Origin of the sequence: Saccharopolyspora rhizosphaerae (assembly GCF_003931915.1) — a bacterium.
Classification (GTDB): domain Bacteria; phylum Actinomycetota; class Actinomycetes; order Mycobacteriales; family Pseudonocardiaceae; genus Saccharopolyspora; species Saccharopolyspora rhizosphaerae.
On record NZ_RSAA01000001.1, the window covers coordinates 1 to 113371 of the forward strand.

Here is a 113371-nt window from a genome sequence, read left to right on the forward strand (position 1 = left end):
GGGTGTGAAGCTGACCAAGCTGACCAAGGCCCAGGCCGAGTACATCGGCGTCGACGTCGACGGCCCCTACAAGCCCGAGCACTACCGCTACTGAGCAACCAGCCGTGGGTCTCCCGGTCCTCCCACCACTCCCGGGAGGCTCACGGCTGGCCGTGTCCCGCGCAGGCGTAGCGGTGGAACGTCATGCCGTTGTCACAACGCCTGTGCTCGACGAGGTTCAGCGGCACCCGGACCTCCGGCGGGAAGATCCGGGTGCCGCCGCCCACCCGCACCGGGGCGGTGTAGACCTGCACCTCGTCGACCAGTCCCGCCTCCAGCGCCTGACCGGCCAGCACCACGACCCACCAGCAGGTCGGCCGCGCAGGAGTCCTTGAGGCCGCGCACCACGTCGGGGTCGAAGTCGCGCACCAGCCGCGTCCGGGCGGTGGAAACCCCGGCCGAGGTCCGGGAGAACACGACCTTCTCGGCTCGCCGCCACAGGTGCGCGAACTCCTCCACCAACGGTCCTTCGGCCGTGAAATCGCCTGTCTCCCAAGCGACATCTCCTCGTGCGTCCGCCTGCCGCACAGGTAGGTGCCTGCGTCGCGTTCGCGGTCGGTGATGAACGCGAACACCTCGTCGCTGGGAACCGCCCAGTCGTAGCGACCGTCGGCGTCGTTGAGAGAGCCGTCGAGCGAACCGATCGCGGAGTGGATCAACTTCGCCACGCGCACCTCCTCGTGCTTCAGATGTGTGGCGGAGTTGCTCTGCTGGGCGGTTCGGGTGGCAGGACCTGAGCGGCTCCGTGCGCCGCTCCTGGAGCATGTCTGTGCAGGCGGCTCGCGGTGTACTCGCCACGACGCCGCTCAGAAGCGTCGGCGGTGCGAGCTGAGTCCCGCACCTGACGAAGCGGCTGCCGCCGCGAGCCGCCTCGAGCACGACGGTGCCATGCCCTACTGCAACAGCAGGTCTGCTGGTTCTCTGCGCGGTGTTCGCGGGGTGGGGGAGCCGTAGCCGAAGCGCAGCACTGCTTGCGGTTGCAGCGATCCGCCGAGCATGCGGCGCAGGTCCTCGCGGGTCTGGGGGACTTCCGGGACTTGGGAGAGCAAGGAGGACTGCAGGCCGCGGGAGCAGGCGGTCAGCAGCACCCGTTGCAGGGCTTGGCCCGCGCGCACGTCGTCCGCGCGGCTGTCGTGGTACGAGCACAGCACCGCCAGCAGCGGTTCGCGCTCGAAGTCCTTGCCCGCCACCCGTTGCGGTGCTGTGCCGCCCGAGAAGTCCCGCACCACCCACAGGTCCTGCGGCTCCGGCTGCGGTCCGGCCGCGGCGGCCGGCACTCCTTCGTGGACCTCGCGAGGACGACCGGTCCAGCGCTCCAGCTCGACCCGGAAGCGCTCGTCGGCGAGCTGGAGGCGGTGCGCCCGGTGCACCAGCTCGGAGAACTGGTCCAGTTCGCCGCGGGTCAGCAGGTGCAACCACCCCTGCTCCCACTGCGCGGCGCTGCCCAGCGCGTGCCGGTCCGCGCTCGGCACCTGCCGCTCCTCGTACGGGCGGCGGTTGTTGCGGCGGCGCGGAATCGCCTCGTAGAGCGCACGTTCGCCCGGGGGCTGGGTGGTCTTGCCGCCGCTGCGCACCTCGGCGAGCACGGTCGGTGCGCCCATCTGCGACGGCGGGTCCACGATCGGGCGCACCCCGACGTGCTCCAGCGCGAGCCGCAGGTTCAGCAGGGCCGCGCCGCAGGCCAAGCGGAGCTCGCGGTCGTCGGGGTCGGTGGCGGGCAGCCGGCGCTGCGGGTCGGCGTGCACCTCGATGACGTGATCGGCGAGCCGGAACCGCCACGGCTGCCGGTTGTGCAGCGAGGGCGCGAGCCCGGCGCAGCGGATCACGTGTTCGGTCTGCTCGGCGGACAAGCCCAACGCCGTCGGAAAGGAAGTCATCGCCAGCCCCTCGACGTTCTGGCCGCACAACGCCGTCCGAGTCTGGCAGAGGCCCGGCTAGACCGCCGGACGTGCGGTGCGCGCGGTCGACCCACGCACCACGAGTTCACTGGAGAAGCACTCCTTGCGCGGGGGCAGGCCCCGGTCGCCGATGCGCTCCAGCAGCAGCCGCACCGAGGCGCGCGCCATCTCCGCGATGGGCTGGCGGACGGTGGTGACGTCGTAGGAGTCCCAGGCGGTGAGCGCGATGTCGTCGTAGCCCACCACCCACACGTCCTCCGGCACGCGCCGTCCCAGCGAGACCGCGCCGTCCACCGCGCCCAGGGCGGTGAGGTCGTTGGCGCAGAACACCGCCGTCGGCGGGCTCTCGAGCTCGAGCAGGCGGCGCATCGCCGAGCGCGCGACGTCGTGGGCGAAGCCCCCGGGCGAGGTCAGCTCGTCGGCCAGCGGGTGCCCGAGCTCGGCGAGGCGCTCGCGGAAGCCCTGCTCCCGGTGACGTGCGGTGCTGGGCAGTTCCGGGCCGCTCACGAACCCGATGCGGGTGTGGCCCGCGGTGACCAGGTACTCGGCCACCGCGCGACCGCCCGCGGCGTTGTCGGTGGTGACCTGGTCGCAGTCGAGCTCGTCGAGACCGCGGTGCAGCAGCACGATCGGGTCCGCGCGTTCGACGGCGTCGGTGAGCTGCGGGGTCGCCTCGGTGACGGTCGTGAAGATCAAGCCGTCGACGGTGCCCTCGTCGAGCGATTCGAGCGCACCGGAGCCGTCCGGCCCGTTCCACAGCACCATGCGCTGGTCCGCGGCGTCGAGAGCCTCGGTGACGGCTTCGAGCAGCTGCGGGTAGAAGGGGTTGGTGATGTCGGCGACGACGACACCGACCGTGGAGGTGCGGCGGGTGCGCATCGTGCGCGCGGCGGCGTGCGGCCGGTAGCCGGCCTCGCGCATCGCGGCCAGCACGCGTGCCCGGGTCTGCGGGGCGACCTTGCCGCTGTCCTGGAGGACGCGGGACACCGTCATCTGGGACACGCCGGCCAGCCGTGCCACGTCCCGGCTGGTGACCACCGGGCACCTCCTTCGTCACTGCATCGAGGAAGGCCATCTTACGGGGTTTACGTAAACATCCGCGCGCCCTAGGGTGCATGTGTACGTAAACATCCGGGAGGGTTCCATGACGTACGCGCTGAAGCGGGCCGCGCAGAGCTCGGCAGCCACCACGACCTCGCTGCCCGACGTGCAGGAGAAGGTCGCCGCGATCATCGCCGACATCCGGGAGCGCGGTGACGCAGCCGTCCGGGAGCACTCGGCCAGGTTCGACCGGTGGGAGCCGGAGTCGTTCCGCCTCACCGAGTCCCAGATCGACGAGGTCATGGCGCGGGTGCCCGAGCAGGTCATCGCCGACATCGAGTTCGTCCAGCAGCAGGTCCGCGGTTTCGCCGAGAAGCAGCTGGAATCCATGCGCGAGATCGAGGTCGAGACGCTGCCGGGCGTCCACCTCGGCCAGAAGCACATCCCGGTCTCGGCTGCCGGTGCCTACGTGCCGGGCGGGCGCTACCCGCTGCTGGCCTCGGCGCACATGACGATCCTGACCGCCAAGGCCGCCGGTGTGCCGCGCGTGATCGCCTGCACCCCGCCGATCCGCGGCGAAGTCCCGGACGCCACGGTCGCGGCCATGCACCTCGCGGGCGCCGACGAGATCTACCTGCTGGGCGGGGTCCAGGCGGTGGTGAGCATGGCGCTGGGGACCGAGACGATCGAGCCGGTCGACATGCTCGCCGGGCCCGGCAACGCCTTCGTCGCCGAGGCCAAGCGGCAGCTCTACGGCGAGATCGGCATCGACCTGTTCGCCGGACCCACCGAAGTCCTGGTCGTCGCCGACGAGTCCGCCGACCCGTTCGTGGTCGCCGTCGACCTGCTCAGCCAGGCCGAGCACGGTCCCGACTCGCCGGCCGTGCTGATCACCACCTCCGAAGCCCTCGGGCGTGCGGTCATCGAGCACGTCGAGGCGTTGCTGCCGGGCATGCCCACCCGCGACAACGCCGAACCCGCCTGGCGCGACCACGGCGAGGTGCACGTCGTGGCCGACCTCGACGAGGCCTACCGGCTCGCCGACACCTACGCCAGCGAGCACGTGCAGATCCTCACCGAGCAGCCGCGCGAGGCCCTGGACAAGATGCGCAACTACGGCGCGCTGTTCCTGGGGGAGGGGACCTGCGTCTCCTACGGCGACAAGGTGATCGGCACCAACCACGTGCTGCCCACCCGCGGCGCCGCCCGCTACACCGGCGGTCTGTGGGTCGGCAAGTACCTCAAGACCGTGACCTACCAGGAGGTCACCGACCCGGCTTCCAGCGCTCAGCTCGGTGAGATCTGCGGCCGGGCCGCCCGCGTCGAGCTCTTCGAAGGCCACGCCCGCTCCGGGGACGTCCGCGCGGCCAAGCACGGCGACGCCGAGCTCCCCTGGGTCCCCGACGCTCTCGCCCGCCCCTGATCGCGACACCGAAAGGCACACCCGCACATGTCGGTCAACGCAATGACGCGTGCCCCGAGCGCGTCCGCGTCGCGGACGCTGACCTCCAGCACCATCGGCAGCGTCATCGAGTGGTACGACTTCACCATCTACGGCACCGCTGCGGCGCTGATCTTCAACCGGCTGTTCTTCACCGACCTCTCCCCGGCGGCGGGGACGCTGGCTGCTTTCGGCACCTTCGCCGCGGGCTTCATCGCCCGCCCGCTGGGCGGGTTCGTCGCCGGGCACTACGGTGACCGGCTCGGCCGCAAGGCCACGCTGGTGATGACGCTGACGCTGATGGGTGCCGCCACGACGCTGATCGGACTGCTGCCCACCTACCAGCAGATCGGCATCGCGGCGCCCGCGCTGCTGGTGCTGCTGCGGCTGGTGCAGGGCTTCGCCGTCGGCGGCGAGTGGGGCGGCGCGGTCCTGATGGCGGTCGAACACGCGCCGGACGACAGGAGAGGCCGCTACGGCGCCTGGCCGCAAACAGGCGTCTCCGCCGGTCTGCTGCTGGGAACCGGTGCGTTCAGCATCGTCTCGATGCTGCCGGAGCAGCAGCTCGACGCGTGGGGGTGGCGGATCCCGTTCCTGCTCAGCGTCGTGCTGGCGCTGGTCGGGCTCTACATCCGCTTCCGCATCAGCGAGCCCGATTCCTTCGTCGCGGCGAAGGAGGACCGGCCCGCCAAGCGGCCGCTGGTGGAGGTGTTGCGCACCCACCCGCGGGAACTCCTCGTCGCCGTGGGCGTCCGCTTCGCCGAAGGCGGGAACTACTACGTGTTCACCGTCTTCATCCTGACCTACATCACGCAGTACCTGGAGCTGCCGAAGCAGGCCGGGCTGACCGGCGTGATGCTGGCCGCGGCCGTCAACATCGTCGCCCTGCCGGTGTGGGGCGCGCTGTCGGACCGCATCGGGCGCAAACCCGTGTTCATCGGCGGCGCTGTGTTCATGGCCCTCTACGCGTGGCCGTTCTTCTGGTTGGTCGACACCCGGTCACCGGCGCTCATCGCGCTGGCCCTGGTGATCGCCCTGGCGATCCCGCACGCGGCGGTGTTCGCCCCGATCGCGGCCTTCTACGTGGAGCTGTTCGAACCGCAGCTGCGCTACAGCGGGCTGTCGATCGGCTACCAGATGGGCAGCGTCCTGCTGGGCGGCTTCACCCCGCTGCTGGCGACGAGCCTCCTCCTCTGGTCGGGCGGTGCGTCGTGGAGCGTGGCGCTGCTCGTCGCGGCGGGAGCTCTCATCGCGGCGGCGACGATGACCGCGGCTCCGGAAACCGTGCGGAGGTCGCTCCACCTCCGCTCCTGAAGGTCCGGCACGCACCCCGGTGGGTCCTGCGACTCACCGGGGTGCGTCCTCTTTTGTCCACTGTGGACGAGTGTGCGAGTTCGCGCCTTTTCCGGGGGTGATGAGGCGGACGGGGTGACGGGCACGCGGCGTGAGGGCTGCACGGCCCAGCGTGAATGGGCCGGCTCGGGCCTTGATCTCACGTCCTCCTCCGTGCAAGCTGGGTCGCGCGAACGGGCGGTCGGGGGCTCGGCGGAAGGCCGGGTATGCGTCCGAGAGGAATGGTGCGGACGCCCTGTGGAGGCCGGAAGAACATGCTGACCCCTGATGATGTGCGCAATGTCGTCTTCGGCAGGGCCTGGCGCAAGGAGCGCGGGTACGACGAGGCCGAGGTGGACCACTTCCTCGGGCGGGTCGAAGCGACGCTGCGCGGCAAGCCGCTGGTGACCGCCCGCGACGTGCTGACGACGAAGTTCAGCCCGCGCAGGCGTGGCGGCCGGGCCTACAAGAAGGTCCAGGTGGACGAGTTCCTGGACAAGGTCGCGCTGACGCTGATGAAGCGCGAGGTGCTCGCCGAGCAGGAGCGCAAGTCGCGCCAGGCCGAGGAGGTCCCGCGCGTGCCGGACGAGGTCCACGCGAAGCCGGAGGAGACCGCGAGCACGCCGCTGCCGAAGCGCCCTCCGCGCCAGCCTGCGCAGACCGCCCACCCGCAGCCTGCGCCCGAGGTGGTGCAGGCGGAGCAGTTCCGCGGGTTGCAGCCGGCCACCTCGCAGAGCACGGCGCTGGACAAGGCCGAGGTCGACGCGTTCATGGACCGGGTCCAGGCGACCCTCCGGGGCATGGACGACCTCACGCCCAACGACGTGCTCAACGCCGAGTTCAACCCTCCTGCACCGGGCATGCCCGGTTACGACGAGGCGGGCGTGCTGGCCTTCCTGGTGATGGTGTCCTCCAGCATCCGCAACATCACCCGCAGCACCGGCACCCAGATGCGCCCGGTGACCGACACCGGCACGCAGATGCGCCCCCTCACTGACACCGGCACGCAGATGCGCCCCCTCGCCGACACGGGGACCCAGCTGCCGCCGGTGACGAGCACGGGGACCGGGATGCGCCCGGTGAGCACCGGGGCGAACATGCCGCCGGTAGCCGCGCAGACCGGGGCGTTCCCCGCCCGCGCCGGTGATGACCGCCGGCAGCGGCAGCACCTGGTGCCCGGTCGCGGCCGCCTCCCGCGGCGCTGAACCAGGCCGTGCGCTGCCCGCTCGTGCGGTAGCGTCGCGCTGTGGAGCGCTCGGAGAAGCTGCGGCGGTACTGGGACAAGTCGGCGTCCTCCTACGACGGCGTCATGGCACGCTTCGACCGCTACCTGGCCGGGGACAGCCGGCAGTGGGTGTGCACCCGCGCCACCGGCGAGGTGCTCGAGGTCGCCGTGGGGACCGGGCTCAACCTGCCGCTCTACCCGGAGGGCACGCACTTGAGCGCCGTCGAGTGGAGCCCCGGCATGCTCGCGCTCGCGCAGCGGCGTCGCGCCGAGCTCGGCATCGAAGCCGACCTCCGGGAGGCCGACGCGCGGGAGCTGCCGTTCGCCGACGGCACGTTCGACACCGTGGTGTGCACCTTCTCGCTGTGCGCGATCCCCGACCACGAGCGGGCGATCGCCGAGATGCACCGCGTGCTGCGGCCCGGTGGTCTGCTGCTGCTCGCCGACCACGTCGTCAGCACCGCGTGGCCGGTCCGCCTGCTGCAGCGGGTGGCGGAGCTGGTGACGGTGCCGATGGGCGGCGAGCACTTCCGCCGCCGCCCATCCAGGCACCTCGCCGGGGCCGGCTTCGAGGTGATCGAGTCCGAGCGCTTCAGGCTCGGGCTCGTCGAACGTCTTGCGGCCCGCAAGCGCTCCTGACTCAGCTCGACGCGACCGCCTTGATCACCGCGTCCTGGAACGCGGGCAGGTCCTTCGGGTTCCGGCTGGTCACCAGATTGTCGTCGACGACGACCTCCTGATCGGTGACTTCGCCGCCCGCGTTGCGGATGTCGGTGCGGATGCTCGGGTAGGACGTCAACTGCCGTCCCTTCACCACGTCGGCCTCGACCAGTGTCCACGGGCCGTGGCAGATCGCGCCCACCGGTTTGCCGGCGGTGACGAAATCACGCACGAACGCCACGGCGGTGCCGTTGCTGCGCAGCTGGTCGGGGTTGATGGTGCCGCCGGGCAGCACCAGGCCGTCGTAGTCGCGCACCGAGACCTGCGTGACCTCCCGGTCAACGGGGAAGCGGTCGCCCTTGTCGATGTCGCCGTTCATCGCCTGGATCTCGCCGGAGTGCAGCGACACCACCTCGACCTGGCCGCCCGCCTGTTCGATCGCGTCGCGGGGGCCGGTCAGCTCGACCTGCTCCACGCCGTCGGTCGCCAGGATCGCGACCTTGCGGCCGCTCAGTTCGTCAGCCATCGTTGAACCTCCTTCAAGGGTACCCGGTCGGGAGGTACCCGTGGAGGGAGGTGCTCCAAACCCGTCCACTGGGGACGGTGTCAGCCGGGGACTTCGGCCTTCCACGCCGCCTTCTCCTCGTCAGGCGCGAAGCACGCGTCGAAGGAGTTGCGCGCCAGGAGCGCGAGCTGCTCGTCGGTCATCCCGAGATCGCCCCGCAAGGCCGCGAAGTTGTCGTCGACGTAGCCGCCGAAGTAGGCCGGGTCATCGCTGTTGACGCACACCAGCAGACCCTCGCGGAGCATCGCGGGCAGGACGTGGTCGGCCAGCCGGTCCACCACGCGCAACGCCACGTTGGACAGCGGGCACACCGTGAGCGGGACCTGCTCGTCGCGCAACCGCGCCACGAGCTCGGGGTCCTCCACGGCCCGGATGCCGTGGTCGATGCGCTCGGCGCCGAGCACGTCCAGAGCGTCGCGCACGTACTCCGGTCCGCCCTCTTCACCGGCGTGCGCCACCCGGTGCAGGCCCTCGGCCGCCGCCTGCTGGTAGACCTCGGCGAACGGGGCCGGTGGATGTCCGACCTCGGCGGAGTCCAGTCCCACCCCGATGAAGCGCTCCCGGAAGGGCAGCGCCTTCCGCAGCGTCTCGGCCGCCGCACCAGGTCCCAGGTCGCGCAGGAAGCACAGGATGAGGTCGGTGGACACCGGTGAGTTCTGGAACGCCCCGGTGATGCCCTCGAACACCGCGCCCAGCGGCACACCGTTGCCGAGGTGCACCTGCGGGTCGAAGAAGATCTCCGCCCGCCGCACCCCGGCGCGTTCGGCGCGGGCGAGGTAAGCGCTGGTCAGGTCGTAGAAGTCCTGGTCGGTGCGCAGCACCGGCAGGTTCGCGTAGTACAGGTCCAGGAACGACTGCAGGTCGCTGAAGTCGTACTTCGCCCGGAGCTCGTCGAGGTCGCTGGTCGCCAGCGCCACGCCGTTGCGGGCTGCCAGCTCGACCAGCATCTCCGGTTCGAGCGTTCCCTCGATGTGCAGGTGCAGTTCGGCGGTCGGCAGCATGCGTGAACCCTCCCCGGGGCCAACGTACCGAGCGTTCACGCCGGCGGCGGCCCGGGCTCACCGGTGATCTCGGTGCACTCCAGCCCGTCGGAGTCGGCGGGGACGCCGGTGAGCTCGCGGGCACCGTGCTGACCGAGAGCGCTGCAGGGCACGAAACGTCCGTCCACCAGCAGCGGGCGGCGGATTTCGCCCAGGGCCGCGTAGGCCAGCACCGGCGCGGCGCGACCGTTCTCCAGCTCCACGCGTTCGTCGCCGTGCAACCGCACCAACCGGTAGCGCTCCCCGCGGCCCTCGCACTCGTCGAGCACGCGGCGCTGCTCGGCCGTGGCCAACCACACCGCGTGCCGTTCGACCACACCGGGTGAGGAGACGAGGACAGCGGGGCGCTGACCGTCGCGGGCGCGCACGCCGGAGGCCCACACCGCCGACAACCCCGTGCAGGTGGCGGTGAGCGTCACGACCGGTCCGGTGAGCCCGAGCTGCTCGCGCAACCAGGTGATCTTGCTCGGGCAGGCGTTCGAACCGTAGGCCAGCACCGGCCACCGCGCCGACACCGGTTCCGCGCCGACGCCGGTCAGGTGCTCGTCCAGGCACGCCGATCCGACCCGCCAGCCCGACGGGGACGTGGTGTCGGGCGTCAAGCGCCAGCCCTGTTCGTCCTGGTGCAGGAAGGAGTGGTCGGGACGGGCTCCGGGATACGGGTCGGCGGGGAACTCCGCATCGCGGAACGTCGCGGGCCCCCGCGAGTTGACCACGGTCATCGCACCAACATGCCTGCGCCGCGCGGGTTCGCGCAAGGCGACCGGGCGCTTATGGTGCCGTGCACGCTAGATCGTCGAGGAGGACGAACATGGTCGACACCGTTCGCGGGCAGGTACCGGCTGACCAGCTGGGCACGGTGCTGATGCACGAGCACGTCTTCGTGCTCAACGAGGAGATCCGCCGCAACTACCCGGAGTTCTGGGACGAGGAGGAACGGGTCGCCGACGCGGTCCGCCGCCTGCGCGAACTGGCCGAACGCGGTGTCGACACCATCGTGGACCCCACCGTGATCGGACTCGGCCGCGACGTCGAGCGCGTCGCGCGCGTCAACGCCGAGGTCGACCTCAACATCATCGCCGCCACCGGCCTCTACACCTACGACTCGGTGCCGTTCTTCTTCCGCCTGCACGGTCCCGGCACGCTGCTCGGTGGCGATGAGCTGATGGTGGACATGTTCGTCAAGGACATCACCGAGGGCATCGCCGGAACCGGCATCAAGGCCGCGTTCCTCAAGTGCGCGATCGAGGAAGAGCTCACCCCGGGAGTGGAACGGGTGCTCAACGCGGTCGCGGAGGCCCACAACCGGACCGGCGTGCCGATCACCGTGCACACCAGCCCAGGGCACCGCACCGGGCTGGTCGCCCAGGAGGTGTTGCGGCGCAACGGGGTCGACCTCGGTGCGGTCGTCATCGGACACAGCGGCGACACGACCGACACCGACTACCTGCGCGAGCTCGTCGACAACGGCTCCTACATCGGCATGGACCGCTTCGGGCTGGACGCCCTGCTGGCCACCGACGAGCGGGTGGTCACCATCGCCGCACTGGCCGGACAGGGCCTGGCCGACCGGATGGTGTTGGCCCACGACGCCTCCTGCCACAACGACTGGTTCCCGCAGGGGACCGTCGAGCAGGTGCTGCCCGACTGGCACTTCACGCACATCCACGACGCGGTGCTGCCCGCGCTGCGTGAAGCCGGCGTCACCGAGCAGCAGATCACGACCATGCTGGTGGACAACCCCCGCCGGTACTTCTCCTGATCCATTTACAAACCGGATGCGCTGACCTACTTTCGGACCGTGATCGTCCGGAAGGATGGCAGATGAGCAGTCGCAGTGACCTGCCGGCGCACCGGCGGGCCGCGATCGCCGGTCTCGGCATGACCGAGATGGGCAAGGTCTACGGCCGCACCGCGCAGCAGTTCGCCGCCGAGGCCGTCCGCCGAGCCGTGGCCGACGCCGGACTGCGGCTCGGCGAGGTCGACGGCCTGCTGGTGTCGGCGGGGCTGTCCGGTGGTGTGGACCTGAGCCTGCAGGACGACCTGGGCCTGGAGGACCTGCGGCTGCTCACCCAGATGCAGTCCTTCGGCTCCACCGCTGGGGCGATGGTGCAGCACGCGGCGATGGCGGTCGAAGCGGGCATGGCCGACACCGTGGTCTGCGTGTTCGCCGACGCCCCGCTGCGCGAGGGGAAGTCCAGCGGCGCCGTCTACGGTGCCGAACGCTACGCGCCGAAGGGCTGGAGCGGCCTCATCGCCACCAGCGGCTTCACCGGTCCCAACGCCTTCTACGCGCTGGCGGCACGCCGCCACATGCAGGCCTACGGCACCACCAGCGAGCAGCTCGGCCAGATCGCCGTCGCGCAGCGCGAGTGGGCGTCGATGAACCCGCTGGCGCGGTTCCGCGAGCCCATCGACGTCGCCGACCACCAGGCGTCGCGGATGGTGGCCGAACCCTTCCACCTGCTGGACTGCTGCATGGTGTCCAACGGCGGTGTCGCGGTCGTCGTCACCCGCGGCGACCGCGCCGCCTCGCTGGCCCAGCCGCCGGTGTCGGTGCTGGGCTGGGCGCAGGCGCATCCCGGCGGGTCGCTGCGCCGGGACGACGACTTGGGCCTGGTCAGCGGTGCGGCGCAGGCCGGTCCGGCGGCGCTGCGGATGGCCGGGGTGTCGCTGGCCGACATCGACATCGCCGAGCTCTACGACTGCTACACCTTCACCGTGCTGCTGACGCTGGAGGACTACGGGTTCTGCGCCAAGGGGGAGGGCGGCGAGTTCGCCGCCACCCCGGGCGTGCTCGGCCCCGGCGGATCGCTGCCGCTCAACACCGGCGGCGGGCAGCTGTCCTCCTACTACATGTGGGGCATGACCCCGCTGTCCGAGGCGATCATCCAGGCCCGGGGCCACGCCGGTGAACGGCAGGTGCCCGACCACGAGCTCGTGCTGGTCTCGGGCAACGGCGGCATCTTCTCCCACCACAGCACCCTGGTGCTGTCCGCCTGAAGGAGACCTCCATGGCCCTCGTCCCGGTCGTGCGCGACCACGCCAGCGCCGCTTTCTTCGACGGAACTCGCGCTGGCCGGTTCCTGCTGCCCCGCCGCCGCGACACCGGCGAGCACCTGAGCCCGCACACGCCCATCGCCGCCGACGACGACGTCGAGCACGTCCCGGCCTCCGGTGCCGGCAAGGTCGTGTCCTGGAGCGCCGTGCACCACACGCGGCCCGACGGCGGCTCGTTCCGCCTCGTGGTCGGGATCGTCGAGCTCGACGAGGGGCCGTGGTGGTGGACCCGCCTCGAGGACGTCGACCCGGACACCGACCTGACGGACCTGCGCGTCGAGGTCGTCTTCGAGCCTTCCGGGGAAGAGCCGGAGCACGAAGTCGTCCCCTGCTTCCGCCCGGCGTAGAGGGCGTTGAGGAGCCGCTCGGCCAGGGGGCCGTGGGGGTGGCGGGAGTTCCTCGTCGAGAACGGGCGGCTCCGCCAGGTCCTCGAACAGCTACTACTGTGCGGAGGAAGAGTTCCTGGGGAGGCGTGTGGTGATCGGGATCAGCGACGTCGAGGCGGCTGCGAGCGCCCTCTCCGGGCACGTGGTGCGGACGCCGACGGTGCCCAGTCCGGGGCTCTCCGAGCTGCTGGGCGTGCCGGTGACGGCGAAGCTGGAACTGCTGCAGCGCACCGGGTCGTTCAAGGCCCGCGGCGCCGTCGCCAAGCTGCTGTCGTTGGACGAGGCCGAACGGGCCGCCGGGGTCGTCGCGGTCAGCGGCGGCAACCACGGGATCGCCCTGGCCGTCATGGCCGGTGCCCTGCACGTCAAGGCGACCGTGGTGATGCCCCGGTCCGCGCCGGAGCGGGCGGTGCGGATCGCCGAGTCGGCCGGGGCGAGGGTGTGCCTCACCGACGACATGGCCGGCGCGTTCGCGCTCACCGAGGAGCTGCGCGCCGAGGGCAGCACCCTGGTCCACCCCTTCGACGACCCGGTCGTGGTCGCCGCCCAGGGCACGGTCGGGCTGGAGTTCGCCGAGGACGCCGGTGAGCTCACCGACGTGCTGGTGAGCATCGGTGGCGGCGGCCTGATCTCGGGTGTGGCCACGGCGTTGCGCGCCGCACGGCCGGACGTGCGCATCTGGGGCGCGGAGACCGAAGGCGCCGAAGCCATGTCGGCGGCGCTGGCGGCCGGGGGACCGGTGCCGGTCGAGCTGTCGTCGGTCGTGTCGACGCTGAGCGCCCCCGCCGTCTCCGAGCTGACCTACCGGCACGTGCGCGAGCTCGTCGATGACGTGCTGGTGGTGCCCGATCCCGAAGCGGTGCGCGGAGTTCTGCAGCTGGCGCAGCACGCGAAGCTGTGGGCCGAACCCGCCGCGGGCTGCCTGCTGCCCGCGGCGCGGCGGATCATCGCCGAACGCTCCGGCGTCAAGCTCGGTCTCGTCGTCTGCGGCGGCAACGCCAGCCCGGCCGACGTCATGGCGTGGTCGCAGCGCTTCGGGGGCTGAGCTGCACCCAGCAACCCGAGCGTGCTCACTGCCCCCGGTTGATCACGCGCGCCGAGGTCTGGTCGCGCGCCAGCATCAGGACCTGGTCGACGTTGACGTGCGGCGGACGGGTGGCCACCCAGGACACCGTCTCGGCCACGTCCTCGGCGGTCAGCGGAGTCGTGCCCTCGTAGACGGCATCGGCCTTCTCCTGGTCACCGCGGAAGCGGACCAGGCTGAAGTCGGTCTGCACCAGTCCGGGGTCGATCTCGCACACCCGGATCGGCTGCCCGAACATCTCCAGCCGCAGCACCCGGGAGAACGCCGCGACCGCGTGCTTGGCGGCGTTGTACCCGCCACCGGTGGCGTAGGGCTCGCGTCCCGCGACCGAGCCGATGTTGATGACCTGACCATCACCGGACTCCAGCAGCTTCGGCAGCAACGCGCGGGTCACCCGCAGGGTGCCCATCACGTTGGTCTCGTACATCCACTGCCAGTCCTCGTCCCTGGCCTCCAGGATGGTCTCCGCGCCGACCGCGCCGCCGGCGTTGTTCACCAGCAGGTCGCAGCGCTCGACGGCAGCGGTGAACGCGTCGACCGAGGCCTGGTCGGTGACGTCGAGCTGGAGCGGCCGGCCACCGCACGCGTCGGCGACCTCCTGCAACCGGTCCAGCCGGCGTGCGCCGACGACCACGTCGAAACCGGCTGCGGCCAAGGCCTTCGCGCTCGCCGCGCCGATGCCGCTGCTGGCTCCGGTGACCACGGCCACCCGCGTTGCGTCACCCATGAACAACCTCCTCGATCTACCCGCGTCACGCCCGGAGCCCTCAGTCCTGTGTGGAGATCGCTCCGCTCAGCGGTGCCGGTGGCAGGACCTGGCCGGCTCCGTGGACTCCGTGCGTCGCCCCTGATGCGTCCCGGTGCAGGGCGTCGCGTCCTAACCTAACTCGCCGAGGAAGACCGGGTTGGTCATCGCGACCACGGTGTCGCCGCGCCGCACCTCCACCCGCGCCCAGCGGGTGTAGCGGCGGTAGGTCCGCCACCGGGTCGAACCGGCTGCGGTGTGCTCGACGACGAGCTGGTCGAGGATCCGCACCTCCGTGCCCGGGACGCCGTCGACCGAGACCTCGAAGTCCACCGGTTCACCGGTGGCCACCGCCAGCGTCTCGCCGATCCCGGCGCGGCGGCCACCGGCGGAGGCGGAGAACGCGAGCTGGACCTCGGCCGACTCGGCGAGCCAGGAACGTCCCCGCTGCAAGCCGTCCAGCAGCGCGTCCCGGCGGAGCGCGTCGGCGAGGACCACCGTCTGCGGCCTGCCGACGGGGTCGCTGGGGTTGTGCGCGTCGGAGCCACCGATCAGCGGGATCCAGTGCCCGGTGCGCAGCAGGCCGTCCCACTGGTGCAGGGCTGCTTCCTCCTCGGCGGTCCACGGCCCGTTCCAGACCTCGACGAGGTCGGCGAGCCGGAGGTCGAACTCGAAGGTGCAGCCGAAGCAGCCGGCGAACGGGTGCGCGGCGACGACGAGACCGCCCGCCTCGTGGACCTGGTCGACGAACCGCCGGACGCTGCCGGGCTCGGTGCTGCGGTAGCGCCAGTCGATCCACGTCCCCGCCGGCAGGCCGATCGCCGGCCAGTGCCCGGAGCGGGTGGTGACCTCCTCGCCGTTGAGGATCAGCAGGTCGTCGGTCGCGTGCTCGCCCCACTGCAGCGAGGCCGACGGGGTGTTGTGCTCGGTGGAGGTGATGAAGTCCAGCCGGGCCGCGCGGGCGGCGTCGACGAGCTCAGCCGGTGTTCGGCGGCCGTCGGAGTGCACGGTGTGCAGGTGGTTGTCGCCGCGGTACCAGGCGCGTCCCCGATCGCGCGCGGGTGCGGTCTCCGGCGCCGGGCGGGGTTCGTGCGGCGCGCCCGGTGGGCCGAACCGCAGCGTGACGTCCACGCGGTACCGCATGCCCTGCGGCGCCACGGTGTAGGGGCCTAGGACGACGTGCCAGGTCCCCGGCGTGATCGGCCCCGGCAGGTAGCCGGGTGTGGCGGCCGAGGCGCTGAGGGCGAACCGGTCGCGGGCGCCGCCGGACCAGCCGCGGAACCCCCGCGCGTCGCCCAGCTCGTGGCCATGCGGGCCGAAGATGCCGATGTCGCACGCGTTCCCGCGAGTGCCAGGCGGTACTGCAGGTTTGTCGTAGGAGTAGATCACCTCCAGTTCCGCGAAGCCCTCCGGCACCTCGACCGGCGGGGAGGACCAGTCGTCGACACCCGGCGGCAGCGTGCCTGTCGCCGTGCTCGTCCGCTCACCACCGGCCTGCGCCGAGAAACGCCACCCCGGGCAGCAGGTTCGCCGCCGCGATGATTCCCGAAGCGGCCAGCAGGCCGCGTCTGCTCACCACGTCCACGTCATGTCCTCCCGGTGGTCCGGTCGCTTCCAGCCGGCCCGGGACGGCCTAGCGCCGGGCCGGGAGATCACGGGGTTCAGCGGTCGGGCCGGTCCTTGGGGCGGGCGCGCAGGTGGGCGCGTTCGCCCTGCTTGCCGAACAGGCTGAGGAATTCGACGGTCTCGTCGTCGGCGGGGCCGAACCAGTGCGGGACGCGGGTGTCGAACTCCGCGGCCTCGCCGGGGGAGAGCACTACGTCGTGCTCGCCGAGGATCATCCGCAAGCGCCCGTTGAGGACGTAGAGCCACTCGTAGCCCTCGTGCGTCTGCGGATCGGGCTCGGCACGACGCGCCGACGCGGGGATGATCAGCTTGTAGGCCTGGATGCCGCCCGCGCGCCGGGTCAGCGGCAGCATCGTCATGCCGCCGCGCTTGATCGGCTTCAGGTACACCCGGGGATCGCCGGTGGGCGGGGCGTCGACGAGTTCGTCGAGGGTGACGCCGTGCGCCTTGGCCAGCGGCAACAGCAGCTCGAGAGTCGGTTTGCGCGAACCGGATTCCAGCCGCGACAGGGTGCTCACCGAGATGCCGGTGGAGTTCGACAGGTCCGCCAACGTCGTCTCGCGTTGCCGCCGCAGGGCGCGCAACCGGGGCCCCACGGCCTCCAGCGCCTGCTCGAAGTCGTCGTCCACCACCCCAGCTTGCCACCACGGCAAGCCGGGTTGCCAGACTCCGGACGGGTCAGCCGTGGTTGCGGTAGATCTCCTCGTAGCGCGAGGCCTTCTTGGCCCGCTCCTCGGCGTGCGCGGCTTCGCGGGTCGCGCGGCCGGCGCCGATGGGGTAGCCGTGCTTGTGCAGCCGGTACTCGCAGGTGTGCTCCATGTACGACAGCGAGTACCACAGCGCGAGGATGACGCCACCGAGCACCGCCATCGCGCGGATCCACAGCGGCCCCGGGAGCAGCAGGAACAGCAGGCCCGGGGAGATCTGGACGAGGCTGCGGGCGGCGTGCCGCAGCACCCACGTCCGGCAGGTGACGTCGTGCAGCACCCACTCGCCGTAGCGGTCGGGGAGGCGGCCGCCGAAGGCGTACCAGGTCCACCGCAGCGGGTCTGGTCGCTTCGGGCGGGAGTCAGGGCGTTGGTTCACACCCAACGATTAGCACACGAACTGTTAGCGTGTCGTGGAGTGTGGGTAAGCTGACCCCGTGCAGACCCCTGACCTGGGCGAGGACCCGCTCGCCCTCGACCGCCAGGTGTGCTTCGCGCTCTCGGTGGCCTCCCGGAACGTCATCTCGCTGTACCGGCCGTTGCTCGCACCGATGAACCTCACGCACCCGCAGTACCTGGTGATGCTCGCGCTGTGGGAGCGCGCGCCCCGTTCGGTGACCGACCTCTGCGAGGCCCTGCACGCCGACGCCGCCACGCTGTCCCCGCTGCTGAAACGGCTGGAGTCGGTGGGCTACGTGCTGCGCACCCGCAGCCGCACCGACGAGCGCCGCCTGGAGGTAGCGCTGACCGCCGAAGGCGAGTCGCTGCGCGCGCAAGCCGAGAAGGTCCCCTACCAGATCGTCGAGACGCTCGGCGTTGGCCTGGTCGACCTCGAAGAGCTCCACACAGCCCTCACCAAGATCATCAGAAGCAGCCGCCAAGCCCTGGACGCCCGCTGACCAACAGCCCTCAGAGCGTCCACGCTGGACACCACGGATGAGCACCGTCTGCAGGCGTGGGACTCAGCTCGCACCGCCGCAGGTTCTGAGCGGTTTCGTGGGGAGGACGCCGTGACGCCGTGTGGTGGCACACATCAGGAGCGGCGCACGGAGTCCACGGAGCCGCTCAGGTTATGCCACCGGCGCCGTGAGCAAAGCACGTGAAGGCTAGGAGTAGGGAAACTCAGCAGGGCGGCGGTCGAGGAAGGCGCTGACGCCTTCTCCGGTCTCCCCGGTCTCCTCCGCCACCTGGTGCCAGTGCGCGGCGCGGTCGGTCAGCGGCTCGCCGAGCGCGGCCAGGTCCACGAGCTCCTTGGCCGCTCGCACGCTCAACTGCGAACGCCCGGCGATGGTCCCGGCGAGCTCGGCCACCCGGACGGCCGGGTCGGAGACGACCTCGTCGACAAGCCGCATCCCGAGCGCGCGTCCGGCGTTGAAGAAGTCGGCGGAGAACAGCAGCAGCTTCGCCGCCGACGGGCCGACCAGTTCGGTCAACCGCTCGATGCTCGACGACGGGTAGACCACGCCGAGCTTGGCGGGGGTAATGCCGAAGACCGCCGACTCGGCGGCGATCCGCAGGTCGCAGGCCGCGGCGAGCTGGCAACCGCCACCGATGCACAGACCGTTGATCAGCGCGATCGTCGGCAGCGGGCAGTTCAGGAGGGCTCGCTCGGCGGGCTCGGTCGCGCTGCCGCGCGGGCCTTCGATCTCGTGCAGCTCGGTGATGTCGGCCCCCGCGCAGAACGCGTCGCCCGCCCCGGTGAGCACCACGACCCGCACCAGCGGGTCGGCGCTGATCTCGGCGAGCAGCTCCGGCAGCCGGCGCCACATCGCCGCGTTCATCGCGTTGCGCTTGCCCGGGTTGTCGATCGTGATCCGGGCCACGTTCTGCTCGACTTCCAGCCCCAGTCGGCCGTCGCTCATGCCGCCTCCACGCACCTGTCCGCCTGCCGTCCGGCGGATCGTAACCGCAGATCGACGGCGGTGACCCCGCGTGGTGTCCGGGCTAACGATCATCGTTGTGTTCACCTGATCGGGTTTGGCGAGTACGCAGGTCTAGCCTTGCCCGATCGTGCGAAGAACGCGAACAACCGTGAGGATTTGAGCGCAGTGTTCATGCGGAAGGGTGGCAACAGGATGGATGAGGAGACCCGCGACCGGCTTGCGGAGATCCGCTCGCTGGCGGAGGAGCTGCACCCGGAGACCATCGAGGCCGAGATCGGCCGCGCCCGGGTGGAGGCCTACCAGGCGGGGATCAAGTTCGCCGCGGACTTCATCGAGCACGGCCCCATGGAGCGCAGCCAGCCCAACGCCGACATCCCGATGCCACGGCGCTGACCACCGGTTCTCCGCCGGAGTCGTTGGCCCGGTCGCCGGGGCCCGAGGTACAGTGCTTGGCTTGCGGCCGCGGGTACGGGGTGAAGGCGGGGTGCGGTGGATGGTCACCGGCAAGGTCATCAGGTTCGACGAGGTGCGCGGGTACGGCTTCGTGGCGCCGGACGTCGGTGGTGAGGACGTCTTCATCCACGTCAACGACCTGACCTTCGACAAGCGGCTGGTCGCCCCGGGTGTGGTGGTCGAGTTCGACCTGGAGGACAGCGACCGCGGCCCCAAGGCCTCCCGCGTCCAGATGCTCCGGCAGTCCGCGACCGCGGACGAGCAGCCCCCGGGTGAGGAGCTCTTCGGCGTCCTCTCGGCCAAGGAGTTCCACGAGACCGTCACCGAAGCGCTGCTGACCTCCGCGCCCAGCATGACCGCCGAGCAGATCCTGCAGGTCCGCCAGAAGCTCACCCAGATCGCCGTGCGCCACGGCTGGGTCGACGCCTGAACCTCGTGCGCCGCACTCCCGTCGGTCGGGTGCGAGGTGCCTCCCGGTGAGCGACGACGCCCTCGGCACGGGACCGGACCAGTCTCCCAACGGGCGGTCATGGCCGCTTCGGCGCAACCTGGGGGACGGACCCGTCCTGGTCGAGCCGGAGGTGGTCGGCGGTGCGAGCGGTGCGAGTGCACGAGTACGAGCAGAAGCCGGTCCTCGAAGAGGTCCCGGACCCGGTGGTCACCGGCCCCCTGGACGTGCTGGTCGAGATCGACGCGGCCGGGGTGTGCCGCACCGACCTGCACATCGTCGAAGGCCAGTGGCAGGACAAGAGCGGCGTGCAGCTGCCCTACGTCATCGGCCACGAGAACGCCGGAACGGTGCGTGAGGTCGGTCCCGCGGTCTCCGGCACCGCACCCGGTGACCGCGTCATCCTGCACCCGCTGGTGACCTGCGGGCTCTGCCTGGCCTGCCGCTCGGGCGACGACGTGCACTGCGAGAACTCCACCTTCCCCGGCATCAACACCGACGGCGGCATGGCCGAGCTGATGCTCACCAACGCCCGTTCCGTGGTGCGCTTGGACGAGGGCCTGGAGCCGGCCGACGTCGCCGCACTCGCCGACGCCGGGCTGACCGCCTACCACGCGGTGCGCAAGGCCGTCCCGCTGCTGCCCGCCGGGACGCACGTGGTGCTCATCGGCGCCGGCGGGCTCGGCCACATCGGGCTGCAGTCGTTGCTGGCCATGACGCCCGCCGAGATCACCGTCATCGACCGCTCGCAGCGGGCGCTGGACCTCGCCGCGGAACTCGGCGCGCACCACACCGTGCTCGCCGACAGGTCCCAAGTGGACAGCGCACTGGACATCACCGGTGGCCGGGGCGCGCACGTCGTGCTCGACTTCGTCGGTGAAGGCGGCACCGAGTCAGAGGGCGTGGCGATGACCAGGGACGCGGGCTCGTACTTCGTCATCGGTTACGGCGGGCACGTCGACATCCCGACCATCGACGTGATTTCCCGCGAGATCAACGTGATCGGCAACCTCGTCGGCTCCTACACCGACCTGGTCGAGCTGATGGCGCTCACCGCGCAGGGCAAGGTCTCGCTGCGCACCCGCAGGTACTCGCTGGACGAGGCGCTCGACGCGCTCGCCGACCTCGACGCGGGCCGCATCCCAGGCGGCCGGGCGATCCTCGTGCCCTAGGAAAGGAAGCCCGTCATGTACGTCAACGGCGACGAGCAGTACTTCATCGTGGACGGTCACATCCACTTCTGGGACGGCACGCCCGCCAACCAGGCCAACCGGTACGGCACCGGTTTCCTCAACTGCTTCTACGACTACCACTCGAACCTCAGCCCGGACGAGGCCAAGTGGACGCTGGAGCACTTCCAGTCGCAGGGCGAGGAGGACGTCCTGCACGACCTGTTCGAGGTCGGCTACGTCGACAAGGCCATCTTCCAGCCCACGTACCTGACGGACTTCTTCGTCAACGGCTTCAACACGACCGAGCGGGACGGGGCGCTCGCCGAGAAGTACCCGGACCGCTTCATCGTCAACGGCAGCTGGGACCCGCGGGACGAGGAGGAGGGCCTGGTCGCGCTGGAGCGTGCGGCGGAGCGCTGGAACCTGCGCGGCGTCAAGCTCTACACCGCCGAGTGGAAGGGCGACTCCAAGGGCTGGAAGCTGTCCGACCCGTGGTCCTACCGGTACCTGGAGAAGTGCCAGGAGCTGGGGATCCGCAACATCCACGTGCACAAAGGCCCCACGATCTACCCGCTCAACCGGGACGCCTTCGACGTCGCCGACGTCGACGACGCGGCCACCGCGTTCCCGGACCTGAACTTCATCGTCGAGCACTGCGGCCTGCCGCGACTGGAGGACTTCTGCTGGATCGCCACCCAGGAACCCAACGTCTACGGCGGTCTGGCGGTGGCGATGCCGTTCATCCACTCCCGCCCGCGCTACTTCGCCCGGATCATCGGCGAGCTGCTGTACTGGCTGGACGAGAACCGGCTGACCTTCGCCAGCGACTACGCGATCTGGACTCCGAAGTGGCTGATCGAGAAGTTCGTGGACTTCCAGATCCCGGAGGACATGCAGGACGAGTACGGCGTGCTGACCCCCGAGATCAAGCGCAAGGTGCTGGGCCTGAACCTCGCGCACCTCTACGACATCGAGGTGCCGGTGCAGATCCCGGCCGCGCGGGAGGCGGTGGCCCGATGACCGCGCCCTCCACTGTGGACGTCAACGCGGTGGAGCGGGCCCTGGGCCAGGTGGTCGATCCGGAGCTGGACCGGCCGATCACCGAGCTGGGGTTCGTGGCCCGCTGCGAGGTCGACGCCGACCGGGTGGAGGTCGACCTGAGGTTGCCGACCTACTTCTGCGCGCCGAACTTCGCCTACCTGATGGTCTCCGACGCCCACGACGCGCTCACCGCGCTGCGCGGGGTCGGCAGCGTCGTCGTCCGGCTCCTCGACCACTTCGCGTCCGAGGAGATCAACGCCGGCGTCGCGGCGGGGGAGGGTTTCGACGCGGCGTTCCCCGGGTTGTCCGCCGGTGAGCTCGACGACCTCCGCGCGGTGTTCCTGCGCAAGGCCCACGCGGCCGAGCAGGAACGCCTGGCGGCCGCACTGCTGAAGACCGGCCGGACCCACGGGGAACTGACGGCCCTCACGCTCGACGACGTGCCGGACACGGCGGCCCTGCGCCGGCACCGCCGCCGCCTGGGGTTCCGCCACGACGGTGCAGCACCCCTCCTGCTGGACGACACCGGCGAACCGCTCACCCCGGAGGACCTCCCGGCCCGCCTGCGGATCGCCCGCACCACCCGCTACAGCATCGAAGCGAACGCAAGCTGGTGCCAAGGCCTGCTCACCACCCGCTACCCAGAGCCCTAGGTGTTCGTGGTTGCTCTGCTGGGCGGTGCGGGTGGCAGGACCTGAGCGGCTCCGTGGATCCGTGCGCCGCTCCGTGAGCATTGCTGCGGCGTCCCGGCGTACTCGCCACGAAGCCCCTCAGAACCTGCGGTGGTGCGGGTTGGGTCCCGCGTCTGAAGCGGCTGCCGCCGGGGCCGTCTGGATCTTGCGGTGGTGCGGGTTGGGTCCCGCATCTGGTGAAGCGGCTGCTGTCGAGGCCGTCTGGCTCTTGCGGTGGTGCGGGTTGGGTCCCGCATCTGGTGAAGCGGCTGCTGTCGAGGCCGTCTGGCTCTTGCGGTGGTGCGGGTTGGGTCCCGCATCTGGAGAAGCGGCTGCCGCCGGGGCCGTCTGGCTCCTGTGGTGGTGCGAGTTTGAGTCCGCATGTGGAGCAGCAGAGGCTCCCGCGAGCCGCTTGCTCTTCGTGGTGGTGCGGGTTGAGTCCCACGCTTGGAGAAGCGGCGGCTGCCGCGGGCCGCCTGGGTCTTGCGGCGGTGCGAGTTGAGTGCTGGGCCTGGGGAGGCGGCTGTCGCCGCGATCCTCGTTGGTTGGTCGCTTGTTTCGCGGTAGTTGCCCGGCAGCAGAGTCTGGGTCGAGTTGTTGATGCTGATGATTGCTTCAGTGTCGAGTGAAATTGATGCTCTTCGGGTGTCGATCAGCTCGGGCCGGGGGGAGGGGGTCGGCTCCGGAGGGCTGCTGGGTGCGCGTTCTCGCTCGTCGTGCTTCGGCTGGTTCTGCTGGGGTCGAGCGTCGGTGTCCACTTCGGTGTGTGCCGCGCGTGCGGAACTGTCCACTGAGGTCGTTGGTCGGGCACGTCGCCTCTACCGGGAAGGGCGTTCGTCGAACGACTCTGAGTTACTCTGCCCACGCCGACCTGCTGCGGTGACGTGCCACCTGTGCACGGGTTCTGGGGTCGCAGCCGTGCGGTGGGCTCCGTCCTGGACGGAGTACGCGATGCAACTCCCGCCCTTCCGCGTCTTCACGTGGGTCATCCTCGCCATCAACGCGCTGTTGCTCGTCTGGGTCATCGGAGGAACCGCCACTCGGCCCGATCCACCGATCCGGCGTCGAACGTCGGTACGGCCCCCGGGGTCGGCGTCCTATCGCCCTGTGGGTGGCCGTCGATGTCATCCTCGGGATCCTGTGGCTGGTCACCAAGCCGAAGACCCGTGATTGCCCGGTCTGCGGTGGGACGGGCAAGGGTGCTCAGGTGGAGTGCCGGAGCTGCGGGCACGACTTCGCGCAGGCTGCGCGGTTCGCGCAAAGGGGCGGGGACACACTCCGAACCTCGCGTGAAACACAGGGCGGAGCCGGCGACGCTGTCCGGCCGGGGCCGACAGCGGCTTCAGCGCTCATCCGCTCCGGACCGCGGTCAGATGCTGGGGAGGGGCTGGCGGTGGTGGAGGAGCTCGGCGAAGGGGTCGCCGGTGGTGGCGACGCGGTCCAGGACCGTGCGGATCGTCCAGCGGTCCGGGGTGAGGTCCGGGTCGTCGAGCTCGTCCCATTCGAGCGGGACCGACACCGGGGCGCCAGGGCGGGGGCGGGCGCTGTAGGGGGCGACGAGGGTCTTGTTGAGGACGTTCTGCGTGTAGTCGAGCCGTGCCAAGCCCTTCCGCTCGGACTTCGACCACGCCCAGCTGATCAGTTCCGGGACCGTGTTGCCGACGGCGCGGGAGACCTTCTCCACCCACGACCGGGTCTCGGCGTAGGTGTAGCGCGGTTCGACCGGCACCCAGATCTGGACGCCGCGCTGCCCGGTGACCTTCGGTTTCGCCACCACGCCCATGTGCTCCATCGCGGCCCGGTGCAGCCGCGCCAGCGTCAGCACGTCGTCGAAGGTGGTCTTCTCGCCCGGGTCGATGTCGAACAAGGCCCAGCTGGGGTGCTCCACGTCGTCGATCGGGGAGGTCCACGGGTGCAGCTCGAGCGCCGCGTAGTTGGCCAGCCAGGCCAGGGCGGCGGGGGTGTCCGGGACGATGTAGCGCTGCACGTCGTCGGGGTCGGCGCCGGGGTACTCCCAGGTGCTCAGCCAGTCGGGCGCGTGGCTCGGCGCCTCCTTGTGCCAGAAGCCGGAGGACTCCACGCCGTTGGGGAAGCGGTGGCTGTTCAACGCCCGCCCGGCCAGGTACGGCAGCATCACCGGCGCGATCCGCGCGTGGTAGGCGACGAGCTCCCGCTTGGTGATCGGTTCTTCGCCGCCGCGGCCGGGGAAGAGGACCTTGTCCAGGTTGGTGAGCGAGATCTTCCGGCCCTGCAGGTGCCAGGTGCCCTTGTTCCCGAGCCGTTCGAGCTCGGCGAGTTCCTCGTCGGTCGGAGGTTCCCAGCTCGGGCGCAGCCGGACCTCCGCGCGGTCGGCGGGCAGGTCGCTGCGCCACTCCGCCTCGGGATCGGCGGCGACCTCCTCGTTGGTGCGGCCGCTCTTGACCGACTTCGGGTGCTGCTCGGGATCCCAGCCGTCCTCGGCGTGCTCGTCGCGCTTGTGCAGCAGCAGCCACTGCTCCTCCCCGCGCCGCACCAGCACGAAGTGCCCGCGGAGCTTCTCGCCGTGCAGCTCGAAGTGCAGGGTGCCGGCCTCCAGCGCGGCGGCCGGGTCGTCCTCGCCGGGCGTCCAGGTGCCGCGGTCCCACACGATCACGTCCCCGCCGCCGTACTCGCCGGCCGGGATGGTGCCTTCGAAGTCGGCGTACTCCAGCGGGTGGTCCTCGACCTGGACGGCCATCCGGCGCACCGACGGGTCGAGCGTCGGGCCCTTGGGCACCGCCCAGCTCAGCAGCGCGCCGTCGAACTCCAGGCGGAGGTCGTAGTGCCTGCGGCGGGCGCGGTGGCGTTGCACGACGAACCGGTCGCCGGTGCCGGTGGCGCTGCCGCCGCGCGGCTCGGCGGTGCGCTCGAAGTCGCGCTTCTTCCGGTAGGTCGCGAGCCGACCGTCGTTCATCGTGTCAGCGTGCCACGCCAGGGCGCGGGGCACATCGCTGTCGCGGGCCGGTCGCCGACTTTCGACTGATCGTCGAACGGCGGGATGGCCTAGGATCCGTGGTGGAGGGAAGGAGTCGGCCATGCCGCAGCCGCGAGGAGCAGAGCTCGAAGCCGTGCGGGCTCGCCGCGCCGAGCTCCGCGAGCGGTACCTCGAGCCGAGCGCGCAGCGTCCGGACCCCACGGTCAAGGGCTTCCACCACGTCGCGCTGATCTGCCGGGACGTCGAGGAGACCATCCGCTTCTACCAGGAGCTGCTGGGGTTCCCGCTGGTCGAGCTGGTGGAGAACCGCGACTACGCGGGCTCCAGCCACTTCTTCTTCGACGTCGGCAACCGGAACCTGCTGGGGTTCTTCGACTTCCCCGGCCACGACCACCCGCCGTTCCAGGAGACCATCGGAGCCGTTCAGCACATCGCGCTGTCCACGGACGCCGAGAACTTCGCGGCCGCCCGCAAGCGCCTCGACGAGGCGGGGGTGGAGTACCTCGGCCCGGACCGGGGAGTCGAGGACAGCCTCTACATCCGCGACCCCAACGGGGTCGGCCTGGAGTTCTACCGCGAGGAACTGGCCGTGTTCGAGGGCGCTCCGCTGCTGGACGACTGACCGCCGGGCGGGACGTTCGCGCTGCGTAGACTGCCGTCGTGGAGTTGTTGCGCGGGGCGTTGGGCGTGGGCGGAGATCAAGCGTGGGAGGTCGCCACCGCGCACGCGATGTTGCGGCGGATCAGTGCGGGCGAGAGCGGGCCGGTGCTGCGGGTCTACCGCCCGGAGGCCCGGGTGGTGGCGTTCGGCCGGAGGGACAGCCTGCTGCCCGGCTTCCCGGAGGCCGTCGCGGTGGCGCGGGACGCCGGCTTCACCCCGGTCCTGCGGGCGCCGGGCGGGCGGGCCGTGGCCTACACCGAGAACTCGCTGGTCGTCGACCACGCCGGGCCCGATCCGGGCCGGTTGGCGGGGTTGGAGGAGCGGTTCGTCGGCTACGCGGAGCTGTGGTCCGACGTGCTCGCCGCCCACGGGGTCGCCGCCCTGGTCGGGGCCGTGCCAGGGGAGTACTGCCCCGGAGCGCACAGCGTCAACGCGCGGGGCCGGGTGAAGCTCGTCGGCACCGCGCAGCGGATGGTGCGGGGCGCGTGGCTGTTCAGCGCGGTCGCGATCCTCGACGACGCCGCGGTGCTGCGCCCGGTGCTCACCGAGGTCTACCGCGCGTTGGAGCTGCCCTTCGACGAGGACTCGGTCGGGTCGATCGCCGAGGAGGCGCCGGGCCGGTCGCTGGAGGGCTTCGAGGAGGCGCTGGTCGCCGCCTACGACGCCCGTTCCGGCCTCACGCCGAGCGCCCTGCCGGAGGAGCTGCTCACGCGTGCCAAGGGGCTGGTCGAGGACCACCGCGTCACCGCGTGACCGGCAGCGTCAGCAGTGCTGGGCCGTTGGGCGTGCGCAGCTCCAGCGAGCGGATGTCGTCGCGGTGCACCGGAGTGGTCACCTTGAGCACCGCGGTGTCGTCGGGCATCGCGAACCACCGCGCCAGCACGTCCCTGGTGCCGTCCCGGCGCACCACCACCAGCACGTAGTCGCCGCCCTTGCGGCCGGCGTACTCGCAGTCCACGTCAACCCGGGTGCCGGTGGGCACGTCGCTGAGGTGGACGCTGGCGGCGACCGGGTAGGCGCCCAGCGCGGTCATCTCGGTACCTGGTCCGGAGTCGGTGAGCCGGGTGGACAGCACCAGCGCGGCGCAGGCGGCCAGGGCCACCACGCAGGCGGCGACCGCCCCGGCGAGATGGCGCCTCCTGCGTCGACGCACCTCGGCGACCAGCTGCGGAATCTGGTCGTGCGGGTCCGGGTCGGCGTCCAGCTGCGCGGGGTCGGCGTGGGCGAGCAGTCCGGGCAGCCCGGCGAGCTGGGCGACCGCGGCGGCGCAGGAATCGCAGTCGGTGAGGTGCTGCTCGTAGGCGGTGCGGTCCTCCCGGGACAGCGCCCCGAGGACGTAGGCGGCGTCGAAGTGCGCGTACGGGTCCGGTTGCCGGTTCACCGCGTGACCCCCCTCTCCTCCAGTGCCAGGCGGAGGGCGCGCAGCGCGTAGTGCGTCCGCGACTTGACCGTCCCCTCCGGCACGCCGAGGCGTGCGGCGGCGTCGGCGACCGACAGCCCCTGGTAGTAGCACAGCGCCAGGACTTCGCGGTGCCGGGCGCTGAGCTCGGCCAGCGCGTCGGCGACCAGCCAGCTCTGCACGGCGCGGTCGGTGCCGTCCTCGTCGACCCGCTCCGGCGGGGCGTCGGTCATGACCTCCGCGCGGGAGGTGCCGGAACGCCACTCGTCGATGGCGATGCGCCGCGCGACCGTGAGCAGCCAGGACCGGGCGGAGCGCGCGGACTGGTCGAGGACCTTGGGGTGGCGCCAGGCGCGCAGCATCGTCTCCTGCACGACGTCCTCGGCGCGGGCCCGGTCGCCGCCGGTCAGCTCCAGGGCGTAGGACCGCAGCGCCGGGGCGTGCTGGTCGTGCAGGACGCGCATCAGCCGCGCCTCGATCTCGTCGGTCACGGCACCGCCCGGCTGCGGTGCCTGGTGAGCAGCAGCGCGGTGCCGAACACGACGCAGCCGATCTCGGTGATCACGCCCCAGACCTCCTCGCTGGTGGCGAACTGCTCCTGGACGCCGAAGAACCCGACGGTCAGCGACATCGCGTAGGCGGCGAGGGTCGCCAGGCCGAAGGCGATGGCGGCGAGCGCGGGCAGCGGCGAGCGCCACAGGGCCACCGCGATCGCGATGGCGACGCCGGCGACGACGTTGACCAGGAACGCCGGACCGACGACGGGTGTGTCCCGGGCCCAGTCCAGCCACACCACCCAGTGCACCCATGCCGAGCCGAGCAGGCTCAGCGCCACCAGTGCTCGCAGTGTCCCTTCGACCATCGCCGCGCTCCTACCGCCGCCGGTGTGCGTCGTACGCCGGAGAACACGCGGATCGGGTCGATCTGGTTCAACGGTGGAGCGGGTTGAACCGAACCGGCCGCTGCTGCGTGTTCGACCGCATGACTGATGAGATGCGCTCCCGTCGTTCCGTGCTCGCCGCCGGCGGCGCCGTCGCCGGTGCCGCGGCCCTGTCCGCCTGCGGTGCCGAGGCGCCGGAACCGCCTGTGCAGCAGCCCACGCCCCCGTCCCCGGGTCAGCCGATGACCTCGTTGGCCGCGGTGCCGGTGGGCGGGGCGATCCCGGTGCGGACCCCGGACGGCAGGCAGGCCATAGTGGCCAGGCCTGCTGAATCCACCGCCGTGGCGTTCGACGGCGCGTGCACGCACCAGGGGTGCCCGGTCAAGCCCGAGGGGGCGGAGCTGAAGTGCCCGTGCCACGGCTCGGTCTTCGACGCGCTGTCGGGTTCGGTGAAGAAGGGGCCGGCCGACCGCCCGCTGACCCCGATCCCGGTGCGGGTCGAAGGCGGCGAGGTCGTCACCGGCTGAGCCCCAGTGGCGCTGGGGGCGAGGCTCCCGGCGCCAGTGCTGGTCGCCCTACCCCGCAGGGGTAGGGCGCTGATGGGTGTGTCGTGCTTGCACGGGTACCCCCTAGGGGTATAGTTTCGTGGTGCCGGAGGGTGGAGCTCCGGCTTCGGGACTGAACCGCGAGAGGGATGGCCACATGGGCGAGACGACCTACCAGGTGAACGGGATGACCTGCCAGCACTGCGTGGCGTCGGTGACCGAGGAGGTCGGTGCGCTCGACGGCGTGACCGACGTGAAGGTCGACCTGCCCAGCGGCGCGGTCACCGTCGTCGGCAGCGCGGAGGAGTCCGCGGTGCGCGCGGCCGTCGAAGAGGCCGGCTACGAGCTGGCCTCCTGAGGCCGCGGGAGGAACCGGCATGACCACCGTCGAGCGCTCCGCTGGCCGGACCGTCGAGCTGGCGATCACCGGCATGACCTGCGCCTCGTGCGCCCACCGCGTCGAGCGCAAGCTCAACAAGGTCGAGGGCGTCTCGGCCAGCGTCAACTACGCCACGGAGAAAGCCCAGGTCACCGCGCCGGACACGCTCGACCCGCAGCGCCTGGTCGAGGTGGTCGAGGCCGCCGGTTACGGCGCGACGCTGCCCAGCGCCGAGCCCGAGGAGGCCGAGCCCGCCGATGCGCTGCGGCAGCGGCTGCTGGGCTCGCTGGCCCTGTCGGTGCCGGTCGTGGTGCTGGCGATGGTGCCGGTCACGCAGTTCACCTACTGGCAGTGGATCTCGCTGGTGCTCGCCGCTCCCGTGGTGGCCTGGGGCGGCTGGCCGCTGCACCGCGCGGCGTGGCTGAACCTGCGCCACGGCGCAGCGACCATGGACACGCTGGTGTCGATGGGCACCCTGGCTGCCTTCCTCTGGTCGCTGTACGCGCTGCTGTTCGGCACCGCCGGCATGCCCGGCATGACCCACCCGTTCACGCTCACCATCGAACGCGGCGACGCGACCGGCTCGATCTACCTGGAGGTCGCTGCCGCGGTGACCACCTTCGTGCTGGCAGGGCGCTACTTCGAGGCCCGTGCCAAGCGCCGTGCCGGGGCCGCGCTGCGCGCTCTGCTCGAGCTCGGGGCCAAGGACGTCGCGGTGCTGCGCGGCGGTGCGGAAGTCCGGGTGCCGACCTCGCAGCTGGCGGTCGGGGACCGGTTCGTCGTGCGCCCCGGCGAGAAGATCGCCACCGACGGCGTCGTCGAGGACGGTGGCTCGGCCGTGGACGCCTCGATGCTCACCGGCGAGTCCGTGCCGGTTGAGGTCGGTCCCGGCGATCCCGTCGTGGGCGCCACGGTCAACGTCGGCGGGCGGCTGGTCGTGCGCGCCACGCAGGTCGGCTCCGACACCCAGCTGGCGCAGATGGCGCGGATGGTGGAGGAGGCCCAGACCGGCAAGGCGCAGGTGCAGCGGCTGGCCGACCGGATCTCGGCGGTGTTCGTGCCGATCGTCATCGGTCTGGCGCTGCTGACCCTGCTGGGCTGGCTGCTGGCCGGAGAGCCGGTGACCGCGGCGTTCACCGCGGCCGTGGCAGTGCTGATCATCGCCTGCCCGTGCGCGATGGGGCTGGCCACGCCGACCGCGCTGCTGGTGGGCACCGGACGTGGCGCGCAGCTGGGCGTGCTCATCAAGGGACCGCAGGCCCTGGAGTCGACCCGCAGCGTCGACACCGTCGTGCTGGACAAGACCGGCACGGTCACCACGGGCCGGATGCAGCTGCTCGACGTGCGCACCGCCGAGGGCACCGAGCGCGCCGGGGCGCTCCGCGTGGCCGGAGCCGTGGAGAACGCCTCCGAGCACCCCATCGCCCGTGCCATCACCGCGGGCGCGCGGCAGGAGGTCGGCGAACTCCCGGAGGTCGTCGACTTCGCGAACCTGGAAGGGCTCGGCGTGCAGGGCGTCGTCGAGGGGCGCGCGGTGCTGGCCGGCCGCGCGGCTCTGCTCCAGCAGTGGGACCTGCACCTCGACGGTCCGCTCTCCGAGGCCAAGGCGGCGGCCGAGGCCGAAGGCGGGACCGCCGTCGTGCTGGCTTGGGACGGTGCCGTGCGGGCGGTGCTGGTCGTGGCGGATGCGGTGAAACCCGGCTCACAGCAGGCGATCTCGCAGCTGCGCGCGCTCGGTCTGACGCCGGTGCTGCTCACCGGCGACAACGCGGCGGTGGCCGACGCCGTCGCCGCGCAGGTCGGCATCGACGAGGTCATCGCCGAGGTGCTGCCCGCCGAGAAGGTCGAGGCGGTGAAGCGCCTGCAGCGCGACGGCAAGGTGGTGGCGATGGTCGGTGACGGCGTCAACGACGCCGCAGCGCTGGCGCAGGCCGACCTCGGTCTGTCGATGGGCACCGGCACTGACATCGCCATCGAGGCGGGCGATCTGACCTTGGTGCGCGGTGACCTGCGCGCCGCGGTCGACGCGATCCGCTTGTCCCGGCGGACGCTGACCACCATCCGCGGCAACATGTTTTGGGCGCTGGCCTACAACGTGGCGGCACTGCCGCTGGCGGCGGCCGGGTTGCTCAACCCGATGATCGCCGGCGCCGCGATGGCGTTCAGCTCGCTGTTCGTCGTCGGCAACAGCCTCCGGCTGCGCCGGTTCCGCACCAGCGTCGCTTAGTCGCGGCCCCTCGGGGACAACGCAGGTGACGCCCCATCCGCTCTGGCGAGCGGGTGGGGCGTTCGCACGTGCCGGAGTTGACCCGCTGGGGTGCAATGGAAGCATGGCGGAATTCAGCGCAGCGACCCTGCAGCCGGGGCAGACCGAGTCCAACGACCAGGGCGAGCGGATCGGCAAGTCGGCCGGTGGACGGCTGGTGCAGATGCGACGCCGGAGGGCCGAGCGCGGCTTCGTGGTGACGGTGGACGCCGAACCGCGCCCGGACGTGCCCGCCGAGGTGGTCACGCACGAGTGGGCGGCCGCCAACAAGGCGTTCGACCGGCTGATGCGGGAGTACTGAGCCAGGCCTGGGAGCTCCGCATCGCTGCAGGGCAACGGGAGGACAGCCGCAGCTCGCGAGGGTTTCGGCCTCGACAGCCCCGGGTAGTGCCGGGGCGTCCCGGAAGTTCGCGAGGAAGGTCCGATCATGACCACAGCGCGCGACATCATGCATCCCGGTGCTCAATGCGTCGGGGAGGACGAATCACTCCAGAAGGCAGCGCAGATGATGCGCGATCTCGACGTCGGGTCGCTGCCGATCTGCGGCAAGGACGACCGGCTGCACGGGATCCTCACCGATCGCGACATCGTCGTGCGGTGTTGCGCGGACGGACGCGACCTGTCACAGGTCAAAGCAGGCGAAATGGCGCAAGGCACGCCACACTGGATCGACGCGCAGTCGGACGTCGACCAGGTGTTGAACATGATGGAGCAGCACAAGATCCGGCGGGTGCCGGTCATCGCCGACCACCGACTGGTGGGCATGATCAGCGAAGCCGACTTGGCCCAGCACCTCAACGACGACCAACTGGCGCACTTCGTGGAGACCATCTGCGCCGGGAAGTGAGATGACAACACGGGTGTTCGTGGTCGACGACCACGACGTGATCAGGCGCGGCATCGCCGCGCTGGTCGATGCCGAGAGCGACCTGGAACTGGTCGGGGAAGCGGGCAGCGTGGCCGAAGCGCTGGCCTGGGTCCCGAGGAAGAACCCGCAGGTGGCCGTGCTGGACGTGCGGTTGCCTGACGGCAACGGCGTGGAGCTGTGCCGGGAGTTGCGCTCGCAGCTGCCGGAGCTCCGCTGCCTGATGCTGACCTCGTTCGACGACCACGAGGCGTTGATGGACGCGATCATGGCCGGCGCCAGCGGGTTCGTCCTCAAGGGTGTCGTCAGCGAAGAGCTGGTGAGCGCGCTGCGCACGGTCGGTGCGGGCAAGTCGCTCTTGAGCCCGCAGCGCACCGAGGCGATGCTGAACTGGCTGCGCAAGGAGCAGGAGAAGGCCGATCCGCTCCGCGAGCTCACCGCCCGCGAGCGGCAGGTGCTGGAGCTGATCGGCGAAGGCATGACCAACCGCGAGATCGCCGACCGGATGGTGCTCGCGGAGAAGACCATCAAGAACTACGTGTCGCAGATGCTGGCGAAGCTCGCGATGCGGCATCGCAGCGAGGCGGCGGTGCTGGCCACCGAGCTGCGGCTGGACCGCGATTCCCGCAACAAGCGCTGAGCGGGGAGGCCGTTCATGTCACTACCGCCGGACCGGGATGACGCCGAGCAAGTCCTGGCCAGGCTGCTGCCGGCTCTCCGGGAGTTGCGCGACGGCAACTTCCGGCGCCGTCTCGTGGTGACCGGGGACGGGCCGGCGGGGGAGGCCGCCGCGATCTACAACGAGGTGGCCGAGCGCAACCAGCGCCTGGCCGGCGAACTGCAGCGGGTGGGGGAGTCGGTGGCGCGCGGCCAGCTGCCCGTCGCCCCGGTCTCGCTCGACGGCCCGGTCGAGGGCGGGTGGGCGTTGGCGGCGGACTCGGTGAACTTCATGGCCGCCAACCTCACCAGCCAGGTCCGCGACATCGCCGAGGTCGCCAAGGCCGTGGCCGCGGGCGACCTGACGCAGAAGATCGACGTCGACGCCCAGGGCGAGATCCTGCAGCTGAAGAACACCATCAACACGATGGTCGACCAGCTCTCGGCGTTCGCCGCGGAGGTCACGCGGGTGGCCCGGGAAGTCGGCACCGAGGGCAAGCTCGGCGGCCAGGCGCGGGTGTACGGCGTGGCGGGGATCTGGAAGGACCTCACCGACAACGTCAACATCATGGCCGACAACCTGACCAACCAGGTGCGCAGCATCGCCCAGGTGACCACGGCCGTCGCCCAGGGCGACCTGTCGAAGAAGATCGACGTCAACGCCCGCGGCGAGATCCTCGAGCTCAAGACCACGATCAACACGATGGTCGACCAGCTCTCGGCGTTCGCCGCGGAGGTCACGCGGGTGGCCCGCGAGGTCGGCACCGAGGGCAAGCTGGGCGGGCAGGCCGAGGTCGCCGACGTCTCGGGCACCTGGCGGCGGCTCACCGAGAGCGTCAACAACCTCGCCGGCAACCTCACCACCCAGGTCCGGGCCATCGCCCAGGTCGCCACCGCCGTCACCGAGGGCGACCTGACCAGGCAGATCACCGTGGACGCCTCGGGGGAGGTCGCCGAGCTCAAGGACAACATCAACGCGATGATCAGCAACTTGAAGGAGACCACCCGGGCCAACCGGGAGCAGGACTGGCTCAAGACCAACCTGGCCCGGATCTCCGCGTTGATGCAGGGGCAGCACGACCTCGACGCCCTCGCGCAGCTGATCATGTCCGAGCTCGCACCGCTGGTCTCGGCCCACCACGGGGCGTTCTTCCTGACCCGCGCCGACGAGGACGGCCACCGGTACCTGGAGCACGTCGCCGGCTACGGCCGCCCGCCCGCGCGGGAGGGGCGTCCGCTGCGGTTCGACTTCGGTGAGTCGCTGGTGGGGCAGGTGGCCGTGGACCGCAAGACGATCCTGGTCGAGGACGCGCCCCCGGACTACATCCGGATCAGCTCCGGTCTGGGCGAGACCGCCCCGATCAACGTCGCGATCGTGCCGGTGCTGTTCGAAGGCGAGGTGCTGGGCGTCATCGAACTCGCCGGGATCCACCGGTTCACCTCGGTGCACCTGGACCTGCTGGACCGGCTCAAGGAGTCCATCGGCGTCGAGGTCAACACCATCGTGGTCAACACCCGCACCGAGGCGCTGCTGGGCGAGTCCCAGCACCTGGCCAGCGAGCTGCAAGCGCGCTCCGAGCAGCTGCAGCAGCAGCAGGACGAGCTCCAGCGCTCCAACACCGAGCTGGAGGAGAAGGCGGCGCTGCTGGCCAGCCGGAACAAGGACATCGAGCTCAAGAACATCGAGATCGAGCAGGCGCGGCAGGAGCTCGAGGAGCGCGCCCGCCAGCTCGCCGAGGCCTCGGCCTACAAGTCCGAGTTCCTGGCCAACATGTCCCACGAGCTGCGCACACCGCTCAACAGCGTGCTGATCCTGGCCAAGCTGCTGGCCGACAACATGGACGGCAACCTCACCCCGCAGCAGGTGGACCTGGCCCGCACCGTGCACCAAGCGGGCTCGGACCTGCTGCAGCTGATCAACGACGTGCTCGACCTGTCCAAAGTGGAGGCAGGACAGATGCACCTGTTGCCCGAGGACGTCGAGATCGGCGAGCTGGCCCGCAGCCTCGAGGCGATGTACCGGCCGGTGGCGGCCGAGAAGGGCCTCGAGTTCAAGGTCGTCGTGGCGCCGTCGTTGCCGCCGAGCGTGCACACCGACCGCAGCAGGCTCGAGCAGATCGTGCGCAACCTGCTGTCCAACGCGGTCAAGTTCACCGACCGCGGCAACGTCGAACTGCGGATCCGCCCCGCGCAGCCCACCGAGGTCAACTCCGGCGCGCTGCGTCGAGCCCGCCAGCGCGTGGTGTTCTCCGTCCGCGACACCGGCATCGGCATCCCGGCGGACAAGCTGTCGCTGATCTTCGAGGCCTTCCAGCAGGTCGACGGCACCACGGTGCGCAAGTACGGCGGAACCGGGCTGGGCCTGTCGATCAGCCGGGAGCTGACCACGCTGCTGGGCGGCGAACTGCAGGTGCGCAGCGAACCCGGCCAGGGCAGCACCTTCAGCCTCTACCTGCCGGTCGAGCAGGTCGCCGAGGGGGCGGGCGGCTCCGAATCCCCCGAGACCGACGGAGCGCGGCAGGAGACCGGGCCGTCCGTGGAGGTGCCGGAGGCGCCGGAACCGTCGGCGGAGGCGACGCAGGAGGGACCCGAGCCCGACACCGTCCAGGCCCTGGAGGAACCGGCGAGCGCCGAGGTCGACGAGGAACCCGCACCGCCGGTGCGCGGCTACGAGGAACCTGCACCGCCCGCGCACGGGTACGAGGAGCCCCCGCCGGCCGCCGCCGTGGAAGCGCCGCCGCGACCGCGCACGCCCACCGAGGCCGAGACGAGCCTGGACGTCTCCGCCGAAGGCATCGACCCGCCGCTGCGCTCCACCGAGCTGATGAACCGCGACACCCAGCCGCACCTGCACCGCTCGGGCCAGCCCGCACAACGTGGCTCGCTGCAGTTCAACAACGAGAAAGTGCTGGTCGTCGACGACGACGAGCGCAGCGTGCAAGCCATGCGGGTGCTGCTGGAGCAGCACGGCCTGCAGGTCGTGCAGGCCGACAACGCGCTGTCCGCGCTCAAGGAGCTGCGCAAGCACACGGACATCGTGATCGTGCTGATGGACGTGATGATGCCGCAGATGGACGGCAACGAGGCCATCCGCTTGATCCGCGAGATGCCCCGCTACCGGGACCTGACGATCATCGCCGTCACGGCCAAGGCCATGAAGGGTGACCGCGAGCTGAGCCTCGCCGCGGGCGCCACCGATTACCTGACCAAACCGGTGGACGCCGACCGGCTGTTCGACCTGCTCTCCGAACACCTCCCCGCCGGGATGACCAGCGAAGCCGAGTGAGGTCTGCGCTCGCCGGGACCGCGCGCAGCTCGTTGCGCGGTGTGCACTAGCTGAAAGGGACTATTGCGCGATTCGCGCAGCGATCTCTATGGTTAGACCAACCCGACGGGGGGTGCTCGTTGGGTGTTTCGGCGAGCAGAAGAGCAGGTGATCATGGGATCGCGAGTCCTGGTCGTGGCCGATGACCTCAGCGGTGCCGGTGATTCCGGAGTCCCCTTCGCACTGCGCGAAATGCGCACTCTGCTGGCGTTGGACGACACCGGCGACGCCGAGGTGTTCGTGGCCGACACCGACAGCAGGCACATCGAACCCGATCTCGCCGCCAAGCGCGTGCACGAAGCACTGGACGGGCACGCGCAAGGCCGCGTCGTTTTCAAGAAGATCGACTCCACGCTGCGCGGCAACGTCGCCTCCGAGGTCGGAGCGATCGTCGAGCACGCCGACGGGGCGGGGGTGCTGCTGTGCCCGGCCTCGCCGGCCACCGGCCGCACCGTCCTCGGTGGAGTCGTGCACATCAACGGAATTCCGCTGCACCACACCGGTTTGTGGAAGGCCGAACCCGGCGAGGCGCCGAAGGACATCGCCTCCGCCCTGGAGGGTCTGAAGGTCCGCCACGTCGCGCTGGCCTCGGTGCGCGGCAGGCCCGCGCAGCTGCGCGAGCGGGTCGCGCAGCTGCTCACCGAAGCCGACGTGGTGATCTGCGACGCGGTGTCGGAGAGCGACCTGCGCGCGGTGGTCACCGCCGGCTCGGCGGCCGCCAGCCAGCCGCACTGGGTCGGCGCGGCCGGACTGGCCGACGCGCTGGCCGAACTGCTGCGCCCCGGCTACGACATCGAACCTCCGCCGCCGGTGGACGGGCCGGTGCTGGCCGTGGTCGGCAGCGCCAACTGCGCTTCCCGCCAGCAGGCCGACTACCTCTCCGAACGCTTCGGGCACACCCGGCGCCTGGCCGCGCGCACCCTCGTCGAGGCCGAACCGACCTCGTTGGCGCGCACCGCCGAGCAGATCCACGACGCGTTGTGCGCAGGGGACGTGCTGGTCACCGTGGAAGGGCCGGTCGAGGCCGGGTTCTCCCGCGAGCTCACCGACGCGTTGGCCGAGGTGTGCGCCCCCGCCGCCGAGAAGGCAGGACTGCTGGTGCTCACCGGCGGTGAAACCGCCCGAGCCGTGCTGGGCAGGCGGGGCGTGAGCGGCCTGCGACTGCTCAACGAACTGGAACCCGGCGTGGTGCTGGGCCGCACCATCGAGAAGGAACCCGGTTACGTCATCACCAAGGCCGGTGCGTTCGGTGCGCCGGACACCCTGCACCGGGCGGTGTCCGCGGTGCGCTGCGGAAGGGCTGTCGCGTGACCTCACCTGCCATCGCCGTCACGATGGGCGACGCCGCCGGCGTCGGCCCGGAGGTGGTCGTGCGCGCGCTCGCCGAGCCCGCACTGCGGGGGCTCGCCCGCCCGGTGGTGATCGGCGACGCCGCCCGGCTGACCCGGGCCGTCGAGATATGCGGCCTCGACCTGCGCGTCAAACCCATCGCCTCGCCCGCCGAGGCGAGCGGTGATCCGGGCGTGCTGGAGGTCATCGACGTCGGTGGCGTCCCACCGGACCTGCCCTTCGGCGAACTGTCCGAAGTGGCTGGTGAAGCGGCCTACCGGTACGTGGCCGAGGCCGCGGAGCTGGCGATGGCAGGGCAGGTGCAGGCGATCTGCACCGCGCCGCTGAACAAGGCGGCGCTGCACGCCGCCGGTCACCGCTACCCCGGGCACACCGAACTGCTCGCCGAGCTGTGCGGTGTGCCGGAGGTGTCGATGATGCTGTCCACCGGCTCGGTGCGGGTCATCCACGTGACCACCCACATCGGACTGCTCGACGCGATCGAGCGGATCGAGCCCGGGCTGGTGGAGCGGACGGTGCGCCGCGGTCACACGACCCTGGTCGACGCCGGGATCGAGGCCCCGCGCATCGCGGTGTGCGGCATCAACCCGCACGCGGGCGAGAACGGCCTGTTCGGCTACGGCGAAGAGGAGGCCAAGATCGAGCCGGCCTTGGCCGCCTGCCGCGCCGACGGCATCGACGCGCGCGGTCCGCTGCCGGCCGACACGGTGTTCTTCCGCGCCGGGCGAGGCGATTTCGACCTCGTGGTGGCGATGTACCACGACCAGGGGCACGGGCCCGTGAAGGTCCTCGGCTTGGAGGCCGGGGTCAACATCACCGTGGGGTTGCCGGTCATCCGGACCTCGGTGGACCACGGCACGGCTTTCGACATCGCCGGCACCGGCCGGGCCGAGGCGGGCAGCATGCTGGAAGCGCTGCGCCAGGCCGCGGCACTGGCCGGACGGCCTTGATCCGGTTCTGGGAGGATCACGGCGTGAGCGCGGAAGTCGAAGAACGCCTCTCGGCGGGGCAGCGCCGGGCGTTGATAGAGCGGTTGGTGACCGAGCAGGGCGCGGTCCAGGTCGAGGAGCTCGCGGCGTCGCTGGCGGTCACGCCCTCGACGATCCGGCGAGACCTGCAACTGCTGACCGACCAGGGCAAGCTCGCCCGCACCTACGGCGGGGCGATGCCCGCGACCAGCGCTGAGCCCTCCCTGGGCCAGCGCACCGCGCTGGCCTCGGCGGAGAAGGACCGCATCGCCGAATGGGCCGCCGGGCAGGTCTCCGCCGGTGACACGGTCATCTTGGACGCGGGCACCACGACCGGGAAGCTGGCCCACCACCTGCGCGACCGCGGCGGGCTGACGGTGATCACCAACAGCGTGATGGCGCTGACCGAGCTGGTCGACGCCGACCCGGTGCAGGTCGTGTCGCTGGCCGGCGAGCTGCGGCACATCAGCCAGGGCTTCGTCGGCCCGCTGGCGGAACTGACCTTGTCGCGGCTCACCGCGGACAAGGCGTTCCTCGGCGCCGACGGACTGGACTCCCGGCACGGCATCTGCGAGGCCAGCCTGCTGCAGACCCGGCTGAAGGAGCAGATGATCGCCCAGTCGCGCGAGGTCTACATCCTCGCCGACAGCAGCAAGCTCGGCGCGATGCCCTTCAACGCCTGGGCGCCGCTGCCGGCCCGCTGGACCCTCGTCACCGACACCAACGCCGGCGAGAAGGAGCTCGCCCCGTTCCGCTGCCTGCCCGAGGTCACGATCATCACGGTTTGACCGGGTGGAGGTGCTGCCACCTCGGGCGCTCGCCGCGGTGATACCGTTCGCCCTGCTCACGAGTGGTGCGGGGAGGGGGCGCGATGAACCCCCGGATCGCGTTGTACGTCGGAGGGCTGCTCGGGCCCTTCGGCGCCGGGATCGTGGCGGCGATGCTGCCCGAACTGGCGGCGGACTACCAGGTCACCCCGGGCCTGGCCGCGACCTCCACCACCACCTACCTGCTGCCGTTCGCGCTGGTCATGCTCGTTTCCGGCAACCTCGGTGAGCGGTGGGGCAGCACCCGCACGATCCGCGCCGCCTACATCGGCTACGCCGTCGTCGCCCTGCTGGGAGCCCTTGCCCCGTGGTTCTGGCTGTTCCAACTCACCCGAGCACTGCAAGGCGTCGCCAACGCCTTCACCACACCGCTGCTGCTGGCCAAGATCGCCGCGGGCGCCCCGCGGCAGCGGCTGGGTCGCGCGATGGGTGCTTACGGGGCGATGCAGGCCATCGGCCAGACCACCGCGCCCCTGGTCGGCGGGCTGGCCGCGGAAACCGCGTGGCAGCTCGCCTTCCTCGGCGTCGCCGTCGTCGCCGCTGCGCTGGCGGTCAGCCCGCTCCCGCCCGACACCGCCGCGCAGCGGCGCCCTCCGGCACTGCGCGACGCCTGGACGCCCGTGGTGCTGCTCAGCGGCGCCGTCGCCGCGATCGCCTGGATGTGCTCGGCCGGGCTGCCCTTCCTGGTCGCCTTCCGCCTCGACGACGCCTTCGCGCTCAGCCCCGGTGCGCGCGGGCTGGCGCTGACCGCCTACGGCATCGCCGGCGCGCTCGCCGCCCGTCTGACCGGTAGCGCCGTCGACCGCTTCGGCGTGCGCACCACGCTGATCACCGGGGTGCTGGTGAACGCGATCGCCGTCGCCGCGGTGGGAACCCTCGACCGGCTGCCCGTGGTCGTGCTCGCCTGGGCCGCGGCCGGGGTGTGCGGACAGCTGATCTTGGTCGCCGTGCACTCCACGGTGCTCGGCGGAACCGGCGGGGGTGGGGCCATCTCGGTGGTCACCGCCTGGCGGTTCCTCGGGATGTCGGCGGCCCCGGCGGTGTTCACCGGTCTCTACCACCAGGGCGCGGCGTTGGGCTTCGGCGTGGCGGGCCTGCTGCTGGCACTTCTGATTCCCGTTGTTTCCATTTGGTGGCCCCGGCCTCGACCGGCCACCGGCTGAGTCCTCGCAGCTCGCAGCGGGTTTCGAGTGCGCGGGTGACGGTTTCTCGCCACGCCCGTCACCGCTTCCGGCCCATCCCGCGGCGATCGATCGTGTGTCAGGCTGCCCCCGTCCCAACCACGGGGAGAGGGAGCCATGAAGATCACCCGCTGGAAGCCCGTCACGCTGTTATGCGGCGCGGTCCTGGTGGCCGCGCCGACCGCCGCGGTCGCGATGGCCTCGCCCGCGCACCCCACCGCCGAGGACTACTACCAGGACGCCCTCGGCAAGACCGGCCCCGAGCTGGAGGCTGCGCTGCACGGCATCATCAGCAACGGCGTCACGACCCTGGACTACGACGGCGTCTGGGACGCCCTCAAGGTCACCGACGAGGACCCGAACGACCCCGCCAACGTCGTCCTGCTCTACACCGGACGTTCGCAGGCCAAGGACACCAACGGCGGCGACGCCGACCAGTGGAACCGCGAGCACGTCTGGGCCAAGTCCCACGGCGACTTCGACACCGTCCCCGGCCCGGGCACCGACGTGCACCACCTGCGCCCCACCGACGTGTCGGTCAACGCCGACCGCGGCAACAAGGACTTCGACCTGGGCGGCACCGAGTCCGAGGAAGCCCCCGGCAACTTCACCGACGACGACTCCTGGGAGCCGCGCGACGAAGTCAAGGGCGACGTCGCCCGCATGATCTTCTACATGTCGGTGCGCTACGAGGGCACCGACGGCTTCGCCGACCTCGAGGTCAACGACCAGGTCGGCAACGGCAGCGCCCCGCACATCGGCAAGCTCTCAGTGCTCAAGCAGTGGCACGAGCAGGACCCGCCGGACGCTTTCGAGCAGCGCCGCAACGAGGTCATCTTCACCGACGTCCAGCACAACAGGAACCCGTTCATCGACCACCCGGAATGGGTCGAAGAGATCTGGTGACACGTCCCAGTCGCGGCGACTTGCGTGACGGTGCCGGTGGCGGAACCTGAGGCAGTGCTCCTGCTCCGGGCGGGCCGACTCCTGCATGCCGCACACACCACGTCGGCCGTCCTCGCAGGAGGACCACCTCAGAACCCGCGGCGGTGCCGGCTGAGTCCCACGCCTGGAGAAGCGGCTGCCGCCGCGTGCCGCCTGGAACCGTGAACGCCCCCGGAAGCCAAGTTCGAGACGGTGTGTCACGCTCCTCCAGGCCACTGCGCCGCGGGACGGTGTTCGCAGTTCTCGCGAAGTTCGACGGTGGAGCTTCCGCCTCGAACTTCGCGAGAACTGCGAACGGCCTCAGCAGCAGGCGTCGTCGTGGGTCTTGCCGGCGCGCTGCTGAGCAGTGCGTGGCCGGGCCTCAGCCGGAGAGGACTCCGTCGGCCACCAGGCCTGCGTAGATGGCTTCGCTGACGGCCTGGAGGGACGACATGGGCCGGATCATCACCGTGAAGGTGCTGATCCGATCACCGTCGTTCACGTGGATCAGGTCGATCCCTTCGACCTGCTTGCCGGACACGACGGTGCGGAAGTGCAGGACGTGCGCTTCGGCGTCGTCCCCGTCCGGGGTCTGGCCGCGGCCGGGGAAGTCACCGACGTAGCGGAAGTCCTCGAACGTCCGCTGCAGCACCTGGAACAGCGCGCGAACGGTGTCGATGCCCTCGAACGGCGTGAACTTCACCGGGCTGAAGAAGCGGATGTCGTCGGTGAACTCGGCCACGGCGGCGTCGAAGTCACCGGCCTCGATCGCTGAGCGGAAACGGTCTGCGGCGTTCATGGTGTTCCACCTAGGTCGTCGTCGAGTGCTCGGATCGTCTCCTCGCACCACTCCAGCAGCGCCTGCTCCGAGCGGATCCCGCCGCGCAGCACCAGGTGCTGGTGCAGCGCTTGACCGGACAGCTTCGCCGGGTCGGGGAAGTCGCGCCGCTCGATCTCGCGGTACAACGAGAGCCGTTGCAGGTGCAGGTCGCGTTGGCGGGCGAACTCGGCCCGCACCTGCGCGGCGTCGCCGAACGACGCGCCGCGCAGCTTGACGGTGAGGTCGTTGCGGGTCGCGGCGGGTTCGGAGATCCAGCGCTGCAACTCCTCCGCGCCGTCCGAGCTGACCCGGTAGACCTTCTTGTCCGGGCGCTTCTGCTGGGCCACCTGGTCGCAGTCGATCCAGCCGAGCTCGACCATGCGCTTGAGGCTGCGGTAGATCTGCTGGTGGCTGGCCGCCCAGAAGTACCCGATCGACTTGTCGAACCGCCGCGCCAGCTCGTAGCCCGAGCCCGCGCGCTCCCGCAGCGACACCAGGATCGCGTACTCCAGGGACAAGACCGGTCTTCCTCTCAGCCCGCGACGAGCTTCCCGAGGCGGTCGCGGACGAGCTCGCCGGCCTCGGTGACGATGCGGTCGACCAGCTCGGCCACGCTCGGGACGTCGTTGATCAACCCCTGGACCATACCGACGCTCCAGATGCCCAGCTCGGTGTCACCCTGCTCGTAGACCTGACGGCCGCGCGCCCCGGCCACCAGCTCGCGGACGTCGTCGAAACCGGCCCCGTCGTCGAGCTTGGTCACGACTTCGCGGCTGACGGAGTTGCTGGCCACCCGCGCGGTGTTGCGCAGCGGCCGGAAGATCAGCTCGGTGTCGCGCTCGCCGGCCTCGGTGATGCGCTTCTTGACCTCGTCGTGGATCGGCGACTCCTGGGTGCACATGAACCGGGTGCCCATGTTCACCCCGTCCGCGCCGAGCGCCAGGGCGGCGACCAGGCCGCGGGCGTCGGCGAACCCGCCGGAGGCGATGATCGGGATGTTCAGCTCGTCGGCGGCGCGGGGGATGAGCACCAGGCCGGGGATGTCGTCCTCGCCGGGGTGCCCGGCGCATTCGAAGCCGTCGATGCTGACCCCGTTGACGCCCAGCTGCTGCGCCTTGAGGGCGTGCCGGACGCTGGTGCACTTGTGCAGGACCTTGACCCCGGCGGGCTGGAACGCGGCGACCTGCTCGGCCGGGTTGGAACCGGCGGTCTCCACGATGGTGATGCCGGACTCGATGATCGCCTGCCGGTACTCGGCATAGGGCGGGGGAGTGATCGTCGGCAGGATCGTCAGGTTCACGCCGAAGGGCTTGTCGGTGAGCTCGCGGCAGCGCGCGATCTCCTTGACCAGGTCCTCGGGAGTGGGCTGGGTCAGCGCGGTGATCATGCCCAGCGCCCCGGCGTTGGCCACGGCGGCCACCAGCTCGGCCCGCCCGACCCACTGCATGCCGCCTTGCACGATGGGGTGCTCGACGCCGAACTCCTCGGTGAACCTGGTTCGCAGCACGTTGCTCACTGCCCTTCTCAACTCGAACCGCTCCGGGGGTCCGGACGCTACTATGCATCATGTTGCAATGCAACGAGTTGCATATGGAGCCGAGCAGGAGCCCCCGATCTCGACGGAGCATCGGGGTAGGCCTGCGACGATCGAGGTGGTCGCGTCGGGAGCGGCGCAGAGCCGCTCTTCCTCCAGGTGCGGGGACTCAGCTGGCACCGCTGCAGGTTCCGTTCCGAGCAGCTTCGCGGCCAGGACGTCGTGACGCCGCGTGTCGACATGCTCGAAGAGCGGACACGCGGCGCCGCTCAGGACCTCCCGCCGGGGACCTGAGCGGATCAGAAGTTCACGTATCCGCCGTCGACCGTGATGGCGTCCGCCGTGTGGTACGAGCTCGCCGGGCTGGCCAAGTAGACCGCCAGCGAACCGAAGTCGTCGGGCTCGCCCCAACGGCCGGCCGGCACCCGCGGCAGCACTTTGCGGTGGAACGCTTCCGAGTCCAGCATCGGATCCGCCAGCGGTGTGCTGACCCAGCCCGGCAGCACCGCGTTGGCGCGGATGCCGTGGCGCGCCAGCTCGATCGCGATGGACTTGATCATCGACACCAGCGCGCCCTTGCTCGCCGCGTAGGCCTGCCCGCGCGGCTGGCCCTGCCGGGCCGCCAGGCTCGACGTGCCCACGAGGCTGCCGCCCTCGCCCTGGGCCAGCATCTGGCGCGCCGCCGCCCGCAAGGTCAGGAACGCGCCGTCCAGGTCGACCCGGGTGACCCGCCGGAACTCGCTGAGGTCGGTCTCGACGAAACGGCTCCCCACCCCGCCGATCCCGGCGTTGGCGAAGCAGGAGTCCAGCCGCCCGAAGTGCTCGACCGTCTGCGCCATCGCGTCCTCGACCTGCTGCTCATCACCGACGTCGCAGCGCACCGCGAGGACCTTCCCGCCGTGCTCGTCCAGCTCACGTGCCGCGGTCTCGTTGCGCTCGCCGTTGGTGCCCCAGATGCACACCGACGCACCGGCCGCGGCCAGCGCGTCGGCCATCGCCAGGCCGATCCCGGAGTTGCCGCCGGTGACCAGCGCGACGTGCCCGGTCAGGTCGAAAGGATTGGGCTTCTCGCTCACGTGGGTGCTTCCTCCTAGGAAGGGGGTCGAGGACCGCTGCAGCGCAGCCGCGATCCAGCGACCTGCGCGGACAAGCGGGCGGGGCCGCCGTGTTCAGGTGTGGACGTTGTCGGTCCAGGTCTCAGCTCGCGCCGCCGCAGGCCCTGAGCCGCGGCAACACCCGTGCGAGAGGGCGGACATGTCGCGCGAGGAGTCCGCCACCCCCGCTCAGATGACACCTGTGGCCGCGTCTTCGGACGCACCAGGCGCGGCGCGAGCCGCTCGGGGTCTGCCACCGGCGCAGCTGAGCAGAGCAGTTCCTAGTCGCGGAACTCCTTGCGCAAGGTCGTCTTGAGGACCTTGCCGCTGGGGTTGCGGGGGAGCTGTTCGACCAGGCGGACCTGCCGAGGGCGCTTGTAGCTCGCCAGCCGTGCGCGGCACCAGGTCTCGATCTCCTCCTCGGTCGGCGGGTCCGCGGGGTCGCGCGGTGCGATGACGGCCAGCGGCGTCTCGCCCCAGCGCTCGTCCGGGACGCCGATGAGCGCCACCTCGCCGACCTTGGGGTGCCCGGACAGCGCCTCCTCGACCTCGGCGCAGTAGATGTTCTCGCCACCGGAGATGATCATGTCCTTCTTGCGGTCGACCACGTAGATGTAGCCGTCGGCGTCCTGGCGGACCAGGTCGCCCGAGTGGAACCACCCGCCGCGGAAGGCCTCCGCTGTTTCCTCCGGCTTGTTCCAGTACTCCCGCATCACCGTCGGGCCCCGGTAGACGATCTCGCCGACCTCGCCCTGCGGGACGTCGTTCATCTCGTCGTCGACGATGCGCACCTCGACGTTGATCATCGGCGTGCCCACCGAGCCGATCTTGCGCAGCGCGTCCTCGGCTCGCAGCGCCGTGGTCACCGGGCTGCACTCGGTCTGTCCGAAGACGGTGCTCAGCTCGGCCTGCGGGAAGGTGTCCATGATCTGGCGCAGCAGGCTCGTCGACGCCGGCGCCGCGCCCCAGCTGATCCGCCGAAGCGCCGAGAGGTCGTAGTCGCCGATGTCGGGCAGCGAGCAGATCGCCTGCCACTGGGCGGGCACGAAGAAGCAGCCCGAGATGCGTTCCCGCGCCAGCATCGCCACCGTCTCGCGCGGGTCGAACTGGCCCGACGAGGACAGCACGATCCGGCCACCGCGCAGCAGCGGGCCCATCATCCCCGAGACCCCGGCGATGTGGAACAACGGCACTCCCACCAGGTACACCCGGTCGTCCTCGGAGACGCCGTTGTGCACCAGCAGGCTGAAGGTGTGCATCAGCAGGTTGTGGTGGGTCAGCACCGCGCCCTTCGGGCGACCGGTCGTGCCCGAGGTGTACATGATGAAGGCGGGGGAGGAGAGGTCGACGTCGACCTCGTCGTGCTCGGGTGAGGCCGCCGCCAGCGCCTGCTCGAACTCCACCGAGTCCGCTCCCGCGTCGCCACCGCCGATGACCAGCGCGAACTTGGTGCCCGGAGCCTGCTCTCGGGCTTTGGCCACCGCATCGGCCAGGTACGAGTCGGTGATCACCGCGCTCGACCCGCTGTCGTTGAAGTGGTAGGCGATCTCGTCGGCGACCAGCCGGAAGTTCACCGGCACGCAGATCGCGCCGATCCGCGCACCGGCCACGAAGGCCTCGATGGTTTCCAGGTGGTTCAGGGTCGCGACCGCGAACCGGTCGCCCACGCCCAGGCCGCGCTCGCGGAGGGCGTTGGCCAGGCGCGTGACGCGCTCGTCGAACTCGGCGTAGCTGCGGGAGACCTCTCCATGCCGCAGCGCGATCTCGTCGGGAACCTTGCGGGCATGGCGCGCGAGCTGGTCGCTGATCGTCATGCCGCTGCCGGGCAGAGCGGACATCGTCACCTCGCCGTTGAGGGGTGCTGGATCCACTCATCCTGCGGCGCGGAATCAGGGTGGTCAAGATGATGATCGTACGCTCGCTAAGTGGACCGGGCGTCACCAACTTCACCCAGCGCGAGGGGGTTTCGCCGCCGGAGCCGGTTCCGGCGCCGGTGTCCGGCGTGCCAGGCTGGTCCGGCAACCAGTGGTCGAGCCGATGTCGCGATGAGGAGTCAACGGAGAGTGACCGAACAGGAGCGGCCGTTCGAGCTCAGGACCGTTGCCCTCGCGGCCTTCGGCCCCACCCTGCTCTTCGCCACCGGCGAGGGCGCGATCCTGCCGATGATCCCGCTCATCGCCGCCCACCAGGGCGCCGGCCTCGGCGCGCTCGGCCTCATCGCGGCCATGATCATGGTCGGTGAGCTCATCGGCGACCTGCCCAGCGGCGCGCTCGTGCACCGGCTCGGCGAACGCACCGCGATGATCGCCGCCTCGCTGGTCTCGATCGCCGGGCTGCTCGGCTGCTACGCCTCGACCAACCCGTGGGTGCTCGGTGCGTGCGTGTTCCTCGTCGGCGTGGCCACCGCCGTCTTCGCCCTGGCCAGGCACGCGTTCATCACCACCAGCGTCCCGCTGCGCTACCGCGCCCGGGCGCTGAGCGTCCTCGGCGGGCTGTTCCGCGCCGGCTACTTCATCGGACCGTTCGTCTCCTCGCTGGTGCTGGTGCTCAGCCCCGAGGAGAAGTCGGTGTTCCTCGTCCACGTCGGTTTCGCGGTGGCCACGCTGGTGCTGCTGATGTGCACCCGCGACCTCAGCGGCGCCGACGAACCCGCCCACCGCGAAGCCCACCACGGACTGCTGTCCACGATGAGCCGGCACCGAGGAGTGCTGCTGCGGATGGGTTCCTGCGCAGCACTGCTCGGCGGGCTGCGGGCATCCCGCAACGTCGTGCTGCCGCTGGTCGCCGTGGCCGCCGGACTGCCCGCCTCGACCACCGCGCTGGTCATCGGCATCGCCGGCGGCGTCGACTTCGCGCTGTCCTACACATCCGGGCAGATCATGGACCGGTGGGGGCGGTTGTGGGCGGCGGTGCCGTCGATGACCGGGCTGGGCGTCGGACACGCGCTGCTGTTCGTCGTCACCGACGTGCCCACCTTCGCCGCCGTGGCGTTGCTGCTCGGCCTCGCCAACGGCACCAGCAGCGGCATCCTGATGACCCTCGGCGCCGACCTCGCGCCGCACCCCGGCCCCGCACCGTTCCTCGGCGCCTGGCGCTTCACGGGCGACTTCGGGCAGGCGGTCGGTCCGCTGATCACCTCCGGCCTCACCGCCCTGGCCGGTGTAGGGCTCGCCGGGGCCGGCATGGGCGTGCTCGGGTTCCTCGGTGCCGGGCTGCTGGTGCGCTACACGCCCCGCTACGTGCCGCGGCGAACCTCGGTCGTGGCGGGTGATCGTCAGTCGGCCCACACCACCCGCCCGACGCCGTGATCGCCGTGGTCGAATCGGCCGAACGCGGTGTCGAGGAGGGGAAGTCGGGTGTCGGTCACCAGGCAACCGGTGTGGATGGCGGTCTCGCCGTGATCTTGCTCGGCGGGGTGGGGCTCGTGTTCGAGTCGGGTCTGCTCGAGGACGCAGGGTTGCTCGACTCGGAAGTCAGCGCCGACACCGGCCCGGCCGACGACCAGCTCGCGCAGCTCGAGGTCGCACCGGCGGGGTCGATGACCGGATGCTCGGGGGAGAGGTTCAAGCACTGGACCCCGCAGCTGTCCGCCGGGAAGAACTGCAGCACGCGCGAAGCCGTGCTGGCCCGCGACGGCGCGGGCATCAGGTCCAACGACGCGTGCGAGGTCACCGCCGGGTCGTGGACCAGCGTCTACACCGGCGAGCGGATCAGCAGTGCCGAGGACGTCGACGTCGACCTCGCGGTCCCGCTGGCCAACGCCTGGCGCAGCGGCGCGCACGCGTGGGACGATGCGAAGCGCCAGCAGTTCGCCAACGACGTGAGCCTGCCGCAGCTGGTGGCGGTGGACTCCCGCTCCAACCGCAGCGAGAGCGACCAGGACCCGTCGAGCTGGAAGCCCGCCTCCCAAGCCCAGTGGTGCAGCTACTCCACCGACTGGACCACCGTGAAGAGCAGTGACGACCTGAGCGTCACCGCCGCCGAGAAGCAGGCCCTGGCGGACATGCTCACCCCTGCGGCTGAACCTCCGGGTCCAGCTGGACGAGCGGCCCCGGCTCGGTGGCGCCCGCCGGGGATCGGGAGGGTCGAGCTGAGACCTCCCGATCACCAACGGTTGAGCACTGCCGACACAGCCCGGGAGCGCCGCGTGGTGGGGAGTTCCAGTCGGAACTCCCCACCACGCGGTCAGCCGGTGAGGGCCTGCTGGGCGCCCGGGTGCAGCGGCACCGGGTCGGTCTTGGTCGCCTCGTCGCGGTTGATCTGCTTGGCCGAGGGGTGCACGGCCTCCAGGTCGGCCTTCTTGTCGAAGAGCAGCTTCGTCACCGCGCACGCGTTGTTGGCCGGGAAGTCGTCCCGCACCACCAGCAGGTTCGGCACCTGCACCGTCGGCACGTCAGCCGGCAGACCGTAGGTCGCCGCCGGGATCGTGCCCTGCTCGTAGACGGAGCTGATCTTGTTCAGCTCCGGCAGCTGCGGGGTGATGTCGATGAACTTCACCGCACCGCCCAGCGTCGTGGTCAGGTCCGTGATCTGCGGGGTCGGCAGACCTCCCGACCAGAACAGGCCGTCGATCGTGCCCGACTTCATCCCGTCCACCGACTTGCCCAGCGCCAGCCGCTGAGCCTGGATGTCGGTGTTGGGGTCCAGCCCCGCCGACTGCAGCAACCGGTTCGCGATGACCTCGGTGCCCGACTTCGGCGAGCCCGTCGAGATCCGCTTGCCACGCATGTCCGCGATGCTGTTGATGCCCGAATCGGCCTTGACCACCACGTGCGTGGAGTTCGGGTAGATGCGGCTCAGCGCCTGGATCGACTGCTTCTCACCGTCGAAGGCCTCCTTGCCGGCCACCGCGTCGGCAGCCGTGTCGGCCAGGGTGAAGGCGATGTCGTAGTCCCCGGCGACCAGCTGTTGGATGTTCTGCACCGAGGCACCCGTTTCGGCCGCCGTGGCGCGCAACCCGGTGTTCTGGCTGACCACCTGCGCCAAACCGCCGCCGAGCACGTAGTAGACACCACCGGTGTTGCCCGTGGCGATGGTCAACCGCCCGTCACCGGCCTCGCAGGACGCGGCCTGCTCGGCAGGCACCTCCTGCACCTGCTTGCCGCCGCAGCCGGTGAGCACCAGCGCCGCGGCGGCCGCGGTCGCCAGCAATGCCTTAATCCGCATCAGTGAGTTCCTCCTTGAACTGTGCCTTGCGGCGGAACATCAGCTGGGCGGCCACGCCCAGCACGCAGAAGCCGAGCCCCACGGCCACCACCGGGGGCTCGAGGTAGAGCAGGCACAGCGCGCCGGGTGCGAACAGCACCCGCACCGGCGTCGACACCGGGCCGAAGAACCAACCACCGGTGACCACGCTCAACGCACCCACCGCGATGACCGAGGCCGCCAGGACCCACACCACCGTCAGCGCGTCGGTCTGCAGCAGCAGGGCGGCACCGTTGTCGGTCAGCACGAACGCGATCGGCACCAGGAACGCCGGGAGCGTGTACTTCCAGGCCTGCATCATCGTGCTGATCACCCGGCCGCCGGTGATGGCCGCAGCTGCCACCGCCGCCAGCGCCGTCGGCGGGGTGACCTCGGAGAGAACCGCGTAGTAGAAGATGAACATCGCCCGCTCGGCGTCGGCCACACCGAGCTCGCCCAGCGCTGGTCCGATGACCACCCAGGCGATGATGAACGACGCGGTCACCGGCACCGCCAAGCCGAGCACGCCGACGGCCAGCGCCGAGAACACCACCGTGAGCACCAGGACCGCGGTCGGGTCCTGCGAGATCGCGCTGGCGGCCTGCACCAGCGCGTCGGCCAGCTCCTGGCCCAACCCGGTCTTGGTGATCGTCGAGGTGATGATCCCCGCCGCCGCGCACACCGCGATGACCGGGAGAGCCCCGCGCACACCGATCGACAGCGCGTCCACCATGCTGCGCGCCCAGCCCAGCACCGCCTGGCCCGGTCCGTCGGTGGACCGCACGAGGCTGGAGACCAGCGAGAACAGCGCCGCCACGCCCGTGGCGTAGACGACGGCGGCGAACGGCGGGATGTTCATCGCCAGGAACACCACGATGATCGCCAGCGAGAGGAAGTGATAACCGCCCCGCAGCAACAACTTCCAGGCGCTGCCGTGCTCGAGGTCCACCGCCTTGGCGCCGAAGCGCCGTGCGTCGGCCTCCACCGAGAACACGATGCCCAGGTAGTACAGCAGCGTCGGCACGCACGCCCAGATCAGCACCGTCAGGTACGAGGTCTGCAGGTACTCGGCGATGATGAACGCCGCCGCGCCCAACGTCGGCGGCGACAGGATCGCCCCGATGCCCGAGGCCGCCAGCAGGCCACCGGCGTTCTCCTGCGGATACCCCGCGCGCCGCAGGATCGGCCAGGTGATGGAACCCAGGCTCACCGCCGTCGCCGTGCCGGAACCGGAGACCGTGCCCAGCAGGAAACCCGACAGCACCGCGGTGCGCCCCGGCGCGGTGCGCGAGCGCTTGAACGCGGCGAAGGAGAAGTCCACGAAGAACTGTCCGGCACCGGAGGCCGACAGAACTGCTCCGTAGAGCGTGAACAGCACGATGTAGCTGGCCGCGACGTCCAGGGGAGTGCCGTAGAACCCGCTGGCGTCGTTGTAGAGCGCGTTGATGATCTGGCTGAAGTCCACTCCGGCGTGCGAGATTCCCCAGTTCTGGGGCAGGAAACCGCCGTAGTAGGCGAAAGCGACGAAGGCCAGGCAGATCACCGGGAGGATCCAGCCGGTGGTGCGCCGGGTCGCCTCCAGCACCAGCAACAACAGCAACGCCCCGGCCACGATGTCCAGGGTGGACAGGCTTCCCTGCCGGTCGAGGAACGCGTCGAAACCGCCCGAGGCGAACGGCAGCACCGGGTAGAAGCCCACCAGCAGCGTCAACGCCGAGAGCACCCAGTCGTACCAGGCGGGATCGTCGCGCCCACCGGATCCACGCCTGCCGCCGGGGCGGTAGCACAGGAACACCAGCGGCAGCGTGCATCCCAGGAAGATGACCAGGTAGAACTGGTTGCCCTTGGTCAGCGGGAAGAAGACCTGCCGCAGCACCAGCAGCGCGACCGCGAGGGCCACCAGGTACACCAGCACGTCCGGCCCGCGGGAGAGCCGGCGCGCCGGCTTCTCCTCGTCGTGCGCCGCAACGATGTCACCGGCTTCGGTGGTGGTCTCGTCGGGAAGTCGTTCGCGCTCAGGCCGCGTCGCCCGGCTCATGCTTCGCCCTTTCGGCCCGTTTTCTCATGTCGGGAGCGACCGAGGTCACGTCCCAGGGGCAACAGGATGCGGGGGCGAACCGGTGATGTCCATAGTCCGACTCGCCCGGTTCGCATGCGCTACGCAACCGTGATGGGACTCCTATGCTGACCGCATGGCGAAGTACTTCGACGTGCATCCGGACAACCCGCAGCCGCGCTCGATCGGCCAGGTGGTGGAGATCCTCCGGGACGGCGGACTGATCGCCTACCCCACGGACTCGTGCTTCGCCCTCGGCGCGCAGCTGGGCAACAAGGAGGGCATGGACCGGATCCGTTCGATCCGCCACCTCGACGACCGGCACCACTTCACGCTGGTCTGCGAGAGCTTCGCGCAGCTCGGCCACTTCGTGATCATCAACAACGCGGTGTTCCGCGCGATCAAGGCCTCCACGCCGGGCAGCTACACCTTCATCCTCCCCGCCACCAAGGAGGTCCCGCGCCGGCTGCTGCACCCCAAGAAGAAGACCGTCGGCGTGCGCATCCCCGCCCACAACGTCGCCCAGGCGCTGCTGCGGGAGTTGGGGGAACCGATCCTGTCGAGCACCCTGCTGCTGCCCGGCGAGGAGGAGCCGATGACGCAGGGCTGGCAGATCAAGGACGAGCTCGACCACGTCCTCGACGCGGTCATCGACTCCGGCGACTGCGGCGTGGAACCGACCACCGTCATCGACTTCTCCACCGACGAACCCGAGGTCGTCCGCGTCGGAGCAGGGGATCCGTCCCGCTTCCAGTGATCGGCGCGCGCCGCCGCGGAGCCCGCAGGGACCGGTAGGTCTCGGCCCTCGGCCGTGGTGGTCCTCCAGCTCGCCGAGGTGGTCGAGGCGTCGGCGTCGTGATCGTCAGGCGCGCCGGGGCTCGGTGGTCGAGGTCGGTAGCGGTCTCGCGAACCAGGGGAGAGGTCGCCCGCCTTGGCCGGCTCCCCCCGTCGGTTCCGTGGTGCCCGCCGGAGTGGTTTCGGGACTGGCCGGACGTGGAAGCCCGGTCCCCGGGCAGGTTGTGGACCGTGTGCGCTCTGCTCCGGACCGTGAATCCGTCTCACCGGGAGTCGAGGTGTGGACAAGATCCACCGGCTTGTGGAACCAGCTCGTCCTGATCTTCAGCAGGCCGCGGAGAAATGTGACGCCGGTCACCACGAACCAGGGCGACAGTTGCAGACGTGTCCACGAGGGACCGTGTAGTGTTCGTGGTGGTCGTATTTTTCTGGGGTCGTGTTCGCGCACACTCGCAGGATGGTGATGCGAGCGTGCTGCTTTCTGGTTGTAGCTGGACAAGTCGCCGTTCGATCCGCGACCCAGGTCGTCACGCAGTGTGACGGGCTGATGTAGTACCGGCTCCCAGAAGGAGAGAGCAAGCATGGCACAGGGAACCGTGAAGTGGTTCAACTCGGAAAAGGGCTTCGGCTTCATCGCCCCGGACGACGGTGGCCCGGACGTCTTCGTCCACTACTCGGCCATCGACGCCCGCGGTTTCCGCAGCCTCGATGAGGACCAGAAGGTGAGCTACGAGGTCAGCCAGGGCCCGAAGGGCCCGCAGGCGGCCGACGTCCGCGTCATCTGAACACGGCGTCTCACACAACACCGGAACGACCTGCCCGCTGAGGTAGGTCGTTCCACTTCGAAGAGCCGGTCACACGGCCCGCCGACGGGGAACCCCGCACTGATCACCAGTGCGGGGTTCTTCGCGTTCCAGGCGACCCCGCGACGCGCCGGCCCGCACCGGCGGGCAGTGACCAGCACGTACACCGAGGTCCGCCACCTGGAGCCATTCCCGGTGTGGACCAGACCGCCGATCGCTCACGCGTGCTGCGATGCGACCCCACGCCGCAGCCACCGCCGGCAGCCCCCGCGCACAGCGACGGACTCCTGACCGTCACCGATGACCAGTCGGAGTCGTTGCGCCGCAGCGGGTCCGCGACCCACGCCGCGGACACGAGACGTCCTCTCAACCCCAGCTGCTCCTCCACGTCGGCGGTCGAACTGGGGGTGTCCCGCCAGGTCGGAGCGCGGGCCGCTCAGGGCACCACGCCCGGAGGTCCACCAGCACGCGATCAGGGGGTGTCCTGGCGGCCGCCGGACGGGACGCGCCGGAGGCGGGCGGAGACGTGCGGGGTCATCGGTTGGCCGACCATCGCCCGGCTCTCGGCGTAGTCGAGGAGGTCCTCGCTCAGCGCGTAGGTGCGGCGGGCGGCCTCCACCTGCTTGGCGGTGGGGGTACCCAGCACCGCGTCGGTCTCCAGTTCCCAGCGACCGGGTTGCGCCGAACCGTGGAACAGGTCCACCAGTCCCGTGGCGTGGGTCAGCAGCAGTTCGACCCGGCCCTCGGTGCCCGGACGCCAGAAGCCCGTTTCCCAGGCCGCCGGGCGCAGCACCGCGCCTTTGGCGTCGAGCAGCCAGGCCCGCGCCTGGTGGCGCAGGAACGGCCGGCCGTCGTGGGAGACCGTCACCTGCTGGCCGAAGCGGAACGGCCCGTCGATGGTCGGGTAGTCCACCTCGCCCTCGCCGCGCCACACCCCGACGAGCTCGCGCAGCGGCGCGCAGGCGTCGTGCAACGGCGGGCGGCTGCCCAGGTCGGCGGTGTCGCCGGGGATCGGCTCGCGGAACTCCTCGGGTGTGCTCACCCGGACCAGCCTAGGAGCCGGCGGTGAGCGCACGGGCGCGGCGGGCCCACCTCCCGAGCGGGAGCCGACCGCTGCGGAACGCCGATGTCCGCCTTGTCGTGGTGGGTGGCCTTGTGCTTGTGTGCGAGGGGTGTACCGGATCTACTGCTTTCGCAAGCTCGCCGTGACCGTCGAAGGCGTCGACTTCCTCGATCCCGCCCGGGCCGGCGAACCGGGCGCGCGCGAGCGCGGTGTCCGCCTCGAACTGCGCGGTCTGTCCGAGTCCGCCGAAGCGGGTTCGATCTACGCGTCCCGCGCGACGTGGCTCAGCCGCGGTATCAGCCGCTTCGACCTGCTCGAATCCGAGCCGCACGCGGCCGACCGGATGCACTGGCACCCGGAGATGTCCGACGGTGAGCCCGGCCAGCGCGTTTTCGACGCCGAACTCTCCGCCGACCCGCTGGGCTGGCTGGCGCGGACCCTGCGCGACGTCACCCCGCTGCTGCGCCGCGCCGGCCTGGACCCGGCCGAGCACGCCGAGGACGTCGCGGCGATGGCCGAGGCGGCTGAGGAGATCACCGAGATCACCGGCCGCCTCCTCGCGGAGGCGCGCAAGCCGTGGCCGGAGGTCACCCGGGACGAGCGCGGCCTCGCGGCGATCAACATCTGACTTCCGCCCTCGTTCGATCGGGTGGTGTTCGCAGCACCGCAGCACGTTCGGCGCCGCGCGGGCACCGGCGAACGCCTGGCGTCGCCCTCGCGTCGCCACCGAACGCGCCGTGGGTGAACCCGGCGGAGATCTGCGGCCACTGGGAGGCGTGCTCCGGCTTGCAGGAGTCCGGGCAGCGGGTGGAGGCCCGGCGACGCTCCCGTCCTTCTCGAGAGCGTTCTTCGTGATCTTCTCGCGGGCGATGCGGTGAGTTCCCGAGCGTGAATTCCGAAAGGCGCTCGCACTCAGTTGCCCGAGCGGGTGACTTCCGAATGCGGAATTGACGTGTCCGCATTCCCGGGAGTGGTTCCACCGGGTAACGAAGGAGACCCGCAGCGCGATCTCGTGCGTGCGAGCAGCTCATGGTGGTCGTGCGCGGCTGTGCCCCAACGGGCTTCGGCTACTCCGTTGGCGCCGGACGCCATGACGCACTGTGAGCACGCCTTTCCGGGGGGTGGCGTGGTCGGTCATTTCACAGCCGGTTATCGTTCTTGCAACGGCGCTGCCACCCGGCGGATTCATCATTTCCCGCGATGAGTGAGGCAAGCAGCCGGGTCCAGGGGATCGGGCGCCGCTGAGAAGAGGAAATCTCCCATGGTGCGTGCTGTCGGAACATTGGCGGTCGTTGGTGCCGGAGTCATCGGCTTCTGGGTCGGGTACTTGTTCGATGCCCGGCGCAACCCGGTGACCGGAGAGCTGGAACCGGCCCTCGCGGCGTGATCGAGCGCCTGCAGGGCCGGTCGCTCGCGTCCCGAACGGCTCGTCCCCGCGAGTCGTGCTGCCAGCCACCGCGAGTCCACCGTCACCGTTTAAGCTTCGAGGAGCATTCCTGAGAGGTTAGGTGGCGAGCGCGTGAGTCAGCGTTCGACGCGGATCACGCGTCGGGACCCGGTGCGGCGACGGGCGGGCGCCGTGGCCGCGGTGCTCGGTCTGCTCTCGGCGGTGCTGGCCGTGGCGGTGCCGCTGCTGCCGGTCAACCACGACGTCACCACGCTCACGTGGCCGACCGCCCAGGGAACCCGGTCGGTTTCCGCGCCGCTGGTCAGCCACGCGCCCCTCTGGCTCAACGCCACCGTGCCCTGCGCGTCGGCCCGCAGCCTCGACACGCGCACCAACGGCCCGGCCGAGCTGCTGGCGACCAACGCGCCCTCGGGCACCTACGGGTCCCTGACCGGGATGAACCTCCAGGTCGAGCGCGGTCAGGTCACCCTGTTCGCCCGCGGCCACCAGCTCGGCGAGGCCACGCTGCCCGCGGGCGACTGCGCGATCACCATCAAGTCCGACGCGGCCGAGACCCGCGCCGACATCGCGGGGGTCCCGCTCGGCGCCGTCGGCGGCGACCAGCGGCCGCAGGTCACCGGCATCTACTCGCAGCTCGACGAGGGGCTCGACGAGGTGCGGGGGCTGGAGGTGCAAGCCCGCGTCGACACCCGCTTCGCCACCACCCCGACCGCGCTGAAGACCGCGGCCATGGTGCTGGCCGTCCTCTGCTTCCTCGGCTCGATGGTCGCGCTGCGCAAGCTGGAGGTCCGCGCCCCCGTGCGGTGGCTCCCGTCGGGCTGGTGGCGGCTGGGCGTGCGCGACCTCGTCGTGTTCACCGCGCTGGCGCTGTGGTGGCTCATCGGCGCGATGACCGCGGACGACGGCTACATCCTGACGATGCTGCGCGCCGCTCCGGACGCCGGTTACGTCACCAACTACTTCCGGTGGTTCGGCAACCCCGAGTCGCCCTTCGGCTGGTTCTACGAGTTCTACGCGGTGTGGGTGCAGGTCTCCGCCGCGACCCCGTGGGTGCGGCTGCCCGCGCTGTTCCTCGGCGTCATCAGCTGGTTGCTGCTCAGCCGCGGCGTGCTGCCGCGGCTCGGCCAGCAGGTGCGCCGCAGCAGTGCTGCCGGTTGGGCCGCCGCCGCGGTCTTCCTGGCGTTCTGGCTGCCCTACAACAACGGCCTGCGGCCCGAGCCCGTCGTCGTGGTGTTCTTCCTGCTCGCGGTGTGCGCCGTGGAACGAGCGGTGGCCACCGAGCGGCTGACCCCGGCGGCGCTGGGGCTGTTGGCCGCCGCGCTGGGCCTGGGCGCGAACCCGCACGGCATGGTCGCCGTGCTGCCGTTCCTCGTCGGCGCCAAGCCGCTGCTGCGGTTGCTGTCCCAGCGCATCCGCGCGAACGGTGCGCTGCCGGTGCTGGCCCCGATCGGAGCCGCCGGCCTGGTCATCCTGGTCGGGGTGTTCTTCGACCAGACGTGGCAGTCGGTCATGGACTCCATCGACCTCAAGACCGAGATGGGCCCCAACGACTCCTGGTACGAGGAGCTGGGCCGCTACGAGAAGCTCTTCGACAAGTGGCCTGACGGCTCCCTGACCAGGCGCTTCCCGGTGCTGCTGCTGTTGCTGTGCATCGCCGCCAGCGGCGTGGTGTTCCTGCGGCGCGGCAAGATCCGCGGTGCCGCCCTGGGTCCGAGCCGCCGGATGCTCGGGCTGGCCGTGCTGAGCTTCGTGGTGCTGGCAGCCACACCGACCAAGCACACCCACCACTTCGGCGTGTTCGCCGCGATCGGCGCCGTGCTGGCCGCGCTCACCGCGCTGGCCACCAGTGCCGCCGTGCTGCGCTCGCGCCGCAACCGGGCCGGGTTCTTCGCCGGCCTGATGGTCGTGTGCGCGCTGTCGGTCACCGGCACCAACTCGTGGTGGTACGTCTCCGGCTGGGGCGTGCCGTGGTTCGACAAGGCGCCCAGCCTCGACGGGCGCCACGCCAGCAGCGCGTTCCTGGCTCTCGGGTTCCTCGCCCTGGTCGTCGCCTTCGTCGAGCACGTCCGCCACGACGAGCCACCCGTGATCACCCCGACCGCACGCAAGCGGGTGCTGCGGTTGGGTGCCGCGCCGCTGACCATCACCTGCGCGTTGTGCTTGGTCGCCGAGGTCGGGTTGTTCACCGTCGGCATCGAGAAGCAGCGCGGCAGCTACAGCCTCGGCCCGGACAACGTGAAGCAGATCGCCGGGCGCAGCTGCGGGCTGTCGGACTACATCAACGTCGAGCCCGACCCGCGGCGAGGCGTGCTCGCCCCGTCGCCGAACCAGCCTCGGGTGCCCAGCAACAGCGCGCAGCCGCCGGACTACCTGCAGGACGAGCTGGAGGGCTTCCACCGCTTCGGCTTCCCGCCCGACCCGCAGTTCACCCCGCCGTTCGGCTACGGCGGCGACGACGCCCCGGTCTGGGGGACGTTCGACACCGACGCTTCGGGCACCGGCGAGGTCCGCACCCCCTGGTACGACCTGCCGCCGCAGGTCACCGAGGGCACCGCGCCCGTGGTGGTGCAGTTCGCGGGCTCGTCCACCAACACCAACTCGATGCGTGTGGAGTGGGGTCGTGACGTGCCGGGCGGGTTCGAGGTCACCGGGCACCGCGACCTCTCGCTCAACAGCGGCACGTGGCAGGACCAGCGCTTCGAGCCGCGCGGTGCGACCAAGGTCCGGATCGTGGCCGCCGACCACCGCGCCGACCCCGAGGGCTGGCTGGCCTTCAGCGCGCCGCGCGTGCCGGTGCTGACCACCATGACCGACCTGATCGGCAGCCAACCCACCTTCGTGGAGTGGCCGGCCGCGCTGGTCCACCCGTGCCTGGAACCGGCGAAGATCCGCGACGGCGTGTTCGAGATGCCGCGCTTCCGGGTCGCCGGTGGCGGCATCATGCGCGACATGGGCCAGAGCTGGTCGGCGCCGGCCGGCGGGGGGCCGTTCGGCTGGCTCAACGTCGGTGCCAGCGTCCGGAAGCTGCCCGCCCACCTGCAGGGATCGCCGAACCGCGACTGGGGCGCGATCTACGTGGTCGACCCCTACGACTCCGACACCGCCGATGCCGGAGCGGCGATGCGGGTGCACCGCGAGACGCACTGGGGCGACTGGAGTCCGGGACCGCTGACCGAGGCGGTGAAGCTGCCCGGCCGCGTTCCCACCTCCGAGGGCCGCACCGACCTGCGCCCGGTGGAACCGGCGGTCACCGGCGACGAGAGCTGACCTCCCCGCGGTGTGAGAGTCGCCATTCGAGCGCGCCCGCGGGTGCCGTGATCGATTAGGATCGCTAACGGTAGGCGCCCGGCGATGCCGCCGCGAACGTGCGCCGAAAACCGCGTGGGGAAACCGCAACAGCTCGCGCGTGCCTCCACAGTGGACGGCGCGCGCCAGGGGTGGAGGCGTCGTGTCGGGTGTGATCCAGGGCTTCGGCGTCATCGGCGCCATCGTTCTGGTCGGGTACCTCCTGGGCCGCACCGAAGTCCTCGGCGACGCCGGTCGCGACGTGCTGACGAAGACCTCCTTCTACATCGGCACCCCCGCTCTGCTGCTGCAGATGCTCTCCGAGTCCGACGTGCGCGTGCTGTTCTCCACGCCGCTGCTGGTCACCGCGCTGAGCACGTTCGCCGCGGCCGCGCTGTTCGTGCTGGTGGCGCTGTGGCGGCGGTGGAACATCCGGCGCACCACCATCGGCGCGCTGTGCTCGAGCTACGTCAACGCCGGCAACCTGGGCATCCCCGTCGCCGTCTACGTCCTCGGCGACGCGAGCCTGGTGGCGCCGGTGATGCTGTTCCAGCTGCTCGTGATGACCCCGGGCGGGCTCACCGTGATCGACGTGGCGCAGGCCGGTGAGAAGGTGTCGGCGTGGTCGCGCGTGCTGGCGCCGTTGAAGAACCCGATCGTCATCTGCTCGCTGATCGGCGTCGCGCTGTCGCTGCTCGGCTGGCGCATCCCGGGCCCGGTCGCCGAACCGCTGACCCTGCTCGGGCACCTGTCCGTGCCGACGGTGCTGCTGGCCTTCGGCATCTCGCTGCGCGGCTCGCAACTGCCCGCGGGCGGCACCGAACGGTGGCCGGTGCTGGTCTCGGTCGGGCTGAAGTCCTTCGCGCACCCGGTCATCGCCTGGGCCATCGGCGCCGGGTTGTTCGGCATGGAAGGTGCTCCGCTGTTCGCAGCGGTGGTCATCTCGGCCCTGCCCGCCGCGCAGAACCTCTTCGTCTACGCCTCTCGCTACGACGTCGGCGTCCGCCTCGCCCGGGAGTCGATCCTGCTCTCCACGATCCTGTCGGTGCCGGTCCTGGTCACCGTCACGGCGCTGCTGGGATGACCCGTGATCACGCCGGGTGCAGCGGCGGGGGAGCGTGCACCTGCACCTCGGGCAGCGGCCCGGGGAACAGCTCCACGTCGACGTGGCTGCGCTGACCCGCGCAGCCCTGCGACAGGCGTGAGGCGCCCACGTCCTCGGTGAGCGCGTTCGGGTTGCCGTGCACGCACAGGTCCTGGCCGGGACGTTCCGGGTCGGGTTGCGGGTCGAACCACGCCCCGGTGGGCAGCACCACCACGCCGGGCCGCACCCGGTTGCTGAGACGAGCTCCGGCCAGGCACGCGCCTCGCTCGTTGAACACCCGCACCACGGCGCCCTCGGTGATCCCGCGCGCGGCGGCGTCGTCCGGGTGCAGCGTGATCGGCTCGCGTCCGGCGACCTTGGACTCCCGGCTGAGCGCTCCCACGTCGCCCTGCCCGTGCAACCGGGTCGGCGGCTGGTTGGCGATGAGGTGCAGCGGGCCGCGGCGTTCCTGCGGCAACCACGCGGGGTGACCGGGGCAGTCGTCGTAGCCGAAGGAGTCGACCTCCGCCGAGAACAGCTCGATGCGCCCGCTGGGGGTGTGCAGCCGCTCCCGCTCGGGGTCGCGGCGGAACCGCTTCAGGGGTGGGTCCTCGGGCACCTCCGGGAGCCGCAGCTCGCCGGCCGCCCAGAAGGTGTCGAAGTCGGGCACGTCGTGGCCTTGGGTGAGCAGCTGCTCCCGCCACCGGTCGTAGAGGTGCTCCACCCACCCGCGGGCGCTGCGCCCCTGGGTGAAGCGCTGCCGCACCCCGAGCCGCTCGGCCAGCCCGGCCAGGATGCTGAAGTCGTCACGGGCTTCCCCGACCGGGTCCAGCACCCGGTGCATCGCCGTGAGGTGGGTGTCGCGGCGCCCGGCACCGAGGTCCTCGCGCTCCAGGGACGTCGTGGCGGGCAGCACGACGTCGGCGTGCCGGGCGGTGGCCGTCCAGTGCGTCTCGTGCACCACCACGGTCTCCGGCCGGGCGAAGGCCCGCCGCAGCCGGTTGAGGTCCTGGTGGTGGTGGAAGGGGTTGCCGCCGGCCCAGTGGACCAGCCGGATGTCGGGGTAGGTCAGCCGCTGCCCGTCGTAGTCGAACTCGGCGCCAGGGTTGAGCAGCATGTCGGCGACCCGCGCGACCGGGATGAACGCGCGCACCGGGTTGCTGCCCTGCGGCAGCGTCGGCAGCCACAGCACCGGGCCTACGTCGCCGACGTCGGCCATCGAACCGTAACCGTGGCCGAAACCCCCTCCGGGCAACCCGATCTGCCCGAGCATCGCCGCCAGCGCGATCCCGGCCCACACCGGTTGCTCGCCGCCCCGGGTGCGCTGCAGCGACCAGGTCACCGTCACCAGCGTGCGCCCGGCCGCCATCCTGCGGGCCAGCTCGCGGATCTCGGAAGCCTCGACACCGCAGATGCCGGCCGCCCACTCGGGCGTCTTGGGCACGCCGTCGGATGCGCCGAGCAGGTAGTCGGCGAACACGTCGAAACCGGTGCAGCAGCGCTCGAGGAAGTCGGCGTCGTGCAGGTCCTCGGTGAGCAGCGTGTGCGCCAGGGCCAGCTGCATCGCCACGTCCGTGCCCGGCTCGATCGAATACCAGCGGCCCCCGGCGGGGACGTCGTCGGCCAGCGGGCTGATCGAGGCCACGGCCATCCCGGGGTCGGCCGCCGCCGCAGCGCTGGTGTGCCGGGTGACGCCACCCGGCGAGATCGACAAGTTCTTGGTCGGCAGACCGCCGAAGGCCACGATCAGGTCGGTGTGCTCGCGCACGGTCGCCCAGCTGTCGGCGTAGCCGAGGACGGCCGCGGAGCTGCCCACCACGTGCGGCAGCAGCACCTGCGAGGTGCCGAAGCTGTAGTTGTTCCGGGAAGCGGTGTAGCCGCCGATGGTGTTGAGGAACCGGTGCAACTGGCTCTGCGCGTGGTGGAACCGGCCCGCGCTGCCCCAGCCGTAGGAGCCGCCGTAGATCGCCTCGTTGCCCGACTCGTGCCGCACCCTGTCCAGCTGCGCGGCCACCAGGGTAAACGCGGTGTCCCAGTCGACCTCGACGAACTCGTCCTTCCCGCGCCGCGACGACGGGCCGGGGCCACCGCTCAACCAGCCGCGCCGGACGGCCGGGCGCTGCACCCGCGTGCTGTGCCGGGCGATCTCGGGGACGTTGCCGAGCAGAGGCGACGGCGCCGGGTCGTCGGCGCGCGGGCGCACCCGGACACCGCCGTTGCCGTCGCTCGCGGCCTGGTACGCGCCCCAGTGCGCGGTCGTCGGCACCCAGTCCATCCGGTTCCTCCTGTGGTCGGAGGTGTTCCGACCTGCGATGACGTGGTCGCGCCGATGCTACCGGTGCTCGGCGAACCGCATCGACGCCTCGGCGTGCACCTGGTCCGAGCGCACCGACATCGCCCCGTCGGGGCCACCGCACACCAGCACCGGGTCCCCGGAGAACACCGGGCGGCGCAGCCGGTAGGACACGTCGGTGATCTGGCCGTTCTCGCGGGCGAGCTCGGTCATCAGCAGCACCAGCAGCGGACCGTGCACCACCAGGCCCGGGTAGGCCTCGACCTCCCGGCAGTAGGTCTCGTCGTAGTGGATGCGGTGGGAGTTGGCCGTCAGGGCGCTGAACCGGAACAACCGCACCGGGTCGGCGGTGAAGCCCCACTGCCAGTCGGCCTGGGACTTCGGGAAGTCCGTGGGGCGCAAGCGGTTCGGGTTCTTCGCCTCGTTCTCGCCGCTGCGGTAGACGTAGTCGACCTCCTCGGAGATCCGCAGCCTGCCGTCCTGGTGGAACTCGCGGCGCTCGGTCACGAACGCCATCTCGCCCGTGCGGCCCTGCTTGACCTGCACGTCGCCCAGCTCGGTGGTCCGCTCGGCTGGGGTGCCCAGCCGCAGCGGCTCCTGGATGGTCAACCGCCCGCCGGCGAACATCCGGCGCCGGTCCGGCACCGGAGGCAGGAAGTCGCCGTCGAGCGGGTGCCCGTCCGGGCCGAGGTCGGAGTGCGGCGGCCAGGACAGGAAGTGCACCCAGTGCCACAGCGGCGGCAGCTCGTCCACCGGTGCCGCGGTCTCCAGCACGTTGGCCAGCGCTCGCGACTGCTCCGGTGCCATCGCGTCGTGCTCGACCACCGGACGCGGACGCCAGCCCCGCAGGTACTCCTCCAGCACCGAGATCCTCCTCGTGACGGACGCTCCACCCGACCCCGCCATCCCACCACCCCGGGCACGCGCAGCACACGGCTCGCGGCAGCGGACACGCCGGCGCGGGTCGCCTCGGCGCGAATGTACCCGTCCCGAGCGTGCCGGGCGGATCAGGTGGCCGGGGTGACCAGGACGTGGAGGGTCCGGGGTCCGTGCACGCCCTCGACGCGGTTGAGCTCGATGTCGCTGGTGGCCGAGGGCCCGCTGATGAACGTCGTCGGCCTGGCGGGGTCCAAGCGCGACAGAGCGGCGGGCACGTCGTCGGCGACCTGGTCCTCGGCCACCACGCAGAGGTGCAGGTCCGGCACCAGGGTCGCCGCGCGGCGACCCTGGCCGGGGCCGTGGTCGAGCACGATCGTGCCGGTCGAGGCGATGCCCACCGCAGCCGTGGTGATCACCGCGTCGACCTGCTCCAACGCCGCCGTGTCCGCCGCCGGGCCGACCAGCTCGAACTCCTCGGCCAACTCCGGCGACCACGCCTGTGGTGCCCCCTCCGGGATGAGCAGCCTGCGGGCGCCGGCCGAGCGGGCGACCTCGGCGAGCCTGGTCACCACGGCAGCGGCCGCCACGCGGTCCACGGTGGCCTGGTAGTCGGACACCGTCTCGCAGAACAACGCCACCAGGTCCGCCGCCGGACGCGTCCTGCGGTAGTCGCGCGGGACCGCCGACAGCGGGGTCCGCTCGGTCCCGCGCAACGCCTCCCGCACCCGGCCCAGCACGGCCTCGCGAGCCGAACTCATGACTGACCTCCTCGGGTGCGCTCCCACCAGGAGCGGAACGACTCCTCCGCCGGCGCGGGCGCGTCCCGCGCGTCGGTCCAGCGCGACAGCGGAGCGGGCAACCGGCCGATCGTGCCGTGACGGCCGATGAGCTTCCTGCTCCACGACGCGACCTTCTGCGCCACGGCCAACCGCTTGGCGTCGCCGAACACCCACGACGCCAGGCCCATCAAGGCGTCCAACGGCTTGTCGCGGACGCCCGAGTGCTCCTCGACGACCCGGGTTCGCAGGTGCACCAGCAGGTCCGGGATGTCGATCGCCACCGGGCAGACGTCGTAGCACGCGCCGCACAACGACGACGCGTACGGCAGCGACTTGTCCACCTCGGACTCCGTGCCGCGCAGTTGCGGGTTGAGCACCGCGCCGATCGGTCCCGGGTAGACCGAGCCGTAGGCGTGACCTCCGGTGCGCTCGTAGACCGGGCACACGTTCAGGCAAGCCGAGCAGCGGATGCAGCGCAGCGCCTGCCGCCCGACCTCGTCGGCCAGGGCGCCGGTCCGACCGTTGTCCAGCAGCACCACGTGGAAGTCCTGCGGACCGTCACCGGGCGAGACGCCGGTCCACGTCGAGGTGTAGGGGTTCATCCGCTCGCCGGTGCTCGAACGCGGCAGCAGCTGCAGGAAGACCTCCAGGTCCTGCCAGCTCGGCACGACCTTCTCGATGCCCACCACGCTGATCAGCGTTTCCGGCAGCGTCAGGCACATCCGGCCGTTGCCCTCGGACTCCACGACCACCAGCGTCCCGGAGTCGGAGACCGCAAAGTTCGCACCCGAGATCGCGACCTTCGCGCGCAGGAACTTCTCCCGCAGGTGCCGGCGCGCGGCCTCGGCCAGCCGTGCGGGGTCGTCGGTGAGGTCCTCGGGCGCCGGGGCCCCGACCTTGCCCATCTCGCGGCGGAAGATCTCCCGGATCTCGGCCCGGTTGCGGTGGATCGCGGGCACCAGGATGTGGCTCGGCGCGTCGTGTCCCAGCTGGACGATCAACTCCGCCAGGTCCGTTTCCCACGCGTCGATCCCGGCCTCGGCCAAGGCCTCGTTGAGCTCGATCTCCTGCGTGGCCATCGACTTGACCTTGACGACCTCCCGTTCGCCGGTCGCCCGGACCAGGTCGGTCACGATCCGGTTGGCCTCCTCGGCGTCGCGCGCCCAGTGCACCGTGCCGCCGGCCTCGGTGACCGCGGCTTCGAACCGCTCGAGGTAAGTGTCCAGGTTGGACAGCGTGTGCGCCTTGATCGCCGCGCCGGCCTCCCGCAGCTCCGCCCAGTCGTCGAGCTCGCCGACGACACCGGCGCGCTTGCGGCGGATGGTGGCCGTGGCGCCGGCCAGGTTGTGCCGCAGCTGCGAGTTCGCCAGCTCGCGCTTGGCCGCGGTCGGGAACGAGGGCATGCCCAGGGGAGTGGCGCTCACAGCTGGTCTCCTCCTTCGGTCGAGGCCAGGATCTCGGCCAGGTGCAGCACGCGGATCCCGGAGCGCTGCCGCGACAGCAGCCCGCCGATGTGCATCAGGCACGAGGAGTCGCCCGCGCACAGGACTTCCGCGCCCGTCTCGCGGACGTGCCGGGCCTTGTCCGCGCCCATCGCCACCGACACGTCGGGGTTCTTCAGCGCGAACGTGCCGCCGAACCCGCAGCACTGCTCGGCGGCGGGCAGTTCGGCGAGGTCCAGCGCCCGCACCGCGCGCAGCAGCCGCAGCGGCCGGTCGCCGACCCGCAGCAGTCGCGCCGAGTGGCAGGTGGGGTGGTAGGTGACCCGGTGCGGGAAGTAGGCGCCGACGTCGGTCACGCCGAGCACGTCGACCAGGAACTCGGCGAGCTCGTGGACCTTCGGCGCGGTGTGCTCGACGGCGCGGGTGAGCCGGCGGTCGCCGTCGGCGACCAGCGCGTGCTGGTGCCGCACGGATGCCACGCACGAGCCGGAGGGGGCCACCACGGCGTCGTAGTCGGCGAAGGCGTCGACGAACGTCCGCACCGACGACGTGGCCTGCTTGCGGTAGCCGGTGTTGGTGTGTACCTGGCCACAGCAGGTCTGGGCGGTGGGGAAGTCCACCGAACACCCCAGCCGCTCCAAGATCTGCACCGTCGCCTTCGGTGCGGCGGGGAAGAGCGTGTCGCCGAGGCAGGTCGCGAACAGTGCCACCCTCATGCGCGCATCACCGGTTTCCTCTCCGTCCGGTCTTCGCGAGCATCCTCGCTCACCGTGCGCCACGACACCGGACATGCGGACCATTGTATGGTCTGACCACAGCGAAGACTTACCCTAGAGATCGCTGACGGCGCGTGTAAAGGGGACCCGAGTGACCGGTTTTGGATCCGACGTGGACGCGGGCGACGCCGACTGGCGCCCGGTCGCGCGCACCCGCACCTACGAGCTGGTCATCGACCGCGTCGAGGAGCAGATCGTGTCCGGGGCGCTCAAGGTGGGTGACCGGCTGCCCGCCGAACGCGACCTCGCCAAGATGCTCGGCGTCAGCCGCGCCGCGGTCCGGGAGGCGTTCCGCGCCTTGGAGGCCCAAGGCGTGCTGCGGATGGGCGTGGGCACCGGACCCGACTCGGGCACCACCGTTGCCGCGCTGCCCAGCCAGGCGCTGACCCGTCTGCTGCGGCTGCACGTGGCGCTGGCGAACTTCCCGGTGGCCGACGTGGTGCGCGCCCGGATCATGCTGGAACGCGAGAGCGCCCGGCACGCCGCCTCCCGCGCCCGGCCCGACGACCTGCGCAGGCTCGGCGAGCTGCTGGACGAGATGGACGCCCCGGACTGCGACCGGGCGCGCTTCAACGACCTCGACACCGAGTTCCACGTCCGCATCGCCGAGGCCGGCGGGAACCGGCTCGTCGCGGACATGACCATCGCCATCCGCGAGTCGATGCGCCGGCCCCTGCTGGCTGCCTTCGACGACCTCGGTGACGACTGGGACCCCATCGCCGAGGAGCTTCGCCGCGACCACCGCGCGATCTACCAGGCCCTGCGCGACGGCGACGCGGAGGCCGCCGAGGAACTCACCGAGCGCCACATCCGGACCTTCTACCGCCACGGCTGGGCCGACGACCTCTGAACCCGGCTAGAACGCCCGTCCTTCGCGCAGTGACCGACACTTCGCGCGCAATGTCGTGAGGGCGACGAAGACCATTTCGCGCAGGTGTCGCTCGCCCGCGCAAGGGTCAGCGGACGACGGCTCGAGATTGGGGGGAGACCGCGAGGTCGGCTGCGATGCGGCGGGTGGTCTCCAGCAGCGGGGGGAGCAGCTCGGTGCGGGCGATCTCCGGAGTGGTGCGGCTGGCGTGCGAGGAGATGTTCGCGGCTGCGACGACACGTCCGTAGCGGTCCCGCACCGGGGCGGCGATCGAGCGCAGCCCGGCTTCCAACTCCTGGTCCACCAGCGCGTAGCCCTGCTCCCGGATCCGTGCCAGTTCCTCGACCAGTTCGGCGCGGGTGGTGATGGTGTGCGGGCCCAGCGGCGTCAGGTCGACCTCGTCCAGGTGGGCGTGCAGCTTGTCCTCGGGCAGGTCGGCCAGCAGCACCCGGCCCATCGAGGTGGCGTAGGCGGGGAAGCGGGTGCCGATGTTGATCGACACCGTCATGATCCGCGAGGTGGGAACGCGGGCGACGTAGACGATGTCGGTGCCGTCCAGCACCGACACCGACGCCGACTCGTGCACCTCCGAGACCAGGTGCTCGAGGTGGGGCTGGGCGATCTCCGGCAGCGACACGCTCGACAGGTAAGCGAAGCCCAGCTCCAGCACCCGCGGGGTCAGCGCGAACACCCGGCCGTCGGTCCACACGTAGCCCAGCCCGACCAGGGTGTGCAGGAACCGGCGGGTCGCCGCGCGCGACAGGTCCGTCGCGCGCGCGACCTCCGACAGCGTCATCTCCGGGTTGGCCTCGTTGAACGCGCGGATCACCATCAGCCCGCGGGCCAGCGACTGCACGTACCCGCTGCTGGTGTCGGACTCGGACTCCATCGGTGATCCCCTCGTCGGCGCGGCCCCGGTGGGAAGCTACTCCGCTTGCTCCTCGGCCAGGATCGTATTGGCGATTCCGAACGCGGTGTTCGCGCGGGGCACACCGGCGTAGATCGCCACGTGCATGAGGACCTCCTTGATCCGCTCCGGCTCCAGGCCGTTGCGGCGGGCGGCGCGCACGTGCATCGCGAACTCGTCCTCGCAGCCGGTGGCCGCCAGGATCGCCAGCGTCAGCATGCTGCGCGTCGGACGGTCCGCGCCGTCGCCGGTCCACACCTCACCCCACGCGTAGCGCGTGATGAAGTCCTGGAAGTCCTCGGTGAAGTCGGTCTTGCGGGCGTTGGCGCGGTCCACGTGGGCGTCGCCGAGCACCGCGCGCCGCACCTGCATGCCCGCGTCGTAGCGGCTCTGCTCGCTCATGCCGCCCCTCCGAAGTGCTCCAGCAGCAGGCGGTTGACCTCGTCCGCCTGCTCGGCGTTGGCCAGGTGCGCGGCAGGCGAGAGCACCTCGACCCGCGCGCCGGGGACACCGGCCGCGATCCGCTCGGCGTGCGACGGGGGAGTGGCGGGGTCCTCGGCGCCGGCGATCACCAGCGTCGGCGCCGCGATCGTGGGCAGGCCGTCGAGGACGTCCATGCCGGCGATCGCCTCGCAGCAGCCCGCGTACCCCTCGGGGTCGGCCTTGCGGATCATGTCCCCGAACTTCTCCCGGACCTCGGGGCGTGCGGCCGCGGCCGGGGTGAACCACCGCGGCAACGACGGCTCGACCATCGCGTCCATGCCGTGGGCCCGCACCGTCTCGGCGCGCTCCAGCCACGCGGTGTTGCCCAGGTCGGCGGAGGTGCAGATCAACGCCAGCCGCTCGACGCGCTCGGGCGCGTTCTCCGCCAGCCACATGCCGGTCATGCCGCCCAGCGAGACCCCGGCGAAGTGCGCCTTGTCAACGCCCAGGCGGTCCAGCAGCTCCAGCACGTCACCACCCAGCTCCGGCATCGCGTACGGGCCGGGCTTGGCCTCGCTGCGTCCGTGGCCGCGCTGGTCGTAGCGCAGCACGCGGAACCGCTCGGCCAGCGCGGGGACCTGCTCGTCCCACAGGCGCAGGTCGGTGCCCAGCGAGTTGGACAGCACCACGACCGGAGCCCCCTCGGGACCGGTCAGTTCGTGGTAGACGTTCACCGCTTCTCCAATCCGGTGTGCGTGGCCAGGGCGCGGTCGATGAAACCACCGGCGGCGCCCAGGTAGTCGCTCGCCGACGTGGCGTCGAGGACGTCCTGTTCGGACAGCACCTCGCGCACCCTCGGCTCGGCGAGCAGTTCGTCCCGCAAGGTGCTGCCGCGTTCCACGGTGCGCCGGCACAGCTCGGTGACGAGATCCTGGGCCTCGGTGCGGCCCAGGGCGGTCATCAGGCGTCCGGCGGCGTTCTCGGCGAGCACCAGACCGCGGGTGAGGTCGAGGTTGGCGGCCATGCGATCGGGGTGGACCCGCAAGCCCTCCAGCAGTTCCCGCGTCCGGCGGGCCGCGGCGGCGGTGAGCCGCAGCAGTTCGGTCAGCGGTTCCCACTCGGACTGCCACGCCCCGGCCGCCCGCTCGTAGGCCTGCGGCATCGCCGCCAGCAGTGTCGCCACCAGCCCCGGGACGCGCTGGGTGGCGGCCGTGATCAGCACCGACGTGGCCGGGTTCTGCTTGTGCGGCATGGCTGAGGAGCCGCCGGGTGCACCTTCGGTGAGCTCGCCGACCTCGGTCTGGGCGTGCAGCTCCACGTCCAGCGCGATCTTGCCCAGCACACCGGACGCGGTACCCAGCGCTCCGGCCAGCTCGGCGATGCGGGTGCGGTCGGTGTGCCACGGCAGCACCGGTTCGGCCAGCCCGAGCCGTTCGGCCACACCCGCCAGCACCTCCGGACCGCCGGTCCCCAGCGACGCCAGGGTTCCCGCCGCGCCGCCGAACTGGACCGCGGGTGAGAACCGGGTCAGCCCTTCGATCGACTCGTCCAGCGCGGTCAGCCATCCCGCGCAGCGCAGCCCGAACGTGGTGGGCAGCGCCTGCTGCAGCAACGACCGGGCGATCAGCACGGTGCCGCGGTGCTCCTCGGCCAGCCGAGCGCACTCCTGCGCTGCCGCCCGCAGGTCGGTCACGACGAGCTCCAGCACGTCGCGAACCACCAGCATCGCAGCGGTGTCCACGACGTCCTGGCTGGTCGCTCCCCGGTGCACGTGCGCCCGGGCGTCCTCTCCCACCAGCGCCGTGAGGTCCCGCACCAGCGCGATCACCGGGGTCGCCGAGGACACCGCGCGCTCACCGATCGACGCGGTGTCGAACAGCTCCGCGCGGCAGTGCGCGGCGATGGCCTCGGCGGCCGAGACCGGCACGATCCCGGCCTCGGCCTGAGCGGCGGCCAGCGCGGACTCGAAGTCCAGCATCGCCTGCAGCCACGCCCCGTCGCTCGTGCGCGCGGTGGCGTCCGGAGTGCTGAACATCGGACCGAACAAGCCGGGCTCCCTCTCTCCTGCGTGGACCTGCGATCCCATCAGACCGCGAAGAACACCGTCTCGCCATCGCCCTGCAGGCGGATGTCGAACCGCAGCCCGCGCTCGTCGGAGACTCCCAGGAGCGTGTCGCGGCGCTCGGCCGGCACGGTGGCCAGCACCGGGTCGGTGGAGTTGGCGGCCTCGTCGGGGAAGTACACCCGGGTCACCACGCGGTTGAGCATGCCGCGCGCCAGCACGGTCACGTCGATGTGCGGTGCTTCGGTCTCACCGTCCGGAGTGGGCAGCGGGCCGGGTTTGACCGTGCGGAACCAGAACCGGCCCTCGCCGTCGGTGCCGCACCGGCCGAAGCCCTGCCAGCCGGAGGCCTCCGGGCGCGGGTCGTCGGGGTGGTCGAAGCGGCCCTGCTCGTCGGCCTGCCAGATCTCGATCACGCCGTCCGGCACCGGGTCGCCGTTGCCGTCGCGGAGAACGCCGTGCAGCACGAACGCGCCCTCGCGGTCGTCGGGCACCACGTCCGGCCCGTCGTCCCACAGGATGCCCTGCGGCAGCGCGTAGAACGGGCCGACCGTCTGCGACGGGGTGGTGGCGGGAGCGCGCATCAGTCGTCCTCCTCCTCTTCCTCGTCCTCGAACACCGTGGCCTCGGGCCCGCGCAGCACGATGTCCCACTTGTAGCTCAACGCCCACTCGGGAACCGTCGAGTCCAGGTCGAACCGCGAGACCATCCGCTCGCGCGCCTTCTCGTCGCGCACCGAGTTGAAGATCGGGTCCTGGTAGAACAGCGGGTCGCCCGGGAAGTACATCTGCGTGATCAGGCGCTGGGTGAAGGCCTGCCCGAACAGCGAGAAGTGGATGTGCGCCGGCCGCCACGCGTTGTCGTGGTTGCGCCAGGGGTAGGCGCCGGGCTTGATGGTGATGAACCGGTAGTTGCCCTCGGAGTCGGTCATGCACCGGCCGGTGCCGGAGAAGTTCGGGTCCAGCGGGGCCGGGTGGCGGTCGCCCTGGTGCAGGTAGCGGCCTGCCGAGTTCGCCTGCCAGATCTCCACCAGCGTGTTCGGCACGGGCTTGCCGGAGGAGTCGAGCACTTTGCCGCTGACGATGATCCGCTCGCCCAGCGGCTCACCGTCGTGCTGGACGGTGAGGTCGTGGTCCAGCTCCCCGCACCGGTCCTGGCCCAGCAGGGGACCGGTGACCTCGGTCAGGTGCTGCGGCAGGTACTGCAACGGCTGCTTCGGGTGCCGCAGCGCCGAGGACCGGTACTCCCCGGAGTCCAGCGGCGGGTGCGACGCGTCGTCGGACGCGTACTTCGGCAGGATGAGACCCGACCGAGTCTCATGAACAGTCATCAGAAGGCTCCCTCGGTGCTTCCAAGCTCTGCGGTCGTGGTGCGGGCGGTGCGGGTGGCGCCGGAAGTGGCTCTCCTGGGGCGCTGCGACCGGAGAGCCGCTCGGGGACCCGCGGTGCCCGCGCGAGTGGGCGGAACCGGCGTCCGGGTCAGACCGTAGCCTTCAGCGCCCGCAGGACTTCCAGCTCCTTCTCACTGGGCGGATCCTGCGTGGTGAGCTCGTCGGTGACCTTGAGCTCCCACCCGGCGGCTTCCCGCGCCTGCTCGACGGTCGAGCCGGGGCTGAGCTCGGTGAGGGTGAGCTCGCAGGTGTCGGGGTCCGGGCGCAGCACACCGAGGTCGGTGATCACCTTGACCGGGCCCTTGCCGCGCAGGCCCAGCTCCTCGCGGTGGCCCTGGCCGGTGCCGTACCCGAGCGACGTCGTGAAGTCGACCGTGTCGACGAAGCTGCGCGGGCTCATCCGCATCACGATCAGCACCTCGCGGCACGAGGCCGCGATCTCCGGCGCCCCACCCGCACCGGGCAGGCGGACCTTCGGGTTGCGGTAGTCGCCACCGATGACCGTGGTGTTGATGTTGCCGAACTTGTCGACCTGCGCGCCGCCGAGGAAGCCGATGTCGATGCGCCCGGGTTGCAACCAGTAGTTGAAGATCTCCGGCACGCTGATCACCGAATCAGCGGTGTCGGCCAGCACGCCGTCCCCGATGGACAGCGGCAGCCGGTCCGGCTTGGCGCCGAGGGTGCCCGATTCGTAGATGAGCACCAGGTTCGGCGCGTGCGTGCGCCGCGCCAGGTTGGCCGCCGTGCTCGGCAGGCCGATGCCCACGAAGCACTTGGCGCCGTCCTCCAGCGATCGTGCGGCACCGACGGTCATCATCTCGTCGGAGGTGAACTCCAGGCTCATCGCGCGCTCCTCTCGGCACCGTCGACCTCAGCGGCCAGCCACTGCTCGAAGCGCTCGCGGTCGCGGCCGATCGGGTCCCAGTCCTGGTAGTAGCTGTTGTCGCGTTCGTAGTAGCCCTGGGCGTAGGACGGGTGGGCGCCGCCCGGGACCTCGGCGACGGCGGTGACCGCCCACTGCGGCAGCACGACTCCACCGGGCACCGGCGTGAGCTCGTCGACGACCTCCTCGACGGTCACCAGCGACCGGGACGAGGCCAGCACCGCCTCCTTCTGCACGCCGGTGATGCCCCACATCTGCACGTTGCCCGCCTTGTCGGCGCGCTGCGCGTGGATGATGCCCACGTCCGGGTTCACCGCCGGGACGGCCGTGAGGCGCTCACCGGTGAAGGGGCACTCGATCGGCTTGATCGTCTCGGTCTGGCCGGGCAGGTCGGTACCGGTGTAGCCGCGCAGCACCGCGAACGGCAGCCCGGAGGCGCCGGCGGCGTAGCGGTTGGCCATTCCCGCGTGGCTGTGCTCCTCGATCTCCAGCGGGACCGGCCAGGAGTTCTGGATGGCGTCGCGGAAGCGGTGCAGCGAGCCCACACCGGGGTTGCCGCCCCACGAGAAGATGAGCTTGCGCGCGCATCCCGCGCCGATCATCTGGTCGTAGACGATGTCCGGCGTCATCCGGACCAGCGTCAGGTCCTTCCGGCGTTGCCGGATGATCTCGTGACCGGCGGCGACGGGGATGAGATGCGTGAACCCCTCCAGCGCGACCGTGTCACCGTCGTGGACCAGCTCCGCGACGGCTTCGCGAAGGCTCAGGATGCGTGCCACCCCGACCACCTCTCGTTGTGCGCATAGTGAACAAGTGTGCTGTATGCGAACGATAAGGGACCCGCGGGTGCGCGGTCAAGAGGGGTTTCGCCTGGTTGAAGGCGCTTCGAGGGTTCGGGAGGGGGCGAACCGGTCGTTCGGGTGCGAGCCCGACCGGCGCAACTTCCCCGTGGCTCGTGGCGAGCACGCCGCGACGCCGCGCGGAGCGGGCCGTCGCTCAGGCCGCTTCCTGCACGGCGGAGCGGGGTCGCAGCAGGCCTACAGCTCGCCCGAGGGTGGGAGGTCGTCGGCCGACAGGCCCAGGACCGCGACGGCGGCCTCGGCCGCGGCGGTGGCCTGCAGGTAGCCGGTCTCGCCCCAGGCGAGCAGGTCGCCGGCCTTGCTGGGGTGCACCAGCAGGCGCCGGTAGGTGCGACCGCTGTCGGGATCCGGCGCGGGCGGGTGCGAGCGCGAGATCAGCGCGGCCATCCGGACCTGCGCGTAGGGGGAGATGCCGTCGTCGACGCACTGGTAGCCGAGGTAGTACGGCTCGCCGATGTCGACGGTGACCTCCTCCATGGCCTCGCGGCGCAGGATCTCGGAGTAGGTGACCTCGCCGGGTTCCGGCCGGCCGCCGGGCAGCGTGTGCTTGCTGCCGTCGAGGCGGATCAGCAACCGCCCGTCGGGGACGAACAGGAACCCGTACACCTGCCGCACCGCCAGACCCGCCGGAACGGGGTCGGTGTGCCAGGAGAACTTGGGCATCGCTGCGGGTCCCTTCGCCACGGTGTCAGAAAAGATCACTTTACCTGAGCCCAGCCCGCCGGCGCTCGCGTTCGAAAGGGTGTTTTCGCAGCGCACAGATCTCATTTCGGACATTCGGGATGGATCCAGATCTGTGAGCTGGTTCACATGAACGGTTCGGGTTGCTACACCTGATCGGCCCTATCCGCTCCCGCCAGGAGGCAACGTGGCCATCCAGGATCGAGAGGTACCGGAGGCAGGGGCCGTGGCCCACGAACTGCCCAGCAAGTTCCTCCCCGCGGCCAAGTACCGCGATCTGCCCGAGCCGCGCACGTTCCGGCAGATTTTCGGCGCCAGCATCATCCTCACCGCCACCGCGATCGGTTCCGGTGAGTTCGTGCTGTGGCCCTACATCACCAGCCAGGTCGGCCTGGTCCTGATGTGGGCGGCCGTGGTCGGCTTCTTCATGCAGTACATCCTCAACATGGAGATCGAGCGGTACACGCTGGCCACCGGCGAAACCGCGGTCACCGGGTTCACCCGGGTCTGGCCGCCGCTGGGCGTGCTCATCACCGTCATCGCGATCATCCCGAACCTGTGGCCGGGCTGGGCGACCGGTGCGGCCACCATCGTGACCTACGTGGCCGGGGCCGGGGCGCCGGTTCCCATCGCGATCGTGGCCATGGTGGCCATCGGCGCCGCCCTCACCCTGTCCAAAGTGGTCTACCGGACGGTCGAGCGGGTCGAGATGGTGCTCGTGGGCGGCATCGCGGTGTTCCTCGTGGTGGCGCTGTTCGTGGGCACCGGCCTGTCGGACTGGGCGGCCTTCGGAGCCAGCTTCGCCAAGGTGGGCCAGCTGCCGCCGATGGAGGAGGTCGGCGGGGTCGCCGCGTTGCTGGGCGCGATCGCCTTCGCCGGTGCCGGTGGCGGCAACAACCTGGTGCAGAGCAACTGGGCGCGGGACAAGCAGATGGGCATGGGGCAGTACATGCCGCGGGTGACCTCCCCGTTCACCGGCCAGGAAGCCGCCGCGGCCGGGACCGGGCACATGTTCCTCGACAGCGAGGAGAACCGGCGCCGCTGGAAGGGCTGGTGGAAGGTCGCCAACGTCGAGCAGTTCGGCACGTTCTTCCTGCTCGGCTGCGGCACCCTGGTGATCATGTCCGTGCTGGCCTACGCCACGGTCTTCGGCGTCCCGCTGCCGGACGACGACTTCGACTTCATCAAGGCCCAAGGCGAGATCTTCGGCCAGAACTTCGGATCCTGGTTCAAGACCGCCTTCTGGACGGCCGGGGCGATCGCGCTGTTCTCCACCCAGCTCGGGATCATGGACTGGGTCAGCCGGTTGACCGCCGACACCGTCAAGGTCACCTTCTTCCACGGCAGCACGAAGGTCACCGAGAGCCGCATCTACTTCGCGGTGATCTGGGTGATGATCATCGCGGGCTCGGCCATCCTGCTGTCCGGGACCGACCAGCCGCTCGCGCTGATCCTCATCTCCTCGTCGGCCGGTGGCGTGGTGATGTTCCTGTACTCGATGCTGCTGATCTTCACCAACCGCAAGTTCCTGCCGCGCTCCATCCGGCTGGGCGGCTGGCGCCTGGTCATGATGTGCGTCGCGGTGGTCTTCTACGGCTACTTCTCCATCGCCCTCCTCATCGACCAGTTCTGACGGTCACGGCAGGTCCCAAAGGTGGCGCAACGACACCGCTGCGTGACGGCGCCGGCTAAGTCCTCCGTCGGATTTCGCGCGAACTTCGACGGAGGACTCCGGGCGTCGAGCGTCGAGGTTCGCCGACCACGTGAGCGGACCCGTGTGACGTGGGGACGTGAAGACAGCGGCTCCGCCACACCTCCGAGCAGCGCGTGGAGCTGCAGACAGCGGCTTCGCCACATTGCTGGGCAGCTCGTGGAGCTGTTGCGGGGATGTGGCGGAGCCGTTCGTCCTGCTCCGGGGTTGGCGGGTGCTACTTCGGGTCGAGGACGATCCAGACCTGGCCGGCCGCCACCGGGATCGGGCTGCCCGCTCGGTCGGCGTAGGTGGTCGGTGCCTCGGGGGAGGGGCGGTTCCACGTGCCCTCCACGCTCGTGCCGTCGCGCAGCACCCGCGCCGGTCCGCTGCCGATCGTCTCGGCCACCGGTGACGCGTTGCCTGCGGCGTCGCGCACCACCGACTCGTGCGTGCGGACCTCCTGGATGATCACCGTGGCCACGCCCAGGCGTCCGCTGTGGACGGCAGCGTAGGGTTCGCCGTCCATCGAGACCATCCAGCGCCGGTCCTCGTGGTTGAAGAAGAAGCCGACGGAGGCCGCGGGGTAGCGCACCTCGTAGCGCTCGGTGGGAGCGCCACCGGGCAAGGCCTCCCCGATGAGCGGACGGCTGTCACCGGGCCAGGGTTGGCCGGGAGGCAGCCGGTTGGTGTTGACGAAGAGGTTGTGCGGTGACGGGCGGGCCTCATCGCGCGAGTACGCGCCCGGAACGTTCTTGTCGGAGGCGTCGGTCAACGGCGCCGCGGCGATCGTGGGCAGCACCTCGGGTGCCGCGCCGGAGTAGGCCAGGGTCGGCCGACCGTACTGCGGGAGGATCTCGGCATCCGTCTCGCGGGCGCTGCGCACCGGGCCGACCACGTCGGGCTTGTGGGTGGAGAAGATCGCCAGGATCCGGCTCAGCCCGCCCTCGACGGGCTCGACGTAGACGAGGTCGGCGGCCTCGACACCGACCGGCGGCCTGCCCTCGGGCGCGTTGTCGATCTTGACCGCGACCACCGGCGGACCATCAGGAGCCGCTCCGCCGCCCTGCTGAGCGGGGGCCACGCCGCCTCCCTGGGGCGGTGGCTCCGGTGGTGGCTCGCAGCCGGTGGTGCCCGCGATGGCGAGAGCGAGCAGCGCGGCCGAGAGCGTGCGTAAGCAAGTGCGCATGGTGCGGGCGAACTCCTTCCCGCAGATGAGGCTACGGATCCGAGAAGAATTCGCACTTCGATCGAGGTCGGTGTCGGAGAGCACCAACCGAGCCGGGGGCAGGTCGCTCCTGCGCTCGAAGCACCGAAACCGCCACGGACGCCGCACCCCCTCGAGTAGCGTCCGCGACGGCGGGATCCGCCGGTGCGGTCCGGAACCTCACCGACCACACCGGACCGGCGCGAGCACGCGGTGGCCGGCCCGGCGACGGGGTCTCGAGCCGTGGATCGCGAGTGCCGGCGAGGAGGTGGTCACCATGTGGGACTGGCGATGGGGCTACGGAGGTGGCTGGGGCTTCTGAGCCGCGCCATCAGGTATCAATGTGGCCATGAGCAACGAGCGAGTCGCGGTGGTGACAGGTGCCGGTACGGGGTTGGGTCGGGTGATCGCCCGCGCACTGCTGGCCGAGGACTACCGGGTGGCGCTGGCCGGGCGCCGTCCCGAACCCCTCGCCGAGGTCGCCGGAGACACCACCGCGGCTCGCGCGATCCCGACCGACGTCGGTGATCCGGAGTCCGTGGAGTCGCTGTTCTCGACCGTCCAGCAGGAGTGGGGCAGGCTCGACCTGCTGGTCAACAACGCCGGCACCTTCGGCCCCGCCGGCGACGTCGGCGAACTGTCCCCCGCCGACTGGGACGACGTGGTGCAAGCCAACCTCACCGGATCGTTCCTGTGCGCCCACCACGCCTTCCGGATCATGAAGGACCAGGACCCGCGCGGCGGGCGGATCATCAACAACGGGTCCATCTCGGCGCACGCGCCCCGGCCGCGCAGCGTCGCCTACACCGCCACCAAGCACGCGATCACCGGGCTGACCAAGTCGATCTCGCTGGACGGGCGGACGCACGACATCGCCTGCGGGCAGATCGACATCGGCAACGCCGCGACGGACATGACCTCCGGCATCGCCACCGGCGCCACCCAGGCCGACGGTTCCGTCCGCCCCGAACCCACCTTCGACCCGCAGCACGTCGCCGACGCCATCACCTACATGGCCGGACTCCCGCTCTCGGCCAACGTCCAGTTCATGACCATCACCGCCACCACCATGCCCTTCATCGGCCGCGGCTGAGAACCCTGTACCGGAGCTGATCGGCCCACCAGCGCTGCCGCACCAGCTCCTCGCGCCCCATGCCCCGGGCCCGACCCCCGCGGGCGCGGGGAGCATCGCACTTCGCGCGAAGTTCGAGGGGGGACTTCCGACTTGAACTTCGCGCGAAGTGCGACAGGGACTTCGGAGGTCACACCTCGCGCGAAGTTCGACGTGGGGCCCGACCGCGTCGGTACCGCCGCTGGCTCCGAGCGGCTCGCGGCGGCAGCCGTGTGGGACTCAGCTCGTAGTGGTGATCGGTGGGCCCTTCACGCCGGGAACCACCGGCCGTGGACGTCGATGTGGTGCAACGTGTCCGGGTCGAAGGCCACGTCGTGGATCTCCGCGTCGGCCTCCCACAGGAGTTCCACACGGCCGCACGACCTCGACGTGGTCGGCGGTCTCGGGACCCCATCGCGGTCCTCAACATCTCCTGCTGGCGCAGCGACCTGCCAGGCGTCGCCGAGGGCGAGCAGCTGCCCCGCGGGGACGGGACCGGGAGCGGGCGGTCCGGATCAGCTCGGGTAGGCCATCGGGCGGCTCGGTCCACCCGCGCCACCGGTGCAGGATTGCGGCGCGCGCGGTCGCGGGGCGGGGGAGCGGCGGGAACCGGCGCGGCGATGACCCGGAGCAGGCAAATGTGGTCACGGGTGAGCCATCGCAGCCGGTAACCGGAGCTAGGACCGGCGCGCACCACAGTCAACCGAGCTCACGATCGGCTCAGCGAAGCACGATCCGGACGTCGTCGTCCCGGCCGGGCAGCACGCGGCCGATCACCGGGGCGCCCGGGACCTCGCCGACCACCAGCAGGCCTCCGGAGGTCTGGGCGTCGGCCAGCAAGAACAGCTCGTCCGCGCTCGCACCACCTGGATCGAGGTGCGGGCGCACCCAGTCGAGGTTGCGGCGCGTGCCGCCGCTGACGAAGCCGTCGCGCACCGCTTCCCGCGCGTCCTCCAGCACCGGCACGGCCGAGACCTCCAGCTCGGCGGTCGTCCCGGAGGCGCGCATCATCTTGAACAGGTGGCCCAGCAGGCCGAAACCGGTCACGTCGGTGGCGCACACCGCGCCCGCGAGCACCGCCGCGCGCGAGGCGTCCCGGTTGAGCTCCGTCATCGTCGACACCGCTTGCTCGAACCGCTCACCGGTTTGCTTGTGGCGGGTGTTGAGCACCCCGATGCCCAGCGGCTTGGACAACGACAGCGGCAAGCCCGGCTCCGCCGTGTCGTTGCGCAGCATCCGGTCGGGGTCGACGGTGCCGGTCACCGCCAGCCCGTACTTGGGTTCCGGGTCGTCGACGCTGTGCCCGCCACCCAGGTGGCACCCGGCCACGGCGGCCACCTCGGCGCCGCCGCGCAGCACCTCACCGGCCAGCTCGAACGGCAGCACGTCCCGCGGCCACCCGAGCAGGTTCACTCCCAGCAGCGGAGTTCCGCCCATCGCGTACACATCGGACAGCGCGTTGGCCGCGGCGATCCGCCCCCAGTCGACCGGGTCGTCGACGACGGGCGTGAAGAAGTCGGTCGTCGCCACGATCCCGGGGCCGCCGGGAGACCACACGACCGCCGCGTCGTCCCCGGTTTCCAGGCCGACCAGCAGCTTCGCGTTCGGCTCGGGGACGTGCGGGAGCAACCCGCCGAGCACGCCCTCCAGCTCACCCGGCGGGATCTTGCACGCGCACCCACCGCCGTGCGCGTACTGGGTGAGCCGGTAGTCGCCCATCGGTGCTCGTCCTCGCGGTCGGCGGCGGAAGCTGTGGCGGAGACGGACGGGAATCGAACCCGCCGCGCCGAGTTGCCCGGCGCCATCGGCTTTGAAGGCCGTGGGGGCCACCAGACCCCAGACGTCTCCAGGCCCCACTCTAGGGGAGATCGTCGATCTTGACAGATCAACCCGTCACGGACGCTGGTAGCCCGAACTTGGCGAAGTCGACGTCGAAGAACGACACCACGTGCTCCACCCGGCTCTCACCGAGTTCGAGGACGTGCAGCTGGAAAGGGCGGAACACGTCGTCGCCGCGGAGGTAGACGCCGAAGGCGAGCTGCCCGTTGGCGCGGGTCCTGCGCAGCCGCAGCCCGTCCGGCCCCGCCGGGCACTGCCGGGCGTTGAGCTGCCCGATCCGCTCGCCGCCCTTGACCCACAGCTCGAACGGCGGCATCTCCCACACGGCCTCGGCGGTGAACAGCTCCACGATCGTCGGCACGTCCTTGGCCTCGAACGCCGCGACGTAGCGCTCCAGCAGCCGTTCCTGCTCGGCGGTCAGCGGCAGCGGCCGGTCGTCCTCCGAAGGCGCCACGTCGGCCAGCTGGGCGCGGGCGCGCTGCAGCACGCTGTTGACCGCGGCGGTCGAGATCCGCAGCGCTTCGGCGACCTCCGCGGCACGCCACCTGAGCACGTCGCGCAAGATCAGCACCGCGCGCTGGCGCGCGGGCAGGTGCTGCAAGGCGGCGATGAACGCCAGCCGGGTGCTCTCCCGCATCCCGACGATCGAGGCCGGGTCGGTCGCCGAACCCGTGATCATCCCGTCCGGGATCGGCTGCAGCCACGGCACCTCGTTCGACTCCACGACCTTCTCGTGCGGCACCTCGTCGGCCGGGGCGCCCAGGCCGCTGGGCAGCGGGCGTCGCTTGCGGTTCTCCAGCGCGGTCAGGCAGGTCGTGGTCGCGATCTTGTACAGCCAGGTGCGCAGCGAACTGCGGCCTTCGAAGCGGTCGTAGGACCGCCAGGCCTTGAGGTAGGTCTCCTGCACCAGGTCCTCGGCGTCCTGCAACGAGCCGAGCATCCGGTAGCAGTGCGCGAGCAGTTCACGGCGGTAGGAGTCGGCCTGCGCGACGAAGTCGTCGGCGGGCGCGGTCGAGGTGACTGGCATGGCGCTGCCCCTTCGGTGTGAGGTGGCCCGACCCGGTGCCGATGACATTAGCGCCGCACCACGACACCGGGGTCAGCTCCGACCTTCGCGCCAATAGCCCATGAACGCCACTGCCTGCTTCGGGACGCCGTGCTCGTCGACCAGGAGCCGCCGCAGCCGCTTGATCACCGCCGCCTCGCCGGCCAGGAACCCGTAGATCGACCCGGACGAGGACTCCGGCACCTCCCAGAGCAGACCGGTGTCGACGTCGACGTCCTCCAGCTCGACCCGGACTCCGGTGCCGCCGGCCGGGCACAGCTCCCGCAGCGCCTCGGTCACGGCTTCGCAGAGCAGCTTGCCGTGCGGGGCACCCGCGCGGCCGTACCAGCGGACCTCCACGCCAGCCGGGACCGACCACCGCTGCCGGTCGCCCTCCTCCGGCACCTCCACGCACACCACGCCGCGCGCGTCGGCGGGCAGGGACTCGACGATGGCCGCCAACGCGGGCACGGCCGTCTCGTCACCGGCCAGCACCAACCGGTCCGCGGAAGCGGGCGGGGCCCACTCGCAGCCCCACATCCGTCCTGAACCGGGCCGGTCCGGTGCGAGCAGGCCGATGACTTCGCCGGGGCGGGCGCCTGCGGCGAAGGTGGAGGCGGGCCCGGCGTGGCCGTCGTCGAGCCCGTGCAGCACGAAGTCGACGTCGACCTCGCAGGTCTCGGGCCGGTAGTGGCGCACGGTGTAGGTCCGCAGGTCGGGGCGGACGTCCTCGGGCAGGTCCAGCCAGCGGGCGTACCAGTCCTCGCCGTCGGGGAAGTCCGCGAGCGAGCGACCCGGTTTGGGCAGCACGACCTTGATCCGCTGGTCGTGCCCGCCGAACCCGAACTCCGACAGGCACGCGCCGCTGAAGGTGATCCGCACGAAGCTCGGTCCGAGCCGTCGCACGTGAGCCACCTCGACCGGGAACAGGCGGTAGGCCGGCCTCTCCGCGGCGGTCCGCCTGCTGCGCGCCATGGTCATCCACAACCTCCCTCGATGCTGCTAGGTTAGCCTAGCCTTATGAATCTGGGAGGTCGACCTTGCGTCACTCGATCCGGGCCGCCGTACTGGCCGCGGTCCCGCTCCTCGCCCTGGGCACGCTGTCGGCGTGCGGATCATCACAGCCCGAGCAGACCGGCGGCGGCTGGACCTACACCGACGACCGCGGCATCACGGTGAGCCGCCCCGAACGCCCGCAGCAGGTCGTCGCCCAGGTCTCGGCCGGAGCCGCGCTGCAGGACTTCGGGGTCGAGATCGCCGGCACCTTCGGCCCGCTCGTGCGCGACGACGGGTCCGTGGAACCCGAGGCGGGCGGCCTCGACCCCCGGCAGGTCGTCGATGTCACTGGCGCGGGCTACGGCGAGGTCAACCTGGAACGGCTCGCCTCGCTGCACCCCGACCTGCTGGTCAGCGGCAAGTACGCGGAATACCCCGGCCTGTGGCACCTGGTGGAGGACCAGGAGCAGAAGGTCGTGGAGATCGTGCCGACCCTCGGAGTGCAGCAGTCCGGGATCGCGCTGCCGGAGGCGATCGGCAAGTACCGGGAACTGGCCCGGGCCCTGGGCGCCGACGTGGACTCGCCGGCGGTCGAGGCCGACGAGCAGGCGTTCCACGCCGCCGCCGGACGGCTGCGCGACATCGGGACGCGGATGAAGGCGGAGGGCAAGTCGATCCTGGCGGTCGGCGGCACCGAGCAGGAGTTCTTCGTCGTCGTGCCCGCCCGCAACCCGGACCTGGCCTACTACGTCGAAGAGCTCGGGCTGCCGATCACCACGCCGCGCAACCCCGACCAGGCTGGCGGTGGCTACTTCGAGCGCCTGTCGTGGGAGAAGGCCGGCGCCTACCCCGCCGACGTCTACCTGTGGGACGCCCGGTCGGCCTCGATGCCCCCGCAGCAGATGAAGCAGAACCCCGTCTTCGCCGCCACGCCCGCAGCCGCCGCCGGGCGCTTCGCCGCGTGGGAAGCGGTCGCTCCGATGAGCTTCTCGAGCTACGCGGGGATCATGAACAGGCTCGCCGACCAGCTGGAGGCGAACCTGGCGTGATCGCGGGGCGGTCCTCGGGCGGCGGCGTCAGGCGCGGAGGCCGCGGACGTCGGCCAGCAGCTCGAGCGAGCGGAGCCAGGCGGTGCGGTCGACCGCGGAGGAGACGACCATGAGCTCGTCGGCCTGGGCCTGCTTGACGAACTTCTCGAGGTAGTCGTCCACCTCGTCCGGGGTGCCCGCCGCGGTGTAGCGGGTCATCGCCTCGACCTGCCGGCCGGCGGGGGAGGCCAGCAGCGCGTCGATCTCCTCGGTGCTGAGGGTGCGGCCTTGGGCGAGCATCCGGCTCGCGCGGTAGCGCTTGGCCTCCAGCAGCTGCTGCTGGGCGTGCTCGGTGGTGTCGGCGGCGATCACGTTCACCCCGGCGATCACGTGGGGCTCCGACAGCTGCGCCGAGGGCTGGAACTCGCGCCGGTAGTGCGAGGTCGCCGCCTCCAGCGCGTCCGGCGCGAAGTGCGAGGCGAACGCGTACGGCAACCCCAGCAGGGCCGCCAGCTGGGCGCCGAACATCGAGGAGCCCAAGATGTAGAGCGGCACGTTGGTGCCGTACCCCGGGGTGGCGTTGACGCCCGAGATGCGGGACTGCCCGGTCAGGTAGCCCTGCAGCTCCAGCACGTCCTGCGGGAAGGAGTCCGCCGCCGTGGGGTCGCGGCGGAGCGCGCGCATCGTGCGCTGGTCGCTGCCGGGCGCGCGCCCCAGGCCCAGGTCGATGCGGCCCGGGAAGAGGGTCTCCAGGGTGCCGAACTGCTCGGCGATCGTCAGCGGTGCGTGGTTGGGCAGCATGATGCCGCCCGCGCCCAACCGGATCGTGCTGGTCCGCGCGGCGACGTGGCCGATGAGCACGCTGGTGGCCGACGAGGCGATGGTGGGCATGTTGTGGTGCTCGGCGTACCAGATCCGGTGGTAGCCCCAGCGTTCCGCGCGCACGGCCATGTCGACGCTGGCGGCGAAGCTGTCCGCCGCGGTCTCCCCTTCGCCGATGTGCGCCAGGTCGAGAACGGAGAGAGCCACAGTCACGGCAGGATCAGCCTTTCCACGAGCACCGAGGACCAGGGACTTTCGACCTGGTTTCCCGTGGCAACGCACCAGCGGTCCGCGGTATTTCCCGCCCGCGTTGTGATCTGCCCCGCCTGCGCGCGGCGCGTCAGGCCAGCGGGCCGGGCCCCGTGCTGGCGCGCACGACCAGGTCGGTGGCCAGCTCCACCCGGTTGGTCTCGAACCGGCCGGTCTCGGCGTGGCGCAACACCATGCGAGCGGCCTCGGCGGCCATCGTCGCGACCGGCTGGTCGACCGTGGTCAGAGCGGGGGAGACCCACTGCGACATCGGCAGGTTGTCGAAGCCGACGACGCTGATGTCGTCCGGGATGCGCAGCCCGCGCTGCTCGACGGCGCGGTAGGCGCCCAAGGCCTGCTGGTCGTTGGCGGCGAAGATCGCCGACGGCGGCTCGGGCAGCGCGAGCAGCTCCTCCGCGGCCGCCTCACCCCGGTCGTGGGTGAAGTCGCCGTCGGCGATGAGCTGGTCCTCCACCGCGATCCCGGCCGCCATCAGCGCCGAGCGGTAGCCGTCCAGGCGGGCCACCGAGCACTGCAACTGCGGCGGGCCGCCGATGAACCCGATCCGGCCGTGCCCCAGCTCGACGAGGTGCTCGACGGCCGCGCGCGCCCCGCTCCAGTTCGTGGCGCCCACCGAGGCCACGCGCCGGTCGGGATGACCCAGCGAGTCGATGATGATCACCGGCACGCCGAGGCCGTGCAGCTGCTCGGCGTGACGCGGACCGAGCTCGGTGACCGCCAGGATGATCCCGTCCGACCGCCGCGAGGTGAGGTTGTCCAGCCACGCGCGTTCGGTCTTGCGCCCGTCGTGCACCGCCGAGACCACCATGCCCACGCCGGCGTCGTGGGTGATGCTCTCGACGCCGCGCACGATCTCCAGCGCCCACTCGTTGTCGAGGGTGTGGAAGACCAGGTCGATCAGGCCGGCGCGGCCGCTGCCGTGGCTGGCGCGGCGCGAGTAGTTGTACCGGGTGATGAGCTTCTCGACCCGCTCGCGGGTGTGGGCGGCGACTTCGGGGCGTCCGTTGAGCACCTTCGACACGGTCGGGACCGAGACACCGGCCTCCCGCGCGATGTCGCTGATCGTGACGCGGTCCTTCTTCGCCTCTGCCACCGTGCCTCCTCGCTTGACCGACGTCACCGTACCTGAAAGTTTCGGAGCCGCCTCGGGCCTGCTCACGACACCGACACCGGGGTGTCGAGCACCCGATCCGCTCCGACCTCGCGCACCGCGCCGACCAGCTCAAACCGCCCGGACAGCCGCGGGTTCGCGCTGTCCCCGCCGACGTGCACCTCGATCGCACCGGGGTCGACGACGCGCCTGCCGCGGGCCCCCGCGTAGGCGGTGCGGTCGGCGTGCAGCCGGAACGACACCCTCCTGCTGGCCCCGGCGGGGACCGCGACCCGGCCGAAACCGGCCAGCTGGCGCACCGGGCGGCTCACCTGCGCGACCGGGTCCCGCAGGTACAGCTGCACGACCTCGTCACCGTCGCGATCACCGGTGTTGGTGACCGTGCACGCGATCTCCACCTCGCCGTCGGTGGGCACCTCCGCTGCGCTGATCTCCAGGTCCGAGTAGGCGAAGCTCGTGTAGGACAGGCCGTGGCCGAACGGGAACAGCGCCGTCGGGTCGAGCGAGCTGACCTCGCTGGCCGCCCCGAGGGGCGCGGTCAGGTAGGTGCCCGGGTTGCCGCCGGGCGTGGCCGGGATCGACACCGGCAGGCGGCCCGAGGGGTTCACCTCGCCGGTGAGCACTCCGGTCAGCGCCGCCGCTCCGGCCTCGCCCGGGAAGAACACCTGCACCACCGCCGCAACCCGGTCCACCAGCTTCCCCAGCGCGTACGGGCGGCCGCTGGAGACCACCAGCACCACCGGCGTTCCGGCCTCCACCAGCGCTTCCACCAGCGCTTCCTGCTCACCGGGGAGCCGCAGGTCGGCGGCGTCGCAGCCCTCGCCCGAGGTGCCGCGGCCGAACAGCCCCGCCCGGTCGCCCACCACCGCCACGCACAGGTCCGCGCCCGCCGCGGCCTCCTGCGCCGCGGCGAGATCCGCACCGCCCTCGGGGAGGTCGCAGCCCCGGACGTGCTCGACGTGCTCGGCGACCCGGGCGATCTCGTCGAGGAAGGTCGGCAGCTCGATGCCGTGCGGCCAGTCCGGGTAGGACACCCCGATGTGTGCCGGGAAGGAGTAGCAGCCCAGCAGCGCGAACGGGTCGTCGGCGAGCGGACCCACCACGGCCACCCGGCCCGGTTCCCGGACCGGCAGCGTCCCGTCGTTGGCCACCAGCACGACCGACTCCTCGGCCAGCCGCCTCGCCAGGTCGCGGTTGCGCGTCGAGTCGAGCTCGCGCGGCTGCGCCACCTCCGGTGACCAGTCCGGGTCGAGCAGGCCCAGCTCGACCTTCTGGTTCAGCACCCGCGTCAGCGCGCGGTCCACCAGGGCCTCGTCGACCTCACCGGAGCGCACCAGCCGCGCCAGCGGCTCGACGTAGCAGCGGGCGTTGGGCAGTTCCACGTCCACCCCGGCGCGCAGCGCCGTCGCACCGGCCGACCCCGGCCCGTCGGCGACACCGTGCAGCTTGTGCAGGAAGGACACCCCGAAGTAGTCCGCGACCACGGTGCCGGTGAAGCCGAGCTCGTCGCGCAGCAGGTCGGTCAGCAGGGCCTCGTCGGCGGCCGAGGGCATGCCGTCGACGTCGGTGTAGGAGTGCATCACCGACCGGGCGCCGCCCAGGCGCAGCGCCATCTCGAACGGCGGCAGCACGACGTCGGCGAACTCGCGGGGCCCCATGCTCACCGGCGCGAGGTTGCGCCCCGCGCGGGAGGCCGAGTAGCCGGCGAAGTGCTTGAGGGTGGCGAGGATCCCGCTGGACTGCAGGCCCGCGACGTACGCCGCTCCGATGCTGCCGATCAGGTACGGGTCCTCGCCGATGGTCTCCTCGACCCGGCCCCACCGCAGGTCGCGCACCACGTCGAGCACCGGGGCCAAACCTTGGTGCACGCCCACCGAGCGCATGTCGGCGCCGATGGTGGCGGCCATCTCGCCGACGAGCTCCGGGTCGAACGAGGCGCCCCAGGACAGCGGCACGGGGTAGGCAGTGGCGCCCCAGGCGGTGAACCCGGCCAGGCACTCCTCGTGCGCCACGGCGGGGATCCCGAAGCGGCCGGCGGAGGTGATCTCGCGCTGCAGCCGGGTCAACGCCGCGGCGCCTTCGGCGGGCGGGAGGGGGGCGCTGCCGAACACGCGGGTGAGCTGGCCCAGGCCGTTCTTGATCATCTCGTCCCACGGCGGGGTGTCCGCGGCGAAGTCCTCCTGGTGCGGGGCGACGCGCTCCTCCGCTCCGGAGACGTAGATCCACATCCCGACGAGCTGGTTGAGCTTCTCCTCCAGCGTCATGCGGTACACCAGGTCGGCGACCCGCTCCTCGACCGGGAGCGCGGGATCGCGGTAGGGCTGGCGGTCCTCGGTCGGGTGCGACTGCGGCATGTGCTCGTGACTCCCGTCGTGGTGGTGGTCCGGCGGCCCCGTCCGAAAGTTTTCGGGCCACCGGGGCGGGCAGCCGGTCTGCAACGATCGACAGGTTGCCACATCCTTCGCTGAAAGTCCTGCTTCAACCGAAGAAACCCGCACGAGCGTGGTGCGTGAAACTTCCTGAAACATGGTCTTGCCGGTCGTGTGACCGCTGCGGTACTGTCTCGCCGTCCGGCAGCCGGGTGTGACCGCGTGCACACCGCTGCGGCGCCGGAGAGGTCCGCAACGGTGCGACGGGAGCGACGATGCGTGGACTGCGACGTCTGTGCGCGATGGGTGCCGCGGTGGCACTGGCCCTGACCTCGACCGGCTGTGCCGTGCTGCTGCCGCCGAGCCAGGGCAGCGCCGACGTGCTCACCAGCTGGGCGATCAGCGGTGGCGGCGAGGAAGAGCTGATGCCGGTCGAAGGCGAGAAGTTCCAGCAGCGGACCGGTCGTCGCGTGCAGACCCAGTTCTTCCAGAACGATCCGTACAAGAACAAGCTCTGGGTCTCCATGGGATCGGGCACCCCGCCCGACACCTTCTTCGGCTGGGGTGGGGGAGCGCTGCAGGCGTTCATCGACGCGGGCAAGGCGGCCGACCTCGCGCCCACCATGCGCGAACACCCCGAGTGGCGCGCGAACTTCCTGCCCAGCGTGATGAGTCCCGTCGACATCGACGGCGGCACCTACGGCATCCCCATCGGCGGCATCCAGCCCGTCCTGCTGTACTTCAACAAGGACGTCTACGCCGCGACCGGGTTGCAGCCACCGCGCACCTGGAACGAGCTGCTTCACCAGGTCCCCCGCCTCCAGCAGGCCGGCTACCTGCCGATCGCCCTCGGCGGCGCCGATGCGTGGACCTACCTGATGTGGGAAGAGGCTGTCGTGGACCGCGTCGCCGGTCCGGAAGCCTTCCAGGCCGTGCTCGACGGCGAACCCGGCGCGTGGCTCAACCCCGACATCATCAAGGCGAACACCATGCTGCAGGAGCTCGTGCGCACCGGAGCGTTCGGCGACGCCTTCGCCTCCACCAGCGCCGAACTCGGGCAGCAGCGCACCCTGCTCGCCAGCGGACGCGCCGCCATGATGGTCCACCTCGGCTCCGGCTACTCGGACCTGCTCGGCGACGACGAGCAGTGGGTCCGCGAAGGTCACCTCGGGTGGGCGCGCTTCCCGGCCGTCGAAGGCGGGAAGGGCCACGCCGACAACCTCGTCGGCAACCCCACCACCTTCATGTCCGCCACCGCCGGGCCCGACCAGCAGGCCGCCGTGGACTTCCTGCGCCAGGAGCTCTCCAGCCCCGACTACACCCGGGGCACCCTCGAGCGCGGTGACGTGCCACCGGTGACCGGTATGGAGGACGAACTGCGCGCTTCCGAGGACGCCGACTACATGACCTTCGTCTACGAGCTGGCCAAGAACGCACCGCACTTCCAGCAGTCCTGGGACCAGGCGCTGCCGCCCGGACCCGCCCAGAACGTGCTGATCAACCTGCAGAAGCTGTTCCTCGACCAGATCAGCCCGGAAGAGTTCTCCCAGCTGATGGAGGAGTCCTCGCGATGACCGCCACCGAGCTGCGACCGGCCCCACCCACCACCACCGAGCCACCGCGCCGCTCCGCGCGGCACTGGACCGAGCCCTCCACCTGGTTCGCCGCACCCGCGCTCGTGTTCTTCGCGGCGTTCGTCGTCGTGCCCATCATCGTGGTCGTCGTGCTGTCCACGATGGACTGGAACGGCATCAGCGCACCGCGGTTCACCGCGCTGCAGAACTGGACCGAACTGGCCACCGACTCCGGCATGTGGCACTCGGTGTGGGTGTCGCTGCAGGTCATGGTCCTCTGCTGGGCGGTGCAAACCCCCCTCAGCCTCCTGCTCGGCGTCTACGTCGCCGGGACGCAGAAGCACCGGGCCGTGCTCGCAGCCTTGTTCTTCCTGCCGCTGGTGCTGTCCTCGACCGGCATCGGCATCCTCTGGCGCAACCTCGTCGACCCCGAGTTCGGCGTGCTGCCCGCACTGGGCCTGCCCGGCCTCAACCTCCTCGGAGATGGCAACCTCGCCTTGCACACCCTCATCTTCGTGGTGTCCTGGCAGTTCATCCCGTTCCACACGCTGCTCTACCAAGCCGGCGTCCGGCAGATCCCCGCCCAGCTGTACGAGGCCGCCGAACTCGACGGTGCCGGGCCCGCGCAGCGGTTCTTCCGGATCACCCTGCCGCAGCTGCGCAACACCGTCGTCACCTCGAGCACGCTGATGCTGGTCGGCTCGCTGACCTACTTCGACCTGTTCTACGTGCTCAGCGAAGGCGGACCGGGGGACGCCACGCGGATCCTGCCGGTGAACATGTACGTCACCGGCTTCCAGCAGTACCAGCTCGGCTACGCCAGCGCGATCGCGCTGTTCCTGGTGGCCCTCGGGACCGCCCTGTCGCTGGGCCTGACCAAGTACTCCGGCTTCGCCCGGATGCGCAGCGAGCAGGAGGGCGCGTGATGCTGCGAACGAGAGGCCTGCTGCCCCACGCCGCCGCCCTGCTGTGGGCGCTGGTCGTGGCCATCCCGCTGTACTACGTGCTGGTCACCAGCCTGCGCGCGCAGGAGGACACCACCACCGAGAACCCGCTGTCGCTGCCCGGTTCACCCACCCTCGACAACTACGGGCTGGTCTTCTCGGACGGTTTCCTGAAGTTCTTGTCCAACAGCCTGCTCACCACCGGGCTGACCGTCGCCGTCGTGCTCGCCACCGCGCTGCCCGCCGCCTACGTCGTGGTCCGCGGCAAGCGCCGCAGGCACCAGTGGCTGTTCCGGATGTTCTTGGCGGGCTTGGCGATCCCGCTGCAAGCCACGATCATCCCGGTCTACGTGATGATCGTCGAAGCCGGTCTCTACGACAGCCTGCTGGCCGTCGTCCTGCCCGCCATCGCCTTCGCGATGCCGCTCTCAGTGCTGATCCTCAGCAACTTCCTGCGGGACATCCCCGAAGAGCTCTACGAGTCGATGTGCCTCGACGGGGCCGGGCAGCTCCGGGTCCTGGTCAACCTGGTGCTGCCGCTGTCCAAGCCCGCCCTGCTGGCCGTGGGCATCTACCAGGCCCTGCAGGTGTGGAACGGGCTGCTGTTCCCGCTCATCCTCACCCAGCGCGAGGAAACCGCCATGCTGCCGGTCATGCTCTGGCAGTTCCAAGGCCAGTACACCGTCAACGTCCCGGCCATCATGGCCGGCGTCGTGCTCTCCGCGATCCCGGTGCTGGTGCTCTACGTGCTGGGCCGCCGGTTCATGATCGCGGGACTGACCGCGGGCGCGGGCAAGTGAGGACGCCGGTCGGTGGTCAGGGGCAGGCCACCGACCGGCACCCGTGGTGACGAACACCGGGAGGTCTTCCGCAGGACGGTCATGACCGTCCTGTCCGCGCCGCACCCGGCACAATCCGCAGCACGCACCCCAGCGGGGAGGCCGCGGATGACACGCTCAGCAACACTGCGCGCCGCCGTGATCGGCACCGGTGCCATCGCCCAGCACAGGCACCTCCCGGCGCTGCGCGCGCAGCCGCGCGTCGAGGTCGTCGCCGCCGTCGACGTCGACCCCGACCGGCTCGCGGCGTTCCAGGCCGCGCACCGCGTCGAGCGCGGCTACCGCAGCGTCCCCGAGATGCTCGCCGCAGAGCAGCCCGACCTCGTGCACGTGTGCACCCCGCCGTTCGCGCACGTCGAACCCGTCGTGCAAGCGCTGCGCGCCGGTGCGTGGGTGCTGGTGGAGAAGCCCGCGTGCCTGTCGCTGGCCGAGCACGACCGGATCACCGAGGCCGAACGCGACGGTGGCCCCTACGCTTCGGTGGTCTGCCAGCACCGGTTCGGGTCCGCCGGGCGCCACGCCGCCCAGCTGCTCGCCGAGGGGCACCTCGGACGTCCGCTCGTCGCCGACTGCCGCACCACCTGGTACCGCGACCACAGCTACTACGAGGTGCCGTGGCGCGGTCGCTGGCACACCGAAGGCGGCGGGCCCACCATGGGACACGGCATCCACCAGATGGACCTGCTGCTGGCACTGCTGGGCGACTGGGCGGAGATCCAGGCCATGGCCGCACGACTCGACCGCGACGTCGACACCGAAGACGTCTCGATGGCCATCGTGCGCTTCGCCGGCGGCGCCCTGGCCTCCATCGTCAACAGCGTGCTGTCCCCGCGCGAGGAGAGCTACCTGCGCATCGACTGCACCGACGCCACCCTCGAGCTCACCCACCTCTACGGCTACGGCAACGCCGACTGGCGTTACACCGCGGCCCCGCACGTCAGCGACCCCGCCCGCATCCGCAGCTGGAGCACCCCGCCGGGGCAGGTCCGCAGCTCCCACGCCGCCCAGCTCGACCTCCTGCTGGAGGCGGTGGACGCCGGGACGCGGCCACCCGCCAGCGGTGAGACCGCGCGCCAGACCCTCGAACTGATCACCGGGCTCTACCGCTCGGCGTTCACCGGCACGACCGTGCGGCGCGAGCAGCTCACCCCCGACGACCCCTTCTACCACCACCTGCACGGCGGCACCCCCGGCTGGGCGCCCACCGGGAGCGGAAGGGGTGCCACCGCATGACCGGAACCGCCCCTGGCAGGGCTCGGCTCACCGAAGCCACCACCGTCGTGCACGAGGTGGACAGCGCGCTGAGCGTGCGCGCCGGTGAGGTCGAACTCCTCCGCTACACCTACCGCGACGACGCCCCGGCGCGGGAGTGCCCAGCACCCCACTTCCACCCGCTGCGGGCGCTGCACGGCGGGGGCGTCACCGGCCACCGCCCGCACGACCACCGCTGGCACAAGGGACTGGCCATGACGGCCTCCCACCTGTCCGGCCAGAACTTCTGGGGTGGCGGCACCTACACCCACGGCGCCCCGGGCACCGGCTACGTCGACCTGCCCAACGTCGGATCCCTGCGGCACCGCGACTTCCGCGAGGTCCACGACGCCCCGCGCCCCGGGTTCGTCGAGGACCTCGACTGGATCACCGCCGACGGTCAGCGCTGGATCGACGAAACCCGCAGCGCGCGGGTCGAGATCGTCGCCGGCGACGCCGGGGCGTGGCAGCTGGAGCTGCGCCTCGCGCTGACCAACGTGGCGGGCCGGCCGCTGGAGTTCGGCAGCCCCACCGTCTTCGGCCGCGAACTCGCCGGGTACTGCGGGCTGTTCTGGCGCGGTCCGCGCTCGTTCACCGGGGGAGAGATCACCTCACCCGGCGGCGACTCCGCGGAGGCCATGATGGGGACCGGCGCGCCCTGGCTGGCGTTCACCGGCCTCCACGACGGCACCGACCACAGCTCCACGCTGCTGTTCCTCGACCACCCCGACAACCCCGTCACCGACCGGCGCTGGTTCGTGCGCAGCCGTCCGTTCCCCGCGGTCAACCCGTCGCTGGCCTTCCACCGGCCGCTCGACCTCGCCGATGGCGACGTGCTCCGACTGGCGTACCGGGTGCTGGTGTTCGACGGTGCCAGGACCCGCCAGCACCTGGAGGCCGTCGTCGCCGAGAACCCGTGGGAGGACGCGTGAACGACCAGCCTCCGCTGCCCGGGGCCATCGGCCTCTCCCAGTTGCGCGCCTACGACTGGCCGGCCGCCGACGAGGTGTGCGGCGGCAGCCCGCACCTCCACCTCGCCTGCTCCGAGGCCTACGTCGTCACCGGCGGCACCGGCGCCGTGCACACCCTCACCGCCTCCGGCTACCGCGAGACACCCCTCGAACCGGGGGTGATCGCCTGGTTCGAGCCCGGCGTCGTGCACCGCATGGTCGAGCGCTCCGGCCTGCGCGTCACCGTCCTCATGCAGAACAGCGGCCTGCCCGAAGCCGGCGACGCGGTCTTCACCTTCCCACCGGAGGTCCTCGCCGACCCCGACGCCTACGCCGAGGCCGCGGCCCTGCCCGAGCCGGACGGGCCCGAGGCCGAACGCGCGGCGCGGCGGCGACGCGACCTCGCCGTCACCGGCTACCTCCCACTGCGGGAAGCGCTGCTCGACGGTGACAACGGCCCGCTGCGCGCGTTCCACCGCGCGGCAGCGCGGCTCGTCGCACCCAAGATCGCCGAGTGGGTGCCGCACTGGCGCCGAGGAGCCTTGCGCGCGGCCGAACGCACCGGGGACCAACTCCGCGCCCTCGCCGAAGGCGATGCCCACCACCTCGACCAGGCACGGGTGGCGATCGCCGTACCCGCCCGCCGCGACGGGTACGGCATGTGCGGCAGGCGCGACGAGTACGACCTCGGCCCTCGGCAGGGGATCGCTCCGCGCGGCGGTGCAGGTGGCGGAACTTGAGCGGCTCAGCGGCTCCGCGCGCCGTTCCTCGAGACATGTCGGTGCACGGCGTCCCGGCACACCCGACAGGAAACCGCTCGGAACCTGCGGCGATGCCCCTGCTGAGTCCCGGCGTTCGAAGTTCTCGCGAAATTCGGAAGGGGACTTCCAGCGTCGAACTTCGCGAGAACGTCGACGCCGCTGTGGGCGTCGGGGAGTGGGGCAGGGCCGCCGACGCATCCTCGAACAGCTGGCTCCCCGCCGAGGTGTTCCACGCGAGGGCGTGGTCGCTCGCCGACCGCGGGAAGTCCCGGCCGGAACCCCCGCCTCTGCGCCGGAGATCGCGCACGCACGCAAGACGGGGAAGGAGGCGGGTGGTCCTCGGTCCCCCGAGAGCCCGAGGACCACCCGTGGTCAGGACTTCAGCTCGACGACCTCGACGCCGAAGGGCGCCAGCGACACCTCCTCCAGCTCCTCACCGGACAGGTTCCGCAGCGACGCCGCCGTGCGCGGCACCACCGTCGTCTCCTCGGCGTGCTGGCTGACCAGCCACGCGAACCGGCGCCCGTCCTGGTGTACCAGCACGTCGGCGAACACCCGCGGGTCGTCCACCACGACCTCCCGCGCCACCCCGGCCACCTCGCCCAGCGCCGAGTACAGCCGGTGCCCGTCGTCGGGGTTGACCCGCGTGCTCCGCGCCGCGAACAGCTCGACCGGGTAGGTGCACAGCACCGCTTCGCCCGAGCCCGTGGCGTGGCGCAGCAGCGCCGGGTTGCCGTGGGCGTCGGTGGCCACGACCTCCGCCCCGTCCGGCGTGACCGGCAGGAACGACCGGCTGTGCTCGTTGCCCGCCACCCGGAACCGCAGCGTCTCGCCCTCGTCGATGCCGCCGAAGGACTGGGTGAAGGTGAACACCACCTCCTCGTCGACGACCTCGTCGACGATGCCGTAGGTGATCCGCTTGCGCACGCCGAACGTCTCGTCGAGGTAGGGGATCCACGGCTGCCGGTGGTGGTCCACCTCGCCCGCCGTGTACGACAGGTACAGCACGGCGCCCTCGGCGACCCGCTCCCGCAGCCGCTGCCAGGTCGGTCCCTGTACCTGCTTCACGCACGGCAGCAGGTACAGGTCGCAGTCGGCGTCGACGCCGTCGCGCTCACGGACCACGCCCACCGGCAGGTCCGCCTCCCGCGCCGCCACGTACGCCTGGTGCAGCGTGTCGAAGATCAGCGAGCGGTCGTCGTCCTGCGTGAACGGGTAGCCCCGTTCCAGGTACTCGGTCACCAGCAGAGCCGCCCGGGCCTCGCTGCGCTCGCAGCGGGCGAAGTCCACCCGCTCCAGCACCTCGGCGAACGCCGCCAGCTCGTGCAGCGGCGGTTTCGGGGCACCCGTGTGGTCGGTGATCCCGAAGTGCATCTCGAACGGGTGGTGCGAGTACGGGCCCTGGGCGATCAGGTCGTCGTAGTCGGTGTTGTTCCACGCCACCCAGCCCGTCGAGCCCGCCAGCAGCGAGTTGTGCAGCGTCTGCCGGTAGTAGTGAGCGGCGTTCTCCGGTGAGACCTGGTCGCTGGACAGGCCGAACTCCTCCAGCACCACCGGCTTGCCCGCCACCGCCGACAACTCGCAGAGGAACGCCGCGATCAGGTGCTGGCGCACCGGGTCGTTGTCGATCCGGTACACGTGCGGGCCCACGAAGTCCACCACCGCGCCCGTCTCGCGCACCGAGAACCCGTTGTCCACGCCGGTGACCTCGATGCCCCACGCACCGTCGCCCAGCGACACCGGCTGCGTGCCGCCACCGGCTCGCACCGCCTGCACCATCAACCGGGCCCACGCGCTGACCTGCTCCGTCGGCGCCTTCGGCTCGTGCCGCAGCCGGCCGTAGATGGGCATCTCGTTGCTGATCAGCCAGCCCGCCACCGCCGGGTGCTCGGCGAAGCGCTCGGTCATCTGCTGCACGAACCACGCCTGCTGCGAGACCAGCCAGACGTCGGCGTAGAGGTCCCGGCCGTCGCGCCACACCGGGTCCCAGTTGTCACCGGACATGTGACCGACGATGAAGGTGGGGATCGAGGTCATCCCCACCTCGCTGTGCGCGTCCAGGAAGTCCCGGTAGAGCGCGACCTTGTCCTCGTCCACCGTGTCCGGGGCGGGCATGAAGTCAGGCCAGTAGAAGAACGAGCGGGTCTGCCGCAACCCGTGCGCGTGCAGCACCCGCAGCTCCTCGCGCACCACCTCGGGTGAGTAGTTCCGCCACATCAGCGGACCACCGGTGCGGGACCAGAAGTTCGCCCCCAACCACACCTGGGGCTCTCCGGCCACCGTCACCTTGGCGGTATTGCGTCGCATGAAACACCCTTCCGCTGCGATGGGACCTGCACGGCACGTTCACGGGCCGATCACTTCACGGCGCCCGCGGTCAAACCTTGCGCCAGGTAGCGCTGCAGCGCGAGGAAACCGGCCACCACCGGGATGCTGACGACCAGCGAGGCCGCCATCACCTCGTTCCAGTACACCGAGGTCTCGGTGGAGTACTCCCGCAGGCCGACCGCCAGCGTCCGCGAATCCGAATCCGTCATGATCGAGGCGAAGAGCGTCTCGCCCCAGGCCGTCATGAACGCGTAGATGCCCACCGCGGCGATCCCCGGCCGCGCAGCGGGCAGCACCACCCGCCACAACGCACCCACCGGAGTCGCCCCGTCGATCAGCGCCGCCTCGTCCAAGTCGCGCGGGATCGTGTCGAAGTAGCCGACCATCATCCAGATCGCGAACGGCAGCGAGAACGTCAGGTAGGTGACGATCAGCCCGAGCTGGCTGCCGTACAGCTCGATGCCGGTGTAGCGGCCGATCGTCGCGTAGATCAGATACAGCGGCAGCAGGAACAGGATCCCGGGGAACATCTGCGTGGACAGCACCACGATCCGGAACCCGTTGCGACCGCGGAAACGGTAGCGGCTCACCGCGTACGCGGCCAGGACCGCCAGCGTCAGCGACACCAGCGCCGCGCCCAGCGCCACCACCGCGCTGTTGATGAAGTAGTCCGCCAGGTCGATCGTCGACCACATGTCCACGAACGGCTGGAGGGTCAGGTTCTCCGGCCACCACCGGAACTCGTCGCGCACGTCGCCCAGCGGCTTGAGCGCCGAGGTCACCATGACGTACAGCGGCACCACTGTGAACAGCGTCAGCAGCACCAGGCCCACGACCCGCAGGACGCGGAACCACCTCGGCTCAGGCATCCTTCATCCTCCGCGATGTCAAGGCCAGGTACCCGGCCGTGACGACCAGCAAGAACAGCAGCAGCAAGGTCGACATCGCCGACCCCAGGCCGAAGTTCCAGGTGATGAACGAGTTGTTGTAGATGTGGATCGACAGCAGGTTCGCCGCGTTGGGCACCGACTTGTCGAACAAGATGTAGGGCACGTTGAAGTCGTTGAACGTCCACAGGAACAGCACCAGCACGAGGACCTGGTTGACCGGGCGCAGCATCGGCAGCGTGATGGAGCGGAACTGCTGCCACAGCCCGGCGCCGTCCACCGTCGCGGACTCGTAGACGTCGTGCGGGATCGACTGCATCCCGGCCATGAGCACCAGGAACGCGAAGGGCCACAGCCGCCACGTCGCGGTCACCACGGTCGCCAGGAACGCGTTGTCGCCGAGCAGCCAGAACGTCTCGCCGTCGGTGATGCCCAACCCGCCCAGCGTCGAGTTGACCATGCCGTCGTCCTGGTCGAGCAGGAACTTCCAGATCATCGCCGCGGTGTAGACCGGCAGCGCGTAGGGCACCAGGAACAACGTCCGCAGCACCGCGCGCCCGCGGAACGACCGCTGCAGCAGCGTCGCCGCGAACACGCCCAGCAGCCACGACAGCGCCACGGTCAGCACCGAGAAGCCCGCGGTGATCGCGAAGGAGCGCAGCAGCGTCACGCCGACGGCGCTGTCGAAGTCCAGCGCGAAGCGGAAGTTGGCCAGTCCTGCGAAGGGAGCGTGCAGCCAGTCCCGCAGGTAGAACTGGGTCAGCTCCAGCACGCTCATGTACAGGCCGCCGAGCATCGGCAGCAGGTGCACCAGCAGCTCGAAGCACAACGCCGGCGCGACCAGCAGGTAGGGCAGCACCTTCCTGCTCGGCACCCACCGGCGGCGGGCAGGCGGTTCGGGTGGTGCCGCGGTCGGGGTGGGGGAGGGGGCAGCAGTGCTGGTCATCCGCCGGTACCTCGCATCTTCTGCTCGGCGTCGGCCAACGCCGCCCGCACGTCCTCGGTGGTGACTCGGCGACCCGTGGCGATCTCGGCGAACAGGTCCCGCATCGCCGAGCCCACCGTCGTCTCGAAGTGCGCCTCGGTCGGGATCATCGGTGCCGGCTCGGAGTAGTGGGCCAGCACGTCCGAGAAGACCCGGTCCTCCTCGTTCTGGAACGCCGGGTCCTGGTAGGCGTCGGTGACCACCGGCAGCGTCCCGTACTCGTCGTTCAACGACGCCTGGACGTCCTTGCTGGTCAGGAACTCCACCAGCTTCAACGCCTGTTCCCGCTTCGGGCTGTCGGCGAACACCGCGATGTTCGAGCCCGCCACGTGGCTCAACGCCGGAGTTCCGCCCGGCGGCAACGGGTCCGGGGCGGGCAACCGCACCACCCCGTAGGCGTCGCTGGACATCCCGTTGTCCTCCAACGTCGGGATGACGCTGTTCTGGGCGATGAGCATCGCCGCGTTGCCGTCCGTGAAGTCCTCGGCGGCGCTGGAGGTGTCGCCCTCCTCGGCATCGCCGGGGCTGACCACCTCCTGCGTGGCCATCAGGTCCAGGTAGCGCTGGACGGCGGCCACCGCGCCGGGCGAGTCGAACTCGGGCCCGTGCTCGGTGATCAGGTCGACGCCCTCCCAGCGCGCGAACATGAAGGCGAAGTGCGAGTTCTCGGTGTAGCTGGCGCCGGCGACGGTGAGGCCCCAGCGGTTGCGCGCCGGTTCGGTCAGCCGTTCAGCCGCGGCGAGGAACTCGTCCCAGGTGCGCGGCGGGGCCAGACCCGCTTCGGCGAAGAGCTTCTTGTTGTAGAACAGCCCGTAGCTCAACCCGTACAGGGGCAGCGACGTCGGGACCTGGCCCGCCATGCCCGTCGAGCTCATGCTGCTCTGCAGGAACCGCTCGCGGCCGCCGAAGCGCTGCATCAGGGCGTCGTCGAACGGCACGAACGCGCCGGTGGCCTGCAGCGACGCGGCCCAGGTGTTGCCCAGGTTCACCACGTCCGGGCCGACCCCGGAGGTCGCCGCGCCCAGGATCCGGTTCAGCAGGTCGGACCAGCCGATGACCTCGACGTTGACCTCGATGCCCGTCTGGGCGGTGAACTGGGCCAGCTCATCGCGCAGGACCTCCATGTCCTGCTCAGCGCTCTCGCCCTGGTTGCTGGCCCAGTAGGTGATCGTGTTCGGGTCTTCGGCCGAGCCCGCGCAGCCCGTCAGCGTCCCGGTGAGCAGCGTCGCGACCAGCGACACCGCTGCGAGTGAGCGTTTGATCACGAAACGACTCCTCGGCCTCGTCGGACCCGTCATTGGGCCCGCCGCTCAAGCTAAGGACTTAACCGGTTAATCAGAAGAGTCGGGCACATCGGCGTGATCCATTCGTTACCGCGGGTGTCGACGGCTGCTCCGGTCAGCCGAACCCCGGTGCGGCGCCGGTGCTCTCGCGCCGGATCAGCTCCCGCTGCTGCAGCCGGGCGTCATCGGCCACACCCGTCTCGATCAGCTCCAGCAGCATCACCCCGGCCCGCGCGGCCGCCGCGCCCACGTCGTGCGAGAACGCGGTGATCGCCGGTCGCACCACCCGGCACAGCATCGAGTCGTCCCAGGCCAGCACGGACAGGTCCGCGGGCACCCGCACGCCGAGCTCCTCGGCGCGGGCCACCGACGCCACCGCCATCACGTCGTTGTCGAAGATGATCGGCGTCGGCGGATCGGCGGCGTCCAGCAGGCGCGCCGTGGCGGCCACCCCGCCGTCCTCGGTGTAGTCGCCCTGGTCGCGGACCAGTCCGACGCCAGGGGTCTCCGCCGCCGCGCGCCCCACCTCCCGCTCGCGCCGGGCGGTGTGGCGCAGCTGCGCCGGACCCTGGACGTGCCCGATCCGGCGGTGCCCCAGGCCTGCCAGGAGCGCCACCGCGCTGTCGGCGATGTCGTGCTCGTCCACCCACAGCACCGGGATGCCGGCCATCGGCCGCTCGGTGCCGAAGAAGACGGCCGGGACCCGCAACTCGCGCAGCAACGCCGGCCGGGGGTCGTCCACCCGCAGGTCGGTCAGCAGCACGCCGTCCACGCGCCGCTCGGCCCACCAGCGCCGGTAGGTCTCCAACTCGGTGACCGGGTCCGACGCGAGCGCCAGCTGCAACGAGAACCCGTGCGCGGAGAGGGTCTGCTCCAGGCCCGCCACGAACTGCATGAAGAAGGGTTCGGTCCGCAGCACCTCGGGCGAGCGGGCCAGCACCACGCCCACGGTCGCCGCCCGGTCGCTGGACAACGCGCGCGCCGCGCTGCTCGCGCGCCATCCCAGCTGGGTCGCCACCTCGAGGATCCGCTCCCGCGTCTCCTGCGAAACACCGCCCCGGCCGTTCAGGGCGTAGGACACCGCCGCTTTCGACACGCCCACCGCGCGGGCGATGTCGATGATGGTCGGCCGCTTCACGACGCGACTCCGAGATGGGGGTACCGCGGCTTCGCGCTGAGCAGCAGCGGTGCTCCTCCGGTCGCAGCGAGGTTCAACCCGCGGCGCGGGACCGCTGACGTCGGGATCATGCGGCGAGTTTGCCTGCGGTGGACCGCATGCGCACGAGCCGCCTCCGCCTCGAGCAGCACGTCGTGGAAAAAGCCTGGACGGACGTCGTTTCGCGCAGACAGCGGTGAAACCGGAGGTGTGCTGGAGGGAGAGCGGCGCGAGGGCGCGGTAAGCTCCGGCCCGCCCTGATCGACGAAGGATCACCGGGAAGGCGCATGAGCCACTGCGAGTCGCCAGCACCGGGAAGCCCGTCCGACTTCCCGTGGTTCGAGCAACGTCGTGCTGTCACCGTCGTCGAAGGCGAGGTCATCGCCTCGCGCTGCGAACCGGAGCAACCGGCAGACGAGGCCTTGGTGGTGGCGCGTCCGAGCTGCTAGAGCTCCAGGAGGAGTTCGGCGAGCGAAGGGTGGACCGGTGGGCGCAGGTGAGTTCAACGGGCTGTCGGCGGTGGTGACCGGTGGCGGTTCGGGCATCGGCTTGGCGGTGGCGCGCACGCTGACCGGCCGCGGGGCGAAGGTGGCGGCCCTGGACCTGGATCCGGGGTCGGTCCCGGCCGGGGTGCTGGGGCTCAAGTGCGATGTGACCGACGAGGACTCGGTGGGCGCGGCCGTCTCGGAAGCCGCCGAGCGGCACGGTGGCGTGGACGTGCTGGTCAACAACGCCGGGATCGGCGCGCAAGGCACCGTGGAGACCAACAGCTACGACGAGTGGCGCCACGTGCTCGACGTCAACGTGCTGGGCATCGTGCGCACGACCCGTGCAGCGCTGCCGCACCTGCGCAGGTCGTCGTCGGCGGCGATCGTCAACACCTGCTCGATCGCGGCCACCGCGGGCCTGCCGGACCGCGCGGCCTACAGCGCCAGCAAGGGCGCGGTGCTGTCGCTGACGCAGGCGATGGCGGCCGACCACCTGAGCGAGGGGATCCGGGTCAACTGCGTCAACCCCGGAACGGCCGACACGCCCTGGGTTCGGCGCCTGCTGGCGGTCGCCCAGGACCCGGAGGCGGAGCTGGCCGCACTGGCCGCCCGGCAACCGTCGGGCCGCTTGGTCTCGGCCGAGGAGGTCGCGGCAGCGGTGGCCCACCTCGCCGGCCCGTCGTCCGGGTCGACCACCGGGACGTCGCTGGCGGTGGACGGTGGCATGCAGGGCTTGCGGTTGCGGAAGTGAGGTCGCTGGGCCGGTCCGGGGTGCGGGTGAGCGCTCTGGGCTTCGGCGGCGCGGTGATCGGCAACCTCTACCGCGAGGTCTCCGAGGAGACGGCCTCGGCGACCGTCGCGGCGGCCTGGGACGCGGGGATCCGCTACTTCGACACGGCACCGCACTACGGTCTGGGCCTCGCCGAACGGCGGCTCGGCGCGGCCCTGCCGGCACGGCCCCGGCACGAGTTCGCGGTGTCGACGAAGGTCGGCCGGCTCCTCGAACGCGTCCCGAACTCGGACGGCGCCCAGGACGTGACCGGGGGCTTCGCGGTGCCGGCCGATGCCGTGCGCCGGTGGGACTTCTCCGCGGACGGCGTCCACCGCTCGCTCGAGTCCAGCCTGGCCAGGCTCGGGCTCGACCACGTGGACCTGGTCCTGCTGCACGACCCGGACGAGCACTGGCAGCAGGCGGTGGACGAGGCCTACCCGGCGCTGCACGACCTCCGCGCGCGAGGAGTGATCGGTGCGATCGGCGTCGGGATGAACCAGTGGCCGATGCTGCGGAGGTTCGTGACCTGCACGGACGTCGACGCGGTGATGCTCGCCGGCCGGTACACGCTGCTGGACCCCTCGGGCGAGCCGCTGCTGGACGAGTGCGCGCAGCGCGGTGTGTCGGTGCTGGCGGCGGGCGTGTTCAACGGCGGCTTGCTGGCCACCGACGAGCCCGGGCGCCACGCCGTCTACGACTACCGGCCGGCGCCACCGCAGCTGGTGGCCAGGGCTGAGCGGATGGTCCGGATCTGCTGCCGGCACGGGACCACGCTCCCGCAGGCGGCGATCGCCTTCGCAGCGCGGCACCCCGCTGTGGCGTCGGTGGTGCTCGGCGCCCGCACGCCGGAGGAGGTCCGGCGCAACGCAGCGTTGTTCCACGCACCCGTCCCCGAAGAGCTGTGGGAGGAACTGGCGGAGGCCCGGTGCTGACCCGGACCGAGTGCTGACCCGGCCTCCGCGCCTGACCTAGCTGTTCGAGAGTGCGGCGGAGCCACTGTCCAGCTGCGCAGTGCGCAGGTGAGATCGAACGTCGCGCGAATTGCGACCTCGAGCCCCCGGCGTCGGGGTTCGCGCGAGGTTCGACGCCGGGAGCTCGACGTCCCCGCCGCACGTCCCTGCGACCAGCACGGCGGAGCGGAGCGACTCCTCCTAGAACTCGAGGACCAGGCGACCCCTGGTGCCGCCGGCTTCGAGGCGGCGCTGCGCTTCCTCGCCGCGTTCGGCCGGGTAGACGTCCGCGACGCGCAGCGTCAGCGTGCCGTCCTCGGCCTGCTCCCGGAGGCGGTCGAGCTTCTCGCGCTCCAGCCAGTAGTCGCGGACCAGGACCGGGTGGTACTGGATGCCGCGCTCGGCGTCGGCGGTGAAGAAGCGCACCGTGGCGATGGCGCCACCGTCGCGGACCGCGGGCTCCACCTTGTCGTTGAGCACGGCTGCGTCCACCACGGCGTCCACGCCGTCCGGAGCGACCTCGCGGATGCGGGTGGCGACGTCCTCACCGCGTTCGACGATCTCGTCGGCACCCAGCTCGGCCACCAGCTCGCGGTCGGAGTCCTTGGCGTCGGCGATCACGCGCAGGCCTTCGGCCTTCGCGAGCTGGACGACGTACCCGCCGAGCGTGCCCGCGGCACCGGTGACGGCGAGCAGGCTGCCGGGCGGCAGCGCCAGGAGGTCGAGTGCCAGGCGAGCGGTGAGGCCGTTCATCGGCAGTGTCGAGGCGGTCGCGTGGTCGGTGCCCTTGGGCGCGCGGGCGACCGACGCGGCGGGCAGGACGAGGCTCTCCGAGTAGGCGCCGTGCGACCCCTCCGGGATGACGATGGCCATCACGTCGTCACCGACCTGCAGGTCGGTCTCGGTGCCCTCGCCGATCTCGTCGATGACCCCCGCGGCGTCCATGCCGGGAACGTAGGGAGGTTCGAGTTCCCGGTACCGCTCGCGGAACCAGCCGGCGCGACCGGCGGTGTCGGTCGGGTTGACCGCCGCCGCGCGCACGCGGACCCGGACCTCGCCGGGACCCGCGTGCCGCTCCGGCACGTCGTGGATCCCCAGCACTTCCGGTCCGCCGAATTCGGTGAAGCCCAAAACACGCATGCCGATCACAACCCGCACCCGGAGGGCGCTATTCCGCGACGTTGCGAGGCTCACGCGAACGAGCGGCCGGCGTCCGGTTAAGGTCATCGGCATGCGGAGGTTCCAGCAGGTCGACGTGTTCACCGGCACCCCTTACTACGGCAACCCGGTGGCCGTGGTGCTCGACGCCGAAGGCGTGTCCGACGAGGCGATGCAGCGGTTCGCCGCGTGGACGAACCTGTCGGAGACCACGTTCGTGCTGCCGCCCACCCGCGCGGACGCCGACTACCGGGTGCGGATCTTCACGCCGTCCGAGGAGTTGCCCTTCGCCGGTCACCCGACGCTGGGAACCTGCCACGCGTGGCAGTCGGTGCACGGCGAGCGCGAGTCGGTGGTCCAGGAGTGCGGGGTCGGGCTGGTGGAGGTCCGCCGCGACGCCGGTGGCCTGGCGTTCGCGGCCCCCGAGCTGGTGCGCTCCGGCCCGGTGGAACCGGAGGTGCTGGAGCGCGTCGCCGCTGCCGTGGGCCTCGACTCGGGCGAGATCGTGGACGCGCAGTGGGCCGACAACGGCCCCGGGTGGATCGCGTTGCTGCTGGCGGACGCCGACGCCGTGCTGGCCCTGGAACCGTCCTTCCGGGACGACTTGAAGATCGGGGTCGCGGGCCCGCACCCGGAGGGCGGCCCGGCGAGGTTCGAGGTGCGGGCCTTCGCGCCCCTGGGCGGAGGCGGGTGCGTGGAGGACCCGGTGACCGGCAGCCTCAACGCCTCCCTCGCGCAGTGGCTGCTCAGCTCGGGTCGGACCACCGCGCCCTACACGACCCGGCAGGGGACGGCCCTCGGCCGTGCCGGCAACGTCCGGGTCAGCACCGACGACACCGGCGCGGTCTGGGTCGGCGGCAGCACGGTCACCTGCGTCAACGGCACCGTCACGATCTGACCGGTCCCGGACGACGTCGGCACCCCCGCTCCACGGCGGCGCGGACCGACACCACGGCTCCGCACGCCACGGCGGCGGACCGACGCCCACACCGGCGCCGACACCACACCGGCTCTGCCGTGTCCCCCACACCCCCACCAGGTCGGTCCAGCCTGCGACGTCGCCGAGCGCCACCTGCGGCCCGCGGCAACGTCCACACGTCGCGCGCACTTCGACCCCCGGACCCCGGAGGTCGAAGTGCGCGCGAACTTCGAGGGCTCGAGATCGGGGTCGCCGTTCTCGCGAGGTGCGAGTGCTCGAGCTCGGGTCGAACCTCGCGAGAAGTTCGAACCGGGGCGGTCGGGGTGCCTGGTCGATCCAAGTCCGTCGCGGCAGTGCTTGGGCGTCCTGCCACTGGTGCCGGGACCACCCTCTCGGGTCTTGACCGGACCCTGCAGCGGGGGTCAGCCCGCCGTTGCCGGCCGGCTGGCCCGGCGTGACGTTCGAAGCGCATGCCGGGTCGCCCTCGTTGCGTGACGCTCGAAGCGCGGGGTGCCCTCCGCTGCGCGAAGCGCTGCCTCGTGCCAGCGGCTTCCCGGTGACCGAAGTCGGTTGGGGCGGTGGTTGTTCCGCGTCGCGGAAGCGGTCTCGCCCGTCGCCGGGGCCGCGGGGCATCGTGAGGGTCGTCGCGGGTGAGCGTGATCCGCCTCGCAGCCGGGTGAAGCCCCCGCGCGGAGGCGTCGTGCCGATTCTCCAGGAACGGGGTCCACATGAGCATGACCACGCGTGCCGCCATCTGCCGCAAGCCGGGCAGTCCGTGGGAGAGCACCGACGTCGAGCTCGACGAGCCGAAGGCCAACGAGGTGCGGGTCCGGTTCCACGCCGCGGGCCTGTGCCACTCCGACGACCACATCCAGAAGGGTGACGCGGCCATGCGCTTCCCCGTGGTCGGCGGCCACGAAGGCGCCGGTGTCGTCGACGCTGTCGGCGAGGGCGTGACCCGGGTGGCCGTCGGTGACCACGTCGTGTGCTCGTTCATCCCGGCCTGCGGCTCCTGCCGCTACTGCTCGACCGGACGCCAGAACCTCTGCGACGCCGGCAAGAACGCCTCGACCGGCATGTTCCCCGACGGCACCTTCCGCTTCCACCTCGACGGCGAGGACCTGGGCGGGCTGTGCGTGCTGGGGACCTTCGCCGAGAGCGCGGTGATCTCCGAGTTCTCCTGCATCAAGATCGACGACGACATCCCCTTCGACGTCGCCGCCCTGGTCAGCTGCGGGGTGCCCACCGGCTGGGGATCGGCGGTGCACGCCGCCGGGGTCCGCGCCGGGGACACCGTGGTGATCTACGGGGCCGGGGGAGTGGGCAGCAACGCCGTGCAGGGCGCCCGGATGGCCGGGGCGAAGAACGTGGTCGTGGTGGACCCGGTGGCGTTCAAGCGCGAGATGGCCGAGGTCTTCGGCGCCACGCGCACCTTCGCCGACGCCGCCACCGCCCACGACTTCGTCGTCGAGACCACCTGGGGCGAGCTGGCCTGTTCTGCACGTACACCCGGTTCCTGCGCGGTGACCTGGTCGATCAGCTGCAGGGCGAGGACTACATCACCACCGCCCGGGCCAAGGGGATCGGGCCCTGGCGGGTGCTGCTGCGACACGCCTTCCGCAACTCCGCGTTCGGGCTGATCACCGTCGTCGGCCTCAACCTCGGCACCCTGATCGGCGCCACCGTCATCATCGAGCAGATCTTCGCCCTGCCCGGACTCGGCCAGCTGCTGCTGCAGGCCATCAACACCCGCGACCACGTGGTCGTGCAGGCCTGCGTCGTGCTGTTCGCCGTGGTCACCGTCGCCGCGAACCTGCTGGCCGACCTGCTCTACGCCGTGCTCGACCCGAGGATCCGCTATGGCAGTCGCTGACACCGCCCCGGCAGTGCGCGCACCCGGACCGGTCTGGACCCGGACCCTGCCGATCGTCCTGCCCGCCGCCACGGCCGTGCTGGTGGTCGTCGCCTGCTTCCTGGGCCCGCTCGTGCTCCCGGTCCCGCCGCCGACCGGCGGCAACGTCCTGGAGTCCTACCTGCCTTCGTTCACGCCCGGACACCTGCTGGGCGCCGACCCCAACGGCAACGACATCCTCGCCCGCGTCCTGCACGGTGGGCGTGCGTCGCTGACCGTGGCGGTGGCCGTCAACGTCCTCGGCCTGCTGGCCGGCGGCACCCTCGGTGCCGTGTCGGGCTACCTGGGCGGCATCGGCGACACCGTCATCATGCGGGTCCTGGACGTGCTCATCGCGTTCCCGTCGCTGGTGCTCGTCCTCGCCGTCGCCCAGAGCCTCGGTGCGAGCCAGACCAACACGATTCTGGCGCTGGCGTTCTTCAGCGTCCCCGCCTTCGCGCGCATCTCCCGGGCCGCCACGCTGCGGCTGCGGGAGCAACCGTTCATGGCCGCCGCCGAACTCTGCGGCACGCCAGGGTGGAGGGTCCTGCTGCGGCACGTGGCGCCCAACATCGCCCCGCAGCTGATGACCTTCGCGATGCTGGGCATGGGCCTGACCATCGTCATCGAAGGCGCTCTGAGCTTCCTCGGTCTCGGCATCCAGCCGCCCGCTCCGAGCTGGGGGAACATGATCGCTCAAGGCCAGCAGAGCCTGTCGGCGACGCCGGTGCTGGTGGTGTGGCCGTGCCTGGCGCTGTTCGTGACCGTGCTGGCGTTCAACCTGCTCGGTGAGTCCCTGCGATCCCGCTGGAGCGGCGAATGAGCATCGATCGCGCCACCCGAACCAGCCAGTCCACAGTGGAGCGCTCCGGCAGCGCTCCGCTGCTGGAGGTGGCCGACCTGCGCGTGCGCTTCCACCGCCGCGGAAGGCACGTCCACGCCGTCAACGGCCTGTCCTACCGGCTGCACCCGGGCCGGATGCTGGCCATCGTCGGCGAATCCGGCTCCGGCAAGAGCGTCAGCGTCCGCTCCCTCATGGGCCTGCTGCCACCCACCGCCGAAGTGACCGGGTCAGCGCGGCTCGACGGGCTGGAACTGGTCGGCATGCCCGAGAAGGAGGTGCGGCGGCACCGCGGCGCCGACATCGCCATGGTCTTCCAGGACCCCGCCCGGTCGCTCAACCCCACCATGCGCGTCGGAGACCAGATCACCGAAGCCGTCCGGGCCCACACCGACCTCGACCGCGTCCAGGCGCGGGAACGCGCCGTGGAACTGCTGCGCCTGGTGCGGCTGGCGGCGCCGGAACGGCGGTTCCACGAGTACCCGCACCAGCTCTCCGGCGGCATGCGGCAACGCGTCATGATCGCCATCGCGCTGGGCGCCCGACCCCGGCTGCTCATCGCCGACGAAGCCACCACCTCGCTGGACGTCACCACCCAGGCCCAGATCATGGAACTGCTGCTGGACCTGCAGGAACGCCTCGGCATGGCGGTCATCCTCATCAGCCACGACCTCGGGCTGGCCGCTTCCTACGCCCAGGACGTCATCGTCATGTACGCCGGGCGCGCGGTCGAACAGGCCGCCACCACCGAACTCTTCGAGCACGTCCGGATGCCCTACACGCGGGCCCTGCTCGGCGCGATCCCCACGCTCGAGCGCCCAGCCCACACCCTGCTGCCGGTCATCCCCGGTCAACCGCCCGACCTCGCCTCGCTTCCGGAGGGCTGCCCGTTCCGGCCGCGCTGCGCCTCGGCGACCGAGCGCTGCGGCGAGGCGCCGCCGTTCGTCGAGCACGAACCCGGGCACTGGTGGGCCTGCTGGCACCCGGCCACCGACGAGGAGGCGACGCCATGACCGCGGTCGAAGACCGGCAGGCGACCGAACCGGCCCGCACCGGCGAACCGCTGCTGCGCGTTCGCGACGTCGTGCAGCAGTTCACCGCACGCGGCGCGGGCGGGCTCAAGGGCGGCACCGTGCACGCCGTGTCCGGGGTGTCGTTCGACCTGCACCCCGGCGAAACCCTCGGCGTGGTGGGCGAAACCGGATCCGGGAAGTCCACCCTGGCCAGGTCGGTGCTGCAGTCGCCGCGGCCGAAGTCCCGGGCAGGTGGTCTTCCAGGGCACCGACCTGATGACGCTGCGCAGGCGGGAGCTGGTGCGCGCCCGCCGTGAGATGCAGGTGGTCTTCCAAGACCCGTTCGGCTCGCTGAACCCGCGCTGGCGCGTCACCGAGCTCGTCGAAGAACCCCTGCTCGGCTACGGGGTGCGGGGCGCCGAAGCACGCCGCGAGCGGGTCGGGGAGCTCCTCGACCTCGTCGGGCTCGACCCCGCCACCCACGGGCGCCGGCGCCCCGGGGAGCTCTCCGGCGGGCAGTGCCAACGAGTGGCCATCGCCCGCGCCATCGCGCTCAACCCCGCCCTGGTGATCTGCGACGAGGCGGTGTCCTCGCTGGACGTGCTGGTGCAAGCCCAGGTGTTGAACCTCTTCGAGCAGCTGCGCCGCGAGCTCGGCCTGTCCTACCTGTTCATCTCCCACGACCTCGCCCTGGTGAAGCAGGTCAGCGACCGGGTCGCGGTGATGCACCTCGGGCAGCTCACCGAGATCGGCCCGGCCGCGTCCCTCTACCGCCGACCGCGCCACCCCTACACGAGCGCGCTGCTCGCCTCCATCCCGGACCCGACGCCCGGATCCGGCCGCGCGCAACGACGTCCGGCGCCGCTGAGCGGCGAACCGCCGTCGCCGCTCGACCCGCCCACGGGATGCCGGTTCCGCACCCGCTGTTCGCGGGCGCAGGCCCGGTGCGAGCGGGAGCAGCCGGTGCTGCGCGAACACGCACCGGGGCACCTCGCGGCCAGCCACTTCCCGCTGTGACCGGCGTTCCGCGACGCGAAAAGCCCGTCGCGCGCGGAATCCCGCCGTCCGTAACGTTCGGAGCGCCGCCGGCCCCCTGGGCCGCTACCGGGGCCGGCGGTCCCGACTCGCGAGGAGCCCACCGGCACGTCCTCGGCCGCCCGCGCCGATCGCCGGGGTCTGCGGCGCTCCGGGCAGTGGGCCCTTCACATCCCGGCACAGGACGGGGGAGTGGCGTGAGCATGGACGAGTCCGCCCTGGCCGAGCTGCGCAGCACCTTGGCCGCCGACGACTACGACCTGGCCGTCACCGACACCGGAGGGCAGGTGCGGGTGCGCATCACCGCGGGTCCCTCGGCCTGCGAGGACTGCCTGGTGCCCAAACCGCTCATGCGGGGCGTGCTGCACAAGGCCCTCGGCGTACCGGAGGACGCCATCACCCTGGTCTACCCCGGCGAGGACTGAGGGACGGCGGCGCCGCCGCTGCTCCTGCCGCGAAGCACTGAGGCACTGGAATGGAGCGCACGTGGAGATCTCACTCGGGGGGAAGGTCGCCATCGTCACCGGCGCCGGGCCCAACATCGGCAGCGGCATCGCCCTGGCGCTGGCCCGCTACGGCGCCACGGTCGCCTGCAACGACCTCGACCCCGCGGCGGCCGAGGCGTGCGTGGAACGCGTCGAGCGCAACGGCGGCACCGCGATCGCCATCCCCGGCGACGTCACCGACGAGGAGCAGATCACCGGCTACGTCCGCACCGTCGTCGAGCGGTTCGGGCACGTCGACATCCTCGTCAACAACGCCGCTCTACTCGGCGGCAAGGGCGTCCTCGACGAGAGCCCCGACTTCTTCCGCCGTGCCGTCGAGGTCGCCGCTCTCGGCAACTTCCTCAACACCAAGCACGTCGGCCGTCACATGGCCGCCGAAGGCATCCGCGGGTCCATCGTCGCGATCTCCTCCTCCAACGGCTGGTCCGGCACCGCGGGCGTCATCGCCTACGCCTTCCACAAGGGCGGGGTGAACAACTTCGTGCGCGCAGCCGCCATGGACCTCGCGCCCTACGGCATCCGCGTCAACAGCTTCACCCCGACCGCGCCCACCCCGGACAACCCGGCGCTGATCGCCGAACGCGGGCCCGGGGGAGTGCTGGACCGCCCGCGCGCCCACGCCATCGGCGGCGAGACCGGCGACGAACCCTGGCGCAGGCCCTCGCGCTGGGCGGGGGAGCGGACGCCGCTGGTGCCGATGGGCACGACCGGCACGCCCACCGACATCGGCCACGCGGTGGCGTGGTTGTGCTCGGACTACGCGCGCTTGATCACCGGCTGCGACTTCGTCGTCGACGGCGGCGCCCGCGCCAAGAACTTCGCCTACGCCCCCGCAGCCCCCGACGACACGGCAGGCCCAGCCCCGCTGATCCCCCTCGACATCACCGGAGAACTGGACCAGGACCTCTAGGGCCCCGCCGAGCACCACCGTCCAGATCGGCACCGGCATCTCTCGTCGCAGGTGGGGGACTCAGCCGGCTACCGCCGCACCTCACCCGTTCGGCCGGGGCGGACATGTCGCGCGGGATGTCCGCCCCCGCCCACGTGACACACGCCTGCCTCGGCGTGTGCCACGTGGGAGGGGTGCGGGATCGCGGGCCGCCGTGCCTTTGTCATCCGGGGTCGCTGCCAGCCGCACCGCCACGCGGATCATCTTCACCCCTCGATGAGCGCGGCCAGGCCGTCGAGGATTCGTCGTAGTCCGAACTCGTAGGCGTGGCCGGGGCTGTAGGCGCCCTGGTACTCGGCGCCGGCGGCCGCGCCGATGCGCGCGGCGTTGGGGTGTTCCTCGGGGTCGAACACCTCGGCCAGCACGGGTTCGTGGGCGCGCCACCACTGCTCGTCGGTGGTGGCGCTCTCGCGCTGGGCGGCCTTCGCCTCGGCTTCGGACCGGGCCGCGGCCTGCACGAAGTCCAGCACCAAGGTCAGCGACTGGTCGACGCTCACGTCGTCCAGTCCCAGGCCCAGCAGCGCGCCGAGCTCGTGCTCGTACTTGGCGATCAGGCCCGGTCCCAGCGGTGGGCGGCTTGTCGAGACCTTCAGCGCCCACGGGTGGTGCCGGTAGAGCTCGCGGTTCTGCGCAGCGACCGCGGTGACCCGCTCCCGCCACGGCAGGTCGTCGAGGGGTTCGCGCGGCATTCGCTGGTAGATGCCGTCGAGCATGAGGTCCAGCAGCTCGGCCTTGCCCGGTACGTAGGTGTACATCGACATCGTCGAGACGCCGAGGCGCTCGGCGACCCGCCGCATCGTCACCGCCTCCAGGCCCTCGGCGTCGGCCAGCGCGATCGCGGCGTCGACGACCTGGTCGATGCTCAGCGCCTTGCGCGGACCGCGCTGTGGCGCGCGCTCACCCAACTCGTGCCGCCACAGCAGTTCCAGCGTGCGTCCCGGATCTCCGGCGCTGCTGCGCTCCACCACACAACCACCTCCGTACTCTGTACAGTGTACGTCGTACGGTCTTGGGGAGAAGGGGAACGATGAGGATCAAGGCTACTGCCGTGTCGCTCAACGTCGAGGACGTGCCGGCGTCCAGCAGGTTCCTGGTGGAGCACTTCGGTTTCGAGGAGGCCATGGCCGCCGACGGGTTCGCCTCGCTGACCCGGTCCGATGCCGGGCTCCACGTGGTGTTCCTCCGGCGCGGTCTGGCGACGCTGCCCGACGACCAGCGCGAGGTGCACGCCGCCGGGCTCCTCCTCGCCTTCGAGGTCGAGGACCTGGAAGGCGAACTCTCCCGGCTGCGCGGTGAAGGCGTGCCGATCACCATGCCGCTGACGGTGGAGGAGTGGGG

General features: G+C 71.2%; 105 protein-coding genes, 1 tRNA gene and 4 pseudogenes (1 of these 110 cut by a window edge). 58 read left to right on the forward strand and 52 right to left on the reverse strand.

The annotated features are described in order from the left end of the window. On the forward strand, nucleotides 1-94 hold a 94-nt coding region (locus EIL87_RS00005), incomplete at its 5' end, for an adenosylhomocysteinase (protein ID WP_148101507.1). Between the two features lie 46 nt (nucleotides 95-140). Here the strand turns inward: EIL87_RS00005 and EIL87_RS26935 are convergent. From EIL87_RS26935 to EIL87_RS00020, 3 genes are all read right to left on the reverse strand, one after another. Further along, complete coding sequence (locus tag EIL87_RS26935) at nucleotides 141-338, reverse strand: dihydrofolate reductase family protein (RefSeq protein ID WP_199740120.1); 198 nt, start codon at nucleotides 336-338, stop codon at nucleotides 141-143. Between the two features lie 594 nt (nucleotides 339-932). Continuing rightward, a complete protein-coding gene (locus EIL87_RS00015) occupies nucleotides 933-1916 on the reverse strand; it encodes an Acg family FMN-binding oxidoreductase (protein WP_125088034.1) in 984 nt (327 codons plus the stop codon). Nucleotides 1917-1973: 57 nt separating this feature from the next. After that, a complete protein-coding gene (locus EIL87_RS00020) occupies nucleotides 1974-2975 on the reverse strand; it encodes a LacI family DNA-binding transcriptional regulator (RefSeq protein WP_125088035.1) in 1002 nt (333 codons plus the stop codon). Nucleotides 2976-3081: 106 nt separating this feature from the next. Here EIL87_RS00020 and hisD point away from each other — a divergent pair, with 106 nt between their 5' ends. The 4 genes from hisD (at nucleotide 3082) to EIL87_RS00040 (ending at nucleotide 7615) form a co-directional block, all read left to right on the forward strand. Beyond that, complete coding sequence (gene hisD, locus EIL87_RS00025; protein ID WP_125088036.1) at nucleotides 3082-4401, forward strand: histidinol dehydrogenase; 1320 nt, start codon at nucleotides 3082-3084, stop codon at nucleotides 4399-4401. A 27-nt stretch (nucleotides 4402-4428) separates the two neighbouring features. Beyond that, nucleotides 4429-5733: an MFS transporter gene (locus tag EIL87_RS00030; RefSeq protein WP_125088037.1), complete on the forward strand. Its 1305-nt coding sequence runs from the start codon at nucleotides 4429-4431 to the stop codon at nucleotides 5731-5733. Between the two features lie 293 nt (nucleotides 5734-6026). Beyond that, complete coding sequence (locus EIL87_RS00035) at nucleotides 6027-6956, forward strand: DivIVA domain-containing protein (protein ID WP_158628553.1); 930 nt, start codon at nucleotides 6027-6029, stop codon at nucleotides 6954-6956. 41 nt (nucleotides 6957-6997) lie between these two features. Next, entirely contained in the window at nucleotides 6998-7615 is a 618-nt protein-coding gene (locus tag EIL87_RS00040; protein ID WP_125088039.1) for a class I SAM-dependent methyltransferase, read from the forward strand. Between the two features lies 1 nt (nucleotide 7616). Here the strand turns inward: EIL87_RS00040 and EIL87_RS00045 are convergent, their stop codons facing one another. The 3 genes from EIL87_RS00045 to EIL87_RS00055 all read right to left on the reverse strand — a co-directional run bounded on the left by EIL87_RS00045 (nucleotide 7617) and on the right by EIL87_RS00055 (nucleotide 9963). Then, nucleotides 7617-8162, reverse strand: coding sequence for a type 1 glutamine amidotransferase domain-containing protein (locus EIL87_RS00045; protein WP_125088040.1), 546 nt, complete (start codon nucleotides 8160-8162; stop codon nucleotides 7617-7619). Between the two features lie 80 nt (nucleotides 8163-8242). Further along, the gene (locus tag EIL87_RS00050) at nucleotides 8243-9202 is read right to left on the reverse strand and encodes an adenosine deaminase (protein WP_125088041.1); all 960 of its coding nucleotides are present in this window, start codon (nucleotides 9200-9202) and stop codon (nucleotides 8243-8245) included. 35 nt (nucleotides 9203-9237) lie between these two features. After that, on the reverse strand, nucleotides 9238-9963 hold the full coding sequence (locus EIL87_RS00055; RefSeq protein ID WP_125088042.1) for a hypothetical protein: 726 nt from the start codon (nucleotides 9961-9963) through the stop codon (nucleotides 9238-9240). Between the two features lie 89 nt (nucleotides 9964-10052). On the opposite strand from EIL87_RS00055, the gene EIL87_RS00060 reads away from it, so the two are divergent. From EIL87_RS00060 to EIL87_RS00075, 4 genes are all read left to right on the forward strand, one after another. Next, nucleotides 10053-11003: a phosphotriesterase family protein gene (locus EIL87_RS00060; protein ID WP_125088043.1), complete on the forward strand. Its 951-nt coding sequence runs from the start codon at nucleotides 10053-10055 to the stop codon at nucleotides 11001-11003. 62 nt (nucleotides 11004-11065) lie between these two features. After that, on the forward strand, nucleotides 11066-12244 hold the full coding sequence (locus EIL87_RS00065) for a thiolase family protein (RefSeq protein ID WP_125088044.1): 1179 nt from the start codon (nucleotides 11066-11068) through the stop codon (nucleotides 12242-12244). 11 nt (nucleotides 12245-12255) lie between these two features. After that, nucleotides 12256-12648 carry a Zn-ribbon domain-containing OB-fold protein gene (locus EIL87_RS00070; RefSeq protein ID WP_125088045.1) on the forward strand — a complete coding sequence of 131 codons (393 nt, stop codon included), beginning with the start codon at nucleotides 12256-12258 and terminating at the stop codon, nucleotides 12646-12648. Nucleotides 12649-12778: 130 nt separating this feature from the next. Next, on the forward strand, nucleotides 12779-13732 hold the full coding sequence (locus EIL87_RS00075) for a pyridoxal-phosphate dependent enzyme (RefSeq protein WP_125088046.1): 954 nt from the start codon (nucleotides 12779-12781) through the stop codon (nucleotides 13730-13732). A gap of 25 nt (nucleotides 13733-13757) precedes the next feature. Here EIL87_RS00075 and EIL87_RS00080 read toward each other — a convergent pair whose 3' ends face one another. From EIL87_RS00080 to EIL87_RS00095, 4 genes are all read right to left on the reverse strand, one after another. Continuing rightward, the gene (locus tag EIL87_RS00080; protein ID WP_125088047.1) at nucleotides 13758-14498 is read right to left on the reverse strand and encodes an SDR family NAD(P)-dependent oxidoreductase; all 741 of its coding nucleotides are present in this window, start codon (nucleotides 14496-14498) and stop codon (nucleotides 13758-13760) included. Nucleotides 14499-14648: 150 nt separating this feature from the next. Next, the gene (locus EIL87_RS00085; protein WP_325049375.1) at nucleotides 14649-15932 is read right to left on the reverse strand and encodes a CehA/McbA family metallohydrolase; all 1284 of its coding nucleotides are present in this window, start codon (nucleotides 15930-15932) and stop codon (nucleotides 14649-14651) included. A 245-nt stretch (nucleotides 15933-16177) separates the two neighbouring features. Continuing rightward, nucleotides 16178-16771 carry a helix-turn-helix domain-containing protein gene (locus tag EIL87_RS00090; protein WP_125088048.1) on the reverse strand — a complete coding sequence of 198 codons (594 nt, stop codon included), beginning with the start codon at nucleotides 16769-16771 and terminating at the stop codon, nucleotides 16178-16180. Nucleotides 16772-16820: 49 nt separating this feature from the next. After that, nucleotides 16821-17228 carry a DUF5313 family protein gene (locus EIL87_RS00095; RefSeq protein WP_233575877.1) on the reverse strand — a complete coding sequence of 136 codons (408 nt, stop codon included), beginning with the start codon at nucleotides 17226-17228 and terminating at the stop codon, nucleotides 16821-16823. Nucleotides 17229-17286: 58 nt separating this feature from the next. Between EIL87_RS00095 and EIL87_RS00100 the strand changes: the two genes are divergently transcribed. Continuing rightward, nucleotides 17287-17748, forward strand: a complete 462-nt coding sequence (locus EIL87_RS00100; protein WP_125088050.1) for a MarR family winged helix-turn-helix transcriptional regulator — start codon at nucleotides 17287-17289, stop codon at nucleotides 17746-17748. A 207-nt stretch (nucleotides 17749-17955) separates the two neighbouring features. On the opposite strand, the gene EIL87_RS00105 is transcribed toward EIL87_RS00100, so the two are convergent. Beyond that, entirely contained in the window at nucleotides 17956-18711 is a 756-nt protein-coding gene (locus EIL87_RS00105) for an enoyl-CoA hydratase/isomerase family protein (RefSeq protein ID WP_125088051.1), read from the reverse strand. Between the two features lie 213 nt (nucleotides 18712-18924). Here EIL87_RS00105 and EIL87_RS00110 point away from each other — a divergent pair, with 213 nt between their 5' ends. From EIL87_RS00110 to EIL87_RS00130, 5 genes are all read left to right on the forward strand, one after another. Continuing rightward, nucleotides 18925-19125, forward strand: a complete 201-nt coding sequence (locus EIL87_RS00110; protein WP_125088052.1) for a hypothetical protein — start codon at nucleotides 18925-18927, stop codon at nucleotides 19123-19125. Between the two features lie 100 nt (nucleotides 19126-19225). Then, on the forward strand, nucleotides 19226-19615 hold the full coding sequence (locus EIL87_RS00115) for a cold-shock protein (protein ID WP_125088053.1): 390 nt from the start codon (nucleotides 19226-19228) through the stop codon (nucleotides 19613-19615). Nucleotides 19616-19776: 161 nt separating this feature from the next. Beyond that, a complete protein-coding gene (locus EIL87_RS00120) occupies nucleotides 19777-20805 on the forward strand; it encodes an NAD(P)-dependent alcohol dehydrogenase (RefSeq protein WP_125088054.1) in 1029 nt (342 codons plus the stop codon). A 15-nt stretch (nucleotides 20806-20820) separates the two neighbouring features. Then, nucleotides 20821-21825, forward strand: coding sequence for an amidohydrolase family protein (locus tag EIL87_RS00125; RefSeq protein WP_125088055.1), 1005 nt, complete (start codon nucleotides 20821-20823; stop codon nucleotides 21823-21825). Continuing rightward, nucleotides 21822-22499 carry an iron-sulfur cluster assembly protein gene (locus EIL87_RS00130; RefSeq protein WP_125088056.1) on the forward strand — a complete coding sequence of 226 codons (678 nt, stop codon included), beginning with the start codon at nucleotides 21822-21824 and terminating at the stop codon, nucleotides 22497-22499. The genes EIL87_RS00125 and EIL87_RS00130 overlap by 4 nt, the downstream gene beginning before the upstream one ends. A 1387-nt stretch (nucleotides 22500-23886) precedes the next feature. Here EIL87_RS00130 and ligD read toward each other — a convergent pair. Next, a complete protein-coding gene (gene ligD, locus EIL87_RS00135) occupies nucleotides 23887-25449 on the reverse strand; it encodes a non-homologous end-joining DNA ligase LigD (protein WP_125088057.1) in 1563 nt (520 codons plus the stop codon). Between the two features lie 121 nt (nucleotides 25450-25570). On the opposite strand from ligD, the gene EIL87_RS00140 reads away from it, so the two are divergent. Both EIL87_RS00140 and EIL87_RS00145 read left to right on the forward strand, forming a co-directional pair. After that, nucleotides 25571-26092, forward strand: coding sequence for a VOC family protein (locus EIL87_RS00140; protein WP_125088058.1), 522 nt, complete (start codon nucleotides 25571-25573; stop codon nucleotides 26090-26092). A 38-nt stretch (nucleotides 26093-26130) separates the two neighbouring features. Then, on the forward strand, nucleotides 26131-26883 hold the full coding sequence (locus EIL87_RS00145; protein WP_125088059.1) for a lipoate--protein ligase family protein: 753 nt from the start codon (nucleotides 26131-26133) through the stop codon (nucleotides 26881-26883). Here EIL87_RS00145 and EIL87_RS00150 read toward each other — a convergent pair. From EIL87_RS00150 to EIL87_RS00160, 3 genes are read right to left on the reverse strand one after another with little or no spacing between them, the layout of a single operon-like run. After that, nucleotides 26873-27511 (reverse strand): anti-sigma factor family protein, encoded by a 639-nt coding sequence (locus EIL87_RS00150; RefSeq protein WP_125088060.1) that lies wholly within the window; start codon nucleotides 27509-27511, stop codon nucleotides 26873-26875. The genes EIL87_RS00145 and EIL87_RS00150 overlap by 11 nt on opposite strands. Then, nucleotides 27508-27993, reverse strand: coding sequence for a sigma-70 family RNA polymerase sigma factor (locus EIL87_RS00155; RefSeq protein ID WP_233575955.1), 486 nt, complete (start codon nucleotides 27991-27993; stop codon nucleotides 27508-27510). Before EIL87_RS00155 ends, EIL87_RS00150 begins: the two co-directional genes overlap by 4 nt. Nucleotides 27994-28016: 23 nt before the next feature. Then, entirely contained in the window at nucleotides 28017-28391 is a 375-nt protein-coding gene (locus tag EIL87_RS00160; RefSeq protein WP_125088062.1) for a hypothetical protein, read from the reverse strand. A 119-nt stretch (nucleotides 28392-28510) separates the two neighbouring features. On the opposite strand from EIL87_RS00160, the gene EIL87_RS00165 reads away from it, so the two are divergent. From EIL87_RS00165 to EIL87_RS00220, 12 genes and pseudogenes are all read left to right on the forward strand, one after another. Further along, entirely contained in the window at nucleotides 28511-28936 is a 426-nt protein-coding gene (locus tag EIL87_RS00165; RefSeq protein ID WP_125088063.1) for a Rieske (2Fe-2S) protein, read from the forward strand. A gap of 175 nt (nucleotides 28937-29111) precedes the next feature. Beyond that, nucleotides 29112-29312, forward strand: coding sequence for a heavy-metal-associated domain-containing protein (locus EIL87_RS00170; RefSeq protein WP_125088064.1), 201 nt, complete (start codon nucleotides 29112-29114; stop codon nucleotides 29310-29312). A 19-nt stretch (nucleotides 29313-29331) separates the two neighbouring features. Further along, complete coding sequence (locus tag EIL87_RS00175) at nucleotides 29332-31560, forward strand: heavy metal translocating P-type ATPase (protein ID WP_125088065.1); 2229 nt, start codon at nucleotides 29332-29334, stop codon at nucleotides 31558-31560. A 103-nt stretch (nucleotides 31561-31663) separates the two neighbouring features. After that, nucleotides 31664-31900, forward strand: coding sequence for a hypothetical protein (locus EIL87_RS00180; RefSeq protein ID WP_233575879.1), 237 nt, complete (start codon nucleotides 31664-31666; stop codon nucleotides 31898-31900). Between the two features lie 126 nt (nucleotides 31901-32026). Further along, complete coding sequence (locus EIL87_RS00185; RefSeq protein WP_125088066.1) at nucleotides 32027-32446, forward strand: CBS domain-containing protein; 420 nt, start codon at nucleotides 32027-32029, stop codon at nucleotides 32444-32446. Nucleotide 32447: 1 nt separating this feature from the next. After that, nucleotides 32448-33104, forward strand: coding sequence for a response regulator (locus tag EIL87_RS00190; RefSeq protein WP_125088067.1), 657 nt, complete (start codon nucleotides 32448-32450; stop codon nucleotides 33102-33104). A 93-nt stretch (nucleotides 33105-33197) separates the two neighbouring features. Then, nucleotides 33198-36407: pseudogene (locus tag EIL87_RS00195) on the forward strand (HAMP domain-containing protein); the annotation flags it as partial. 153 nt (nucleotides 36408-36560) lie between these two features. Continuing rightward, complete coding sequence (locus tag EIL87_RS00200; RefSeq protein WP_125088068.1) at nucleotides 36561-37757, forward strand: four-carbon acid sugar kinase family protein; 1197 nt, start codon at nucleotides 36561-36563, stop codon at nucleotides 37755-37757. Beyond that, nucleotides 37754-38746, forward strand: a complete 993-nt coding sequence (gene pdxA, locus EIL87_RS00205; protein ID WP_233575883.1) for a 4-hydroxythreonine-4-phosphate dehydrogenase PdxA — start codon at nucleotides 37754-37756, stop codon at nucleotides 38744-38746. The genes EIL87_RS00200 and pdxA overlap by 4 nt, the downstream gene beginning before the upstream one ends. Nucleotides 38747-38769: 23 nt before the next feature. Beyond that, nucleotides 38770-39552 carry a DeoR/GlpR family DNA-binding transcription regulator gene (locus tag EIL87_RS00210; RefSeq protein WP_125088069.1) on the forward strand — a complete coding sequence of 261 codons (783 nt, stop codon included), beginning with the start codon at nucleotides 38770-38772 and terminating at the stop codon, nucleotides 39550-39552. 83 nt (nucleotides 39553-39635) lie between these two features. Beyond that, nucleotides 39636-40754 (forward strand): MFS transporter, encoded by a 1119-nt coding sequence (locus EIL87_RS00215; protein WP_125088070.1) that lies wholly within the window; start codon nucleotides 39636-39638, stop codon nucleotides 40752-40754. 135 nt (nucleotides 40755-40889) lie between these two features. Further along, a complete protein-coding gene (locus EIL87_RS00220; protein WP_125088071.1) occupies nucleotides 40890-41678 on the forward strand; it encodes an endonuclease I family protein in 789 nt (262 codons plus the stop codon). Nucleotides 41679-42078: 400 nt separating this feature from the next. Here EIL87_RS00220 and EIL87_RS00225 read toward each other — a convergent pair whose 3' ends face one another. The 5 genes from EIL87_RS00225 to EIL87_RS00245 form a co-directional block, all read right to left on the reverse strand. Continuing rightward, on the reverse strand, nucleotides 42079-42495 hold the full coding sequence (locus EIL87_RS00225) for a nuclear transport factor 2 family protein (RefSeq protein ID WP_125088072.1): 417 nt from the start codon (nucleotides 42493-42495) through the stop codon (nucleotides 42079-42081). Then, nucleotides 42492-43034: a PadR family transcriptional regulator gene (locus EIL87_RS00230; protein ID WP_125088073.1), complete on the reverse strand. Its 543-nt coding sequence runs from the start codon at nucleotides 43032-43034 to the stop codon at nucleotides 42492-42494. Before EIL87_RS00230 ends, EIL87_RS00225 begins: the two co-directional genes overlap by 4 nt. Before the next feature lie 14 nt (nucleotides 43035-43048). Then, nucleotides 43049-44023, reverse strand: coding sequence for an NAD(P)H-dependent flavin oxidoreductase (locus tag EIL87_RS00235; RefSeq protein ID WP_125088074.1), 975 nt, complete (start codon nucleotides 44021-44023; stop codon nucleotides 43049-43051). Between the two features lie 326 nt (nucleotides 44024-44349). Next, nucleotides 44350-45126 (reverse strand): SDR family NAD(P)-dependent oxidoreductase, encoded by a 777-nt coding sequence (locus tag EIL87_RS00240; RefSeq protein ID WP_125088075.1) that lies wholly within the window; start codon nucleotides 45124-45126, stop codon nucleotides 44350-44352. A 299-nt stretch (nucleotides 45127-45425) separates the two neighbouring features. Then, complete coding sequence (locus EIL87_RS00245) at nucleotides 45426-47015, reverse strand: long-chain-fatty-acid--CoA ligase (RefSeq protein WP_233575886.1); 1590 nt, start codon at nucleotides 47013-47015, stop codon at nucleotides 45426-45428. Nucleotides 47016-47207: 192 nt separating this feature from the next. Here EIL87_RS00245 and EIL87_RS00250 point away from each other — a divergent pair, with 192 nt between their 5' ends. Together EIL87_RS00250 and EIL87_RS27780 are read left to right on the forward strand one after the other, a co-directional pair. Then, on the forward strand, nucleotides 47208-48452 hold the full coding sequence (locus EIL87_RS00250; protein ID WP_125088076.1) for an MFS transporter: 1245 nt from the start codon (nucleotides 47208-47210) through the stop codon (nucleotides 48450-48452). 230 nt (nucleotides 48453-48682) lie between these two features. Further along, nucleotides 48683-49135 (forward strand): annotated as a pseudogene (locus EIL87_RS27780) (HNH endonuclease); the annotation flags it as partial. 194 nt (nucleotides 49136-49329) lie between these two features. Here the strand turns inward: EIL87_RS27780 and EIL87_RS00260 are convergent. Next, nucleotides 49330-50310, reverse strand: a complete 981-nt coding sequence (locus EIL87_RS00260; protein ID WP_125088077.1) for a TAXI family TRAP transporter solute-binding subunit — start codon at nucleotides 50308-50310, stop codon at nucleotides 49330-49332. Further along, a complete protein-coding gene (locus EIL87_RS00265) occupies nucleotides 50300-52366 on the reverse strand; it encodes a TRAP transporter permease (RefSeq protein ID WP_125088078.1) in 2067 nt (688 codons plus the stop codon). The genes EIL87_RS00260 and EIL87_RS00265 overlap by 11 nt, the downstream gene beginning before the upstream one ends. 154 nt (nucleotides 52367-52520) lie before the next feature. Here EIL87_RS00265 and EIL87_RS00270 point away from each other — a divergent pair, with 154 nt between their 5' ends. Further along, nucleotides 52521-53141 (forward strand): L-threonylcarbamoyladenylate synthase, encoded by a 621-nt coding sequence (locus tag EIL87_RS00270; protein ID WP_125088079.1) that lies wholly within the window; start codon nucleotides 52521-52523, stop codon nucleotides 53139-53141. 619 nt (nucleotides 53142-53760) lie between these two features. Continuing rightward, nucleotides 53761-53964: a cold-shock protein gene (locus EIL87_RS00275; protein ID WP_125088080.1), complete on the forward strand. Its 204-nt coding sequence runs from the start codon at nucleotides 53761-53763 to the stop codon at nucleotides 53962-53964. A gap of 490 nt (nucleotides 53965-54454) precedes the next feature. Here EIL87_RS00275 and EIL87_RS00280 read toward each other — a convergent pair whose 3' ends face one another. Continuing rightward, complete coding sequence (locus tag EIL87_RS00280) at nucleotides 54455-55024, reverse strand: FABP family protein (protein ID WP_233575888.1); 570 nt, start codon at nucleotides 55022-55024, stop codon at nucleotides 54455-54457. A 121-nt stretch (nucleotides 55025-55145) separates the two neighbouring features. Here EIL87_RS00280 and EIL87_RS00285 point away from each other — a divergent pair, with 121 nt between their 5' ends. The 4 genes from EIL87_RS00285 (at nucleotide 55146) to EIL87_RS00295 (ending at nucleotide 60822) form a co-directional block, all read left to right on the forward strand. Further along, nucleotides 55146-55673, forward strand: coding sequence for a hypothetical protein (locus tag EIL87_RS00285; RefSeq protein ID WP_148101508.1), 528 nt, complete (start codon nucleotides 55146-55148; stop codon nucleotides 55671-55673). A gap of 633 nt (nucleotides 55674-56306) precedes the next feature. After that, entirely contained in the window at nucleotides 56307-56432 is a 126-nt protein-coding gene (locus tag EIL87_RS27625; RefSeq protein ID WP_267898780.1) for a hypothetical protein, read from the forward strand. A gap of 132 nt (nucleotides 56433-56564) precedes the next feature. Continuing rightward, nucleotides 56565-59720: an arabinosyltransferase domain-containing protein gene (locus EIL87_RS00290; protein ID WP_125088083.1), complete on the forward strand. Its 3156-nt coding sequence runs from the start codon at nucleotides 56565-56567 to the stop codon at nucleotides 59718-59720. Between the two features lie 181 nt (nucleotides 59721-59901). Next, nucleotides 59902-60822 (forward strand): AEC family transporter, encoded by a 921-nt coding sequence (locus EIL87_RS00295; protein WP_125088084.1) that lies wholly within the window; start codon nucleotides 59902-59904, stop codon nucleotides 60820-60822. Between the two features lie 7 nt (nucleotides 60823-60829). On the opposite strand, the gene EIL87_RS00300 is transcribed toward EIL87_RS00295, so the two are convergent. The 5 genes from EIL87_RS00300 to EIL87_RS00320 all read right to left on the reverse strand — a co-directional run bounded on the left by EIL87_RS00300 (nucleotide 60830) and on the right by EIL87_RS00320 (nucleotide 66931). After that, nucleotides 60830-63097, reverse strand: a complete 2268-nt coding sequence (locus EIL87_RS00300; RefSeq protein WP_125088085.1) for a molybdopterin-dependent oxidoreductase — start codon at nucleotides 63095-63097, stop codon at nucleotides 60830-60832. A gap of 57 nt (nucleotides 63098-63154) precedes the next feature. Then, nucleotides 63155-63979: a hypothetical protein gene (locus EIL87_RS00305; RefSeq protein WP_233575890.1), complete on the reverse strand. Its 825-nt coding sequence runs from the start codon at nucleotides 63977-63979 to the stop codon at nucleotides 63155-63157. Nucleotides 63980-64122: 143 nt separating this feature from the next. After that, a complete protein-coding gene (locus EIL87_RS00310; RefSeq protein ID WP_125088086.1) occupies nucleotides 64123-64752 on the reverse strand; it encodes a LutC/YkgG family protein in 630 nt (209 codons plus the stop codon). Further along, nucleotides 64749-66176, reverse strand: a complete 1428-nt coding sequence (locus tag EIL87_RS00315; protein ID WP_125088436.1) for a LutB/LldF family L-lactate oxidation iron-sulfur protein — start codon at nucleotides 66174-66176, stop codon at nucleotides 64749-64751. Before EIL87_RS00315 ends, EIL87_RS00310 begins: the two co-directional genes overlap by 4 nt. A 17-nt stretch (nucleotides 66177-66193) precedes the next feature. Then, nucleotides 66194-66931, reverse strand: a complete 738-nt coding sequence (locus EIL87_RS00320; protein WP_125088087.1) for a (Fe-S)-binding protein — start codon at nucleotides 66929-66931, stop codon at nucleotides 66194-66196. Nucleotides 66932-67082: 151 nt separating this feature from the next. Between EIL87_RS00320 and EIL87_RS00325 the strand changes: the two genes are divergently transcribed. Continuing rightward, nucleotides 67083-67841 (forward strand): FadR/GntR family transcriptional regulator, encoded by a 759-nt coding sequence (locus tag EIL87_RS00325; protein WP_125088088.1) that lies wholly within the window; start codon nucleotides 67083-67085, stop codon nucleotides 67839-67841. A 106-nt stretch (nucleotides 67842-67947) separates the two neighbouring features. On the opposite strand, the gene EIL87_RS00330 is transcribed toward EIL87_RS00325, so the two are convergent. From EIL87_RS00330 to EIL87_RS00370, 9 genes are all read right to left on the reverse strand, one after another. Next, nucleotides 67948-68748, reverse strand: coding sequence for an IclR family transcriptional regulator (locus EIL87_RS00330; protein ID WP_125088089.1), 801 nt, complete (start codon nucleotides 68746-68748; stop codon nucleotides 67948-67950). Nucleotides 68749-68784: 36 nt separating this feature from the next. Beyond that, nucleotides 68785-69168 (reverse strand): 4-carboxymuconolactone decarboxylase, encoded by a 384-nt coding sequence (gene pcaC / locus EIL87_RS00335; RefSeq protein WP_125088090.1) that lies wholly within the window; start codon nucleotides 69166-69168, stop codon nucleotides 68785-68787. Then, nucleotides 69165-69923 (reverse strand): 3-oxoadipate enol-lactonase, encoded by a 759-nt coding sequence (pcaD, locus tag EIL87_RS00340; RefSeq protein WP_125088091.1) that lies wholly within the window; start codon nucleotides 69921-69923, stop codon nucleotides 69165-69167. The genes pcaC and pcaD overlap by 4 nt, the downstream gene beginning before the upstream one ends. Then, nucleotides 69920-71236: a 3-carboxy-cis,cis-muconate cycloisomerase gene (gene pcaB, locus EIL87_RS00345; RefSeq protein ID WP_125088092.1), complete on the reverse strand. Its 1317-nt coding sequence runs from the start codon at nucleotides 71234-71236 to the stop codon at nucleotides 69920-69922. The genes pcaD and pcaB overlap by 4 nt, the downstream gene beginning before the upstream one ends. Before the next feature lie 38 nt (nucleotides 71237-71274). Further along, nucleotides 71275-71835, reverse strand: coding sequence for a protocatechuate 3,4-dioxygenase subunit alpha (pcaG, locus tag EIL87_RS00350; protein ID WP_125088093.1), 561 nt, complete (start codon nucleotides 71833-71835; stop codon nucleotides 71275-71277). Continuing rightward, a complete protein-coding gene (gene pcaH / locus EIL87_RS00355) occupies nucleotides 71835-72581 on the reverse strand; it encodes a protocatechuate 3,4-dioxygenase subunit beta (protein WP_125088094.1) in 747 nt (248 codons plus the stop codon). Before pcaH ends, pcaG begins: the two co-directional genes overlap by 1 nt. A 148-nt stretch (nucleotides 72582-72729) precedes the next feature. Beyond that, nucleotides 72730-73485, reverse strand: a complete 756-nt coding sequence (locus tag EIL87_RS00360; protein ID WP_125088095.1) for a CoA-transferase subunit beta — start codon at nucleotides 73483-73485, stop codon at nucleotides 72730-72732. Beyond that, nucleotides 73482-74303, reverse strand: a complete 822-nt coding sequence (locus EIL87_RS00365; protein WP_125088096.1) for a CoA transferase subunit A — start codon at nucleotides 74301-74303, stop codon at nucleotides 73482-73484. The genes EIL87_RS00360 and EIL87_RS00365 overlap by 4 nt, the downstream gene beginning before the upstream one ends. 258 nt (nucleotides 74304-74561) lie before the next feature. Further along, nucleotides 74562-75068: an NUDIX domain-containing protein gene (locus tag EIL87_RS00370; protein ID WP_233575892.1), complete on the reverse strand. Its 507-nt coding sequence runs from the start codon at nucleotides 75066-75068 to the stop codon at nucleotides 74562-74564. 184 nt (nucleotides 75069-75252) lie between these two features. On the opposite strand from EIL87_RS00370, the gene EIL87_RS00375 reads away from it, so the two are divergent. After that, nucleotides 75253-76698, forward strand: coding sequence for an Nramp family divalent metal transporter (locus EIL87_RS00375; protein ID WP_233575894.1), 1446 nt, complete (start codon nucleotides 75253-75255; stop codon nucleotides 76696-76698). A 295-nt stretch (nucleotides 76699-76993) separates the two neighbouring features. Here the strand turns inward: EIL87_RS00375 and EIL87_RS00380 are convergent, their stop codons facing one another. After that, nucleotides 76994-77944: a DUF3048 domain-containing protein gene (locus tag EIL87_RS00380; RefSeq protein WP_125088097.1), complete on the reverse strand. Its 951-nt coding sequence runs from the start codon at nucleotides 77942-77944 to the stop codon at nucleotides 76994-76996. A 367-nt stretch (nucleotides 77945-78311) separates the two neighbouring features. Between EIL87_RS00380 and EIL87_RS00385 the strand changes: the two genes are divergently transcribed. Then, nucleotides 78312-79055 (forward strand): SDR family oxidoreductase, encoded by a 744-nt coding sequence (locus tag EIL87_RS00385; RefSeq protein WP_125088098.1) that lies wholly within the window; start codon nucleotides 78312-78314, stop codon nucleotides 79053-79055. 738 nt (nucleotides 79056-79793) lie between these two features. Here EIL87_RS00385 and selD read toward each other — a convergent pair. The 4 genes from selD to EIL87_RS00405 form a co-directional block, all read right to left on the reverse strand. Further along, the gene (selD, locus tag EIL87_RS00390) at nucleotides 79794-80792 is read right to left on the reverse strand and encodes a selenide, water dikinase SelD (RefSeq protein WP_125088099.1); all 999 of its coding nucleotides are present in this window, start codon (nucleotides 80790-80792) and stop codon (nucleotides 79794-79796) included. Between the two features lie 34 nt (nucleotides 80793-80826). Beyond that, nucleotides 80827-80921, reverse strand: a tRNA-Sec gene (locus EIL87_RS00395). A gap of 37 nt (nucleotides 80922-80958) precedes the next feature. Beyond that, complete coding sequence (locus tag EIL87_RS00400; protein ID WP_125088100.1) at nucleotides 80959-81939, reverse strand: sigma-70 family RNA polymerase sigma factor; 981 nt, start codon at nucleotides 81937-81939, stop codon at nucleotides 80959-80961. 72 nt (nucleotides 81940-82011) lie between these two features. Then, nucleotides 82012-82938, reverse strand: a complete 927-nt coding sequence (locus tag EIL87_RS00405; RefSeq protein ID WP_125088101.1) for a siderophore-interacting protein — start codon at nucleotides 82936-82938, stop codon at nucleotides 82012-82014. Between the two features lie 59 nt (nucleotides 82939-82997). Here EIL87_RS00405 and EIL87_RS00410 point away from each other — a divergent pair, with 59 nt between their 5' ends. Continuing rightward, nucleotides 82998-84002, forward strand: a complete 1005-nt coding sequence (locus tag EIL87_RS00410; protein ID WP_233575896.1) for an ABC transporter substrate-binding protein — start codon at nucleotides 82998-83000, stop codon at nucleotides 84000-84002. Nucleotides 84003-84029: 27 nt separating this feature from the next. Here the strand turns inward: EIL87_RS00410 and EIL87_RS00415 are convergent, their stop codons facing one another. From EIL87_RS00415 to EIL87_RS00425, 3 genes are all read right to left on the reverse strand, one after another. Then, nucleotides 84030-85016: an LLM class flavin-dependent oxidoreductase gene (locus EIL87_RS00415; RefSeq protein ID WP_125088102.1), complete on the reverse strand. Its 987-nt coding sequence runs from the start codon at nucleotides 85014-85016 to the stop codon at nucleotides 84030-84032. A gap of 127 nt (nucleotides 85017-85143) precedes the next feature. Next, nucleotides 85144-86166 carry a LacI family DNA-binding transcriptional regulator gene (locus tag EIL87_RS00420; RefSeq protein ID WP_125088103.1) on the reverse strand — a complete coding sequence of 341 codons (1023 nt, stop codon included), beginning with the start codon at nucleotides 86164-86166 and terminating at the stop codon, nucleotides 85144-85146. A 62-nt stretch (nucleotides 86167-86228) separates the two neighbouring features. Further along, on the reverse strand, nucleotides 86229-88538 hold the full coding sequence (locus tag EIL87_RS00425; protein WP_125088104.1) for a beta-xylosidase/alpha-l-arabinosidase: 2310 nt from the start codon (nucleotides 88536-88538) through the stop codon (nucleotides 86229-86231). Between the two features lie 290 nt (nucleotides 88539-88828). On the opposite strand from EIL87_RS00425, the gene EIL87_RS00430 reads away from it, so the two are divergent. The 6 genes from EIL87_RS00430 to EIL87_RS00455 all read left to right on the forward strand — a co-directional run bounded on the left by EIL87_RS00430 (nucleotide 88829) and on the right by EIL87_RS00455 (nucleotide 94851). Continuing rightward, nucleotides 88829-90127 (forward strand): ABC transporter substrate-binding protein, encoded by a 1299-nt coding sequence (locus EIL87_RS00430; RefSeq protein ID WP_125088105.1) that lies wholly within the window; start codon nucleotides 88829-88831, stop codon nucleotides 90125-90127. Continuing rightward, nucleotides 90124-91053 (forward strand): carbohydrate ABC transporter permease, encoded by a 930-nt coding sequence (locus EIL87_RS00435; protein WP_125088106.1) that lies wholly within the window; start codon nucleotides 90124-90126, stop codon nucleotides 91051-91053. The genes EIL87_RS00430 and EIL87_RS00435 overlap by 4 nt, the downstream gene beginning before the upstream one ends. Next, nucleotides 91053-91871 (forward strand): carbohydrate ABC transporter permease, encoded by an 819-nt coding sequence (locus tag EIL87_RS00440; RefSeq protein WP_125088107.1) that lies wholly within the window; start codon nucleotides 91053-91055, stop codon nucleotides 91869-91871. The genes EIL87_RS00435 and EIL87_RS00440 overlap by 1 nt, the downstream gene beginning before the upstream one ends. A gap of 147 nt (nucleotides 91872-92018) precedes the next feature. Beyond that, nucleotides 92019-93143, forward strand: a complete 1125-nt coding sequence (locus tag EIL87_RS00445; RefSeq protein ID WP_125088108.1) for a Gfo/Idh/MocA family protein — start codon at nucleotides 92019-92021, stop codon at nucleotides 93141-93143. Continuing rightward, nucleotides 93140-94093, forward strand: coding sequence for a DUF6807 domain-containing protein (locus EIL87_RS00450; protein ID WP_125088109.1), 954 nt, complete (start codon nucleotides 93140-93142; stop codon nucleotides 94091-94093). The genes EIL87_RS00445 and EIL87_RS00450 overlap by 4 nt, the downstream gene beginning before the upstream one ends. Beyond that, the gene (locus EIL87_RS00455) at nucleotides 94090-94851 is read left to right on the forward strand and encodes a cupin domain-containing protein (protein ID WP_125088110.1); all 762 of its coding nucleotides are present in this window, start codon (nucleotides 94090-94092) and stop codon (nucleotides 94849-94851) included. Before EIL87_RS00450 ends, EIL87_RS00455 begins: the two co-directional genes overlap by 4 nt. Nucleotides 94852-95244: 393 nt before the next feature. Here EIL87_RS00455 and EIL87_RS00460 read toward each other — a convergent pair whose 3' ends face one another. The 5 genes from EIL87_RS00460 to EIL87_RS00480 form a co-directional block, all read right to left on the reverse strand. Beyond that, nucleotides 95245-97179 (reverse strand): beta-galactosidase trimerization domain-containing protein, encoded by a 1935-nt coding sequence (locus tag EIL87_RS00460; RefSeq protein WP_125088111.1) that lies wholly within the window; start codon nucleotides 97177-97179, stop codon nucleotides 95245-95247. 50 nt (nucleotides 97180-97229) lie between these two features. Continuing rightward, nucleotides 97230-98069, reverse strand: a complete 840-nt coding sequence (locus EIL87_RS00465; protein WP_125088112.1) for a carbohydrate ABC transporter permease — start codon at nucleotides 98067-98069, stop codon at nucleotides 97230-97232. After that, a complete protein-coding gene (locus EIL87_RS00470) occupies nucleotides 98062-99033 on the reverse strand; it encodes a carbohydrate ABC transporter permease (protein ID WP_125088113.1) in 972 nt (323 codons plus the stop codon). The genes EIL87_RS00465 and EIL87_RS00470 overlap by 8 nt, the downstream gene beginning before the upstream one ends. Then, on the reverse strand, nucleotides 99030-100337 hold the full coding sequence (locus EIL87_RS00475) for an ABC transporter substrate-binding protein (protein ID WP_233575899.1): 1308 nt from the start codon (nucleotides 100335-100337) through the stop codon (nucleotides 99030-99032). Before EIL87_RS00475 ends, EIL87_RS00470 begins: the two co-directional genes overlap by 4 nt. 133 nt (nucleotides 100338-100470) lie before the next feature. Continuing rightward, a complete protein-coding gene (locus EIL87_RS00480) occupies nucleotides 100471-101493 on the reverse strand; it encodes a LacI family DNA-binding transcriptional regulator (protein ID WP_158628554.1) in 1023 nt (340 codons plus the stop codon). A 504-nt stretch (nucleotides 101494-101997) separates the two neighbouring features. On the opposite strand from EIL87_RS00480, the gene EIL87_RS00485 reads away from it, so the two are divergent. Both EIL87_RS00485 and EIL87_RS00490 read left to right on the forward strand, forming a co-directional pair. Then, on the forward strand, nucleotides 101998-102750 hold the full coding sequence (locus EIL87_RS00485) for an SDR family NAD(P)-dependent oxidoreductase (RefSeq protein ID WP_125088116.1): 753 nt from the start codon (nucleotides 101998-102000) through the stop codon (nucleotides 102748-102750). Nucleotides 102751-102776: 26 nt separating this feature from the next. After that, entirely contained in the window at nucleotides 102777-103703 is a 927-nt protein-coding gene (locus tag EIL87_RS00490; RefSeq protein ID WP_407690503.1) for an aldo/keto reductase, read from the forward strand. Nucleotides 103704-103922: 219 nt separating this feature from the next. On the opposite strand, the gene EIL87_RS00495 is transcribed toward EIL87_RS00490, so the two are convergent. Beyond that, entirely contained in the window at nucleotides 103923-104861 is a 939-nt protein-coding gene (locus tag EIL87_RS00495; RefSeq protein ID WP_125088118.1) for an NADP-dependent oxidoreductase, read from the reverse strand. A gap of 91 nt (nucleotides 104862-104952) precedes the next feature. Here EIL87_RS00495 and EIL87_RS00500 point away from each other — a divergent pair, with 91 nt between their 5' ends. The 8 genes and pseudogenes from EIL87_RS00500 to EIL87_RS00535 all read left to right on the forward strand — a co-directional run bounded on the left by EIL87_RS00500 (nucleotide 104953) and on the right by EIL87_RS00535 (nucleotide 111994). Beyond that, a complete protein-coding gene (locus EIL87_RS00500) occupies nucleotides 104953-105777 on the forward strand; it encodes a PhzF family phenazine biosynthesis protein (RefSeq protein WP_125088119.1) in 825 nt (274 codons plus the stop codon). 749 nt (nucleotides 105778-106526) lie between these two features. Then, a pseudogene (locus EIL87_RS00505) lies at nucleotides 106527-107300 on the forward strand (alcohol dehydrogenase catalytic domain-containing protein); the annotation flags it as partial. 56 nt (nucleotides 107301-107356) lie between these two features. Next, nucleotides 107357-107671, forward strand: a complete 315-nt coding sequence (locus EIL87_RS00510; protein ID WP_233575957.1) for an ABC transporter permease subunit — start codon at nucleotides 107357-107359, stop codon at nucleotides 107669-107671. Continuing rightward, a complete protein-coding gene (locus tag EIL87_RS00515; RefSeq protein ID WP_125088120.1) occupies nucleotides 107658-108512 on the forward strand; it encodes an ABC transporter permease in 855 nt (284 codons plus the stop codon). The genes EIL87_RS00510 and EIL87_RS00515 overlap by 14 nt, the downstream gene beginning before the upstream one ends. Beyond that, nucleotides 108509-109543 (forward strand): ABC transporter ATP-binding protein, encoded by a 1035-nt coding sequence (locus EIL87_RS00520; protein ID WP_125088121.1) that lies wholly within the window; start codon nucleotides 108509-108511, stop codon nucleotides 109541-109543. Before EIL87_RS00515 ends, EIL87_RS00520 begins: the two co-directional genes overlap by 4 nt. Next, nucleotides 109540-110560, forward strand: a pseudogene (locus EIL87_RS00525) (ABC transporter ATP-binding protein). Before EIL87_RS00520 ends, EIL87_RS00525 begins: the two are co-directional and overlap by 4 nt. A gap of 221 nt (nucleotides 110561-110781) precedes the next feature. Further along, a complete protein-coding gene (locus EIL87_RS00530) occupies nucleotides 110782-111003 on the forward strand; it encodes a hypothetical protein (RefSeq protein WP_125088122.1) in 222 nt (73 codons plus the stop codon). A gap of 61 nt (nucleotides 111004-111064) precedes the next feature. Continuing rightward, nucleotides 111065-111994, forward strand: a complete 930-nt coding sequence (locus EIL87_RS00535; RefSeq protein ID WP_125088123.1) for an SDR family NAD(P)-dependent oxidoreductase — start codon at nucleotides 111065-111067, stop codon at nucleotides 111992-111994. A gap of 245 nt (nucleotides 111995-112239) precedes the next feature. On the opposite strand, the gene EIL87_RS00540 is transcribed toward EIL87_RS00535, so the two are convergent. Further along, nucleotides 112240-112998, reverse strand: a complete 759-nt coding sequence (locus EIL87_RS00540) for a TetR/AcrR family transcriptional regulator (protein WP_325049380.1) — start codon at nucleotides 112996-112998, stop codon at nucleotides 112240-112242. A gap of 62 nt (nucleotides 112999-113060) precedes the next feature. On the opposite strand from EIL87_RS00540, the gene EIL87_RS00545 reads away from it, so the two are divergent. Beyond that, nucleotides 113061-113371, forward strand: the 5' portion of a protein-coding gene (locus EIL87_RS00545; protein WP_125088125.1) for a VOC family protein. It continues 67 nt past the right edge of the window; the window shows 311 of its 378 coding nt (coding positions 1-311); it begins with the start codon at nucleotides 113061-113063; the stop codon falls past the right edge of the window.

Excerpts from the sequence above, each read along its gene's own strand:
- EIL87_RS00015 (WP_125088034.1), bottom strand. The coding sequence starts at position 1,916 with ATGACTTCCTTTCCGACGGCGTTGGGCTTGTCCGCCGAGCAGACCGAA.
- hisD (WP_125088036.1), top strand. The coding sequence starts at position 3,082 with ATGACGTACGCGCTGAAGCGGGCCGCGCAGAGCTCGGCAGCCACCACG.
- EIL87_RS00030 (WP_125088037.1), top strand. The coding sequence starts at position 4,429 with ATGTCGGTCAACGCAATGACGCGTGCCCCGAGCGCGTCCGCGTCGCGG.
- EIL87_RS00035 (WP_158628553.1), top strand. The coding sequence starts at position 6,027 with ATGCTGACCCCTGATGATGTGCGCAATGTCGTCTTCGGCAGGGCCTGG.
- EIL87_RS00045 (WP_125088040.1), bottom strand. The coding sequence starts at position 8,162 with ATGGCTGACGAACTGAGCGGCCGCAAGGTCGCGATCCTGGCGACCGAC.
- EIL87_RS00050 (WP_125088041.1), bottom strand. The coding sequence starts at position 9,202 with ATGCTGCCGACCGCCGAACTGCACCTGCACATCGAGGGAACGCTCGAA.
- EIL87_RS00055 (WP_125088042.1), bottom strand. The coding sequence starts at position 9,963 with ATGACCGTGGTCAACTCGCGGGGGCCCGCGACGTTCCGCGATGCGGAG.
- EIL87_RS00060 (WP_125088043.1), top strand. The coding sequence starts at position 10,053 with ATGGTCGACACCGTTCGCGGGCAGGTACCGGCTGACCAGCTGGGCACG.
- EIL87_RS00065 (WP_125088044.1), top strand. The coding sequence starts at position 11,066 with ATGAGCAGTCGCAGTGACCTGCCGGCGCACCGGCGGGCCGCGATCGCC.
- EIL87_RS00070 (WP_125088045.1), top strand. The coding sequence starts at position 12,256 with ATGGCCCTCGTCCCGGTCGTGCGCGACCACGCCAGCGCCGCTTTCTTC.
- EIL87_RS00080 (WP_125088047.1), bottom strand. The coding sequence starts at position 14,498 with ATGGGTGACGCAACGCGGGTGGCCGTGGTCACCGGAGCCAGCAGCGGC.
- EIL87_RS00105 (WP_125088051.1), bottom strand. The coding sequence starts at position 18,711 with ATGAGCGACGGCCGACTGGGGCTGGAAGTCGAGCAGAACGTGGCCCGG.
- EIL87_RS00110 (WP_125088052.1), top strand. The coding sequence starts at position 18,925 with ATGGATGAGGAGACCCGCGACCGGCTTGCGGAGATCCGCTCGCTGGCG.
- EIL87_RS00115 (WP_125088053.1), top strand. The coding sequence starts at position 19,226 with ATGGTCACCGGCAAGGTCATCAGGTTCGACGAGGTGCGCGGGTACGGC.
- EIL87_RS00125 (WP_125088055.1), top strand. The coding sequence starts at position 20,821 with ATGTACGTCAACGGCGACGAGCAGTACTTCATCGTGGACGGTCACATC.
- EIL87_RS00130 (WP_125088056.1), top strand. The coding sequence starts at position 21,822 with ATGACCGCGCCCTCCACTGTGGACGTCAACGCGGTGGAGCGGGCCCTG.
- ligD (WP_125088057.1), bottom strand. The coding sequence starts at position 25,449 with ATGAACGACGGTCGGCTCGCGACCTACCGGAAGAAGCGCGACTTCGAG.
- EIL87_RS00140 (WP_125088058.1), top strand. The coding sequence starts at position 25,571 with ATGCCGCAGCCGCGAGGAGCAGAGCTCGAAGCCGTGCGGGCTCGCCGC.
- EIL87_RS00155 (WP_233575955.1), bottom strand. The coding sequence starts at position 27,993 with ATGCGCGTCCTGCACGACCAGCACGCCCCGGCGCTGCGGTCCTACGCC.
- EIL87_RS00160 (WP_125088062.1), bottom strand. The coding sequence starts at position 28,391 with ATGGTCGAAGGGACACTGCGAGCACTGGTGGCGCTGAGCCTGCTCGGC.
- EIL87_RS00165 (WP_125088063.1), top strand. The coding sequence starts at position 28,511 with ATGACTGATGAGATGCGCTCCCGTCGTTCCGTGCTCGCCGCCGGCGGC.
- EIL87_RS00170 (WP_125088064.1), top strand. The coding sequence starts at position 29,112 with ATGGGCGAGACGACCTACCAGGTGAACGGGATGACCTGCCAGCACTGC.
- EIL87_RS00175 (WP_125088065.1), top strand. The coding sequence starts at position 29,332 with ATGACCACCGTCGAGCGCTCCGCTGGCCGGACCGTCGAGCTGGCGATC.
- EIL87_RS00180 (WP_233575879.1), top strand. The coding sequence starts at position 31,664 with ATGGCGGAATTCAGCGCAGCGACCCTGCAGCCGGGGCAGACCGAGTCC.
- EIL87_RS00185 (WP_125088066.1), top strand. The coding sequence starts at position 32,027 with ATGACCACAGCGCGCGACATCATGCATCCCGGTGCTCAATGCGTCGGG.
- EIL87_RS00190 (WP_125088067.1), top strand. The coding sequence starts at position 32,448 with ATGACAACACGGGTGTTCGTGGTCGACGACCACGACGTGATCAGGCGC.
- EIL87_RS00200 (WP_125088068.1), top strand. The coding sequence starts at position 36,561 with ATGGGATCGCGAGTCCTGGTCGTGGCCGATGACCTCAGCGGTGCCGGT.
- EIL87_RS00215 (WP_125088070.1), top strand. The coding sequence starts at position 39,636 with ATGAACCCCCGGATCGCGTTGTACGTCGGAGGGCTGCTCGGGCCCTTC.
- EIL87_RS00220 (WP_125088071.1), top strand. The coding sequence starts at position 40,890 with ATGAAGATCACCCGCTGGAAGCCCGTCACGCTGTTATGCGGCGCGGTC.
- EIL87_RS00225 (WP_125088072.1), bottom strand. The coding sequence starts at position 42,495 with ATGAACGCCGCAGACCGTTTCCGCTCAGCGATCGAGGCCGGTGACTTC.
- EIL87_RS00260 (WP_125088077.1), bottom strand. The coding sequence starts at position 50,310 with ATGCGGATTAAGGCATTGCTGGCGACCGCGGCCGCCGCGGCGCTGGTG.
- EIL87_RS00265 (WP_125088078.1), bottom strand. The coding sequence starts at position 52,366 with ATGAGCCGGGCGACGCGGCCTGAGCGCGAACGACTTCCCGACGAGACC.
- EIL87_RS00270 (WP_125088079.1), top strand. The coding sequence starts at position 52,521 with ATGGCGAAGTACTTCGACGTGCATCCGGACAACCCGCAGCCGCGCTCG.
- EIL87_RS00275 (WP_125088080.1), top strand. The coding sequence starts at position 53,761 with ATGGCACAGGGAACCGTGAAGTGGTTCAACTCGGAAAAGGGCTTCGGC.
- EIL87_RS27625 (WP_267898780.1), top strand. The coding sequence starts at position 56,307 with ATGGTGCGTGCTGTCGGAACATTGGCGGTCGTTGGTGCCGGAGTCATC.
- EIL87_RS00300 (WP_125088085.1), bottom strand. The coding sequence starts at position 63,097 with ATGGACTGGGTGCCGACGACCGCGCACTGGGGCGCGTACCAGGCCGCG.
- EIL87_RS00310 (WP_125088086.1), bottom strand. The coding sequence starts at position 64,752 with ATGAGTTCGGCTCGCGAGGCCGTGCTGGGCCGGGTGCGGGAGGCGTTG.
- EIL87_RS00315 (WP_125088436.1), bottom strand. The coding sequence starts at position 66,176 with ATGCCCTCGTTCCCGACCGCGGCCAAGCGCGAGCTGGCGAACTCGCAG.
- EIL87_RS00320 (WP_125088087.1), bottom strand. The coding sequence starts at position 66,931 with ATGAGGGTGGCACTGTTCGCGACCTGCCTCGGCGACACGCTCTTCCCC.
- EIL87_RS00330 (WP_125088089.1), bottom strand. The coding sequence starts at position 68,748 with ATGGAGTCCGAGTCCGACACCAGCAGCGGGTACGTGCAGTCGCTGGCC.
- pcaC (WP_125088090.1), bottom strand. The coding sequence starts at position 69,168 with ATGAGCGAGCAGAGCCGCTACGACGCGGGCATGCAGGTGCGGCGCGCG.
- pcaG (WP_125088093.1), bottom strand. The coding sequence starts at position 71,835 with ATGCGCGCTCCCGCCACCACCCCGTCGCAGACGGTCGGCCCGTTCTAC.
- pcaH (WP_125088094.1), bottom strand. The coding sequence starts at position 72,581 with ATGACTGTTCATGAGACTCGGTCGGGTCTCATCCTGCCGAAGTACGCG.
- EIL87_RS00360 (WP_125088095.1), bottom strand. The coding sequence starts at position 73,485 with ATGAGCCTGGAGTTCACCTCCGACGAGATGATGACCGTCGGTGCCGCA.
- EIL87_RS00380 (WP_125088097.1), bottom strand. The coding sequence starts at position 77,944 with ATGCGCACTTGCTTACGCACGCTCTCGGCCGCGCTGCTCGCTCTCGCC.
- EIL87_RS00385 (WP_125088098.1), top strand. The coding sequence starts at position 78,312 with ATGAGCAACGAGCGAGTCGCGGTGGTGACAGGTGCCGGTACGGGGTTG.
- selD (WP_125088099.1), bottom strand. The coding sequence starts at position 80,792 with ATGGGCGACTACCGGCTCACCCAGTACGCGCACGGCGGTGGGTGCGCG.
- EIL87_RS00400 (WP_125088100.1), bottom strand. The coding sequence starts at position 81,939 with ATGCCAGTCACCTCGACCGCGCCCGCCGACGACTTCGTCGCGCAGGCC.
- EIL87_RS00405 (WP_125088101.1), bottom strand. The coding sequence starts at position 82,938 with ATGACCATGGCGCGCAGCAGGCGGACCGCCGCGGAGAGGCCGGCCTAC.
- EIL87_RS00425 (WP_125088104.1), bottom strand. The coding sequence starts at position 88,538 with ATGCCGCAGTCGCACCCGACCGAGGACCGCCAGCCCTACCGCGATCCC.
- EIL87_RS00430 (WP_125088105.1), top strand. The coding sequence starts at position 88,829 with ATGCGTGGACTGCGACGTCTGTGCGCGATGGGTGCCGCGGTGGCACTG.
- EIL87_RS00435 (WP_125088106.1), top strand. The coding sequence starts at position 90,124 with ATGACCGCCACCGAGCTGCGACCGGCCCCACCCACCACCACCGAGCCA.
- EIL87_RS00440 (WP_125088107.1), top strand. The coding sequence starts at position 91,053 with ATGCTGCGAACGAGAGGCCTGCTGCCCCACGCCGCCGCCCTGCTGTGG.
- EIL87_RS00445 (WP_125088108.1), top strand. The coding sequence starts at position 92,019 with ATGACACGCTCAGCAACACTGCGCGCCGCCGTGATCGGCACCGGTGCC.
- EIL87_RS00450 (WP_125088109.1), top strand. The coding sequence starts at position 93,140 with ATGACCGGAACCGCCCCTGGCAGGGCTCGGCTCACCGAAGCCACCACC.
- EIL87_RS00460 (WP_125088111.1), bottom strand. The coding sequence starts at position 97,179 with ATGCGACGCAATACCGCCAAGGTGACGGTGGCCGGAGAGCCCCAGGTG.
- EIL87_RS00465 (WP_125088112.1), bottom strand. The coding sequence starts at position 98,069 with ATGCCTGAGCCGAGGTGGTTCCGCGTCCTGCGGGTCGTGGGCCTGGTG.
- EIL87_RS00470 (WP_125088113.1), bottom strand. The coding sequence starts at position 99,033 with ATGACCAGCACTGCTGCCCCCTCCCCCACCCCGACCGCGGCACCACCC.
- EIL87_RS00495 (WP_125088118.1), bottom strand. The coding sequence starts at position 104,861 with ATGCGTGTTTTGGGCTTCACCGAATTCGGCGGACCGGAAGTGCTGGGG.
- EIL87_RS00500 (WP_125088119.1), top strand. The coding sequence starts at position 104,953 with ATGCGGAGGTTCCAGCAGGTCGACGTGTTCACCGGCACCCCTTACTAC.
- EIL87_RS00515 (WP_125088120.1), top strand. The coding sequence starts at position 107,658 with ATGGCAGTCGCTGACACCGCCCCGGCAGTGCGCGCACCCGGACCGGTC.
- EIL87_RS00520 (WP_125088121.1), top strand. The coding sequence starts at position 108,509 with ATGAGCATCGATCGCGCCACCCGAACCAGCCAGTCCACAGTGGAGCGC.
- EIL87_RS00530 (WP_125088122.1), top strand. The coding sequence starts at position 110,782 with ATGGACGAGTCCGCCCTGGCCGAGCTGCGCAGCACCTTGGCCGCCGAC.